Below are 115,343 nucleotides of genomic sequence, written 5' to 3'. Positions count from 1 at the left end.
GTGCGCTAATACTGCTAATAGTTAAGCTGGTTGCTGCAGTTGTGGTTGCAATGTTGTTGGATTCGTAGTATGAATTTTCAGCAATAAATGAACTAGCTCTTCCTCCTTGAACAGCTGTTGTCCAAGCAGCAGATCCATCGGTGTAAGCAGCACGATCTTCCCCTGCTTTATAAGCAGCACGGTTACGAACTGTATTGATATCAAATAGAGCAGCGGCATAAGAAGCTGGTCCTTGACGCACTTCTGCTTCAGCTTTCATCAAATAGGTCTCTGCAGAACGGGCTAATATTACATCACGACTTCCTTTTGTGGCATTAAAATCAAGTCTTGAACCATCCATGTATTTGCTTAAAGATGGGAATCGTACATCTTTCATTAATCCAAAATTATCTGCTGCATAGGCTACAAATACACTTGGAATTGTTTTTCCAGTTTTAGAGTAGATTATAGTACCATCATTTCTAGTTTTAGCAAATCGAGTGTCTGTAGGGTTATTCATAATATACATAATACCTAAATCGCCATTTACATAATAAGTACCTGATTTGTTATTAACAATACTTTTTGTTTGAAAACTTTTCCAAAAACGAGAGTCGTTTATTTTGTCAAATACATCGTAAGTAAAGTAAGTAGGTGCTAAACGACTAAAGGGTCTTCCTCCTGCGGTATTACGAATCATTTGAGGTAATTGATCGTATGTAGAGATGAAATACAGATGTTGTTGATTTCCACCAGTTGTCAATTGATTAGAGTTAAAGTCTGCTGATAGAATTAATTCGGATAGTTTTTCATTTGCACCGTCAGCAGCTTTAAAGTCCCATAAATTGACATAGTTTGGAGCTAAAGGGTGACGTGTTATAACATCATTACATAAATCAACTACTTGTTGTAAATCAGTAGTTTTTGTTGCTGAATTCCATGCGTCATTAATTTCGCTGGCACGAGTTAAATAAGCTTTTGCTAAATAGTGGGCAGCAGCATCTTTTGTGATTTTATTTGGTCCTCCGGTATTGTTTAATAGATTATAGGCTTGAGTAAAATCACTAATAACTTGTTTTAAAACGTCTTCAGCTGAAGCTCTTGTAAATTCTAAAAATACAACATTGCTTGTCTTTAGGTTTATTGGTACACCTCCGTATTGTCTTACTAATTTTAAATAATTGTAAGCTCTCATAAAGTAGCCTTCTCCTAGCGCTATTTTTTTAATTGCATCATTAGTTGAAACAATAGCCGTAGCTGATTCGATTAGTTGATTAGCATTTCCAATTCCAATATATAAATTGTCCCAATTGGTGTTTGCGGCAACAGTATTAGAATTAGATACGGTTACAAATGATCCGAACCCAGAGGCATAAGAATTCCATAGTCCATTTGATGGATCACCTCCAACATGAAATTCATCTGTTCCAGATTCGTTTGCTGTAAGAGGGATTTCTCGATTCATATCCAATGCAAAAACTTGGTAGTAGGTACCAACAGATAAAGCTTGAATTCCTTCTTCTGTTTTTAAATATCCTGGATTGTATCCAGTAGTTAATTTTTCGTCTAGAAAATCTTCACTACAAGAGGTACTAAGTCCTAATGTAGCTAATATCATTAGGTTGATATATAGTATTTTATAATTTTTCATAATTTAATTTGTTTTTAGAATTGAACATTTAGCCCTAAAGTAAATCCTCTGTTAGAATAAGTCGTTCTGGTATCTAAGTCTACCCATTTTACTTTGGAGAAAATCATACCTGGATTAGCAGCTTGCATATAAATTCGTAGTCTAGAAAGTCCTAATTTTTCTACTAAATCTTTTTCGAAGTTATAGCCTAAAGAGATGTTTCTTATTTTTAAGAAAGAACCGTTTTTATAGCCTAAAGTTGGGTTGTATATATCTCCAGTACCTGCGCTGTAAAAAGGTCTTTGGTATTCGGCATCAGTGTTGTCATCGGTGTAATAGTCTAATTGTCTTTGACTGGTTTTTCCACTTAGGTTTTCTCCTCCTGCATCATATAGGTATCCCATACGGCCATAAATAAAGATTGATAATTCTATGTTTTTATAATTGAATGTATTGGTTAAACCAGTTATGAATTTTGGTTCAGTACTTCCTAAAACTACACGATCGTTATTGGCATCAATTTTATAATCTCCATTTTGATCTACTGGTCTTGCGTTTCCAAAAGCAAAAATGGTGCTACCAGCAGCAGCATTGAATTTAGCCATTTCAGCAGCATCTTCTGGTCTCCAAATTCCATTAGACTCAAAACCATAAATAATTCCTGGCGAATATCCTATGAATCTAGTATTGAGGATATCATCTTGTTTACCATTTTGTAATTCAACTATTTTACTTTTTTGCCACGAAGCGCTTAGGCTAGAACTCCATTCAAAATCAGCTGTTTTAATATTTACTGTGTTTAAAGTAAGTTCAATACCATTTCCTTCTGTTTTTCCAATATTTGCAAGGGTTTTATCAAAACCTGTAACTGTTGGGATACTTCTTAATAATAGTAAATCTTTGGTTTTAGAGGTGTAATATTCTAAACTTCCTGAAATTCTATTGTTGAATACGCCAAAGTCAATACCGTAGTTGAATTGGGTTGTTTTTTCCCAGCCTAATTCACTATTTGGTAGCTTTAAGTTGGTTAGAACTCCAGATGAAGTTGAATAAAGTACTTGTGCTAATGGAGGTTGAGTTTCGTAAGCAGGTACAGCAGCATTACCCGTAACTCCATAACCAGCTCTTAGTTTTAATGTATTAAGCCATGAAATATTTTGTAAAAATTCTTCTTTGTCTATACGCCAAGCTACAGAAGCACTTGTAAACTGATCTCTTCGGTTTATTTTAGCTAATTGAGAAGCTGAATCATAGCGTAGAGATGCTGTTAATAGATATTTGTCATCGTATCCATAAGTTAATCTACCCATGTAAGAGAATAATCCAGTTTCAATAAGATTTGAAGAATAAGCATTTAACGTGACATTTTCTTTAGTTAAAGCATTCCACTTATTTTCTACATTTTTAATATTTTCTGCAGACATGGAGCTTTCTTCGTTAGAGTATTGTGTTTTACTTTGTAATAATGTAACTCCAAAATCATGTTTGCCTATTGTTTTGTTGTACAAAATTAAATTGTCTAAAGTATAAGATATAGTTTGGTTTTTTGCCAATAAAGCAAAGCTGGTTCCAGAACGAGCAGAAGATAAGCCGTTTAAGAATGCTCCATTTCTATAAGAAGTGATATCAGGACCAAAATTCACACGGTATTTTAAGCCGTCTAGTTTAGATGAAAACCCGCCAAAATCCAATTGGCCATAAAAACTACCAAAAGCACGCAAGGTTACACGTTGATCTTGAGAGTATTTGTATTCTTCATAAACATTTCTAATAGTTGAATCTCCTCCTGGGTTTTGAATTCTTTGTCCGTTAGCGTCTAAAGGTACAGCGTAAGGTAGATTTTGTCTGGCTGTTACATAAATTCCGTCTGATGATGCTACTGCAGATCTACCAGCATTAGATAGTCCATATTCATTTACAGCATAACTTGTGTTTAGGTTAGCTCCCATAGAGAACCATTTTGTTGGAGTGATGTCTATGTTTACAGAACCATTGTAACGCTTGAAGCCTTGCCCTTTTAGTGTTCCTGTGTTCTCAAGGTATCCAAAAGATCCATAAGCTTTCATTTTTTCTGAACCTCCACTAACGCTTAAAGTATGTTGTTGAGTTACTCCTGTTTGGGTGACAAATTTGGTCCAGTCCGTGGTGCTTACTTTAGAACCATCCCAAGTTCCAGAAGCCCATCCTTTTGCAATGTTAGCCCAGGCTGAAGGGTCTGCTGTGTCTAAAAATATAGTTCTGTCATTGGCAATAGTTGGCGCATTTCCTGGAGCAAAAGCAGCAGGATTTGAATAATATCTAGCCCAACGACGTAATTCAATATATTCTCCTGCATTCATTAATGGAGCAAATTCATGAATTTTTTCGGTAGTGACTGCTGTGTCGTAATTTATTGTGAATTTTCCGTTTTTTCCTTTTTTAGTTGTAACAATAATAACTCCATTTGCTCCACGAGATCCGTAAATTGCTGTTGCTGAAGCGTCTTTTAATACATCAATAGACTCAATGTCACTAGGGTTAATAAAGTCAATACTACCACCGACTTGCGAAACTTTTCCGTCTGAATCAGTACTTGCTCTTGAATTTAGAGGGATGCCATCTACTACATAAAGAGGAGAATTAAAAGCAGCAATAGAACGGGAACCACGAATGTTGATGTTACCAATAGTTCCAGGGCGTTCGTTTGATCCAATATCAACCCCGGCAGCTTTTCCTTGCATGGCTTGTACGGCATTTTGTACCGGTCTGGATGCAATTTCTTCAGCACCAACACTTACAATAGATCCTGTTAGGTCTTTTCTCTTTCTAGTTCCATAACCTACTACAACAACTTCTTCTAGTTTGTTGCCTTCTTCTTCTAATTTAATGTTAATGCTGCTTTGGTTGCCCACTTTTACCTCTATTGTTTTCATTCCGATAAAAGAGACAACGAGGATATCTTCTGGTTTTGCTTTAATAGCAAATTTTCCATCAAAATCCGTTTGAATACCATTGCTGGTGTTTTTGATTAATACGTTGGCGCCGGGTACTGGCATTCCTGTATTGTCTTTGACAGTTCCTGTAATAGTAGTGGTTTGTGCAAAAGCGGTCATGCCGGTTAACATGATGCTAAAGTAAACCAGATACTTTAAGAATGATTGTTTCATAAAAAAATAGTTTTGGTTAATTAATAAGGTTGTTATGTAATGGTTGTGAAATGTGAATGTGTTAATAATTGTGTATCTTATTTTAAAAGTACAAAAAAATAACATTAAATTATTATGAATACAAAAGTAAAATTAACTTTTATTTAACGTATCCTGTGCATACCTGTTTTTTTGATAAAACCTTTATTGAAAGTGCGGAATAATGGAATTTATTTACAAAAAAAGCTAGTTAGAACTGATTTTTTGTGAAATTGTGGTTTTGTTCAAAAGGTTTTTTGTAGTAATTGTTTTATATTGTTTTTGTTAAAAAGAAATGCAGCTGTTTGTTAATGAATTTTGCGTTGATTTTCAGTTGATAATCTCAATTAGTTTAATTTGTTACCTAACAGTGCAGGATACTGATTTGTCCCTAAAACAATAATTTAGTCCATTATTTAAAAATAAATTTGATATTTTATGATTCAAAAAGGCAAGATAATTTGTTTGTTACTTTTAATATGCAGTTTACAAGTTTCAAACGCTGCTACTGTTGCTAGAAAGATGGCTTCGAAAGAAAATAATGCAGCAACTTCAAAAACAATTGAAAAACAGATTTTTTACTTTGGAAAAAAAGTAAAAAAATCCAAAAAAGCAACAGCGGTTAGTAAATCAGTGCCTTTTGATTCGGCTGTAGGTTATGGTTTTGATTTTAATACCGCAACTAATGTGAAATTGAATTCCAATTCATTTGCTACTGAAGCACCCACTTATTTTTCGGTACAACTTCCTGAAGGGAATTATCAGGTTTCGGTAACTTTTGGTAGTACAACTAAAAATACCATTACTACAATTAAAGCAGAATCAAGAAGACTGATGCTCGATCAACAACTGCTTAAAAAAGGAGTGACTGCTACAAAAACTTTTAACGTAAATGTTAGGACTCCTAAAATAGATGGTACATCTCAGATTAATTTGAAAGACAGGGATTTTGGTCAGCTGAATTGGGACGAAAAATTGACTTTAGAATTTCTGGGATCAATAGAAATTAAAAGTATTAGTATTATTCCAATAACCGATGTTAAAATAGTGTATTTGGCTGGAGATTCTACAGTAACCGATCAGGATTTAGAGCCTTGGGCTTCTTGGGGACAATATATTACGAATTATTTTGACGAAAATGTAGTTGTGGCAAATTATGCCGCTTCAGGATTAACATTGCGTTCGTTTAAAGCAGGTTTGCGTTTGAAAAAAATCTTGTCAGTTATTAAACCTGGAGATTATTTAATAGTAGAGTTTGCTCATAATGATGAGAAAGAAAAAGGGGAAGGTATTGGGCCTTGGGATTCCTATTCTGCTTCCATTCGCGAATATGTTCAAGCAGCCAGAGACAAAGGAGCAATTCCTATTTTGATTACTCCGGTTCAACGTAGAGCTTTTAATGCCGATGGAACTTTAAAACCAACACATGGTGATTATCCTGATGCGATGCGAAAAGTAGCTCAAGAAATGAATGTTCCATTGGTTGATATTACAAAATTGACTACTACATTATATGAAAGCTGGGGCGATGAACCATCCAGAAAAGCGTTTGTTCAATATCCGGCCAATACTTTTCCGGGGCAAAAAGAAAAATTAGAAGATAACACCCATTTTAATTCTTTTGGAGCCAATGAAATTGCACTTTGTGTTATTAAAGGACTTCGTGATTTGAATAATCCTTTGGCTGCTTATTTTATAAAAGGACTACCTCAATATAGTCCAAATCATCCGAATGCTTTTGCAAAATGGACTTTACCAATGAGTAAGCGTTTTGAAATTGTAAAACCTGACGGAAACTAATTCTATAATCAAATTTTATGTTTTTTAAAAAATCATTACAAGTTGCGGTCGCATTATTTCTGCCTTTTTTATGCGTTATAAATGCAAATGCACAGCAAACTACTAAAGTGTTCCTTTCGGGAACGGATTTTGAGCATCCTGTTAAATGGGATTTTATGTGTACCGCTGGAAGTAACAGCAAACAATGGTCTAAAATTAATGTGCCGTCTAACTGGGAATTGGAAGGTTTTGGCGAATATACTTATGGTCGTTGGTACAAAGAATTAAACCAGAAAGAACCAAGTAAAGAAGAAGGTTTCTACAAACACGAATTCCAAATTTCAGCTTCAGATAAAGGCAAAACCATTTATATTGTTTTTGGCGCAGCCATGACCGATACTGAAGTAAAAATCAACGGAAAATCGGCAGGACCAATTCATCAGGGTGGTTTTTACGAATTCAAATATGATATTTCATCTTTATTGAATTATGGCGGAAATAATGTTTTAGAAGCACACGTTTCAAAACATTCGGCTAATAATTCGGTAAATGCTGCCGAAAGAAGAGCCGATTGGTGGCTTTTTGGTGGAATTTATCGTCCGGTTTGGTTAGAAATCATGGCAAACGAAAATATAGCTCATGTAGCTGTTGATGCCAAAATGGATGGAACGTTGAATGCGCATTTAGACCTTCAAAATATTTCTCAAAAAAGTACAATTACAGCTTCTATTTCAGCTTTAGGAAGTGATAAAATCATTGGGACACATACTTTTGATGTTAATGCTAAAGAACAGAAAAAAGCCATTAGCATGCAATTTCCAAATATCAAACCCTGGAGTCCGGAAACACCTAATTTGTACAATCTAAAATTAGAATTGAAACAAAACGGGAAAACCATTCATGAAATTACAGAACGCATTGGTTTTAGAACCTTAGAGTTTATCAAGAAAGACGGAATCTATGTGAATGGAAAGAAGATTATCATGAAAGGGGTAAACAGACATGAAATTTGGCCAGAGTCTGGTAGAAGTACCAGTAAGCGTTTAAGTATCATGGATGTGAATTTGTTGAAAGATATGAACATGAATGCTGTGCGTGGTCATTATCCTGCCGACAGTCATTTTCTGCAAGTTTGTGATTCATTGGGGATTTTTGTTTTGGATGAATTAGCGGGTTGGCAAAATTCTTATGATACTGAGACTGGAAGTAAATTAGTCAAAGAAATGGTAACGCGCGATGTGAATCATCCGTCTATTATTATTTGGGATAATGGAAACGAAGGCGGATGGAATTATAAAGTAGACCCTATTTTTAAAGATTTAGATCCTCAAAAACGTATTGTAATTCACCCTTGGTCAGATTTTGATGGTTGGGATGCGCATCATTATCCAACTTTTCAAACTGGAATTCATCGATTTGTAAATGGAGAAAATGTTTTCTTTCCAACTGAATTTATGCACGCTACTTATGACAATGGTGGAGGAGCAGGATTAGAAGATTTTTGGAATCATTTTAAAGAAAGTCCGCTGTTTGCAGGTGGATTTATTTGGGTTTTTTGTGACGAAGCTGTGAAGAGAGTCGATTGGACTGGAAAAGAACAATTTGATTCGAAAGGTTCTTTGGCTGCCGATGGAATTCTTGGGCCACACCGGGAAAAAGAAGGAAGTTTTTATGCTATTAAGGAAATTTGGGCGCCAATTCAATTTGCTCCTTTGAGTATTACTTCTAAATTTGATGGTACATTTTTAATTAGTAACGATTATATTTTCAGCAATCTTAATTCTTGTACTATGGAATACAAAGTGGTTAAGGCTAATAAAGAAATGTTGTATACTAAGAACGCAAATTCGATTCTAGATAAAGGAAAAATTGAAATTCCAAGTATTGAACCAGGCGAAACTTCTAAAATAAAAATTCCTGTTGGTGCTAACTTTTTCGAAGGAGACTGGGTCGAAATTACCGCTCATGACCAACATGGAAGAGAAATCTATACCTGGACTTGGACGATTCACAAAGGAGATTATTTTGCTGAGAAATTTTTGTTGAAAAAAGAAACTAAAGCAAAAGTGAGCATCAAAGATGAAGCAGCTTCTGTTTCATTAATCAGTAAAGATGTTCAAGTTGCATTCGATAAAAAAAACGGGAAAATTATCACGGTTAATAACAAAAACGGAATTGTTCCTTTGACTAATGGACCTACTCCAATTGGGATGATAGCCGAAGTGAAAAGTATTGAAACTACTATCGAAAATAATGCTGCAGTTTTAGTGGTGAATTATATTGGTGGAATCAAAAAAATCAAATGGACGATGACTGCCGATGGCCGTTTGAAAATGGAAATGTTGGCTCTTAAAGATGCAGGTGCTAATAATGGCTTTGATGGTGCATTCTTTCAGGATAAAGTAGATGCTTTTGGTCTTACTTTTGATTTTCCTGAGCAAGGAGTAGAAAGCATGAAATGGTTTGGAAAAGGACCTTACCATGTTTGGAAAAACAGAATCAAAGGAACAACTTATGGAATTTGGGAGAAAGAATATAATCAAACCATTCCGGGAGAAAGTTTTGAAAATATGATTTTGCCAGAGTTTAAAGGTTATCACGCTAATTTGTATGCGGCAGCTTTAAAAGCAAAAGACAATAATAGTTTTAAAATGTTCAGTGCTTCGGAGAATGTATTTTTAAGATTGTTCACACCCGATTTACCTAAAAATGCTTTCGAAGGAACCTATCCACAACCGGCATTCCCTGAAGGAAATATTTCGTTTATGTATGAAATTCCAGCCATGCGTGATTTTAAACCGTTAGAGCACCATGGACCACATAGTCAACCTTCAAGTATTCGAATTAAAAGTGGTGACGAAGGAATTCAGATGAACTTATGGTTCGATTTTAGAGTTGAGAAATAACAATAACAATATCAAATTCAATAACAAAATAATAATTGTAAAATGAGAATTAACAAATTAATGCTTTTTGCTTTATTAGCACTTTTTTTAGTGCAATTTAAGGCTGAGGCACAGCAAAAAATAACAGTGTACACAGTAGGAGATTCTACTGTGAAAAATGGTCGTGGTGATGGAACTGGCGGGCTTTGGGGCTGGGGTGATTACATCGGACAATTTTTAGATTCTAACAAAATTACGGTTGAGAATCATGCTCTGGGAGGAACAAGTTCTAGATCGTATCAAAATTTAGGATTATGGGATGTGGTTTATAAAAAACTGAAAAAAGGCGATTATGTTCTAATCCAATGGGGACATAATGATGATGGTCCGCTGAATGATACCATTAGGGCCAGAGGGACCATAAAAGGAATTTCTGAAAAGACAGAAGAAATTGATAATTTGATTACCAAAAAGCATGAAATTGTTCATAGCTATGGTTGGTATATTCGAAAAGTAGTGAAAGAGGCTAAAGCAAAAGGAGCTATTCCTATTGTAATGTCGCCAATTCCCAGAAATACATGGAAAGACGGAAAATTGCCAAGAAATAATACTTCTTATGGATTATGGGCGAAACAAATTGCCGATCAGGAGAAAGTTATTTTCATTGATTTGAATGATAGAATGGCTAAGAAATTAGAGCAATTTGGCGAAGCAAAAGTAACAGGAACCTATTTTTATAAAAAAGACCATACACATCCATCGGCAAAAGGAGCTGTGATGGCTGCTACTTCAATCATAGAAGGGTTAAAAGTTTCGAAAAGTCCATTGAAGAATTACATTGTGGAGAATCCGGTAATCAAATTACCTGGAAAAATCAATGTTTTCTTGGTTGGCGATTCGACTATGGCGAATAACAACAATGAAAATGCTGTGGGATGGGGAGTTATGGTGCCTCGTTATTTTGATACTACCAGAGTGAATATCGTTAACAAAGCCAGAGGAGGAAGAAGTTCTCGTACTTTTGATTTTGAAGGACTTTGGGATAAAACGAAAAAAGAAATTCAGCCGGATGATTTTGTTATTCTTCAATTTGGACACAACGATGCCGGTAAAATTGATGGAGAGAAATATAGAGGTTCGATCAATGGAATTGGAGAGGAAACACAAATGGTAAATCGTGCAGACAGTTTGATGGAAACGGTTCATACTTATGGTTGGTATTTGAAGAAATTCATTCGTGAAACCAAAGAAAAAGGAGCAACTCCAATTGTGATGAGTTTGACACCAAGAAACGAATGGCCAAATGGAAAAGTAGAACAAAGAGATCAAACCTATGTTAAATGGGCACAGGAAGCTGCAAATGCTGAAAAAGTAGATTACATCAACTTAAGTCAAAAAGTAGCTCAGAAATATGAAGCTTTAGGACAAGAAAAAGTAAAAGAGTTTTATCCAAAAGACCATACGCATACCGGTAGAGTAGGAGCTAATACAGTTGCTGAAACTGCTGCTGAAGAGCTAAGAAGTTTAAAAGGGAGTAAGATTAGAGATTTGGTTTTAACTAAAAAAGAGGTAGATAATCTGCCTCCGGTTCAGTTGGATAAATAATCGTTTTGTGTCATTGCGAGGAACGAAGCAATCACAAGTAGTTACTCACGTTATGGGATTGCTTCGTTCCTCGCAATAAATCAACTATTCTTCAATGATCTTAAGTTAACAATATGAGATACCGTTATTTAAATGGTATCTCCTGTTTTTTTTGTCCTTTTGGGAAAATGGCTAATTGGTCAATTACAATTCCGGTTTGATTTACTTCTATTTTAATAGTGTGTTTTCCTGTCTTTTCTATTTTCACAGGCAATATGAAAATAGCCGCATTTCGCAACACATTTGCCTTCCAAGTTGCGTCCCTGTCATAGCTGTTCAACTTGAATGTTTTGCTGGTATTTGAATCGAATGTAACTGTTGCCTGATGATCCGAATTATTAGCATGTGTCGGTATAAAACGCACTTCAATCTCGTATTCACCAGAATTGTTACTTTCGAAAGTATAAGTTACCGAAGGTTTTTCGGTTTCAAAAGAGCTTGTTTTTAATGGGAATAAAGTGATGGCAGCATTGCTGTATCCAAAACCTTCTATCGCTTTCCATTGGTAATTTTTCACCCCTTGATTTGCTGTAAAATGGTTTGCCTGAATGGCAATGGATTCAGTAGTTGTTGCTTCTTTATTTTCTTCAATTTTTGGTACATTATCATATTTTATTGGATCAAAAACAGGCAATTTTCTTGGAGCCCTACTCATCATGTTGTTCCATTTTCCATTGCTCATTTCGGTATTGTAATAATGAGTCAACTCTTCAATTTGATGGAAAGCTTCTTTGGATAAATTTTCGAATTTTTCCTTTTCTGCTTGATCTTTACTTTCTAAAGATAATTGCCAGTACAGGAATTTATGATTGATATAAGTTGCCGATTTTACTGGATAAACAACCAATTGGAACCAGGCGTCTTTTCGTTCTTGAGGAATAGATGCAGACAAACGATTTACTTCGTTCACTAATTGATCGTAAAGCTGGATTCTTCGCTTGGCTTCAGCAGTCGTAAATTCAGAAGGTTTAATTTGGGTTGTTGGTTCAGTTTGGCTCCAGCCCATGAATTCCGGTTTTCTCAACATTGCTAATCGGTAATATTCGCTCATGACATTGCTTACGTCATTTGCAACGGCATTGTTGAATTCTCTTGCTGCCCAATCTTCCAAATGTTGCTTAATTCCATCCGGTTTTATGGAGTTGATATCCCAGGCCAAATCCATGAAGAATTCCAAATCGTATTCGGTAGGTTTGATGTCGCCCACATTCACAATCCACATTTTTTGATCACCATTGGCGTAAGCTTTAGACATTTCTGACCAAATTAAACCCGGCTGCATAGACGATAACCACAAATAATCATGAGGTCTTCCCCAATAACTTAAATGATAATATACACCACCGCCGCCAATTCTTTTTTGTTCTTTTTCGTCGCTAATTCGTCTGATGTAACCATAGTTGTCATCGGTCCACATTAGGGTAATATCTTCAGGAACTTTTAGTCCTTTGTTGTATTGTTCCAAAACTTCTTTGTACGGAATCAATACTTGTGGAATCGAAGTAATGGGTTTTTTAAATGTCGAAGCCAGCATTTCGCGTTGTTTTACAATGATTTTTTCAACCATATTTTTGGCTTCTTCTGCATTTTTTGCACCTTCCATTTGGCTGTCATGAACACCTCGCATTCCCAGTGTGAAGACTGCTTCTGCTTTGCTGTCGCGAACTTCATTTAAGCGTCCTTGCCAATATTTATTGATGTTTTCACTATTGGTAAAATAATTAAAAGCACCCATCGTTTCTTTTTTCCATTCATCTACATTGTTTCTCAACATTGGCTCGGCATGTGAAGTTCCCAATAGAATATGGTATTTCTGGGCCATTTCTTTATTGCCTTCGATTTTAAAAAAAGCTTTGGTAGATTCGTGCATTGCTGGCCAAATGGTATTGGCTTTCAGGCGTAATAACAATTGGAAAATCTTTTCGTAGGTTTTAGGACCAATATCTCCCGTTTCTTTTTCGAAAGTTTTAGCAGCCCAAGGTTGTAATCCCCAGTCTTCATCATTTAAGAATATGCCTCGAAATTGCACCGAAGGACTTTCGGTAATTCCTCCAGCTGGAAGGTTCAGGACTAATGTTTCTTTTTTAATATTGTTGACATCAGCCCACCATTTCCATGGTGAAATCCCTAATCTTTCGGCAGTTTCAAAAATTCCGTACACTGTTCCGCGGACATCGCTCCCTACAATGTACAAATTGTTTTTTTCGGTACTGATGCTGAATTTTTCCCAAGCACCTTTTAAGTTTGATTTTTTATAATTTTTAAAGATACTTTCACTGATTTGGCCAATATAAATTCCTTTTTCATTCGTTGCTTTTTTAGAAGCTATGATTTTAGGTTTTTGACCTGTGATTTCCTGAATGTCGTTTGCCAATTCATTTACAGCCCAAACTACCAGTTGGTCTGTATTTTGATCGATGTACATAGAGGCAACCTCATTTTTGTTGGCAATAAGAAAGCTGTTTTTATTTTCTTGACTCCAAAAAAGTTGGCTCGTAAAAACGAATAATAGTAAGAATGAATTTTGAATTTTGTTTCTCATTAAATGATTATTTTGAAGAGGTTTTCTCGGTTTTTTAATAGCTGACTAAAATAAGATAATAACTTCTAAATAAGAAGCTATTTCGTGTTTTTTATAGGTTGTAATCGATTACTGAAAACTGGTTTTTTTTCTTTATTTTTGGAGTTCACTGTGTTCTTTATTGAAAGAATGTGTAATTAATTTATTAGATGATGAAGTATATTTTAGTATTGTTTTTTTGTGTTTTTTCGAATGCTAGTTTTTGCACAGAATTAAAATTAGATTCAGATAAAAAGATAACCGTTGCTCAGGATGGAAGCGGCGATTTTAAAACCGTTCAGGCGGCAATTGATGCAGCCAATAGTGAAAAAGAATCCGTTGTGATTTATATCAAAAAAGGAATTTACAAAGAAAAATTAGTTATTGCGTCTTCAAAACCAGGATTGAAATTGCTAGGTGAGAGTAAAGAAAATACGATTATTATGTATGATGATTATTCGGGGAAAGCGAATCCAAATTCGAATCGAAATATTGGAACTTCCGATTCGTATACGCTTTTAGTTCGCGCTGATGATGTTCGAATTGAAAATTTAACGATTGAAAATACTTGGTGTGAGAAAGGTCAGGCAGTTTCTTTACACATCAAAGGCAGTCGTTTTGCAATCAAAAATGCTAGAATTTTAGGTTGTCAGGATACTTTACTTACTGATGGCGATGGAACGTATCAATATTATCAAAATTGTTATATCGAAGGAACAACCGATTTTATTTTTGGACCGGCAACGGCTGTTTTTGAAAATTGTATCATCAAGAGTAAAAAAGATTCTTATATAACAGCTGCTTCCACGCCTGAGAATCTTGAATTTGGTTATGTATTTTTAAATTGTAAACTGATTGCTGATCTTGGTGTAAGCAAGGTTTTCTTGGGGCGTCCGTGGCGTCCTTATGCTAAAACGGTATTTATGAATTGTAATTTAGGAAGCCATATTTTGGCTGAAGGTTGGAATCCATGGAAAGATGAACGATTTGCCGATAAGACGAAAACGGCTTTTTACGCCGAATACAAAAACAAAGGAAAAGGAGCTAAAACAGATAAAAGAGTGGCTTGGTCGCATCAATTGTCAAAAGAAGAAGCTGCAAAATATACTTTGAAAAATATCTTTCCTAAGGATGATTTTTGGAAAACGATTCGATGAATTTTAGCTCCGCAAAGTCTTGATTTTGTGGATGCGTTAATCTGTCTCTAACAGAGATAAAATAGGCACGCAGATTTTGCAGATTTGCACAGAAAAATTATTTAAGAATCTGCTAAAATCTGTAGAATCTGCGTGAAAATTTAATGTTTGAACGTGACAAGGATTTTTAAGAGCCGCGTTGCAAACGCTTTATTTTGTTCTTAAAAGTAAGTAGGTACTCGTTGCAAACGAGCCCAGATGGATATTCGTTGTAAACGTGCATCAGACGAGGGAATTACGCTATTTCTGTTATTCAAAAGTCGTTGAGAATTGAATAAAATCCATATACAAATTGTTTTTAAATTCGTCTATTTCGGATGTATCAATAATATTATGGTTTTTGTAATAAGTTTTTGTTGTATCAACAAGTTCTTCTGCAAGTTTTAATTGTAGGTCTGATACCAACATTACGTTGTTTTTCAAAGTATCAGATTTGCCATTTCGGTCAAAAGCATTAGAATAGTCTTTCTTGTATTTTTCTGTAATTTCCATTAACTCTGATTTAATTTTATCCATTGTTTTAAATTATGTTTAAATTTTCTACTATATTTTTTTCGACTGACAAACTCCTAAAAAAGCAAGAACTTCCAATAGATAATATATCGCAGCAACCAATGTACCAAACGCTATTAGGTAAGTCAAAACAACAAGTTGAACTTGAAGCGAAGCGTTCTTCGCTTCAAGAAGAGATTGCATTTTCTTCATCTCGACGACTTCCATTTCCACTTGGTGGCTTTTTAGGTTTTGGTTTTCGTAACCGCCGTTTTTAATAAAAAACAAACCTTCAAAAGATATATTATAATGTGTTTTTTTTGGGTTGTCAATATCTTTGTTAGTTTCAATTACGTAATCATCTTTAACTAATTTTAATAAAGCAACTTGAAATGTAAAATGGTCAACATCTTTTAAAAATTCACATCTATCTAATGTTTCATTCATTATTTCAAACCATTTAACAGAATCTGAAATAGATAATGTTTTTAAAATTTCGTCTAATATTTTAAGTTCAGTATTATCAATCATATTCTCGGTGTTTCGGTTTTACTCTCTCTTTAGGTAAACTGTTCGCCAACTTATATATATAACCGCTATAAAGTAGCTAGTATACACCCAAATTTAGGTAGATTTCGGCTATAAAATAGTTTTTTTGCTAAATTAAATTTTCTTACAAAATAAAAAAGCACAGCTTACACTGTGCTTTGAAAAAAAGATCTAAGATAAATGTTTTTAAGGAACCAATTTAATATTTGGTTTTGGAGCGGCTTTCATTCCGGTTCCCATGTAAAAACTGGTGTGTGGCGGCTGGTTGTAGCCTACATTTTGCCAGGCAATCGCTAAACGGTATTGGGAATCATGCATTAAGGTGTATTGTCTGATTGCGGTTGGAATTGTTGTAGAATAAATACGCAATTCGCTGTTGTCCTCGCTTCTTAAAATCAATTCTTCTCTCCAATCGCCAAGGATATCAGCAGAAAGCCCGGGAGTTGATTTAGTCCCATTGTTAGAACGCGCTCCTTCGGCAGTGAAAATCCTGCCTTTTCCATATTTATCAATATAATTGGAGTTCAGAATTTCTCTCGAAGCATCACCATCCCAATAAATTAAAAAATTTGCTGCTCTTGGTGCTTCCCCAATTTTATTTCCTTTAATATCATATACAGATTTTGAACCCGACCACCACATTTGGGCGCCAATTCTGGTAGGGTCAATGTTGTCAGCAACACCTCTTCCTACATCCTCATTAGGAGCGGCAGTAAACAGTACTTTTCCATTAGCAGCCGAAAACAAAGCAACTCCTGCACCTTTTGTACCTTCTTCAATTTCGTGTACACCAAAAACTTCCTGACCAGGAATTTCAGGATCTAAATCACTCACATGAAGTGCGTCACCATGTCTAAAACCTGTGGTGTACAATCCTTTTCCATCGTTGTCAACAACCATGGAACCAAAAACAATTTCGTCTTTTCCATCATCATCCACATCGGCAACTGAGAGTCCGTGATTTCCCATTCCGGAGAAAGGATTATTTCCGTCTTTGCTGTCAAAAACCCATTTTGAGCTTAGTTTTTTGTCTTTAAAATCCCAGGCAGCCATCACAATTCGACCATAATAACCTCTGCACATCACCACACTTGGATGTACGCCGTCAAGGTAGGCAATGCAAGCCGTAAAACGATCGACTCTGTTTCCGGTTCTATCGTTTTTTCCATTTCCGCCTTTTCCGCCCCATTTTCCAATGTCGCCTCTTTCAGGAATGTAAGGAACTGTATTGATTATTTTTCCCGTTTTACCATCAAAAACAGTCAGGTATTCAGGGCCTTGTAGTATTTTACCAAAAGTAGCCGACTTTTGATCGGTATCTCTCCAGTCTTTTGATGCGTCACCTACCACATTATTGGCACTATCCGTAGTTCCGTCAGCAGTTTTACAAACAAATTCCGCTATACCGTCTCCGTCTAAATCATAAACCATGAATTGGGTGTAATGTGCGCCTTCGCGAATGTTTTTGCCCAAATTAATTTCCCATAAAAATTTTCCGTCTAAAGTATAGGCTTGAAAAACAGGAGTGTCGCTTAATCCTGTAAAAGAATTGTCTTTCCCAATACCTGCCATGTGTACAATTAAATCATAACGTCCGTCTCCATCTAAATCTCCCGTCGAAAGATCATTAGGAGCATAGCCTTGTTTTCCTTTTAGAGGAATGGACAAATAATTTTTATCAGGACTATTGGCAGGAATGGTAAAACTTCCTTTGGCTTCTTTTTCTACTCCATTCAAAACCGTTTTCACAAACCAGCTATTGTCTTCGTTTGCATTGGCTTTATCATCAATTAGATTTGTTGCTGCTGTTATGGGTTTGTCGTTTACGCGAATGGCTGCGTTGGTTCCGCTTTTTCGATATAAGTTAAAAGCCAGATTATCGGCATCCGTACCTAAAACTCTCCAGCCCACATAAAAATGGCCATTTTCTTTTACTGCAATTAGTCCTCTGTCTAGAGATTCCATTTGTCTTTGACTGAATAATAAAGTGCTAGACAGCTGAAAAGCCAATAGTGCTATCAGGTATTTTTTCATCTTTGGTTATTAAATTGGTTGATTGTAATTTGGTTAAAAGGAATTTATTGTAAATCCTTTGTTAGGACTTTAAATAAGGCTTAAGGTTTAAATGATTATAGGATTATTTGTTACTTATATCATTTGTTTATTCTTTTTGACTGATTGGATATTAGTTTGTATCGTCACCCTAAATTAGGGTTGAGGGATAAAATGGGGTTTTAATAATTATAATTTTCTTTTTTGCTTGATCAAAAAAGAAACAAAAAAATCAAGTCTTCGCACCCTCGTCGGTCAAATTAGTTTTCGAATACTAAAAGAAAATAACTCTCCGCCGCGGCGGATCAAACAACTTTTCTTTTTACGCATTCTTCAAACATTTGACGCTCGACTGCGGCTGCTAAGGACGTTTAAACCTCGTGAATGACTGCAGTTTGTTTTGAAATTAGTATAGATACAAAATCTCAAATTTTATTTAGCCATATCCTTTTTACAAAAAATCCTGAGAATTTAAAACTCTCAGGATTTAACTTATTAAAACATTTTTTCAAGACCTTCCCAGCGTACATTCCATTTACCATCTTTAGGAAAACCTGGATTTTTTTCGGTAGTGCCATCCCAACCCGCACACATCATGGCTACGGCCGTAAGCAGTCCTCCATTTCCTGGCAGGTAAATAGGCAAACGACCTTCCTGGTAATTGTGCCCGTTAACTAAATACGTATTGGTTTGTACATTCATAAACAAGGCATCAACCGCTTTATCAGGTATTTGTAAACGAGCCGCAGTCATAGCCGTCATCGGGAAATCCCAACCCCAGGTTTCTTTCCAAGACCAGGTTTTCCAAATCAAATCGAAGGTGTTCTTCATGATTTTTTTATCCAATAAAGTAGTTTCTGGCAACATTCCGTATGTTCCAAAAACAGATGGATGATCGGTTTTGAATTCTGGATTGGTATAAGAATCTTTGGCACTTTCAGTAGCTAAATACACATTGTCCTGAACAGGCAGTTTAGATAATTGAGCAACAACAGCTGCCCATTTAGCTACTTCCGGTTCGCCTAAACGTTTTTTCCATTCTAAGGCGGTGTTTAAAGCCCAATTCCAATAAGCCAATTCGTAGGTTGGATTAAAGGTTTCTGCAGCTTTAAAACGCTCTTGAGCAGGAATAACTCCAGGACCTAAAATATATCTTTTTTGTGCTTGATCATAATAAGCAAACGAAGCCATGAAATCGGCAGTAGCAAAAACACGTTTTTTGTACAATTCTAAAGTAGCTTTATCCTTGTGGTCGCGATACATTAATTCGGCAAAAGTGATAAAATGGGGTTGTTGCCAAATTAATAATGCTCCAATAGAAGACGGCGCTTCATTACCATCTGGATCCGTCATTTTTTGCCATCTTACACCGTCATAACCTTGTCTTACGGCAATTTTTTTAGCATTGTCATACACCTTAGAATACCAAGGCAAACTTTTTTCTAACAAACTAGCTCTTCCCCATAACGGATAATGAACGCCATGCCACCAGTGCATTTCTAAATGCGGTTTTCCATACCAGCTGTTATAAGTTAATCCTGTTTCCTGCGGCGGTTCGTTTCCTGCACATTGCAATTTGGTTAGATATTGAGATAAAATGACTCTTCGTTCTAATTCAAAAGCACGGGCATCGGTACACTTTGAGAAATCGACTGCTCCCCCGCTTTTCCAGAATTTTACCCATCCGGAAACACTGCTAGTTTGTACAGCTGCAACATCTGGAATGCTTAATTTTCCTTTGTGAGCTGGCGCAAATTCGCAACTGAAAGCAAATTCACTGTTTTTAGAAGGAGTAAGAATATAATAATGCGCTTCTTTTTGAGCAATAGCTGCATTTCCTTTCCATTTTAAACCAACATTATACGTAATCGAATCCATTTTATGCGTGATAATGGCTTCGTTTTTTCCTTTATTTGAAAGGGTGCTGGTATAAGCCAAATCAGCTTTCCACAAATTTCCATTATCGCCCCATTTGATTGTTGGATAAGGAATACGCAGGCGAATTTTTAATTGCCCTTTTTTCATCAAATCAGAAGTCACTTTAACTCCAATAACATCTTTTTCCTGGTGCGAAGCTGTCCAAACTTTTACAGGAGTTCCTTCAAAAGTAAAGGTGCTTATGATTTCTCCTGTCCAGACATTCAGCGTTTGTTTAATGTTTTTGATATCCGATGGATTGGCTAAAGCACCATCTTTTTTGTACAATTCAAATCCTAAATTTCCCAGTTGCAATCGATGTGCATTGGCACGGAAATATTCTACGGCATTTTTTACATGATCAGGAGTTTTTGGCTGAACAGCATAAGAAACTTGTCTTCCGCTTTGTTGGAAATTGACTAAGGTTTCTTCAATTTTATAATTATCAGTATTCGGATTAGCATCCCATCCCCATTCCGATTGTGTACCTAACGGAACACCCGCCTGATAATAATCGGGGAAAGTTTGTAAACCGGTAGCGTCAACGGTAAAGGCAAAAGTTCCGTTTCCAACCGATAAAGAACCCAATGTGTCAATTTTTGTGATATTGACATTGTGCCTTGTAACCAATGCTTTTCGGTCAATTTTTTCTTGTGCTTTTGCTGTTGTTATCAACAAACACAAGGAGAGTGCGATGAATACTTTTTTCATGTTAATTTCGGTTTAACGTTAAACTCATAATCCCAATGATTACTTCATTGGCAATGGCTTTGATTTCTATTTTTTGCAGATTTTTATTTTTGTCCAATGGAATATCAATAATTGTTCCGACTCCACCTTCGATACCAAAATCACTAAAACCTTTTATGGATTTAAAATCCTTAAAGTCTCTGCTAATCGTTCCCGTTTTAAGATAAACTCTTGGCGGTTTTTGAGCATTGGTCGTAAAAGCATAACCGTCAGTGTAATAATCTTGCTCTATTGGCCACCAGTTTTCCGGATTTTTTAGTTCTAATTTTTCGCTGCTTCCATCGCTGTAAGTCACTACAATTTCACCATTAGTAAAACGGCTTTGCATCGGGTTAGTAGTTCCTGCCATCATCAAATAAGCCTGAGATCCCGTTCCCGAAAGGGGAATTGAAAGCGAATTAGGGAAATTATCCCATTGCGAAACAAAAGCAATGTTTTTATCGGCAGTGGAAGAAGTGGCAAACGGAATGCCTTGCGGACTGATAATTTGGTTGTTTGTTCCTGCTTTTGCTCTTAATCCAGAGTCGTCAATTATTGGTTTTATAAAAGGATAACACCAGTTTCCAATTCCCTGCGTTGGAATTTGTAGGCTCGGTGATTGTGCTCTTGGGCTGAGGTATTTATTCTCAAAAATATTCGTGATTTTATCATTAAAAAGCCCGTCCAGTTTTACAGATTCCCAATTTGTTTTAGGATTGCTTGTAATATCCCAGTTGGTGAAACTCAATTTTGTTTGAGTTCCATTTTCAAAATTCATTTCCACCTGATTGGTTCCCGAAACCAATTGTTCTAAAGGAATTTCGATGTTGTTTTCTGAATTGGCTTGTAAACTAAATTTTGTTTTGTTTATTTTTTGATTCGAAATAAGGAAACCATTCAATGCTGTAGACAAGTTGTTTTTGATGATTACTACCGCATTTTCTGCTTTTATTGCATTCGAAACAACTTCAAGATTAGATTTGATATTGATATCAATGGCTTGCCACCAAATCATCTCTTTTTGTTTCAGTTTGACAAAAAATGATTTGTTACCAATAGTATTCGCCACTGCATTGATTTCATTAGTATTGATAACCGCATTTTTTAATGCGTTTTGAGTATCTTTTATTTCTAGAATAGTGGCGATTTTTGTTGGGATACGAATGTTTTCGCCTTCGCAAATGGACGAAATCGGAGTCAGTTGTTCTAAAGTTTCGTTACTCCAGACAATCTCGATTTTGTATGAATCAGCATACCGATTTTCGATACTTATTTTTGGACTTCCAATAGTTCCATCAATCATTTTCCATTGTACTTCTTTTCCATTAACAGTCACTTTGCTGATGTTTTCATGAGTAGCATTGACTATTAATTGCAAGTTCATTTTTGTTGAAAAATGAGGCGTAATTTGATAAATATCAGTGTTTTTTGTTCTTTCGAAAGCAAAAGTTACATCAGGAATTTCAAGCGAAGCATGGTTCCAGGATTTTGGTAATCCCGGCTGAATCGTTAAAGTGTTTTTAAGGGCATTGGGTTGAATTCCGAAAAGTCCTTCTACTAAAGTTCGTCCAGCCATTCCTATCGGGTCGGCAAAATCGCGATACAATTCGCCACGAATCGCATCCTGAAATAGCAATTGTTCAAATCCTCCGGGAGAAGCCCCCAGATACATACTTTCGATTAAACCACTTTCCCAAAGTTGGTATGCTTTTTCCGATTGCCCACCTTGCCAATACGCCAAAGACGTATGCAAAATTTCAGCCAAAGCCACATTGTTTAGCGACCAGTCGTAAGGCTGCCAGTTGGTAGTAGATACTATTTCCAGATTTTTTTTGTCTAAACCTTCGGCAGCAACCGGGATATGCGGAATTTCAGTATCTACATATTTCAAAGCTTGGTAAGCTTGAAAAGGATTCGCAATTTCACTATCTAAGGCGTGATAGATAGTCCAGATTGCAGGCGTATCATGTGTGAGTTGGTTGCCCAAAAGATCCTTATATTCTGCAAAAGTTCCTTTGTTGTTTTTCCATAATTTTTCCTGAATGGCTTGATAGATGTGAGCTGCTTCTTTAGTGTAAGGAGCACCGTCTTCGCCTACAATTTGGGCTAATTCTCCCGCCATTTTATTGGCAAAATAATTATAAGCTGAAGTATGTGTTACACCTCCGCCGCTATATTGCAGTGCATCACTCGCCCAGATAGCGGCATAAGCATCATACAATCCGTCGCCATCCATGTCGTAATTTCTTTTTTCCCAAGCCAAATGTCTTTTGATAACTGGCCACATTTTTTTCAAGAAATCAACATCTCCTGTCCATTTGAAATGACGAACTAACTGGTCAATAAAAACCAAGTTCATATCATAATGATGGGCGATTTTATTATTGTTCGGATTACGGCTAATGTAACCGCTACTGAACATTGAAGTACCCATTTTCTCCAGTTGACGGGCATAATTTCGGGTAGTATCAGGAACAACTGGACCAGTTTCGGGTTCTGTAACCTGTGAATTTCCATAGCTCTCAAAATGAGTTTTAGCTCTGTCATGCCAGCCCAAAGGATCGGCAACATAAGCACCGCGCCAGGCATTCAAGTACATTCTCCAGGCAACAGCTCCATGTAAATAGGCTGGGTTTTCCCAAATGGCGTCGGCAGCCATTGCTAATGCACCGCCCAAAGTATTGATATATGGGTCAGGTGTGTTTACTTTAATTCGGTTAGCCAGAAGTTCGCTTTGAATAATGGCTTTTTTAAATTTTTCGGCTACAGCTTCCTGGCTGTTATTTTCAATTTTGCCTTTATTTTCGAATAACCAATAATTTCCGTCTTTCGAAAATTGATTCAATTGTCCAATAATCATTGGAACAGAGTCTGCTTTTGAAGTATAGTTTTCTAAAGGTGTTTTTAAGAAATTGGCACTAGACAAATGGGGCTTCGAATCCGGAAAAACAGCGCTGATTACTTGAGTGTTTTCAGTTGCTTTTTTACTGCTTCCGGAACCATAGGAAATACTAAAGCTGTTTTTGTTGATTTGGTATTGATTGTTGATACAATATCCGGGTTGTAAATAAAACACCGATTCAGGATCTCCGCCAATATCACCATTTCTTGAGAATTTCTTACCACTAGCACCACCGTAAGCCCAAACAAGTGAAACGTTTTTTGGTATAGTATTCCCAACAACTTTTAGGATAAAACCATCGCTGTCAGCCAAGGCTACAATTTGAATAGTCAAAGTAGCATTCGAAAGTAAAGCATCATTGATTTGATATTCAACCGTTCCGGGAGTGTATTTTGTGTTTATTTTATCGGCTTCGGTAATCCATTTGCTGCTTTTTCCGTTGATTAATCCCAGTTTGAAATTACCGCCCATTCCGGGCATGTACATCGCAAATTCAGGTAAATCTCCAGCTTCAACTCTAAAAGCGGTGTTGCTTCCGTATAAGGCACGGTTGAATTTTCGGGTTCCGTTTTTTAAAACAAAACTCCGGCCTTCAGGGGTGTAATGGATTTTTCGTTTTTCTCCATGCCATAAATTTTGACTTTGAGCAGTCAAATTTGGAAGAGAAAAAGAAAGAAGTAAAAGGGAAATAGCGATTTTAGATTTCATTATAAGTCAATTACTTTTTAGTATTGTTTGCTGCACTTGAAAAATCTACATTCTTTGAATTTTCGATTTTTAGGCTCGAATGATCCAATGCATTAATCGTCACATTGTCTAAAATCCAATTGTTGCTATACCCAATGTTTCCAGCTGTTTCGGCTGTAATATGCACATCTTTAAGCGTTACGTTTTCGACTATGGATTCTTTTAATCCCGCTACCGAAATGGCTTTTTTAGCTCCTTTGATATCGATATTTTTTAAATGAATATTCCTGAAAACAGGAATTCCTTTAGACTCCGGTTCGACCTTAGTAAGCATTTTTTTCCAGTGTGGAGGCAAAGTTTCTTCGGTATAACCAGCAGGAAGTTTGGAATAGCTGTAAGCAGGATTCCAGTTCATTGAAATGGTGATAAAAGTACCTACACTTTCCATTTTTATATTTTCCATATAAATATCTTCTACAGTTCCGCCTCGATTAGTAGCTGATTTTATATTCAGTCCATTTTTAGTGCCGTATCCTTGAATATTGGAAACATAGACATGACGAATGCTTCCTGAAGTTTCGCTGCCTAAAGTGAATAAACCTGCCCCTTGACGGGCAATACAATCACGTACCACAACATATTCAGTTGGGCGATTGACTCTTAATCCGTCCCAGTCGCGTCCTGCCTTTAAACAGAAATTATCATCATTGCAATCAATATCACAATTTTGAACTAATATCCATTTTGATGAATCAATATCTATTCCATCCGTACTTGGGCCATGTCCGCCAATGTTGTTTCTTATTTTGATGCCATCAACGGTAATGTATTCAGAATACAAAACTTGGACGGTCCAAAATCCCGCTCTTTGAATATTTAAATCTTTAAGAAATACATTTTTAGAATTCGTAATTAAGATGGTTCTTGGACGTTTAGCATCATAATCTACAATCCATCGCAAATCTTTAGCTTCGTATTCCTTACGTAAATTCCAATAATAATCCCAATACACTTTTCCTTGCCCATCGATAGTTCCTTCGCCATCCAGAGTTACATTTTTCTGATCTAAAACATTAATTAAAGCCGCTGGCCATTTCATTTCAATTCCCGCTACACGAGTGTCGATTTCCGGGTAATCGGTAATGTTTTCGCTGCCTAAAATAGTTGCTCCTTTCGGGACATTAAAATGCACTCCTTCTTTGATAAATAATGAACCTGTTAGGTAATTCCCAGGTTTGAAAGTTAGTGTTCCACCGCCATTTTTACTGCATTCGTCTATGGCTTTTTGAATGTTTTTAGTCGAAAGTGTTTTACCATCATTAACAGCTCCATAATCATTTGCATAATAAATTTTGGACTTGAATTTGTTTTCTTTAGCCCCCACTTTGTTAATCCACTCAGGTTCAAAATTTGCTGAATGACTTGCTACTTGAGCCGTTTCTTTACATGAAAAAAGCAAGAAGAGTAAGGAGCTTAAAATGATATGGTATTGTTTCATTACAATTGATTTTATCTCCGAAAATCTTTATTTCATATCGAAAAGGTATCCTGTACTTGCCTGATTTTAAACTGAAATTCTATAAATTGATAAAAACGGGATAGTTTTGGATAATTTATGTTTTGATTTTCGAACAAGTTATAGCTGTTTTAATTTATTATGACTGTCCGCTAAGCGGACTAAAAATTCAATAATGGCACACGGATGACACAGATTAGACAGATTTTCGCTGATTATTATAGAAAAATCTGTTTTTATCAGTTTAAATCCGTGTCATCCGTGTGCCATTTTCAAAATTGGTACAAGTAACGGATTGTAATATTAATTTATTCTCCGCCTAAGTTTACTTCTTTTGCATCTTTTTGGAATTGTTCTTCCAGCTTATTTTTTAGTTTATTGGCTAAATTTTCGTGTTCTTGAATTAGATTTTGTTTTTCTTCAGGATCTTTTTCGATATTGAAAAGTTCAAAAATGGCGGGGGCATTTTTATGTCTGGTACGAATTAATTTCCAAGGTTTTTCTGTGATACTTTCCTGTAAATGTCCTCGAATGTATATGGATTGATTTGGGATTGAATCTTTAGTAATGATCGAGTTCCAAATGTTTTTTCCTTCGACTGTTTTAGGAATTGATTTGGCTCCAGCCAATGATAAAATAGTCGGCATTAAATCGGTTACCGAAATGTAATTATTGTTCAATGAGCTATTCGTTTTGTTTTTCCAATAGATGATTGCCGGTACTCTAACGGCACCTTCATAATTAGTAGTTTTCCAGTCTCTTAATGGATAATTGCTTCCTAATACATCATTTGCGGTATGTCTTCCCTGGTATTGGTTTCCCGGAATCCATTTGTCCATAGCGCCATTGTCACTCATGAAAATAACAACGGTATTTTTGTCTAAATGCTGTTGTTTTAAAGTTTTTAATATTTGCCCGATGCTATAATCTAAATGCGACATGGCAGCGGCATAATCTCTTCGGGAGTTGTTTTTGATGGTTTTTAAATAAGGCTTTTTCCATTTGTCTTCTTCCTGTAAAGGAAAATGCGGAGCACTATAACTCAGTTGAATGTAAAAGTTTTTAGAAGGATCTCGTTTGGTTTTAAGCCAAGTTACGGCTTCGTTTTCAATTAGGTCCGTTGCGTGTCCTTTTTCGGAAATAAACTGACCGTTTCGGTGCCAACTTGGATCTCCGTTTTTGTATTCGTGACTGTATTGGTCTATTTGCCCATGTAAAAAACCATAGGAATAATCAAAGCCATATACTTTAGGGCCACTGGATGGATTTAAGCCCAAATGCCATTTGCCAAACAAAGCCGTTTGGTAATTTTGTTGGTGTAAGGCTTGTGGCAAAGTGGTAACATCACTTGGGAGACTTAGATTACTTTTGTCGCTTATAGGCGCTACAATCCCCATACGGCTGGAAGGTCTTCCTGTAAAAAAGCTGGCTCTTGATGGAGAACAGGTAGGAGCAGCATACAAACGATTGAGTTGAGCACCATTTTTAGCTAACCAATCGATATTAGGAGTGTGAATTTCGGAACCATTATAACCTACATCATTCCAGCCTGCATCATCAGCAACAATAACTACAAAATTAGGTGTAGTAGGAGGAACGGTTTTCTTTTCAGTTGCTTGACTAAAAGTTGAACTCCATAAAAATAATGTTGTTATGCTGCTGATAAAGAGTCTGTTCATGAATTGTGTTTTAGAAATTATTTACGGGATTTTAATTGTAATGAGCTATCGTTGATTTCGAATTCGTTGTTTTTAAGCATCAGAATAATTTCAGAACCAGCTAAAATTACAGGTCCATAACCATGAGCTGCAAAAACATTTATTGGGCGATAGTAGTAAAAGGCAGGATCAAACCCCATGCCAGTTCCTACACAAGTTCCTTCTACTTCTCCTTTGTTGTTTACCTTTGTCGCAACGGCATTCCAAGCTAATAATGCCGCAGGAGCATAAGCCGCCTTGTCAATATAACCTCTGTTGATAGCGCGGGTGATAGAATAAGAATAAATAGCAGTTGCCGATGTTTCTAAGTAAGTGTCATTTCGGTCAATTAATTGATGCCAAAAACCAGTACCATCTTGATAAGTAACCAGTCCTTTGATATGGGCTCTTAATTGATTTAAAACGGCATTGTATCCCGGATGGTCTTTTGGTAAAACTTCCAATAATTCCACCATCGTCATCACTGCCCAGCCGTTGGCGCGAGCCCAATGAAATTGCGGATGTTCTTCCATTGATTGTACCCATCCGTGCATGTATAATCCTTTTTGGCTGTTAAACATCCGCTCTGAGAATTGTTTTACTTGTTTAACGGCATCATCATAATATTTAACATCTCCTGTTAGTTTACCCATTTGTGCCAAGGCAGGAACTGCCATAAATAAATCGTCTAGCCATAAAGTGTTGGGTTGCGGTCTGTTTCTGGCCAGCGTTCCATCAGGAAGTCGAAATTCTTTATTACTGATATAACCCATGAAATCATCAATTAATGGTCTCAAATCGGCTTTTAATCCTGCTCTTTGCGCTTTAATCATCGAGGCAGTAACAGCACCACCATCATCCAAAGCGTGTGGCATTAAAAAGCCATGTACTGGTGATGGGAATTTATTGTTTTTTTGCAGTTCTTTTTTGTAATAAGGGGCAATGTCAGCGATTAGTTTTAATCGTTTGTTAGTATAATCGGCATATTTTTGATCTCCTGTAGCTTCTGTGGCTAGAAGCATACCAGCATAAGTTACTCCCCATTCGTAACTGGTTAGTCTAAAAGTTCCCGGAGAAAAGATGGTGTTTTCGTCTAGTTTTTTTAAATCGCTAACTTCCTGTTTTGTTTTGCTGTTTATCAGGCTGGCAGGAGTTGTTTTTTCTAAAAAAGCGTATATTTTATCTATAGTCGCTTTGATTTCCTGTGTTGTTTTTGCTCCATAAGGAGTTGGATAATCCGGTTGCAAAAGGTGCAAAGGTGCTGTAACATCGTTAGCGGGTTGCTGTGCATTTGCAAGCGTTGGAATTGCCATTATTGCTGCAGCAACGCCTATTTTAATTCCAGTGGTGAATGGGTTAGTTTTCATTTTACTAAAATTTTGGTGGTTAGTTTGATTGTTTTTATTAGCTATTATTTTACAGCCACATCCCAAACTTTTGACAATCGGGAAGTGCCTTTTGGACCTTGAATTTTTAAAATTACAATATATTTGCCAGCTTCTTTATATTGATGAATTGGATTTTGAGTGGTAGCAGTAGTTCCGTCACCAAAATCCCAATTCCAAGACTCGATTTCGCCTTCCGATTCATCGATAAAAGCCACTTCTCTTTGACTCATGTTTACGATTTTATGCGACCATTTAGCCTCGATGTCTTTTTTGAATTGGTTTTCCAAAGGCATGAGTTTGAAAGGCAGGCTGTAGGAAGCATTTCCATACATTTTGTGTTCTTTTGAAAGGTTCCAAAAACCGTTGTTTTCCGTTTTATTAACATCGTCATAATCGATTATTGCCCAACAAAGACCAATGTTTTTGTTTTCTGCTAAGATGGATTCCACCGCTCTTGATGGATCATTTCCGGCATAATCAAAAGGAGTTATCCAGAATTCCAAGGTTAATTTTCCACCTTGTCCCGGTTTGGAATCATAATGATAAGAAGTATTTGCATAAGGCAAATTTTTAATCCAAGGCTGACTGCCCCAAACCATAGTCCAGTCTTTTTCTACGGCAGGAGTGAAAATATGATAGTTTTGCGCATGAACGCCGTGATAGGAAAAATAAGCATCCATTGTATTGGTTAGATTTGGATTTGGATGAAAACGATCAATAAACGGCCCGCCAGATTGGTCAGCATCGACTATAAGTTCGAAAGTGTCATTGTGTAATCCCGGCAGAGAAAAATCCCAATAATCATCATAAGCTTCATAAAGAAAGTACAAACGATTGAGTCCTTTTACCCAGCCTACTTTTACGCTGATATCCAGGTTTTTTGGGTCAGCTTTGGGTTGTTTTCCGCTATCATCCCATAATTGATCCATTCCTACAACATAATTTTTAGGTACCATTTGCCAATCTTCGCTATTTCCGTCAATTGTTGGAATTTTATTGGCTGGAAATTGAAAAACCTGAAAACTTCTATTGTCTTGTGCATTAGTCTGGATACCAATGAATAACAGTAATACCAAAGGCAAACCATATTTTGCTTTTGTTTTAAAACTGAAAAAGGATTTGATTCGAAAAATCATGAGGTTATAATATCAATTGCTTCGTATTTTGTGTAGCTCAAGTTTATAAAAAAGAATTGATTTGAGTCTCATTTGGTTCATTTTTAAGTTTTTTTGAATGCTTAATGAGGTAAGTTTAAAAAGCCCCAACTAGAAGTTAGGGCTTAAAACTAAAAACTCACTCTAAAACTAAACTAAAAACTAAATTATTATTTGTCCTAAATGGATTAAATTTCTCTTTTCTTTATCTTGATTAAAAATCAAGTTTTGCTTTTTTATAATATTCAATAAATTAAACCGAATTAATTTTAATGTTATTAATACATCAATATTAAACCTTTGATTTGATATTAGAATCCTGTACTGTCCTGTTTTTGAAAGAATCGAGAATGAGTTCTAAAAAAAACTGCCAACAGTATTAAAAAATATACTGTTGGCAGTTTCAAAATAAGATGAGTTTTTGAAATTTTAAAGTTCAGTTAGCTTTTTGTTTCCAATTACTTTAAACTTTCCTTTGATTACTTCGGTTGATGCTGCATCGTTATTCTTTTCATAATCGGGCTGTTCACCACCCACAAATACATCAAAATCACCAGCCTCAATTACTCTTTCAACTTTGTTGTTTATCAAAGATAATTGTCTTGGATTTAATATAAATGTTACCTCTTTGCTTTCTCCAGCTTTTAGATAAATTCGTTCAAACCCTTCTAATTGTCTAATGGGTCTTGGAGTAGACGCTTTTTTATCAGTTAGATACAATTGAACCACTTCGTCACCACCCATTTTTCCTGTATTGCTTACCGTTGCCGTAATCTTAATGTTTTCTCCTGCTTTTATTTGACTAGGAACAATTAAATTAGAATACTTGAATTGGGTATAACTTAATCCGTAACCAAATGGATATAATGGTGCGCCAGAATAATAACGGTAGGTTCTGCCTTTCATGTTGTAATCTTCAAAAGGAGGCAATTCTTTCATTGATGTATAGTAGGTAATAGGTAATCTTCCTGCTGGATTGTAATCTCCAAAAAGAACATCAGCCAAAGCATTTCCACCTTCTTCACCTGGATAACCTACATTTAGAATAGCATCGATATTGTCTTTAGCCCAGTTTACCGCTATAGCGCTACCTGCATTTATAACTAAAATTACTGGTTTTCCAGTTGCTTTTACAGCTCTTAATAATTTGTTTTGTTGTTCAGGTAATTCAATGTCAGTTCGATCACCGCCTTCACCTTCCAGACGTTGTGAAAGTCCTAAAACTACCACGGCTAAATCGGCTTCTTTTGCAATAGCTACGGCTTTTTCGATTTTGTTTTCTTCTGGCATAGCCCATAATAATTGCGCTAAAGCATCCGATTCATCGCTAAAAAACGTGGCTTCGATAGCATATTTTTGTCCTGCTTGAAGTGTCATGGTTTTTGTTGCATAACGACCTTCGTGAACAGAACCTTTGCCATTGGTGATTTCTTTTCCGTTGATGTTAATTTTCATTCCTCTTTTCGAAAAAATACCTAATTGGTATTTTCCGCTAACAGCAGGTACTAGAAATCCTGTCCATTTTACAGAGAAGTTATCAGCGAGGTCTTGAGAGATAGGTTTGTGTTCCCATGAAAAGTCAATATTGTCATCGATGCGTTCTAATATCGCTTTTCCTTTACATTCGATATTATTGAAATAAGAAGCTTTTAGTCCTTGTTTGCCGTCTTCGGTTTCGAAATATACTGATGGAATTGGTTTTAAATTCAAAGTACTGTCAGATAAATGCGATCCTTCAGCGTATAAAATTTCGATTTTTGGTTCTACTTTATTTTTGATGCCTTTTAAAAAAGTAATTGGGTTTTTCGGAGTACCGTGATAGTTTCCAACTAATGATTCCCAGTTGTCAGCATTTGGACCAATAACGGCAATTTTTTTTATTTTATTTTTCGAAAGTGGGAGTGTTTGATTGTCGTTTTTTAATAAAATAATACTTTCTTGAGCTGCTTTTCTGGCCAAAGTAGTATTCATATCCGAGCACACAATGTCAATTGGAATTTTAGAAAAAGGCACTATTTCTTCAGGGTCAAACATACCGAGTCTAAAACGAGCTAGAAATACTCTTTTTACAGCAATATCAATTTCTTTTTCATGGACTAATCCTTCTTTTACGGCAGCAACTAAGTTTTCATAATAACTTCCGCAGTTCAAGTCGCAGCCTCCGTTTAGTCCTATAGAAGCGGCTTGAGCAGCTGAATTGGCGATTTTATGTGTTGTTTGTATGTCTTTTATTGCATCACAGTCAGATACTACATAGCCTTCAAATCCCCATTGGTCTCTAAGTACTTTATTCAATAAGAAATCACTACCCGAGCAAGAGGCACCTCTAAAGCGGTTGTAAGCTCCCATTATAGAGTATACTTTGGCATCTTTGATGGTTTTTCTAAATGCAGGGAAATAGGTTTCGTATAAATCTCTATCGCTAACATCTACATCAAAGGAATGGCGTAGTTTTTCAGGTCCGGAATGCACAGCAAAATGTTTGGCTGTAGCAATAGATTTAAAATATTTAGGGTCGTTTCCTTGCAATCCTATAATGAATTTTGAAGCTAATTCTCCAGTTAAATAAGGGTCTTCTCCGTAAGTTTCGTGTCCGCGTCCCCATCTAGGATCTCTAAAAATATTGATGTTTGGTGACCAAAAATCGAGTCCTGTGTAGATGCCTCTTTTGTTGTTTCTTAAAAATTCATGGTGTTTAGCTCGACCTTCATCAGAGATAACAGTGCCTATTTGTTCCAGTAAAGATTTATTAAAAGATGCCGCGACTGTTATGGATTGAGGAAAAACAGTAGCATAGCCGTTTCGCGCCACACCGTGAAGACTCTCGTTCCACCAATTGTATTTTGGGATTTTTAATCGCGTAATTTCTTTAGAGTCGCTAATTAACTGACTTACTTTTTCTTCTAAAGTCATTTGGTTAACAAGGATATCTACTCTTTTTTCAAAAGGAAGTTTATAATCAAGATAAGAAAAGTCGATTGTTTTTTCTTGTGCTTTGGATAAATTTGGGGCAAAAAAAAGTATAGAAAGTATGCTTATGACGATGGTGGTTTTTGACATAAATAATTTGGTTGGTTGAAATTGGATAAAAAAAGTCCGGTAAATAGGTTTTTTACCGGACTGTAATTATTAAATATACTGGTTGATGATGTTTTCGAAAAGCTCTTGTTTTCCGCTTTTTAATCCCAATTCACCATTTTCTAGAGCGATTTTGTATAAATCGGCTAAGCCTAATTTTCCGTTTTCGAAATCTTTCCCTTTTCCAGCGTCGAAAGAGCTGTATCTTTCTGTTCTTAATTTGTCATAAGGAGAAGAAGTGATAATTTTGTCAGCTGTCAATAAGGCTCTTGCAAAAGTATCTGCACCACCAATGTGAGCTAAAAACACGTCTTCCATATCAGTTGAGTTTCTTCTGATTTTAGCATCAAAATTAACTCCACCACCTTGTAGTCCACCTGATTTTAAGAAAACCAACATAGCTTCAGTAGTTTCCTGAATGTTATTTGGAAATTGGTCTGTATCCCATCCATTTTGGTAATCACCACGGTTTGCATCTAAACTTCCAAGCATTCCAGCGTTAGCAGCTACTTCAATTTCGTGTTGGAAAGTATGTTGCGCTAATGTAGCGTGATTTACTTCGATATTGATTTTGAAATCTTTCTCTAAACCGTATTTATGCAAGAAACCAATTGCTGTAGCCGAATCAAAATCATATTGATGCTTCATTGGTTCCATTGGTTTTGGCTCAATGAAAAAGTTTCCTTTAAATCCTTGTGCACGTGCGTAATCTCTGGCTTTTACTAAAAATTGTCCCATGTGGTCTAATTCACGTCCCATATCGGTATTCAACAAAGACATGTAACCTTCACGTCCTCCCCAGAAAACATAATTTTCACCATCTAAAGCAATAGTTGCATCTAAAGCTAATTTTACTTGTCCACCTGCTCTGGCTAACACATTAAAATCAGGATTTGTTGCAGCACCGTTCATGTAACGTGGATTTGAAAAACAGTTTGCTGTTCCCCAAAGTAATTTAATTCCTGATTCGGCTTTCTTTTGTTTTAGGTATTCAGTAATAGCTGCTAATCTGCTTTCTGATTCTGCAAATGTAGCTCCTTCCTGAACTAAGTCGTAATCGTGGAAACAGAAATAATCAAATCCCATTTTGCTAATGAATTCAAAAGCAGCATCAGCTTTGTCTTTTGCAGCTTGGATTGGGTCGTTGGATTGATCCCAAGCAAAGTTTTGTGTTCCAGGTCCAAATGGATCTGAACCTTGTCCACAGAAGGTGTGCCAGTAAGCAATAGAAAATTTAAAATGCTCACGCATTGTTTTCCCTGCTACAATTTGGTCTGGATTATAATATTTGAATGCCAACGGATTGTCAGATTCTTTTCCTTCAAATTTGATTTCGCCAATACCCTTAAAGTATTCTTTACTTCCTATTATTGCCATTTTTTTGTTTTTAGTTTATTTATTTATAATTAGTTCTAGTTCTTTTTTCCAATTTTGATATGCTATTAAATAAGGAGTGCTGTTTTGTAAAGGCATAAATGTCATTACGTGGTCGTTTTTGATAATATTGTCACCAAAGGTTTCGTAATCACCATCAATTAAACCCACGGCTCTTGCGGCTCCAACAGCTCCTGTAGTATTGTAAATTTCTATTTCGTGACCAATTAATGTGGCAACAGTATTCGAAAAGATTTCTGAGCGAAACAAATTGTCGTTTCCGGCTCGAATAACGTTAATTTGAGCATTATCGGCTTTCATGATTTCCATTCCGTAAACAAAAGCAAAGGCAATTCCTTCCAAAGTTGCGCGGTACATGTGTCCATGCCCGTGTTTGTTAAGGTTCAGATTCAAGAAATGACTACCAATGTTTTTATTGTTAAACATTCTTTCTGCTCCATTTCCAAAAGGAATTACAACGACACCGTCAGAACCTACCGAAACTTCTTCAGCTTTCACATTCATGTTTTCGTAAGAATCCATTCCGCAATGATTGCGTAACCAACGGTATTGAATTCCAGCGCCATTGATGCACAATAATTTACCTACCGTAGGTTTTTCATTGGTATAATTAACATGTACAAAACTGTTGATTCTGGATGTTTCTTTCGATTTTAACTTGTCAGTTACTGCATATATAACTCCCGATGTTCCGCCTGTTGCCGCAACTTCACCCGGTTTTAAAATGTTTAGCGACAAAGCATTATTGGGTTGGTCTCCAGCACGATAAACCACAGGAATACCAACAGGAAGCCCCGATTCTTTAGCGCCTTTTTCGTTCAAGAAACTTTGGTTTGTAAAATTGTCTACTATAGTTGGGGTCATTGATGAGTTAATTCCATAATATCTCAACAGCCATTCGGCTACTTCGTTTTCTTTGTAATCCCAAAGCATTCCTTCGGATAAGCCGTTTTTGGTAGTGTTTATTTCGCCAGTCAATTTATAAGCAATAAAATCACCTGGTAACATGTATTTGTAAATCTTGTCGTAAATTTCAGGTTCGTTTTCTTTTACCCAAGTCAATTTGGATGCCGTGAAATTTCCTGGTGAATTTAGTAGGTGAGTGGCACATTGTTCTTCTCCTAATTCTTCAAAGGCATGGTCTCCAATTTCCACTGCCCGGCTATCGCACCAAATAATAGAATTTCGCAACGATTTTCCATTTTTGTCTACAACAACTAATCCGTGCATTTGGTATGAAATACCCACTCCAGTTATTTTTGAAGCATCAATATTAGCTTCTTTGATGGCTCTTTTGCTCGCTATACAGCAGTATTCCCACCACATTTCCGGATCTTGTTCGGCCCAGTCTTTATGGTAGGCGGTAATTGCCATTTCATCAGCCGGTTCATGCAACGTGATGATTTTTTTTCCTGTTGCTGCTTCAACCAAGGCAACCTTGACTGAGGAGCTTCCTATATCATATCCTATATAATACATAATTTATAATGATTCTCTAATGGTTAGTTTTGTTGGTACGTAATATTGCATAGGCTCGTCTTTGGTTACAAATTGGGCAGCCTTAATTCCTAATTCGTTAAAATCAGTTGTTACTACTGAAATCCCTTTGTATATGAATTTTTTCATTGGAGTTTCGTTGTAAGATAAAAAACCAACGTCTTTGCCAGGTTCTAAACCTTTTTCTCGGCATTGTTCCAGAAAAATCCCTAAAATTCGATCGCTTACACTGATGTAGGCAATGTCTTTTTGAATTATAAAGTCTTTTGGATTGGTAATTACGTTGTGATTAAGATTGAAATCAGTACAGAACTTTTTGAAAAAAGTAATTGTTTCTTTGGGATGATAGGTAAACGTTGGATAAATGAAAACGATTTTTTTATATTTCTTAAATAAATTTTCTCCTTGTTTTAGTGCTTCGTAGAAAGCTTTTCCAAAATCTTGAAATACATAATTGTTTTTGGATTTTGAATGAATGTTCCAGTCAATCAATAATAATTTTTCGTTTGATATCGCTGATAAGGTCGTAGGCACTTCTTTGTTGTCAAAGTTCATTACTACATATTTAAAATATTTCCCGATACTATTATTAATGATGTTTTTGAAATTGTCAATGTTATAATGATGGAATTGTACATCGACAATAATATTATCGGCTAAATTATTAACAAAGGAATGGTATAGTACCTCTTTATATGCTTTGAAGGTGTCCAGCACTAATAATACTTTTCTGGTTTCACCGGTAACAAAATAACCTTTGTTAGGAACCGAGTCAATTAGTTTTTGGTCTTTTAAAATCGAATATGCTTTAAAAACAGTATCTCTGGATAATTGATTTTTTTTGCAGATACTATTAACAGAAGGTAGTTGTTCTCCTTTTGCAAGTATGTTTTCTGCAATGGCATTATTTATTGAATTGACTAATTGCTGATATTTAGGGATATCGCTTTCGTGATTAATTGTAAAAGTAAAATTGCTTTCCATTTCCATACTGTTCTGTTCCGGTATGCAAATATAAATTTTATTTTTTAATTAAAATGTTTTTTTCGAGAATTTTATAATTCATGTTATAGCTAGATTATGGTTTTGTGGTTGTTTATAATGTGTATTTTGGTTTGTATTTTATGAGAAATTCATTTGTGTTATTTGTCTTTATTGTTTTTTGATAAAATTTGATGTTTTGTGTTGTTGGAGAAAACACGCTCTATTGCGGGAATGACAATGCTTTATGTTGAAATTTGGGTTTATTTAGGGAAAAGTGGTCTGGTTGAGTTTTTGGCTGCTTATTTCTGAAAAAGCATTACAAATAATTAACAAAAAATTGGGTGTTATTTTAGAGTAGTTTTATAATCTGTGATTTGGAGTGTTAAAATGTGTTTTTTAAAATCACAAAATATATGTTAAATTAATATATATGTTTTTTTTACATTTATTTAGAGATGTATAATGCCCCATAAGCCTAATAAACACAATAATTTTTCTATTTTTAAAATAGTAGTTAATTGATTGTGATATGTATATTTATTCTGGTCTTTTTTTTAATATATATAAAAAACAGGATACAGCAGGATAGATGTAATGAGTTGAACATATAAATTTGAAAAGTTAAAACTTAGCAATAATTAGTTAAAAAAAACACAAACATTTATTCACCACTTTATAAGCTAACCAAATAATGAAGAGAAAATTTAACTACTATTTATTAATTCTACCACTTCTGGCTTTGTTTGCCAGTTGTAGTCGAGACGTATTTGATGAATACTATGCGCGTCCTGATTATCTGGAAGATCCAATTTACCAGCAACTGGATGCACGGGGTAATTTTAAAAACTTTACAGCCTTAATTGAAAAAGCAGGGTATAAAGATATTTTGAGTAAAGCAGGATATTGGACTATGTTTGCACCAAATGATGAAGCTTTTACTAAGTATTTTCAAGAAAAAGGAATATCTGATGTAAGTAAGATTGATGATGCTACTGCATCTAAAATTGTGAAATATGCACTTGTTTACAATGCATTTAGAGAAGATCAGCTTTCCGATTATCAATCTGGTACAGGTTGGGTAAAGGATAATGCGTTTAGAAGAAGAACCGCATATTATGATGGTTATCAAACCAAAACAATAAATGGAACTCCAACAGTAATAGTTGATGCTAACCGTAATGGATTTTATTTTTTAGCAGACAATAACAATAAGTATGTCTCTTATTTTACTGATGAATATTTTGCTGCCAAAAATTTAAGTGCTACCGATTTTAAATTTTTCTATCCAAATAGTGAATACACAGGATTTAATCTATTTGATGGCAAAGTAAAAGAAGCTGATATTATTGCTGAGAATGGTATTATTCATGAAGTAGATAAGGTTAGTGTTCCATTACTAAATTTAGATCAGTATTTAGAAGAAGACAGTAAAAAAGCAATTAGTAAGTACAGTCGTTTTCGCGATATTCTTGAAAAGTATTTGGTTACTTATGTTTTTAATCAAACTGTAACAACTAATTATAAGAATTTTACCGGGAAGTCAGATAATGTGTCTATTAAGTTTTATGATACTAGATTGTCATTTTCTCCAAATAATGAAAACTACATTAAACAAGCGGATAATGATGGACAATCAGATGCATATACATTGATTGTTCCGGAAAATGAAGCGATGAAAGTATTTACAGAACAAATTTTGCTTAAACATTTTGCTGATTTAAGTCTGCTTCCAAAATATGTTTTTCAGGATTTGATAAATGCACACATGGTACAAAATGCGGTATGGCCATCCAAAAAAGCTGGTTATAGCAATGCGTTAAATGAAAGTTTGCGATTTGACTTTAATAGTGATGTTACAGACGCCAAAATATTAAGTAACGGATTCTTTTATGGAACAAATAAAGTACAAAAGTCTAATTTGTTCTATAGTGTTTACACTTCGGCTTATTTAGATCCTAAATATACACTTGCTACAAGATTATTTAATGATGGTTCAGGATTTAAAGAAATGATTAGTAATATTAATACTAAATATACATTGTTTTTACCTTCAGATGATTTACTTCGTTCTTTAGGTTATGGATATAATCTTGATAATTCGTCATGGACATATACTCCACCAGCTACTGGAGTCGCTGCAACATCTGGCGTTGCCCGATTTAATTTAATTCGTTTGCTTTATAACGGTATTGTATTAACTCCTAAGAATGAGTTAAATAATATTGCTACTACTTCGGGAATTATTCGTACAGGTGATCTTGATCTTCCTGGCGAATATATAAAATGGGACCGCAACAAAGTGTATGCAGCAGGTAATGAAGTATTAGGTAATTCAGCTAAGATTGTTGGTTTTGAAGATCAACAAAATGGTAGAACCTATTATATTGATAATGTGATTCAGTTTTCAGAAGAGGCTCAGGGATTAAAAATTAAACGCTTGTCTGAAACTCCAAGTTCTCAATTTCTTACCTTTTTTAATTATCTTAAAAATTCATCTATTTATAATACTACTACAGGAGCAATTCAGGGAGTTGTTTTAGGGTCGTCTTATACTTTTATCGTACCTAATAATGCTGCTATGGCTAAAGCTGTGGCTGATGGAGTTCTGCCAGCATCAGCTATTCCTGCAACTCAATTGGAAAAAGATCAGATAGTCGATTTTATCCGTTATCATATTTTGGTAAACAAAACAGCTTCTGATGATGGCTTAGTAACAGGACTATTTGAAACTTTACGAAAAAACGGTTTTGATGATAAAACCTATATAACTGTTGAGAGCACTCCAGGTACTTTGTCATTCAAAGACAATAATTTTAGAGATGCCATATATGTTAAAGCTCTAAGTAATAACCTGGCAGATCGATCTTTAATCCATTTAGTAGATAACTATCTTAAATATAAGGAATTCTAATGAGACAATTAATTACAAAAATATTTTACAGTTTTACATTTGCATTAATTTTACTGGCAGCCTTACCAACATTAGCACAACAATCTAGTACAGCTTTGTTAGTTCGTGGTCAGATAATTGATGCTTCTGATAACCAGACTATTCCTATGGTTACAGTTGCTGAACAAGACGCTGATAATCGTACAGTAGGAGGAACAGTAACTGATATTGACGGAAATTTTGCTATACGTGTTAAAAATCCAAATAATAAATTATTGATTTCAACAATAGGTTATAAATCTAAAACTGTCGCTATTGACGGAAGACAATCAATTAAGATTGCGTTAGTTTCTACAGTAGAATCATTAAAAGAGATTGTTGTTACTTCTGCTAAATCATCAGATAATGGATTAATGAGAATTGCAGATCGTGATCGTACTACGAGTTCGGTTAGTATCAATGCTGCGGATCTGGAAAATACTCAAGCGGCCTCTATTGATGAGGCTTTACAAGGACGTTTGTCAGGTGTGGATATCGTAGCGACTAGTGGAGATCCGGGAGCTGGAATGCAAATACGTATTAGAGGAACTTCTTCTATTACAGGTTCTTCAAATCCCTTAATAGTTGTTGATGGTATGCCTTATGAGACTTCAGTACCTGATGATTTTAATTTTGGATCAGCAGATGAACAAGGTTATGCGGCTTTGTTAAATATTGCACCTTCAGATATTGAAACCATTACTATTTTAAAAGATGCAGCTGCTACTGCTATTTGGGGGTCGCGTGCTGCCAGTGGGGTTTTGTTGATTACGACTAAACGTGGTTCAGTAAGTGCACCAAAAATAACTTATACTTATAGAGGTACTTACTCTAAGTTGCCTCCTACTATTCCAATGTTAACTGGAGATCAATATTCGCAATTGATTCCTGAAGAATTCATGAATAGAAACGGAGTGCCTTTGAATACTTTATTTGTTAAGGAATTTCAATATGATCCACAGGATGTATATTATTATAAAAATTATAGTCAAAATACGAATTGGGTAGATGCAATAACTCAGGCAGGTGTAACAGGTGATCATAACCTTTCTTTGCAGGGAGGAGGACAAAAAGCAAGGTACTTTACATCAGTAGGTTATTATAAATCAAAAGGGGTAACTATAGGTACTGGTTTAGAGAGATTAAATGCAAGATTAAACTTGGATTATGTAGTGTCTGATCGTATTAAGTTTAAAACTGATTTAGCTTATACGCATACAGATACTCAACGAAATTATGTTAATTCAAAGGATACTGAAGATAAATTAAGGGGAGTTGCTTATACTAAAATGCCTAATATGAGTATTTATGAGTATGATGAAAGAGGAAATCTTACGCCTAATTATTTCTCACCAGCCTTTAACGTACAAGGGGGTTACGGAGGAACTTATAATCCACTAGCTATGGCGGAGTTGGCAACTAATAACCAGGCTGAGGATCGTATTGTACCCCATTTTAATTTGAGTGTAGATATTGTTCCTAAAGTATTTATGTCGACTTTTGATTTACAGTTTGACTATAGTGGTAAAAAAACAAAAGCTTTTTTACCTCAAAACGCAACAGGACGTCCTTTCACTGAAAGAATAGTGAATAGAGCAACTGATATTGATTCAGATGAAGCCAGTATTGTTACCAAGACCAATTTTATTTATACCCCAAGCATAGGTGAAAACCAAACTTTTCAAGCATTAGTATCACTACAGTCGAATGACTATCGTTATACAGCGCATCTGGTAGAGACATCTAATACAGCTTCGTCATTATTGACTGATCCATCAAATCCGTCAAGAACACAATCAGGAGCATTATTTACTGCTAATAGTCAGGCAAGAAATGTAGGGGCGGTATTTACTGCTCAATATGGTTTGTTAGACAGATATATAATTAATGTAGGTGTACGTGCTGATGGTAATTCAAAGTTCACTGGACAAAACAGATACGGTTATTTTCCTTCGGTTTCCGCCCGTTGGAGAATTTCAGGGGAGTCATTTATGAAGAATTTAGAAAAAATAGATGACTTAAGTATGAGGTTGAGTTATGGACAATCAGGTGGAGCTCCTAAATATGATTATCGTTTTTTCAATATTTATGATAACTATGATACGCAGTATTTAGGTCTAAATGGTATTGTTCCAGTAAATATGGAGTTGACTAATTTAAAATGGGAGACAAAAATTGGTAAAAACTTAGGATTTAATCTTCAAATGTTCAATAAACGTTTGAGTATAGATGCCGAAATATATCAAACTACCACTAAAGACCTTCTTTTTAGAGATCTTGATTTAAGTAGCGTTTCAGGTTATAACACCATCTCGGATCAAAACGTAGGTTCTATGGAAAATACAGGATGGGAAATAGGTATTAATGCAACTCCTCTTAAAACTAAAAAATGGAAAGTTGACTTTAATTTTAATATTTCTTCAAATCAAAACATGATTACAGAAATATCAGATTATTATCCAAGTCAAAGTGGGAATACAGATAGAAATGGAGAGTTTAAACGTTTCCTTCAGGTTGATAATCCTTTTGGTTCATTTTATGGTTACAGATTTAAAGGGGTTTATACCGATCTTGAGGCAACTAAAGCCAGAGATGCCAGTGGAAATGTAATTTTAGGTCCAAATGGTCAGGAAGTTTTTATGCGCTTTAATTATCCACTAACTGATTATACATTTCAACCTGGAGATGCAATTTATGAAGATATTAACAAAGACGGTAATATTGATAGCCGCGATGTAGTGTATTTAGGAAACAGTAATCCTAAATTATCTGGAGGTTTTGGCCCAAATATAAGTTTTAACAATCAATGGAAAATCAATCTTTTCTTTACATATCGTCTAAACTATGATATTGTTAATGGTACGGACATGAGTACTACTAATATGTATGGATATAATAATCAAAGTACAGCAGTTTTGTCCAGATGGCGTAATCCGGGGGATGTAACTAATATGCCTAGAGCGGTTTATGGTGCAGGTTATAACTGGTTAGGTTCTGACCGTTATGTAGAGGATGCTTCTTTTGTTCGTTTACGTTCTGTAACTCTTAGTTATAATTTGAGTAAAAATCTATTAAAAAAATTAAACTTAGATGAAGTAAGGATGTATGTAACGGCGGATAACTTGTACACTTTTACAAAATATAGAGGTCAGGATCCTGAGGTAAGTATGGGGAAAGGTGCTTTTGGGATTTCAATTGATAATGCCGCTACACCGCCTACAAAACGTTTCTCATTTGGTCTTACAACTCGTTTTTAATAAAAATATTTGATATTTATGCAAACTAAAATAAAAACAATATTAGCAATCTTTATACTTTTTGTTTCGGCAAGTTCGTGCGATAATTATTTAGATTTACGTCCTCAGGATGGAATAGTACGTGATGAATTCTGGAAAACTAAAGAGGATATTCAAGGGGCAGTAATAGGGATTTACTCGTCGATGTTAAATTCTCCTCCAGGAGTGTCAGATTTGACAATGTCTCAATATTTATTCATGTATGGCGAATTAAGAGCAGATATGATTGCTGCCGGTGCGAACGTTACTGAGGATGAAAGAGATATCATGAACTCTAATATTATTGCTTCTAATGAATTAACCAGTTGGGCTGCTTTTTACAGAACAATTAATTATTGTAATACAGTTATAGATTTAGCTCCGGCAGTTAAAAATGAAGATCCAACTTTAACCCAAGTACAATTAAATAACTTTCTTTCGGAAGCATTAGCAATTAGAGCGTATTTGTATTTTACATTGGCACGTACTTTTAAAGATGTACCTTTAAAATTAACTCCAACATTAACCGATAAAGAAAATTTTCAAATCCCTGTTAGTCCACAAAGTGCAATTTTTGATCAGGTAATTAAAGATCTTAAACTCGCTGATGAATATGCGGTAACTGATTATGGGAATGATGCTTCAAATAAAGGACGTATTACTACCTATGCAATTAACGCTATGTTAGCTGATGTTTATCTGTGGACAGGGAAATACCAGGAAGCTCTTGATGCTACTACTAAGGTAACAGGTTCAGGTAAATTCAGTTTAATACCAGCTTCTAATAATACTTGGTATAATACAGTATATGCTAAAGGAAATTCTACTGAAAGTATTTTCGAATTACAATTTACAACATCTAACTTAGGCCCTTTTTATAGCATCTTCTATCAAAGGCCTCAGTTTTTAGCTTCTGCAAACGCATTGGAAGATGTTTTTGGTATCGATTTTACTAATGCTTTAAATAAAGATATTCGTGGTGAAAATACATCAATAACACCTGGTTCAAATCAAATTTATAAATTTATTGGATTAAACAATGATGAACGTAAAGTTTTACAGGATTCTGATACTCACTGGTTTGTATATCGTTATGCTGACGTGTTATTAATGAGAGCAGAGGCTCTTAATGAATTAGAACAAGGAGATGGTGCAATTGCAATTATTAAGGACATACGATTGAAGCGTCGCGCAATTCAATCGACTTCTGAAGACCCAAGTCCTTCTAGTAAAAATGATGTGATAGACTATATTTTAGCCGAACGTGCCCGTGAATTTGCCTTTGAAGGAAAACGTTGGTTTGATATTCTTCGTGTGGCCAGAAGAAATAATTATGAGAGATTAGATATTTTAACGACTGCAGCTATAGCAAGTGCGCCTGCTGATAAACAACAATCAATTATTGCAAAATTAAAAGATCCAAATAGTCACTATTTACCTATTAATACGTATGAACTTTATACTAATAAAGCGCTTGTACAAAATCCATTTTATAAATAAAAAAATAAGTCATGAAAAGATTATTAAGATTGCCTAGCCTGTTGAGACTTACTTTAGTTTTTTTAATAGCTTTAGTGTTTCAAAATTGTACTGAACAAAAAATAAAAGAAACTACAGATGAGACGTTGAATGTTACTGCCTATCTTAGAGAAAATAAGGATTATTCAATGTTTTTGGAAATTCTTGATATTACTAATTATGCTTCATTCATGAATACTTATGGAACTTATACACTTTTCCTTCCAACTAATGAGGCGGTTAAGCAATATTTGACTGATGTTGGTGCTAGTTCATTGAGTGAAGTTCCTTTAAAAGACCTGCAAAATATAGCAAAACTTCATATTTTAGATCAAAAAGTAAATACTACTGCTTTTACTGATGGTAAAATTGCTACGCCAAGTTTATATGGTCAGTTTTTAATAACTGGTGCAGTTAATAAAAATGGTGTTTCCAGTGTAACTGTTAATAAGAGTGCAAGTATTGTGACTTCAAATGTTGAAGTAGGAAATGGTGTGATTCATGTTATTGATAAAGTACTACGAGTTGCCGATAAAACAGTAGCTCAAACTATAGAAGCTAATCCAAAACTTTCATTGTTTACAGAGGTTTTAAAAGCTACTGGCTGGTATGATAAACTAAATAAGCCGTTATCAAATAGTTCTGATATACTTAGTTACCTTACTGTTTTAGCTCAAACTAATGATGTTTTTGAAAATACAACTTGGAAAAATCCATCTGGGGTAACTATAAAATTAAATACTTTAGCTAATTTAAAACTAAGATATAGCCATTTAAATAATCCATTGGATCCAAAAGACAGTTTGAATTTGTTTGTTAGTTACCGTGTTTTACCAAGATTACAATATTTAGCTGATATTGCTGTAAGTCCAGCATTAGAAACTAAGGCTCCACTTGAAGTTATTACTAGTAGATTAGAAGGAGATGTTATTTTATTAAATCAAGAAGTTTTTAATGGTGTTTTGGAAAAAGGTGCTGCTATTGTTAAGGATTTAAGTGATGTAACTTGTTCTAATGGAGTATTGCACTACGTAGATTATAACTTCTCAATGAAAAAACGTAATCCGGCTCCTGTTTATTTTGATTTATGTGATCAGCCTGAATTTAGAAAATTGACTTCTATTTTTAGAACTGCCATTGGTGGTTTTAAAACACTTGCTAAATCAGAGTTTTCGGATATTACATGGGATGGTACTGGAAGTATTTCCTATAATAAAGCAGCTACTGGTACGGCTATTACTACTGGTATTGCAGCATGTTGGCATACAGATGTAGTCGAAATTAATAATATGCGTGATGGTCTTATTCAAAATATTGCTTTTAAAACTCCGGTAATTATCAAAGGAAAATATAAGATTTGGGTTTCTTGGAGACAACAAGGTACTAAATTAGGATTTTTAAAAGTGTTTTTTGATGGGGTAGAACTTCCAAGACAAATAAACTTAATGGAAAGTGGTAATACAACCTTAGACGAAAGAGTGCTTGAATCTCAAGGATACAAACGTTACATTAGTCCATTTACCAATAGAGTAAACTGTAGATTGGTTGGTACAGTTGATGTGACAACTACTGCAAGACATACGATAACTTTTCAAAGTCAATCTTCTTTCTCTGCGGCAACTTGGTTAGATATTGCAGAATTCCGTCCTATAGAAATGGATCAGCTTTGGCCTAAATTCGCAGCTGGAAAAGACAATTTAGTCACTCAATAATAATTAAATTAGAAACTTAACCAAGTACAAATGATATCATTAAAAATTAATTATAAAAGACTGTTTGTTGGTTTACTGACAATAGCTTTGGTCTCTTGTTCTAATCCTTGGGAGGATCGTGAAAATAACGGCGATGCTAATCTAAGTGTTACTCTCAGTGAGGCAATTACTAATACAACTGAAGTATCCCAGTTTGGACAATTATTAGTCCAAACTGGTTACGATAAAGTATTGGCGGCTTCAAAAACTTATACCGTTTTTGTACCAACAAATGAGGCTATGGATCAAGTAGACGATGCAATACTTAATGATCCAGAGGCACTTAAAAAATTTGTAGCCAATCATATTGCATTAACAGCTTATTCTTCAATTAGAACTAAGGCGCAGGAAAAAATTAAGATGTTAGGGGATAAATACCTTTTATTTAAAGGGGCTACTATGATTGATGATGCTACTATTGTTACTGCCGATCATTACGCAGCTAATGGAGTTTTTCATATCATTAATAAAGCACTAACACCTAAATTAAATATTTGGCAATATATTAATAGTAATTCGGGCTCTGCAATGAGTCAATATTTACTAAGTTTAAAAAACATCAATATTTATACCTCAGATGCTGAAGCAAAAGCAAATGCAGTACCTGGTGCTCTAGCCGATTCACTTACCAATTCTTATTTGAAAAATGTGTATAATTTGAACAACGAGAAGAATTCGTATACATTATTTTTAATGCAGGATGCCGGATATTCTACTGAAGTGGATAAAATGAAGCCGTATTTGACTGTTGCTACACCGGAAGGGACTGCAGCGCTTGCAAGCTATTTTACAGTAAGAGATATGGCTTTTCCAAATGCATATGAATTAAATCAATTACCGGCTACATTAACTTCCAGATTTGGTGTAGAATTCCCTGTGGATAAAACACAAATTGTAGGGAATCCAATTCATTTAAGTAATGGTGTAATTTACATCATGAAAAAAGTAGATGTTTCACTTACTAAACGTTTATTAACCACTAAAATAGAAGGGGAAAAAAATTATGGATATGTAGGTACAAGAACTCCTATCCTTTACCGCGATAGAATTGATCCATTTGGCGTGTTGTTTAATGATATTATGGTTCAAACCCCGGCAAGGGCAAAATTTACACTAACTTATTATGCTAAAGATATTATGTATAGTACTAAATATAAAGTGTATTGGAGAGCAATTAATGATCAATCAGGTACATTCCAGCAGCAATTAGCGATAGGTGGAAATTATGATGTAACTACAAATAATATAGTGAATATGACTACTACATTTCCCCTTATTACTGTACCATTTAAAAATTATGATGAAATTCTTTTAGGAGAATTTACCAAAACAAATGCGAATAATACTGACTTAATATCTCTAATAGGAGGTACAAGTTCAACCAGTGCACTTACTCTTGATTATTTGAAATTTGTTCCTGTCCTTAAATAATATATTCTATAAAAAATTAGTTATGCTAAAAATTATAAAACTAAGCTGCTTAGCCGGTCTTTTTTTTGCTGGTGGACTTTATGTACCATTGTATGCACAGGAAACTCAGGATTCAACAGCTGTGGCAATTACCAAACCAAATAAAACAATAAAAGGAATTTTAGTAAAGGGTGTTGTTAAAAATGCCAAAACAAAAGCCCCATTATCAGGTATAAATGTTGCTGTCGATGGCTTTTCGGCAGTCATTACTAACGATGATGGAAGCTTTGAAATTAAAGTTCCAAATTTAGAAACCCTACTTAAAATTAGTGGTGAAAATTTTCAAACGAGACTTTATGCTTTAAGAGAGCAAGAATCAGGAATAGAGATATTTTTAAACGAGTCTAATTACGCTCCTGCATACCAGATGGCTAATTTAGCGTCTGGTGATAAAATGCAATACAACAATACTAACGCTGCTAGTGTTGTAAATTTTAGTAAAGATCAATGGTCTAATCCTATTAATGAATCTGTTGGAGGTTTTCTTCAAGGAAAAGTAGCAGGATTAAATGTTATTAGAAATTCAGGAACTCCAGGAGCAGGAAGTAACTTATCGCTACGTGGTTTTACTTCATTGTATGCTACTAACAAATCTTTGATTATTGTAGACGGAATGATTTATAATGATGAAGATTATGGTTCAGGAATTGTACAAAATAATATTTCTTCTCCTTTGTCTAATATAGATGTTAAAGATATAGAAGACGTAACAGTTATTAAAGATGGATCATCACTATATGGGACAAAAGGAGCTAATGGAGTGATAAAAATCACAACGATTCGTCCAACAGAATTATCAACTAAAATTGATTTTACTATGTATGGGTCTGTGAATCAAACTCCTGATCAGTTGCCTTTGCTAAATGCTGACGCATACCGTACTCATATATCTCAATTAGAAGCTTCTCGTGGTCTATCGCAACAACAAATTGCCGATTTACCATATATGAATGACGAAGTGGGTGCTGCAGGATATTATAAGTATCATAATCAAACTAATTGGCAAGATCAGGTTTATAAAGCAAGTACAAGTCAAAATTACTTTCTTAAAATACGTGGAGGAGATGATATTGCAAAGTTTGGTTTGTCTGTAGGTTATCTTGATGCTAAAGGTATCGTAGATCAAACTAATGTAAAACGTCTTAGTACTCGCTTAAATGCAGCCTTAAGATTAACAGAGAAATTAACTGTAGATGCTAATTTATCTTTTATAACAAATATGGGGAATCAATGGGATCAGGGTTTGGTTTATAGAACAAGTCCTACGTATTTAGCATTGACTAAATCTCCGTTTTTAACAACTAATGATGTGAATGATGCAGGTGAATTTTCTCCTAATTTAGCAGATGTGGATTACTTTAATGTAAGTAACCCAAAAGCAATTTTGGAGAATGGATTCGGAACTAATAAAAACTACCGTTTCTTTGGAGATTTAAAATTCAAGTATGCCCTAAATAAGGCTTGGGATATAAATACTATCATTGGTTTAACTCTTAACAAAGAGAGAGAATCTTTCTTTATTCCAGACTATGGAGTTGCTAATTTTGTACTTCCTACTGCAATTGGCACCAACAGTTCAGGAAGTGAAGTACAACAATACAAGAGTCTTTATACCGATACTTATGCTAATTATTTTAAAAATTTTGATAATGATCATAATTTAGATGTACGTTTTGGAGCTAGAACTCAAAGTAACAAATCACAAAGCGATTTAGGTTTGGGTTATAATTCCTCTACTGATGATTTTACAAGTGTAGGGGCAGGGTCTAACTTATTGCGTCAGGTCGGCGGTGTTTTAGGAGAATGGAACTGGCTGAATATTTATGCTAATGCTGATTACAACTACCGTAATAAATATTTCCTGACTACCAGTTATGCGGTTGACGGATCAAGTAGATTTGGAGACAAGATGGATGGTTCAGATAAATACGCTTTAATGACATCTTTAACAGCAGCTTGGTTAGTGTCTTCTGAAGGTTTTATGAAAAATTTAAAAGCTATTGATTATCTTAAGCTTAGAGCGACTTATGGTTATAGCGGAAATGATGATATAGGAAACTTTACAGCGCAAAAATATTATATTTCTCAAAATTTATTAGGAATGCAAGGTTTAGTAAGAGGAAACATTGCAAATCCTAATTTACAATGGGAAACAGTTAAGAAATTCAATTTAGGGGCTGATTTAGGTATTTTCAATGAAAGAGTAAATGCTTCTATTGATTTATATTCTAATAGAACCAGAAACATGATTATTTATGAATCTATCAGTGGCTTAAGTGGATTTAATTATGTTGCATCTAATAGTGGTGCGATGCGAACTCTAGGAGCTGAATTAGCATTCAAAGCCCGTGTTATAAACTCAACTGATTTTACATTAGATTTAGGGTTGAATGTTAGCCACTATAAAAATGAAGTTCAGGCATTGCCTAATGGAAACATTATTACTCAATTTTCCGGAGCTACTTACTTAACTTCAGTAGGAGAAAATGCCAATTCATTCTTTGGTTTGAAAACTAATGGAATATATAGTACAACAGCTGATGCTAATGCCGCAGGTTTAAACAGACGCTTAACAAATGGGGAATTAGTTCCGTTTACTGCTGGAGATATGAGATTTGTAGATGTAAATGGTGATAAGGTTATTGATAATAATGACCGTATGATTATTGGAAATCCAAACCCGGATGTAGCAGGTAGCTTCTCGACTAATATTACTTACAAACGTTTCAGTCTTCAAGGATTATTTAACTTCTCTGTTGGGAATGATATTTATAATGGATTGCGTTACAACCTGGAAAAAATGAGTGGGTACGAAAATCAAAGTGCTGCCGTTGCTAATCGTTGGAGAGCAGAAGGTCAGCAAACAGATATTCCTAAAGCTTCATGGGGAGATCCAATGGGTAATGCTGAGTTCTCAAGCAGATGGATTGAAGATGGTTCTTATTTAAGATTGAAAACTTTAGTATTAGGATATGATTTTAAAGTAAATGATAAGAATTATATTAAATATATCAAGCTATATGCTAGTGCTAATAACTTGTTTACGTTTACTAAATATCTTGGGTATGATCCTGAATTTAGTGCTACTTCGTCAATCTTTGGTCAAGGAACAGATATCGGTTTAGCTCCACAGTTTAAAAGCTATCAACTTGGATTGCGTTTAGGCCTTTAATTATATACACTATAGAAAGAACATACAGATGATAACAACAATTAGAAAAACAACAACAAAAAGCATCGTAACCATAGTGACGGCTTTTACGCTATTATTTAGCTTTGGATCGTGCCAAGACTATTTGGATGTACAACCTGAAGACAAGCTTTCTGGTGACCAGGTATATCGTAACGTTTATGATGCTGATGCCGCCGTATTAGGGATATATGGTAAATTTATGGGTCTTGCAGAAAAGTATGTAGTTCTTAATGAAATGCGTGCCGATTTAATGACTACTACCAGAAATTCTAGTCCGTATTTAAAACAGCTTTCACAACATAATGTTTCGGCCGAAAATACTTATATAAATCCTAAGCAATTTTATGAAGTGATTCAAAATTGCAATGATGCGTTAAAAAATTTCGACATCATGCTGGCTGATAAGAAGTTTACACAGTCACAATACGACCAACGTTATGCTGATATAGCCTGTATTCGTACCTGGATTTACTTGCAGTTAGGAATTCAATACGGAACTGTTCCTTATATTACAGAACCTATTGAAACTATAGATGATGTTAAAAATATCAATAAATATCCAAGATTGCCTTTTGATCAGCTTTTAGATAAGCTAGTCACTTTTACAGAAGCATTGACTTATAAAAATATTTATGATTCTCAAAGTAGTTTATTAGTAACGGTTGATGGTTACGATACGAGAAAATTCTTTATCAATAAAGAATGTCTATTAGGTGATTTAGAGCTTTGGAAAGGAAATTATCTTTCGGCGGCTTCTCATTATAAGAATGTAATGGAAGAAACTCCAGCTGCTGGTGTAAATACATTCGATAATTACCGTGTGAAATTTGCTGAGGTTATTACGAATGAGGATTTAGCTGTTGGTTATTTAAGAAACTTTGAACAAGATGCAACAACATTAGTGAATAGTGATACTAAGGGATGGCGTTCTATTTTTGGAAGAAGTAGAGATGTTTTATGGAATTCTGAATGGATTTGGTCTCTACCATTTGATAGTAATTTTGCTCCTGCTAATCCATTTATTGCTTTCTTTTCTAAAACAGGAGGTGATTATTTAGCTAAGCCATCACAGCGCGCTATGGATTTATGGAATTCTAATACACAGAATAATGATTTTCCTTATGATGCACGTGGACCTAAATTTACTTATAATATAGTAGGTGGTGATCCTGTAATTATGAAATATATTTACAAATACCAGGCAGCAAATGATCAGTTTAAAAGAAATGGTGATTGGTTTTTATATCGTGCTGCTAAGTTGCATTTGCGTTATGCTGAAGCAGCTAATAGAGATAAACAATATAAACTAGCAAATGCACTTTTAAACATAGGAATAAAAAATTCTTATAACCCTTTGAATCTTGCTCAAACAAATAATGTAACTAATGCTATGCAGACGAAGCTTCCTTTTCCTTATGATTTTGACGCTCGTATAGGTGATTTTCCAAATTTTAGAGCTCCTTGGCATCGTAATATAGGTGTTCGTGGACGTGCTTATCTAAAAGCTGTTCCAGTTGTTGGCGATAGTTTGATTTCTATAGAAAACAATATTATTAATGAAGCTGCTTTAGAGTTGGCTTACGAGGGTAATCGTTGGGAAGATTTAGTGCGTGTTGCCAGACGTAGAAACGATCCTGCTTTCTTAGCTGATAAAATCTTCGATAAATTGAACAAGGAAGGAAATGCTGAAGCTACAGTAGTTCGTACTAAACTAATGAATCCAAATAACTGGTATTTACCATTTACTTGGTAATAAATAGTAGAAATTTATAAAAAAAAGGTTTGTAAGTCTTTGTACTTGCAAGCCTTTTTTTTAATCAAATAATTATACCATTTAGAAATATAAAATAATCCGATTTTCCAACTCCCTCTCCTTTGGAGAGGGTTGGGGTGAGGTAAATAAAAAAACTGTTTTATAATTCTAAATGGTATTAGATGAAATTTTGTAAAATAAATAATATAAAAAATAAAAGAAAATACTTGTTAATTTAAAATAAATAATTAAATTTGAGTGAGTTATGAAATTTGTGGCTCATCAATTAAATAATTATTTAACCAAATTTTTAAATTATGAAAAAATTAACCGTTTTTTTAACTCTATTATTATGTGTATGTTTTACCAAAATGTCTGCCCAATCCGCTGAACAAATTATTACCTGGGCAGTATCTGGTGAGACTCATCTAGAAATTTACAAAAGTAATATTAAGGTGGTCGATGTAACTAGTACAGGTACTCTTCAAACAGGTGCATTTACTTATACTGCAGAAGATGAAATAGAAATTTATGCGAATACTACAGGAAGTAATAATAATCCTTTATTGCCAGTAATTTGTGAAGATAATTATATAGGAAGTGGTTCAAACGGATTTTTTTACGAACCTGCAACTCACGATGAATATAATTTTTTGAATGAAGAACATACTCAGCTTTATGAGTCATTTTCAGGTTGTGGGAATGATATATATATAGAAATTAAAAGTTACTAATTAAGTTCAATTAACTACTATTAGTAAGAAAGCCGCTTAAAATTCAAGTTTTTAGGCGGCTTTTTAGTTTTTAAAAAGAAATTAAACGTTCTTTAAATTGATGATTTCTTGTTCGGTAAGTAATCTCCAGTTACCACGTGGTAGGTTCTTTTTAGTTAAACCTGCAAATGCAACACGATCAATTCTTAAAACATCATAATCGAAGTGTTCAAAAATATTTCGTACCACTTTTACGTTTGACGTTTTTAATTTAAGTCCTATTTCGCTTTTTGCTTCTCCTTCAATGTAGCTTACTTCTTCTACAAAAACGCGGTGTCCGTCCAGTACCAATCCTTTGCTTATTTTTTCTAAATCTTCAAATTTCAAGTTCTTATCTAATGAAACCTGATAGATTTTAGATGATTTTTGATTAGGTAGTGAAAACTTTCTAATCATATCAGTATCATTGGTAAACAATAAAAGACCTGTGGTGTTTTTGTCCATTCTCCCTACAGCGGCAATTTTAGCAGTAGTCGAACCTTTTACTAATTCCAACACATTTCTAAATTCCTGTCCTTCGTCAAGAGCTGTAGTAAAGTTTTTTGGCTTGTTTAATAAGATGTATACTTTTTTCTCCGGTGTCAATTTTACTCCGTCAAAATTTACATCATCTCCAGGTTTAACCATGTATCCCATTTCGGTAACGGGAATCCCGTTTACTTTCACATTTCCTGATTGGATGTAAATATCGGCATCACGACGTGAGCAAACTCCAGAATTAGATATGTATTTGTTTAAGCGAATTTCGTCTTTTACTTTAGGTCTTTTAGGAGCCTGATTCGGTTTTTTTTCTACTTTGTCAGTAGCAACCTCAGCAACTTTTGTGTTTGGCTTTGCTTTTTTAGGTCCTTGTGCTCTTTTTGGCATCGCAGGTTTTGGCTTATTAGAGCTTGGTCTAGAACTATTTGGTCTAGAACCGCCTCTTTTATTATTGCCTTCCTTATTATTCATAATATTCTATAATTTGTGCAAAGATAGTATTTATATAATTGCTAATTGATAAATGCGAATTATAAAACGCTAACTAACTCGTTAATAAGAAGATTCTATTGTGTTGAATTGTATTTTAAAACGACAGTAACAGTTTTTTTCCGTGCCATAAAACACTTGGATTAATTAAAATAATACAAAAAACACCTGAAACAATTAGAAATTTAAGCACATTATGAAGTAGTAAAAATTGGGCTTTTGTATTTGATTTCCATAAATATTTTAAGAAAAAAACTAAAATAATCAAACAGGAATAGAAATAGATATCCATATAGCCCACATCGTATATTTCGATTAAAATATAGACAGGAAACAGGGTCAAAAGACTCAGAAAGCTTATTATTTTTTTTGAAGTTTCTTCTCCGTAAATAATAGGAATTGTGTTGTAGTTGTCAACCAAATCTCCTTTGATGTTTTCTAAATCTTTAATCATTTCGCGAATTAGTAATAATAAAAATAGAAAAGTGGCATGAGCAGAAATTACCACAAATTGACTTTTGTATGCTTCTATTTCGTAAAGAGGAAGTTTAGTGTAATAATACAATAAAATGGCAAAGAAAGGCAATACAGCTAATAGCGAAGCCATAAGGTTTCCAATAAAAGGGTATTTTTTGATTTTATGAGAATAATACCAAATCAGGAAAATATAGACAGAAAAGAATAAAAAAGCCCGCCATGAAATCATTAAGGCAATTAAAGCAACAATAATGTTTAATGTAAAGTAGACCTTAAGCTTGGTGCTTTGACTAACTAATCGGTCAAGCATGGACTTATTGGGCCTATTAATTAAATCTTTTTTACTGTCGTAAAAGTTGTTGATGATATAACCAGATGCAATGGTTAAAGAGGAAGTAAATACAATCAGGAATAAATTAAAATCGAGTAAAATTTCTAAAGCTCTTATTTCGGGGGCAAGGATAAAAATAGCCGATAAATATTGTGCTAAAATGATGATTGGAATATTGTAGCCTCTAACGACAGAGAACAAACTGATGATTTTTAACGCTAAAAGTTTGTTTTTTCTACTAAACATTTTTTTAATCTATTGATTGGTTTTAAGTATTCTTTTTCAAATTTAATAGTTTGTTTTTAAAACTAGCTTGATTTGTTTAAAAAGAACTAAAAAAGAATCAGTTTAGTATTTTCTTTTATGTTTATAGTTTAATAAGTATTTAGGAAGCAACTTTTTTGGGTAATGTAATAGTGAATTTAGTGCCTTTGTTGACTTCTGATGTGATTTCGATATTTCCTTTTAGATTTTCAACAGCGTCTTTTACAAGGTATAGTCCTAATCCAGTACCTTTATTGTTGTTATTGGTTACAAAAAACATGTCGAATATTTTAGTTTGATATTCTTGCTTGATGCCAATGCCGTTGTCTTCAATTATAATTTTATTTGAATCTACGTCCTCAAAGGCAGTTATAGTGATAAAAGGCTTTTCTTTTTTATCATCGTAATATTTAACCGCATTAGTGTATAAATTGTTAAGAATGATTTTTAACTTTAATTCATCGCTGTAAATAATATTAATGCTAAGCTGTTTTGAAATAATTATGTTGTCTGCTTCTTGTCGGTATTTGTTTTGAGTAATTGTATCATCAATAATCTTGTTTAAACTTACTGTTGTTACGTTTGTTTTTATTTTTTTGTTTCTCGAATATTCAATAATGTCTTTTATAAATTGATCTTGTTTGTCGAGACTTTCATTCATCATTGCTAAATAGTTTCTTATTTGTTCAATATTATTTTCGGAATTCATGATTTCTATTAAACCTTTTAGGGAAGTAATAGGAGATCTTAAATCATGTGATACACTATAGCCAAACTTGTCTAGTTCTTTGTTTACTATGGTTAAATTTTTGTTTGTCTCGTCAGTCTGCTGTTTAGCGCGTTTGAGTTTGGTAACCATAACTAAATAATAAATACTTACACTCCCTATTATAATTAAGGTAAAAAAGACATTTATAGCTAAAAGAAGATTTTTAATTAAACGTGTTCCAGAGCTAAGAGTTTCAGAGAATTTTCGTTCGTTTTGCGTTAATTTTACCGTTAAGCTGTTTATTTTTTTTAATATTAGATGTTGTTCCTTAAGACTTAAATTATTTGTTGATACTTTTAGGTGTGCTTCATTACCAATAAGGGCTAATTCTTCAATTAGTAGATCTCCTTGTTCCCATTCTTTAATTGCTTTTGCAAAGAATGAAACTGATTTGAAGTTTTTAAAAAGCCATATTAAATCATCAAAATCTTTTTGATTGTTTCTTCCTGCTCTAAGGCCTACTTCGATAGCTTCAATTGGGGAGTTATTTATCAAGCCTAATCGTGCCGTTTTATCTCCAATAGGTACACTTAGTTCGCTATTAAATAATCTCCATTCCTCAATGTCTTTAGTGAAAAGATAGGTGATGAGATGAAGAGTTGCGTCCTTTTGTCCCTTGGAATAATGAGATTCTCCATTGATGTAAGCTCTTGATGCAGATAATATTTTTATCGTTAGGTAGTTGCTAATAATCAATAATGAGCATGAAACAATAACTATAAGCAGAGGTATGAAAACATTACTGAGCTTTATTTTTTTTATAAAAGTATTTTCAAGCATATAGTTTTTTTAAAGATGGATGTAAAAAAACAGCGACTTAAAGGTAATGTATTTTTCTTAGGGAAATCTAGGGCTTTGTTTATTTTAATTGAATTAATTATAGCAGGTCTGGTCTTTTTGATAAAAGAAGAGTGGTTTTTTAGTTGCTATAATACAATTAGAATTGATATCAGAAAACTAAAGTTTCTGATAAACAAATAATGAGGTAAAATTTTTAAGAAAAGAGAATTAAAATTGGTAAACTACTTCTAATTTGTAATCTTTTAACGATGCTTTAGCACGTTCTAAATCTTCAGTGAAACCAAGGATATAACCACCACCGCCTGAGCCACAGAGTTTTAAGTAATAATCATTGGTTTCAATTCCTTTTTGCCAGATTTCATGAAATTGTTCCGGAATCATAGGTTTGAAGTTATTTAAAACCACGCGAGATAACTTTTTAGTATTCATGAATAAAGATTTCATGTCGCCACCAAGAAAGTTTTCTACGCAAGCATCGGTATATTTTACAAACTGATTTTTCAACATAGCGCGGAAACCCTTGTCTTTTAAGTTTTCCATGAAAATATTGATCATTGGAGCAGTTTCGCCTATAATTCCTGAATCCAGTAAGAAGACAGCACCTTTTCCGTCAAAACTTTGATTTGGAATTCCAGTTGCTTCAATATGATCTTTAGAATTAATAAGAATCGGAATGCTTAAGTAGCTGTTTAATGGATCTAAACCTGAGCTTTTTCCGTGGAAAAAACTCTCCATTTGGGAAAATATATTTTTTAATTGCAATAATTTTTCACGAGTCAAATTCTCCAGAATGGTAATTTTATTCTGTGCGTATTTATCGTAAATAGCCGCTACCAGCGCACCGCTACTTCCTACGCCATAACCCTGTGGAATGCTGGAATCAAAATACATTCCAGTTGCAATATCATTTTTTAAAGATACTAAATCAAAAAACACTAAATTAGTTTTGTATTCTTCTAATTTTTCTAAATAATCAGCAAAACGCTTCAAGCTAGCATTAGAAGCAATAGCTTCTGCCGAAGGATTTTCCTCTTTTTTCAAAGCCCCATTATAGAAATTATAAGGGATAGACAATCCTTTAGAATCACGAATAATTCCGTATTCTCCAAAGAGTAATATTTTTGAGTAAAATAAAGGTCCTTTCATATAGGTTTGAACTTATTTTATTTTGTTGATTTTTAACGGATTTTGTCTAGTATCGAAAAGTGCTAATATTCTAATTTGTTTGGAATTGTAGCTATAATAAATAGTCGTTTGTTTAGACAAAACACATCTGTGTTGGTTTTTGTTTATTTGAGATTTTGGAAAAACTTCTGGTTCATTTTGAATTAAGTAAATTGACTTGTCTAGTTTTGAAATGAATTTGTCTCTAACTTTTATAGACCATTTTAATTCTAAATATCCTAATAAATCAATTAAACTTTTTTCAGCATTTTTTGAAAAGATTATCTCTCTTTTCATTATCTGTATTTTTTTATCAAATCTTCATAAACAACAAAATCTCCCCGTTCTATTTGTCTTTCTCCTTCTTCAATTTCAAATTTTTGCTCTTCTGTCAAATTATCCCACCAATCTTTCTTTTCTTTTTTGAAAATAGATTTGATAGATTCAATAATAGATTCGTCATTGGTCTCCAAGACTTTTTTTATTAATTCTAATTTCTCTAATTGAATATTCATAACTTCAAGATATTAATATTATAAAGATACAAAAATTACAATAGCATTGCACCAGTTCCAATTTCGTCACAAAGGTACTGCCCATTTTGACAAAAGCCAACTAATTCGTCTTTAATAAATTGTAATATGGTTTCTTTATTTTTATTTGGGTATAAAACATGCACATTCGCACCAGCGTCAAGGGTAAAACAAACTGGAATTTGGGTTTCATTTCTGAATTTCCAAATCGCATTGATGATTTGCAAGGTGTTCGGTTTCATTAAGATGTAATACGGCATCGAAGTCATCATCATTGCATGTAATGTTAAGGCTTCACTTTCGACTATTTTAATGAATTCTTCCAGATTTCCGTTTTCAAAAATGGCAATCAGTTTGTCTAAGTTTTCATGCGCTTGTGCAAATCGCCTTTCGGCAAAAGGATGGTCGTGCATCAAATCATGTCCCACAGTACTCGAAACCTGTTTTTCTCCTTTGTCAACCAGCAAAATAGTGTCCTGATAGTTTTTGAAATTCTCGTGAATGTTATATGGAAATTCCACACCAAATAAATCCGAACTTCCTTCAATATTAGCTTGATTTCCCCAAACCACTACTTCGCCTTTTACACTTCGGCAAGCACTTCCTGAACCCAATCGAGCCAACAGAGATGCTTTTTGATGAAAATAATCATCAGTTATTGCTGGATTTAAGGCTTTTTCTAAACTCATTAAGTTCATTGCCAAAGCTGCCATTCCCGATGCCGAAGAAGCAATACCGGAACTGTGAGGAAAGGTATTTTCAGTATCAATGGTAAAATGATAGTCTTTCAAAAAAGGCAAATAGATTTCGATTCGCTCAAAGAATTTTTGGATTTTTGGCTTGAAAGCTTCTTTTGGTTTTCCTTCAAAAAGCAAATCAAAAGAAAATTTTGAATCCGTCACACTGAGCTTGTCGAAGTGTTTTTTCTCGAAGGCCAATTTGGTAATCGTTTTACAATTATTCAAAGTAAAACTCACCGAAGGATTTGCCGGAATCTGATTGTCTTTTTTTCCCCAATATTTCACTAAAGCGATATTGCTGGGTGCGCTCCATTGAAAATTACCGCTTTCTATAGATTGAGAATATGAAGTTGGAATAAAATCGTTTGCTGTAAACATGAATGATAAAATTTGCGCAAAGATACTTTTTTTGGTTTATACGTTCATTTGTTTATTTGTTCAAGTATAAAGTTTTTGATTATTTTTGAACCAAATTGAATCAAATGAATAAGATTACCAAAATACTCATTGTTGTTGTTACTTGTCTTGCTATTGGCTATTTTTCTGGAATTGTAACACGTTCCGCTATTTTAGATTGGTATCCAACATTGATTAAACCAAGTTTTAATCCTCCTAATTGGATTTTTGCACCCGTTTGGTCTATGTTGTACATTATGATGGGAGTGGCTGCAGGATTAGTTTGGGATCGAATCGATTATGACAAAGAAACGGTAAAAAAAGCATTGGTGTTTTTTGCGGCTCAATTGGTATTGAATGCAATTTGGTCGTATTTGTTTTTTGGTTTACAAAATCCAATGTTGGCTGGTTTAGAAATTGTCGTTTTGTGGTTGATGATTTATGAAACCTATATTCAGTTTGCTAAAATCAATAAAATTGCGGGTTATTTGTTTCTACCGTATTTAGCTTGGGTAAGTTTTGCCGCAGTATTGAATGCTAGTATTTGGTGGTTGAATCGATAAAATTTCAATTTCAATTTCAATATCAATATCAATGTCAATTGCAATGACTATTGCAAAAAAATAATGTGAAAGAGTTATTCGGGTGCATGTATCTTCTTGAATTCAATACTTTTTTTGTGTAAAAAATCCATTAATATAAGATCATTGGAATTTTCGGAGATTGTTTTTTTTGATTCAGGATCAAAATTGCAAAAAGTAAGGAAGGGTTCTATTTCTTCTTTCTTTAATTGCAAAGTTTCGGTATAGAACTTTTGATCAAAATTAGTTGCAGCAACTTCTTTAAATTCTTCTGGATTAACAGCTTTTTCTTTTTTTCTTTTTAATAATTTACCAAAAAGCATTTTTCCTATTTTGACAAAATCCATTCCGTTCTCTATCGTTCCATTATATACGCCTGGGTTTTTTAAAGTATTTGCTTTTCTGTATACTTCAACTTCATCTCTTTTCAGCTGTTCCCATTTTTTATCAAATGCCCAATCCACATTAACTTGATGGATTACCACTTCTTTTAGTTCTTCTACTTTTCTTGTGATTTCAATTGTAATTGTACCGTTTTGAATATCATCGAAACTTATCTTAATTCCTTTTAGTTCGTAGTTTTTATGATAAAAGAGGATGCTGTCGTTTAGTTTTGCGGCAATTGAAAATTTACCATTAGAGTTTGTAGTGGTACTTTGTTCTGAAGATTTATTGATGACTTCAATACCAGAAATTAAGAAGTTTAGGGAAAGAACACTGCCGTTAATTATTTTTTTTGATTGCGAGAAACTAAATTGAACAATTGAAATTAATAAAATAACGCTTAGTTTTACTTTCATAGTTAGAATAGTTTGATAGTAAAAGTATTAAAGTTATTGGTTTTAAAAGTTAAAAATAATGTAAATACTTGTTAATTATTTTGTGTATTTGTTGCTGTTTTCTCTTACCCGAAATGCAACTATTTGCTCAATTAATTCATAGGGAATAGCAGAGTCAAGAGGAAATTGAACCGAACCCTTCCCTTGTTTGTACTTAGATAATGCTTCTGAAAATTGAGCATGCCCCGAAGGAGTGGTATATAAACCAATGTGATTTTTGTAAGCAGCAAAATAAACTAATGGTTTCCCGAATGTTTTATAAGCAGGCATTCCATAAGAAATACTTTCAACGCAATCAGGAGCTTCATTTTTAATGATGGCTCTTATTTTTTCGATTATTTTTTGAACCTCAATTGGCAGTGCATTGATATATTATTCTACTTCTTCCATTTTTTTCAAATAACAATTAATATTATTTGTTTTCTATATTCCATTAGCCAAAATAAATCCACTTGTCCAGGCATTTTGAAAATTAAATCCACCTGTAATGGCATCAATATTGACGATTTCTCCAGCGAAAAAAAGATTTTCATGTAGTTTACTTTCCATGGTTTTGAAATTGATTTCTTTAAGATCGATTCCTCCAGCGGTGACAAATTCTTCTTTAAAAGTGCTTTTCCCGTTTACCTGAAAAGTTGCATTCGTCAATTGATTGGCTAGATTTTGCAACTGATTTTTTGATAAATCAGCCCATTTGGTTTCAGCTTCAATTCCAGAAGCTAATACTAAACTTTCCCATAAACGATTCGGGAAATCGAAAGGAGATTTTTTAGAAACCGTTTTTTTGGCGTGTTCTTGTTTTAAGTCTTTCAGTATTTTTTCGGCTTCACCAGTTTCAATGTCATTGAGCCAATTCACAAAAATCGTGAATTGATAATTTTTATCGTGTAAAATTCGGGCTCCCCAAGCAGATAATTTCAAAATTGCAGGACCGCTCATTCCCCAATGCGTAATCAATAAAGGACCGGTTGAAGTTAGCTTGGTGTCTTTTACTTTTACCGAAACCTGAGCTGCAACGCCAGGTAATTCTTTTATTCGGGCATCTTTGATGTTGAAGGTGAATAGGGAGGGTACCGGACTTACAATCGCGTGACCGTAAGTATGCAAAAGTTCCCAGATTTTAGGGTTGCTGCCCGTTGCAAGAATTAGTTTTTCAACAAGGAAATTTTCGTTTTGAGTTTCCACTTTCCAAAGATTGTCTTTCTTAAAAATCGATTGTACAGATTGTCCTGTAAGAACTGTAATTCCTAGTTTTTGGGTCGCTTTCAGGAAACAATCAATAATGGTTTGGGACGAATTAGAAACGGGAAACATTCTCCCATCCTCTTCGATTTTTAATTCTACACCGTGTTTCTCAAACCATTCTATCGTATCACCAGAACAAAACTGATGAAAAGGGCCGCGCAATTCTTTCTCACCACGCGGGTAAAATTTGACTAATTCGTTAGGTTCAAAACAGGCGTGGGTTACATTGCAACGGCCACCACCAGAAATGCGTACTTTTTGCAGTACTTCGGCACCTCGTTCTAAAATAGCGACTTTTAATTTCGGATTTTTCTCTACGATGTTGATGGCAGTGAAAAATCCTGCTGCGCCACCGCCAACAATTATTATATCAAATTTTTGATTCATATTCTATCTGGAAAATCAGAGATAATTCCGTTTACGTTAAATGATTGTATTCTTTTTATGTCGGCTGTTTCGTTGACTGTCCAAGGGTAAACATCAAAGCCATTTTCTTGTAATTTCTTAGTGTTTTCCATATTCAATAATTGAAAATCAGGATTGATGGATTTGGCCTGAATTATTTTGGCGAAAGCCAGAGCTTTGTCTAAATCTGTTTCGGTAAGTACTGCGATTGGGATTTTAGAGTTGACAAAATTAACTTCCTCTAAGGCATCCCAGTTGAAACTGGAAACTAAAAAGTCCTTGTATTCCCAGCTTTTCTCGCGAATGTATTTTTCGATTAATTGGACTACTTTGGCAGCGGTTTCAAAAGTTTTTAATTCGATATTGATAAAACAACGTCGGTTAACCAAATCAAAAACTTCTTGGAGTGTTGGGATTTTATTGTTGCCTTCAATATTGAAATGTTGCAATTCAGCTCGGGTAAATTTAGTGACTTCGCCTTTTCCATTAGTGGTCTGGTCAATAGTTTCATCATGGATAACCATAAGTTCGCCATCTGAACTCAAATGCACATCGAGTTCAATTCCGTCTACCTGCAAGTCGATTGCTTTTTGAAAACTGGCTAGAGTATTTTCTGGTTCATATCCTCTAGCACCACGATGACCTATTTTGAGCATGGAGTTTTTTAATCACAAAGGTCGCAAAGTTTTACGCAAGGTTCGCAAAGTTTTGGTGTTTTATTTATAATTTGAGTTTGATTTACAAAACGTATGAATTCCTGCAAGGTTTCTAAAACCTTGCAGGAAAATAGACAAATAAAAAAATCAACAAATTAGGTCTTAGTTAATAATTGAAAATCAAGGTTATGGTGTAGGATTTTATTGAAAAACTTATTCTAATTCTAAAATTAAAGCCGATTTTCCTTCGATAATAATTGCTTGGGATAAATCAAAAATTAAATCAGATAAGACTTCTTTCCCTTTTTTATAATTTCCGATATTTTCTTTGAATCTTGGTGTGTAGATTTCTTGATTTTCGGGATTGTTGTTAATCAAAACCATGACACTTTTAGTGGTATTGTATCTAAAATAAACGTACACATTGTTTTCTGGAATATAATGTGTGGTTTTGCCAAAATGCACTGCATCATTAGTTTTTCGCCAATGAAATAATTTTGAAGTAAAATCAAAATATACTTTTTGACATTCGGAACGAGTTTTGGGATTGAAAGCATTGTTTTCGTCGTCCTCCCAACCGCCGGGGAAATCTTTTCGAATATCGGCATCACCTAAATTTTGATCGCCAGCCATTCCAATTTCAGAACCATAATACAACTGTGGAATTCCTCTGATGGTTGCTAACATTGTCATTGCCATTTTGTATTTTCGAATATCATTATTGTAAATGTGATTGAGTCGTTTGGTATCGTGGTTTTCGCCAAAAATTAATAGATTATTCACATTGGGAAACAAAAAATCTTTCGAAAGTAGGTCATACACTTTTGTTATTCCTTGATCCCAGGTGTCATCGTCTTCGTTAAAAATAACTTGTAGCGCATCTGATAAGGCAAAATCCATTACGCTAGGTAAATTGGAATTGAATTGTTGGATTTTAGCTATTGGGCTGTCTTTTTGCCAATATGAAAGCAGTCCTTGATTGCGCATGGTAATTTCACCAACGAGATTGAAATTTGGATATTCGTCTGTAATGGCTTTAGTCCATTTTGAGATGTATTCTGGTTCAGAATAGTTGTAGGTGTCGACTCTAAAACCATCTAAATTAGCATATTCAATCCACCAAATAGCGTTTTGACAAAGGTATTTGAAAACCATAGGATTGCCTATATTCAAGTCGGGCATGGAAGGAACAAACCAGCCGTTAAGACAAATAGTCCGGTCAATTTTTGAAGCGTTAATATCGCTTATGGTGCTTCTTTTATGATTGGTTTGGGTGTAGTTTTCAAATTGATGAATCCAGTCCTTAGTAGGGGAATCGTTGAGCATCCAATGTGCTAATCCCCAATGATTAGTCACATAATCCATGATTAATTTCAACTCACGGCGGTGTACTTCTTCTGATAATCGAACATAATCTTCATTGGTTCCAAAACGAGGATCAATTTTATAAACATCCGATTGACCGTAGCTGTGATAGGAGAATTCGGCTTCGTTGTCTTCGCAAAGTGGTGTGCTCCAAATTGCCGTTATGCCAAGAGATTGTATGTAATCTAGATTTTGAATTATGCCTTCGATATCACCTCCGTGTCGACCTCCGGGCAAATCTCTGTTGTATTTTTCGGTTGTGCTGCTGTCGTTATCGTTGTTTTTGTTTCCGTTAGCAAAACGATCAGGCATTAAAAGATAGATAGTGTCCGAGGAATCAAAACTTTTGCGAAGCGATGAATTTTTCCTTCGTTCTCTTAATTCATATTTTTGAATGAAACTAGATTTGTTCTTGGGTTTGAATATAAAATCAATTTCGGTTGTGCTTATCTTTTGGGTATTAATCGTTACAAAAATAAAGTTGGGATTTTTGGTGCGTTTTACATTGGTAATCACAACTGGATTAGCAGTCGAGACTTGACATTGTGCAATATCTACGCCATAAAAAAGAATTTGAAGCTCGGGATTGTGCATTCCTGAAAACCAAAAGGGAGGTTCGATTCTTTGTATTAGTGTATTTAACGCATTATTCATAAAATAGAAAATTAAAACGGTTGCATAAAAACAAAGCTTAGGTTTGAAAATTAATTTGCTATTTCACGATAAATTAAGCTATCAATAGGTGATTCTTAGTTAACGAATATAGCAAAAATAAACCATTTTTGGAATGAATTTGATTTGAATAATACCATTTGAAATATAAAATAGTTTTTGTTTTACCCCACCCCTCTCCAAAGGAGAGGGAGTCAAAAAAATGGATTGTTTTATATTTCTAAATGTTGTGATTTTTTTTATAAAAACCAAAAAGCTGCCCAGTTATTGAGCAGCTTTTGGTTTTATGAAATTTTTAATAAAAAAATTATAGTTTTCCTTCTTTTATTTCTTCTACGATTTCTGGATTTAATAGAGTACTTGTGTCTCCAAAATTAGAATAATCTCCTTCGGCAATCTTACGAAGAATACGTCTCATGATTTTTCCGGAACGGGTTTTTGGCAAACCTGATACAAACTGAATCTTATCTAATTTAGCAATTGGTCCAATGTGATCTGAAATGTGTTGGTTGATTTCTTTAGCCAAATTTTCTTTATCACGTTTTTCACCCGTTTCTTTAAGAATTACAAAGCCATATAACGCATTTCCTTTAATGTCATGAGGGAAGCCTACAATGGCACTTTCGGCAACTGCCGGATGTTCGTTGATAGCGTCTTCAATTGGAGCTGTTCCTAAATTATGTCCTGAAACAATAATTACATCATCCACACGACCTGTAATTCTGTAATAACCTACTTCATCGCGCAAAGCGCCGTCACCACTGAAATATTTTCCTGGGAAAGTAGAGAAATAAGTATCCTTATAACGTTGGTGATCGCCCCAAATAGTTCTGGCAATTCCTGGCCAAGGAAATTTAATACACAAACTTCCTACTACTTGATTGTCTTCAATTTCATTGCGTTTTTCGTCCATCAAAACGGCTTGAATACCTGGAAGAGGTAAAGTCGCATACGTTGGTTTTGTTGGTGTAATGAAAGGAATTGGTGAGATAAGAATTCCTCCGGTTTCGGTTTGCCACCAAGTATCTACAACTGGGCAACGTTTTCCACCCACGTGGTCATTGTACCAGTGCCAAGCTTCTTCGTTAATAGGTTCTCCTACTGATCCAATTACTTTTAGTGAACTTAAAGGGTATTTTTGTACATAATCTAAACTTTCTTTAGCCAAAGCTCTGATAGCTGTTGGCGCTGTATAAAATTGGTTTACTTTATGTTTTTCTATAATTTGCCAAAAACGACTAAAATCAGGGTAAGAAGGAACACCTTCGAAAATAACAGTAGTTGCTCCGTTCAATAATGGACCGTATAAAATATATGAATGTCCGGTAATCCAACCAATATCGGCAGTACACCAGAAAATATCGTTTTCTTCGTAGTTAAAAACATTCTGGAAAGTATAAGCAGTATAAACCATATAACCTGCTGTGGTATGCACCATTCCTTTTGGTTTTCCTGTTGAACCCGAAGTATAAAGGATAAACAATGGATCTTCGGCATCCATGATTTCGGCAGTATTGTTGTCTGATGCTTTTTCTAAAAGAGGCGCTAACCAATGGTCACGACCTTCTTTCATTTTAACGTCAGTTTGGGTTCTTTGAACCACTAAAACATTTTCAACTGATGGACAGTTAACTAATGCTTCGTCAACAATTCCTTTTAAGTCAATGGTCTTATTTCCGCGGTATCCACCGTCAGATGTAATTACCATTTTACACTCACTATCGTTGATTCTGGCAGCAACAGCCGATGCTGAAAATCCGGCAAAAACTACCGAGTGAATGGCTCCAATACGTGCACAAGCCAATGTTGTGATGGCTAATTCAGGAATCATAGGTAAATAAATACATACACGATCTCCTTTTTTAATGCCCTGGCTCAATAAAACATTCGCCATTTTGCTTACACGTTGGTGCAATTCATTGTAAGTGATCGATTGTGAAGCTTCGTCAGGATTGTTAGGTTCAAAAACAATAGCAACTTTGTCTCCTTTTTTAGCCAGGTGACGATCGATACAGTTTTTGGTAATGTTTACCTTAGCATCTACAAACCATTTTATTTCGGCTTCTGCCATGTTGAAATCAACTACTTTGTCCCATTCCTGGTACCAGGTAAAGTTTTCAGAGGCAATTTTGTCCCAAAATTTCTTCGGGTCTTTGATTGATTTTTTGTACTCTTTGAAGTATTCTTCTAAATTGCTTATTTTGTAACGACTCATGATTTTTTGTATGTATTTAGTTTTGTTAGTTTATTAATTCTTGTGCTTGTTCAACGAGTTTTTTTAATGAAAAAGGTTTGGTGACATATAGATTGGCTCCTAGGGAAAGTCCTTTTTCTATGTCTTTTTCTTTATTTTTTGCCGAAATGAAAATTACTTTACAATGTTCTAATCTAGGCTCTTTTTTTATTTGTTCCAATGTGCTGTAACCGTCAACCATAGGCATCATAACATCGAGAATAATGATATCAGGCAGTTGGTTTTTTAAAATATCCAATGCTTCTTGGCCATCGCGAGCAATGAATACCTCAAAATTGTTCTTTTTGAAAGTGTATTCCAGTGACATTACAATATTAGGTTCGTCATCGACAATTAATATTTTCTTCATTTTTCAGTAGTATTGTAATTGGGTAATGTAAAAATAATGGTTGTTCCGTTACCAGATGAACTCTCAACCCATATTTTTCCTTTGTGATGTTCAATTATTTTTTTGCAAATAGCTAATCCTAAGCCGCTTCCAATTGGTTTTTTTACATTTTGATTTCTGGCTTGGTAAAATTTATCAAAGATGGCTTCAAACTCTTCGGGTTTTATTTCTTTTCCGTTGTTGTGAATCCTAACAGATATAAATTCACTGCCTTCGTTAATTTTGACACTAATTTTCCCATCAGTATCAGCACAAAATTTTATGGCATTCGAAAATAAATTATGAAGTACCTGAATGATGCGTTCTTCGTCATAAAAGGCTTTTATCTCGTGGGATTTTTTTTCGAATTTAACGCTTATATTTTTGTTTATAATTAATTGTTGAAGTGATTCTAAGGTATTGTTGATGGTTTTAGAAATATTGTTTTTAGAGAGATAAATTTTTTGTTTTCCCGTTTCAAATTTTTCCAAATCCAATATTTTATCTATCAAACGGTTGAGTCTGTCTGATTCGGAAATGATATTTTGTAGAAATTTTTGACGTACATCGGCAGGGATATTCTCATCGTCATGTAGAATTTCGGTAGCTGCTCTTATTGCTGTTATCGGTGTTCTTAGCTCGTGAGTTACCGTGTCCAGGAATTCATCTTTTTGAATGTCTTTGTTAATGAGTTCCTGATTTGCAATTTGAAGTTGTTCAGATATTTTTTTTAATTCATTCGAACTTTCGGTCAGTTTTTTATTGATGACGATATTTTCTTTAGATTCTTCCAGAATACGCAATACTTCTGGCAGACTTATTTTGTCTTCTTTGGTTACACTGGCAATTACTATTTTGGCGGAAGCCGTACCAATATGCCCAGTTAATAAATTTTCGGCAAATTTTATAAAACGGGCATCGGCAATCTTGTTGTCTTTGTCGATGTTGTATTTTAGGTTAAAGATCGTTAGTGCACGTTTTGTTCTTTCAATACCAAGAAAACGTTCCAGAATTTTTTCAATATCCGAAATATTGGCAGTTCCTTTCCATACATAGGCATTTTCATGATTGGTGATGTATTCGTCTATGTCAACAAACATTTCGGCGTAATTACGCTCTCTGTAATTTCCGCTAAAACTTACTGAAACCGCAAGATAGCTAAGAAAATTGACCAATAAACTCCAGAAAACGGCCTGCGGAATAGGGTCTAGATAATCCAACCCAAAAAGTTGAAAAGGTTTTAGCAAAGCTATTCCCCAAGGTCCTTTTTGTACAAATGTGCTTGCGGAATTTGTTGTTCCAAGGGCGTATGGAATTAACAGGGTGTAAAAACAAATTAAAAATCCAAGGATAATTCCGGTTACAGCCCCTTTTTTAGAGCCTCGTTTCCAGAATAAAGCGCCGAAAAAGGCCGGAGCTAATTGGGCAATGATAACAAAGGAAACTAAGCCGATTGAGACTAGAGTGTAATCTAAAACAAAAACACGATAGATAATATAAGCTAATATTATCAATGAAAAGATTCCTATTTTACGACTAAGAACAATTCTTTTGGTGTTTTTTTCCTGGGAAGTGTTTTCTAATGAACCAATAAAACCATAAGGAATTAATAGGTTGTTACTAAGCATAGTTGCCAGTGTTATTGAAGAAACAATAATCATCGAAATGGCTGCCGAAAATCCGCCTAAAAACACTATTACAGTTAAAAAGTTGTTGTTGAGATGTTGCGGAATCAGTAGTGAATAAGTATCAGAATTAAGCCCTTGAGTTTCAAAAAGAATGTTTCCTCCCCAGGCTATTGGAAAAACAAAAATATTAAAAAGCAATAAGTAGAGTGGGAGCAACCAAATGGCTGTTCGAATGTGTTTTTCCTGATTATTTTCGACAATAGCAGTGTGAAATTGCCTTGGTAAAATAAAGATGGCAAACATAGAAATCAGGCACAGGAAAAACCAGTTAAGTCCATTGGTTAAACCGCCAATAGTATTTTTTTTATCGAAATTTTCTAATACTGATGCTTTAGTGTAAATGTCTTCAAAACCATCAAAAACAAAGTAAGTTACATAGATACCAATAATTAAAAAGAAGACTAATTTTAAGATCGATTCGATGGCAATAGCAGTTACTATACCGCGTCTTTTTTCGGAAGCGTCCACATATTTATTCCCGTAATAAGAAGCAAATAAGGCTAAGGCAATACAAATGTAAGTAGTGTTGTCTGTGAAAATATTAGAACTCGCATGGGTTTTGGTTACAATGTGAAAAGTGTCTGATATGGCTTTAAGCTGTAAAGCAATGTAAGGTACGATCCCGAAAATGGAGATTAAAGTAACTAAGGCTCCTAATGACCGACTGTTGCCATAACGTAGAGAGATAAAATCGGCGATGCTGGTTATTTTATTGACCCGCGATATTCGAATAATTCTTTTAAGAATAATAATCCAGGTAGGAATGATGATTATTGGTCCCAGATAAATAGGTAAATAGTCTAATCCTGATTTAGCGGCTAATCCAATACTTCCATAATAAGTCCATGCGGTACAGTAAACAGCTAACGAAAAGGAATAGATATAAGGATTGTTAGTCCATTTAGAATGGCTTCTTTTTTCTGACCAATGAGCAATGTAAAAAAGCATTACTAAATAGATGGCTAAAATCAATAAAAGACCAAGACTACTCATAATATTTTTTTACAATTAAGTAGGTTGTGCCAATTGAGAATAACCAGGCCGAAAAGAGATAGATGTAGATAATTGGGAAACCAAATAAGGGTTTTGAACTATCAAATAATAGAATAAGCGGAATGTTCAATGCTAAAATCATAAGCATTGAAAGGATAATTAATTTTTGTTCATGTCTTTTTTTCATTGAAATGAAAAATACAATAGCCTTAAATTAATAAAGCTATTGTATGTTATATGATTTTATAATGGTAATGCCTGTCTGCCTAATTTTTCATTAATTACAATTGCAGCTGCTTCGTAAAAAGCGAAAAAGCCACATAGAATTCCTTCGTAACCCGCAATGGTATGAATACTTTCGCTTCCTGTAAAACTAGCTGTAGACAATAATGCAAATAGAACTACAAGGGAGCCAAAAATAAGTTTTCCAATAGTGTTTCCGTTCAATGTTCCTATGAAAAAAGCTAGTGTAAATAATCCCCACATTCCTAAATAGCATCCCATTGAAGCTCCGTCAGGTTTTGTGCCTCCTACTAAAGGAAGTAACCATAAGGCAACAAGAGACAACCAGAAAAAACCATATGAAGTAAACGCTGCCATGGCAAAACCATTTCCTTTTTTCCATTCCATAATTCCGGCAATAACCTGTTGTATTCCTCCAAAAAATATTCCCATTCCCATAATCATTGCATTAAGCTCGAAGAATCCGGCATTGTGAATGTTTAATAAAATAGTTGTCATTCCGAAGCCAAAAAGTCCTAGTGGTGCTGGGTTGGCAGTAGTGTCTTTTAATATTTGTTCCATTTTGGTTTAAAAAAATTAAGGTTGATTAAGGTTAAATAGAGTAGCAAATTCAGTTTTTTTGTTTATAAAAAAAAATAAGATATATATAGTTGTAAAGGATATAGTTATTTTTTAAAACGTTCCCATTTTATAAGCATAAATTTATCTCCAAGTTCGGTGATAATCATCCCTGCTCCTGAAAGAATTTCTTTGTTTTTTATATATTCTACTAATTCTAAGTGATTTAGTATTTTGTAAGTGGGGTGGTAGTTTGTGTTTGCTGGTTTTTTTATATTGAAGGATTTTATCCAATTACTAATACTTACATGAGAGACTCCAATGATTCTTTCAATTTCTCTATAGCTTAATCCTTCGAGATAAAGTTGCAAAGCTTTAGTAACATAGTAGTCGTCAATTTTTTTTCCTATCTTGTTTACCGTAAAAAAGTAATTGCAATTTTTGCATAAATACCTTTGTTTTTGGTTTATAACCCCACTTTTAACTATTTTACTATCTTGGCATTTTGGGCAGCTGATAATTTCCATGTATATAAAATTTGCATAAATATACTAAATTAGCAATTATCTTTAAATAAAATATTATTTCTGATTTTATAAGGATGAATTTTGCAAGAAAATAATTTTGTTTTTGTGAGTAATAATAAGGTTTGTGGGTTATTTTTATGCTAAGTAAAAAAAAAGTTTTAATTTAGTGAGTATATAATAAAAAAACGGTTCTTTATGTATAAAAGAAATTTTCTTATATGTGATTTTGGTTAGTCATATTATTAGTTGGTAAAAAGAGTTGTTGTGATCAATAGCAACTCTTTTTTAAATAAGGAAAAAAAGAAGAGTAAAAGTTCATGAAAATGAATAGTAAATAATCATTAATCTTTTGAGTTTGAAAAATCAAATTTTACATAACGCAGTTCTTGATGACAATGAGCTATGGGTAGAGATGAAGGCAGGAGATGAAAAAGCATTTTCGACACTTTTTAAAAAATACTATAGTTACTTGATTCAGTATGGGAATACTTTTTCTCCATTTTCTGAAAAGATTCAAGATTGTGTTCAGGATGTTTTTACTGATATATGGGTGTATAGAAATAGTGTTAGTGATACAGTAGTGGTAAAAGCTTATTTGTTGTCTTGTGTGCGCAAGCGTATTGTGCGTTTGCAGCAGCGTGATAAAGTTTTTAATAAAACAAAGTCAGTAGATGCCATTGATTTTTTGTTTGATTTTTCGATAGAACAACAATTGATTTCTGATGAGTTGACTGCTGGAAAAGTAGCGCATCTTAACAAGGTATTAAATGTTTTGCCAGCCAGGCAAAAAGAGGCTTTGTATTTAAGATATCATCATGGTTTGAATGTAGACCAAGTTGCAGAAATATTAAATGTCAATTATCAATCGGCTAATAATTTATTGCATCGAGCTTTGGTAAATATTCGTAAGGAATGGAAGGGAAATATGGCTTTGCTTTTAATGTTGTTAGCCAATTGGATTTAAATTAATAATAAAGTTACGAGTTAGTGAGTATGTAACATAGTGGTTGTCCTTTTAGATAGCAGAAACACTTTTAAAAATGAAAGAACGTAATCAATATAGAGAAATAGAAGATTTTTTGGCTGACGAGTCATTCCGATTGTGGATGAGGTCAAAAGAAGATTCAAATTGTTGGGAAGAATGGACCTTAGAGCATCCTAAACGTGCAAAATTAGTTGAAGAAGCTCGTTTGTGGTTGTTAGCAATGAAGGTTCCAGAGCATGATTTGTCTCAGGAACAAGTAGATGCAGCATTACAAAGCACCTGGATGAAAATTGAAAAAATAGAACAAGAGAGTAAAATGGAGCAAAAGTTAATCCAATTGTGGAAAACCACTTGGTTTAGAAAAATTGCTGCAATCTTGGTTTTTGGTTTACTTTCTTTCTATGTTTATGATAACTATTTTGTTAGCAAAAATAATAATTCTTATTACGAACAAATAGTTGCCAATACAGATGATAATGGTTTGTTAGAACAAATTAATAATTCGAATAAACCACAAATTGTAACCTTATCTGATGGAAGTTCGGTTTTATTACAGCCTAAGAGTAAGTTGAGCTATCCTAAAGTTTTTATGGGTAATGAACGAAATGTGTATTTGTCAGGAGAAGCTTTTTTTGAAATTAGCAAAAACCCTAAAAAACCATTTTTTGTTCATGCCAATGAAATTGTTACTAAGGTGATAGGAACCAGTTTTCGAATAAAAGCCTATGCTAATCAATCAGATGTAGAAGTTTTAGTGCGAACAGGAAAGGTAAAAGTAAAGTCGGAAAAAGCCATCCGAAATTCATCTCAGGAAGAAATAGTATTGTTGCCTAATCAAGCACTTCGTTTCGTTCGTAAAAATCAGACTTTTAATAAGATTACTGATATTACGCTAGATAAATCTTTGAGTAGTTCGATACGAAGTATTGAACAGTTAAGTTTTGAGTTTACCGATATTCCTGTGGCTCAAATTTTTAAAACCATAGAACAAGCCTATTCGGTAGAAATAGATTTTCCAAAACAGGTATTAGAAAAATGTCATTTAACGACTTCTTTAAGTGACCAACCTTTGCCTGAAAAATTAAAAATTATATGTAAAAGTATTGGTAATAATTCCAGTTATACAATGAACGGAAATCAAATAACCATTTTATCTAAAGGGTGTAATTAAAATAAATTTAGCCTATGTAATAAAATAAAAAAGCGTCGAAATGCTGCAACATTTTCGACGCCTAAAAGCTTTAAACTCACTCTGCAAAGTGGGTTTGAAATGTTTCTTAAGTACCCTTAAATAGTATTAATAACACAAACCAAAATTATGAAAAAAACCGTAGTAAAACAACGATTACTAATTCGACTCATGAAGATGACATTATACCAATTTGTATTAGCTCTCATTTTTTCAACTGTAACCATGGCAAACAGCTTAAATGGACAGGGGAAATTAGATACCAAAGTAACTATTTCCATATCAGATGTGAATTTAAACAAAGCATTGACTGAACTGGGGAAATCAGCCAACGTTAAATTTTCTTACAATTCTAGAATGGTTTCTTTTGATCAAAAAGTAACTGTTAAGGCAGAGAATGAAGTTTTGTCGGCAGTGCTTTCCAGAATATTAAAACCACTTAATATTACTTATACAGTTGTTAGTAATCAAATTATATTGCAAAAAACAACTGCAATTTCAGAAGATAATGTTACTGCTTCAGTAAATGAAGCTCAACAAAAAGTGCTTAGTGGAGTGGTTGTGGATGTTAAAGGACTTTCACTTCCTGGAGCAAGTGTTCTTGTAAAAGGAACTAGCAATAGTACTTCTACTGATATGGACGGGAAGTTTAGCATTAGAGTTGATGATGCAGCCAAAGTTTTAGTAGTTTCTTTTATTGGTTTTGATACAATGGAAATTCCAATTGGAAATAAGACAGATTTTAAAATAACATTAAGAGAATCTTCTCAGGCTTTACAAGAAGTAGTTGTAATAGGGTATGGCTCACAGAAGAAAACCGATCTTACTGGTGCTGTTACTACGGTGAAAGCAAAAGATATAAACGGTATTAGAGGAGGAAACGCAGCGGAAGCACTACAAGGTAAAAGTGGTTTGACAGTAGTATCATCAGGATCACCGGGAGCAAGTCCTGTAGTTAGAATTCGTGGTATTGGTACCAATAGTGATTCTTCTCCACTTTATGTAGTAGACGGTATGATGACAAATGATGTGACTTGGTTGAATCCAAAAGATATTGAGTCCATGAGCGTATTGAAAGACGCCTCGGCTACTGCTATTTATGGTTCCCGTGGAGCGAATGGTGTAATCATGGTTACGACTAAAAAAGGGAAATCTGGGAAAAGTGTTATTTCTTATTCAGGAAGTATTGGAAGTCAATTTGTACTTGATAATTACAAGCTAGCCAATGGGAGTGAGTATGCGACGCTGATGAATACAGTGGCATCCACTGCCGGACAAACACAGCCTTACTCAAATCCTTCTCAGTATGGACAAGGAACCAACTGGATGGACGAAATCAGCAGAACGGGTTTAATGAGTGATCATCAGGTATCTGCTTCAGGAGGTACTGAAAATGTAAACTACAATATAAGCTTAGGGTATTTTGAACAGAAAGGGGTTTGGAATAATACAAATTATAACCGTTGGACCTTACGAATCAATAATGACTATAAGCTTAATAGTCAGATAAAAATCGGACATAATTTCAATATTAGCAACGCAAATACAGGTCAGGCATTGACTTATAGAACAGTGCGTTCTGTTCTTTCAGGTTCACCACTTATTATTCCTAAAAATAATCAGGGAGCATGGAATCCAATGCAGAATAATGATTTGATTAACCCAGCTGCAGAATTAGAATTGAATAAGGATGCCAATACAAATGATCTCCGTTTTGTAGGGGACTTATGGGGAAGTTGGGATATTATAGACGGACTTCAGTTTAAGACATCATTTGGAGAAGACTGGATGTTTACACGTTTTGACCAGTTCTTGCCACAATACAGTATAAATCCTTCATTCCAATTTAATAATCCAAACAGTTATACTGAAAACTATAGCACTAATAATACATGGTTATGGACCAATACACTAACCTATGATAAAAAAATTAATGAAAGCAATCGTCTAAATCTGCTTGTCGGACAGAGTTCAGAAGCAACCCAATTTCGTGGTCTGGGAGCCACAGGTAAAAAATATGCTGTGGATAATCTGGATTATGCTTCTATATATTCAGCTAGTTTAAATAACAGAACTGTTAATGTATTTCTGCCGACAAAATCATCAAGAGCATCGTTTTGGTTCAGGACTAATTATGCATTAAAGGATCGTTATCTGTTTACGGCAACAATCCGTGCCGATGGTTCTTCAAAATTTGGACCAAATAACAAATGGGGGTATTTCCCTTCTGCAGCTTTAGGTTGGAGAATCAGTGAAGAAAGCTTCCTAAAACAGCTAAGCTGGCTTAATAACTTAAAAATAAGAGGAAGTTGGGGTATGACTGGTAACGACAAAATTTTTAATAATGTAGCTTATGCATTAGTTACGCAGAGTGATGAATTCCATGCAGTTTTCAACGGTCAGCTTAACCCTGCGGCAGGTATTGTAAATGATTATAATCCTAATGTAAAATGGGAAAATAATATTCAGGCTGACTTAGGTTTGGAAATGAGCGCACTGGATAACAGACTTACTTTTGAATTTGACTATTTTAACCGAAAAACAGAAGATTTACTGATGATATTGCCTATACAGGGTGGTTCAGTAGGTATAGCTCCGACATACAGTAATGCTGGTTCAGTACAAAATAAAGGATATGAGGTAATGATAGGATGGCAGGACAACAAAAATAATTTTAAATATGGAGTTAACTTCACTGGTAGTTCCTTTAAAAACGAAGTTGTTGACTGGAATGGCCTTACTACTACCAATACTACATTCTCTACAAATTTACAAACCCGTATAAAAGAAGGTCAGCCTTTTAATTATTTCTATGGTTACAAAACTCAGGGAATTTATCGCACGCAAGCTGATGTTGACAGTTGGAATGCTTATGCAGTAAGTAAAGGAAAAACAGCTTACCATACAGCGGCAAAATTAGGAGATATGATTTATGTGGATACTAATGGTGATGGTCAGATCACTCCGGATGATCAGACTAATATTGGAAATCCTTTTCCTAAATTCACTGGAAGTATTGCTTTGAATGCAGAGTATAAAAATTTTGATTTTAGTTTAGACTTTATGGGAAGTTTTGGGGCAAAGGTGATGAATAACTCTTATAACGATTTTACCTCGCCTAACAACAATATGCATACAGATTGGTTGGATTCATGGACTCCTACTAATACTGGGGCAACTATGCCGCGTCTGGCTGCAGGATCTGTAAACATGAACAGAACCATAGATATTATGGTATTCAACGGGAACTATGTGAAATTGAGAAATGCAACCCTTGGTTATACACTGCCGGATTCAGTTACTGAAAAAATAGGAATAAGCAAATTACGATTCTATTTGACAGGAGCGAATTTGTTGTATTTTACTAAGTACAAGGGCTTTACACCGGAATTAGCTGATGGACTTGATTATAATTCATTTCCTATTTCAGGCAGTATGCAATTTGGTATGAACCTTAATTTTTAATTAATAATAAAACTCATTAAGCATGAAAAAGCTAAAATATATTTTAACCATTGCTGGATTAATCCTTTTGGTTTCCTGTGATGAATCCCTTAATGTTACTCCTGAGTCACAGCTGACTACTGATGTTTATTTTTCTGATGAAAAAAGTATTGATGATGCCCTTAACAGAGTATATTCTTCAGTCAACTGGCGTTTCTTCAGATTAGGAACTATGTATTTTACATCACATGAATTTTGTTCAGATGATGTAAAAATGAATACTGCTGATGTCAATTTTACTTCGGCCTATACCTTCACTAATAACCCTTCCAATATATACATAGAGCGTCTTTGGGAAAGATGGTATCTGTATCTTAATGACTGTAATCAGGTTTTAAAGTTAGCAAGTAAGTATAATGACAGCAAAGCTACGCAGTACAATGCGCAAGCGCGTTACTTTAGAGCATATTGGCATTTTGATTTGGTAAATGTTTTTGGAGATGTAGTGATACGTGATCATGTACCAACAGCAGCCGAATTCAATATTCCTAAAAGCTCACAGGAAGATGTTTACAAATTGATTATAAGTGATCTTGAATATGCAATAGAAAATCTGCCTACGAGACAAGTATGGGGAACCAGCAACTTAGGGCGTGTTACGAAAGGTACAGCATTGGGATTATTGGCTAAAGTTTATCTATACAGACAGGATTATACTAATGCTTATAAGTATGCAAAACTGTTAGTACAAAGTGGTGAATACAGTCTTGACCCTAACTTTAGAAATCTGTTTGCTATCGACGGAAAATATTCCGTTGAGAGTATGATGCCGGGACATTATATCTATCAGAATATTGCTGGACGGACCAGAAATCCTTATGTAGAATTTCAGGGAATTCCTGGATCTGGTCTTGGGAGTGCATTTTTTGCTCCATCGGATGATTTAGTAAATAGTTTTGAACTTAATGATCCACGTAAAGCCGCTTCTGTTTTTAACAAGGGTGAAACTATTGAGGGTTATACAGGTACTATCAATTGGGCTACCGGGTTTCAATATGCAAATAAAAAAGTGATTTGGCCGGCAACACAATGGCCTGACGCCGATTTTTTTAAGCAACAGCTTAATCTTCCATTTCTGCGTTATGCTGATTTATTACTTATTTATGCAGAAGCTGCCAATGAATTAGGCAACAGCAGTGAAGCATTGGATGCACTGGAGCAGGTGCGTTTTAGAGCTCGTGGTAATAAAACGTTTTTGCAGGCTGGTGTATTGCCACAAATCATTGTAACCGATAAGGCTCAATTGCGTCAACTTATTTGGAAAGAGCGAAGAGTAGAACTTGCTATTGAAGGCAACCGCTGGTTTGATTTAGTTCGCTATGAAAAAGTTGTTCCGGGTTATACAACCAGTATTATGAATAATCTAGGTAGAACTAATTTTAATTATAATAAGAACAGTAAATTTCCTATTCCTTCAACATTTGTTACAAATTCAAACAATGTTTTGGTGCAAAATCCTAATTGGCAATAGTTTAAAAAAATGTCACTATCAGTCAATTTGTATTACTTTTCAGTGTCAGTTATAGGTTTGATTTTTGTTAGTTCGAGGTTTATTCTTTTTTTAAAATAAATTCTAAGATCATGTGGCAAACTCTTGCAGTTGTCACATGATTTTTTTATTTGTTAATAATTATTTAAAACAGATTAATTTTTTAAAAATTACATTGATTGTCCGTTTTTAGTCATAACCCTGTAATACTTGCTATTACTAGTCTATCGAATAATTTTTCATCAAAATATCTTCTGTTAAGCTTATAAACAAACTCATTTAAGAACCAACCTATTTGTAATTTCTTTGCGGGTATTAATAAAACAGATGATGGTTCTCGTAACGCAGAAAAAGGAGATACACACCGTGATGTGACAATGGCTCGTCATGGAGAAACATTTCTTATACGTGCTGAATGTTACGCTTGTTTAGAACAATATAGCAATGCAATGAGTGACATCAACGTTGTTCGTGCCAGAGCACAATGGAAAAATGGAGAAAACAGATCTTTCTACAGTGACGGTTCTCAAGCATTCGTTAACAATCCTTTAAATGTAACTACAGCAGCTACGAATTATATCAATTCGAACCTGAACATGAATACTTATTATTTGTCTAACCCAACACTTCCTGTTACTACGACAGCATCGAGCTTACAGTTAGCAACATTTCTTATCTCGAACAGGGACTTTGATTACACGTGCAAAAGCGTTTAATCCTGAAGCAGCTGGAATCACAGTAAATAAACACGAACTTCGTCCTATTCCACAATCATTTATTGATGGTTTGTTAAATGAAGATGGTTCTAATTTATCAGCTGCACAGAAAAAAGCTTGGCAAAATCCAGAATATACAAACTAAGCTCTATTTTCGTTTTATAAAAATAGTAAGCTTATAAATGAAATACCTCCAAATAGTTTGGTACTATTTGGAGGTGTTTTTTTTAGTTTGTTTGATAGTCGAGATTTTTAGATGATTAAAGTCTGAATTAATAAATGTTTTTTTTACATTTGTTAATTCCAATCAAAATTTTATAAAGAATAAAACCAATGAAAAATAAAATGAAACTGAATGTTGTTGCATTTATAATGAGTCTTGTAATGGTCTTACCGGCCTTTGCAAACAACAATAGAAAGTTAGCCCATCCGGGTTCAGTATATTTATTTGCCTATACACCGGAAAATGTATCGGGAAGAACAGGATTACAATTTGCATGGAGTGTCGATAGAAAAAATTGGCATTCGGTAGGGCAGAATTATAATTTTTTATATTCTGATTATGGAAGATGGGGTTCGCAAAAAAAGATGATAGCACCTTATCTTTTTCAAGCTTCTGACGGAATGTGGCATTGCGTATGGAGTTTGAACGATAAAGACGGCACTTTTGCCCATGCTGCTTCTAAGGATTTGATAAGCTGGGGACGTCAATCTTATCCTCCAGTCATGCAGGATAATAATTGTCTTAAACCGATAGTTTCTCAAAATAACGGAATTTTTACTGTGTCATGGAAGAGTTCTGTTAATTCTAAAAATGGATTATTTGCTGTAACCACAAGCAATTTTGTGAATTATGCTGCTACAAAAACAATTCAGGATTCCGAGCGTTCTGATTTAAGAGAGTCGATTGCAATTGCAGGAATTGTTCAAAGTGGAACCGTACACAAAGTTTCCTCAGATGTGGTTAATGATTTGATTAAGGCGGAACAATTAGTGGTTTATAAAAATCAATTAAATGGAGAAACTTCAAAAACGGATGATGTTCGTTTTGCTTCGCTTAAAGCCTTAAATGCAACTATTACAGTAGATGCTTTACAAAGTAAAAAAATAAGCAAGCTGCTTACGGGAGTATTTTTTGAAGATATCAATTATGCTGCCGATGGAGGATTGTATGCTGAGTTGATTCAGAATCGTGATTTTGAATATGCTTTGAGTGACAAGGAAGGTCACGATAAATCATGGAATAGTTCTAAATCCTGGACTGTTGAAGGAAAACAAAATACATTTACGATAGATTCGCTTTCGCCAATTCATGAAAATAATAAGCATTATGCTATTTTGAAAACAACTGAAATTGGAAAAGGTTTCAGTAATGAAGGTTTTGATGGTATCGCTTTGAAAGCAGCAGAGAAATATGATTTTTCATTATTTTGTCGAAATTTGGCTGGAGCCAATACAAAACTACTCATTCGTTTAGTAGGTAAAAATGGAGAAAAATATGCCGAAACTACGATTACTTCGAACAGTTCAAATTGGAAAAAATACAATGCTGTTTTAGTTGCGAATAAAACGGTGACTGATGCTAAATTAGAGATTGTACCTCAAAGTCAGGGAAGTATCGCTTTAGATATGATTTCGTTATTTCCGCAAAAAACATTTAAAGGACGTAAAAACGGTTTACGTGCCGATTTGGCTCAAACTATTGCTGACATTCAACCAAAATTTATGCGTTTCCCAGGTGGATGCGTCGCTCATGGCGATGGTTTAGGGAATATTTATCATTGGAAAAATACCATCGGTCCATTAGAATCCAGAAAACCACAACGCAATCTTTGGGGTTATCATCAATCGATGGGATTGGGTTATTTCGAATATTTTCAGTTTTGTGAAGATATGGGAGCAGCACCTTTGCCAGTAGTTTCGGCGGGAGTTCCTTGTCAGAATTCAGGAGTAGGAGGAGCAGGACAACAAGGCGGAATTCCGATGAGTGAGATGGACGAATATGTTCAGGATGTGTTGGATTTAATTGAATATGCTAATGGAGATGTGAATACGAAATGGGGAAAGAAAAGAGCCGAAGCCGGACATCCAAAACCATTTAATCTTAAATATGTTGGAATAGGAAATGAAGATTTGATTACGGATATTTTTGAAGAACGTTTTACAATGATTTTTAATGCTGTGAAAGCAAAATATCCCGAAATTACGGTTATTGGTACCGTTGGGCCATTTTATGAAGGGACAGATTATAATGAAGGTTGGGCTCTTGCCGATAAATTAAATATCCCAATGGTGGATGAACATTACTATGAATCGGTGGGTTGGTTTATTAATAATCAGGATTTTTATGATAAATATGATCGCTCTAAGGCGAAAGTGTATTTAGGAGAATATGCCGCATTTTTACCGGGACGTCCCAATAATATCGAAACTGCTTTGGCGGAAGCCCTATATTTAACATCAATTGAACGCAATGGCGATGTGGTAAGTATGGCTTCGATTGCGCCAATGCTTGCCAAAGAAGGTCGCACACAATGGAATCCGGATATAATCTATTTTAATAATTCGGAAGTGAAACCAACTGTGGGTTATCAGGTTCAAAAAATGTACGGAAATAATGCAGGAGATGTTTATTTGCCAAATAACATTACGCTTTCTGATGGGAATGAGTCGGTTCGAAAACGCATCGGAGTTTCGGTAGTTCGCGATAGTAAAAGCAATGATTTGATTTTGAAATTGGTTAACATGCTTCCTGTTGAAGTAAATACTCAATTGAATTTGAAAAACTTAGGAGTAACAGCTTTGCAAGCTAGTCGTACCTTGTTAACTGGAACACCAGATAGTAAAACGGCTTTGCCAAAAACGGATATCATTGCTGTAAGTGAAGATTTTTCGGCGGTTATGCCAGCGTATTCGTTTACACTTATTCGCATAAAATCGAAATAATTTTCTTTTCTGTTGTCCTTAGCTTCTGCAGTCGAGTGTCAAATGTTTGAAGAATGCGTAAAAAGAAAAGTTGTTTGATCCGCCGCGGCGGAGAGTTCTTTTCTTTTAGCATTCGAAAACTAATTTGACCGACGAGGAAGCGCAAGACTTGATTTTTTTGTTTCTTTTTTGATCAAGCAAAAAAGAAAATTAGTAAATCTAATTTTTACTTTTAATAAAAACGTCATTGTTAGCTCGTCGAAGTGTTTGCTTATTATTTTAAAGAGGTCTTTGACAGGCTCAGGCTGACTAAAAATATATTTAATTATTTAGAAACAAACCTTGGAGGAGTTTGTTTTTTAACCCAACCAAAAACAAAAAAATATGGTATTAAAAAAAATGAAAAGCAATATATGGTCAGTTGTTTTACTTACGTTAAGCGCTGCTGTTTATGGTCAATCAGGGCAATTGCAGAGTTTTCCGTTAACTTCAGTTCGTTTGTTAGAAAGTCCTTTTCAAAAGGCACAGCAAACGGATATGAAATATATTTTAGAACTCGATGCCGATAGGTTGCTGGCGCCTTATTTAAAAGAAGCTGGAATCACGCCTTTAAAAGACAATTATGGCAATTGGGAAAATACAGGATTGGATGGTCATATTGGCGGGCATTATCTTTCAGCTTTGTCGGAGATGTATGCCGCAACCGGAAACCAACAAATAAAAGAACGTTTGGATTATATGCTGGATTGGTTGGAAAAATGTCAGTTGAAAAATGGAGATGGCTATATAGGCGGTGTTCCTGGAAGCAAGGCATTATGGGCTGATATTGCTAAAGGTAAGATTGATGCGGGTGGTTTTTCGTTAAACGGAAAATGGGTGCCTTGGTATAATGTTCATAAAGTTTATGCGGGTCTTGTGGATGCTTACAAACTAACGGGGAATGAAAAAGCGAAAAAAATGCTAATCCAATTATCCGATTGGTGTTTGAAATTAGTTGCCAATCTTTCGGATGAGCAAATCCAATTAATGTTAAAAAGTGAGCATGGCGGAATGAACGAAGTTTTTGCTGATGTGGCCGCCATTACGGGCGATAAAAAATATTTGGTTCTGGCTGAAAAATTTTCGCACAAGACTATTTTGAATCCTTTGTTAAAAGATGAAGACAAGCTAAATGGTATTCATGCCAATACACAAATTCCTAAGGTGATTGGTTTTATGCGTGTTGCCGAAGTAGGAGGCGATGCAAAATGGGCGGACGCGGCTAACTTTTTTTGGAAAACAGTAGTCGAAAATAGAACCATTTCTATAGGAGGAAATAGTGTGAGAGAACATTTTAATCCTTCGAATGATTTTTCATCGATGTTAGAATCCAGAGAAGGTCCCGAAACCTGTAACAGTTACAATATGCTAAAATTGAGTAAGCATTTGTTCCTGGCGCATCCTCAGGCAAAATACATGGATTATTACGAACGTACTACTTACAATCATATTTTGTCATCGCAGCATCCGGATGGAGGATTTGTTTATTTTACGCCTATCCGCCCGCGTCATTACCGTGTGTATTCGGAGCCGCAGGAATCTTTTTGGTGTTGTGTGGGTTCTGGTTTAGAAAATCATGGAAAATATGGCGAAATGATTTATGCCCATGATGCGACTAATTTGTATGTGAATCTTTTTATTCCTTCTACTTTAGAATGGAAAGAAAAAGGATTGAAACTGACGCAAAATACCAAGTTTCCTTTCGAAGAGCAATCGGCTTTTATATTGGATTTGAAAAAAGTGCAAAAGTTTGCTGTTAAGTTCAGATATCCTTCCTGGATAACAAACGGAGAAATGAAAATTAAGGTAAACGGCAAGGAAGTAGCGATTGAAAAAGATGCGAATTCTTATGTTACGATTAATCGAAAATGGAAATCGGGAGATGTGATTTCTGTAGTTTTACCAATGCACAATGTCGCAGAACAACTTCCTGATAAGTCGGCTTGGGTTTCTTTTGTACATGGTCCAATAGTTTTAGCCGCTGTTACTGATGAGACGAATTTAGTAGGTTTAAGAGCGGATGGAAGCCGAATGGGACATATTGCAAACGGACCAATTTATCCAATTGAAGAAGCGCCAATGTTGGTTTCTAATTCAAATGATTTGGCACAATCTTTAAAAGAAATAAAAAACAAACCATTTACTTATTCTGCTTCAGATATTATCTATCAGGAGCAATTTAAGAATTTACAATTGGTGCCTTTTTTCCAAATTCACGATGCGCGATACATGTTGTATTGGCCTTATACTACAAAAGAAAAGTTACCTGAATTGCAAGCGGCGATGAAAGAAAGAGAAGATGCTAAAATGAAATTGGAAGCGGTAACAGTAGATTTAGTTACGGCTGGAGAACAGCAACCGGAAAACGATCATAATTTTAAAGGAGAACAAACCGATACTGGAATTTATAAAGAACGTCATTATAGAAACGGAGCAGGGTTTTTTAGTTACGAATTGAAAAATCCAAAACAGGAAGCACGTAAATTAAGATTCACTTATTTTGGTTCAGATAAAAACAGAAATTTTGATGTGTATCTAAATTCAGTTTTGATTGCTTCAATAGCCATGGATGGAAAAGAAGGCAATCAGTTTATTGATAAAATGATCGAAATTCCAGTCGAAATTTTAAAATCGAATGCAAAATTACTGGAAGTAAAATTTCAAGCCAAACCGAATTCGTCTATCACAGGTATTTACGAAGTACGATTGATGAAATAATTAAGAATAATAATTTGTGGATGAAACCTCTTGGAAACAGGAGGTTTTTTTGTGCTATATATTTATTTGGAACACAGATAAAACGGATGCAACAGATTTACGCAGATAGAAATTAAAAAATCCGTTTTTATCCACTGAATCAGTGTCATCAGTATGCCAAAAACTATTTTTACTAAAATCCATAAAACAAAAACCCGAATATTTCTATTCGGGTTTTGTGGTACCTCCAGGGATCGAACCAGGGACACATGGATTTTCAGTCCATTGCTCTACCATCTGAGCTAAGGTACCGTGCTTGTTGCGGGTGCAAATATAGAACCATTTTTAATATATCCAAAACATTTTTATGAAAAAATCTATTCGTACCTTCGCCACACCAAAAGTCAAAATATGATATTAACTGTTGATGTGGGGAATACCCGAATTAAAGCGGCTGTTTTTGAGGGTGATACCGTTTTGGAGCGTTTTGTTTTTGATAAAAAAGCCCTTGAAAAAAAGATAAAAAATATTTTAGAAAAATTTGAAACAATAGCTTATTTGGTCGTTTCTTCGGTAGCAGATGTCGAAAAACAATCTTTTTTGGCATTCGAAGATCAGGTTAAAGTTCATTTTGTTTCAAATGAAGATTCTTTTCCGTTTTCCAATAATTATGGGACTCCAAAAACTTTAGGAATTGACCGCATGGTGCTGGCTGCGGGAGCTACGCTGATGTATCCGAATCAAAATAGATTGATAATCGATGCCGGAACCTGCGTTACCTATGATTTTGTCGATGAAAACAATGTGTATCAGGGCGGTGCCATTGCGCCAGGATTGCGGTTGCGATATGAATCCTTGCATCAGTTTACGGCAAAACTTCCGTTATTGACTGTAGAAAGTCCGAAAGACTATGTGGGAAAATCTACTACAGAATCTATTCATTCAGGTGTGGTAAACGGATTGGTCTATGAAATTGACGGTTTTATAGATGAATATAAGGCAGCTTGTACAAAAATTATCATAATTTTAACGGGTGGCGATGCAGATTTTTTGGCTAAACGATTAAAAAATACCATATTTGCCAATTCAAATTTCCTATTAGAAAGTTTGAACCAAACATTTCAATATAAAATCAAAAATGATTAGAAAAATTATAACAAGCGTTTGCTTGCTTTTATCACTAGTGTCTTTTGCTCAGGAGGGTACTGCGTCTCCTTATTCTTTTTACGGAATTGGAGATGTAAGGTTTAAAGGGACGATTGAAAGCCGTTCGATGGCTGGGGTTCAGGTAGAACAAGATAGTATTCATCTTAATTTAGATAATCCGGCGAGTTATTCTAATCTAAAATTGACCACCTTTACTGTTGGTGGAACTTATAATTTAACCACTTTAAAAAACGATTCCGGTTCTGAAAAAGCTAAAAGAACCACTTTTGATTATTTAGCTATCGGATTGCCTGTTGGTAAATTAGGAGTAGCTTTTGGTTTGATCCCTTATTCTTCTGTAGGTTATAAAATGCAGGTTTTTTCAGATCAGGCAGGAGGTGTTAATAATCGTAATTATGGAACAGGTGGGGTGAGCAAAGCTTTTTTGGGAGGATCATATAAAATCACTCCGAGTTTTAATGTTGGAGCAAGTGTAGATTATAATTTTGGTAGAATTGAAACAACTAATTTAGAATTTGTTAATGGCGTTTCATTAGGAACAAGAGAAGTGAATTCTGCAGATTTGTCTGGAGTGAATTTCAATTTTGGAGCAATGTATAAGGGCAAGTTGAATAAAAAGCTGGATTTTTACAGTAGCTTGAGTTATAAACTGGAGAGCAAGTTGGCATCTAATAACACTAGAAGCTTAGGTACTGTATCTTTTAATTCTGGTTTTGATTTTTCTGATGTTGAAACTACTGATGAGGAGAAATTTGAAAAAAACCTGACTTTGCCTAGCGAATTAAAACTTGGATTCGGAATTGGAGAGTCTAAAAAATGGTTAGTTGGAGCGCAATTTATAACTGCTAGTGAAGGAGATTTGGCTAATACTTATAATACGACACCTAGAGCTTCTTATGAAAAAGCAATGAAGTATAGCATAGGAGGTTATTTTATTCCTAATTATGGTTCTTTCTCAAATTATGCAAAAAGGATTGTTTATAGAGCAGGTATTAAATATGAGCAAACAGGTTTAGTTGTAGATTCTGAATCTATAAAAGATGCTGGTTTTAGTCTTGGATTAGGATTGCCTATTACAGGAAGTTTTTCTAATATCAACTTTGGTTTCGAATTAGGGAAAAGAGGAACTACTTCATCATCTTTGGTTCAGGAAAATTATGCTAAATTGAGTGTAGGACTTTCATTCAATGATAGATGGTTTGTTAAGAGAAAGTTTGAATAATAATTGCCCGAGAGTAATAATTTATATTAGTATCATTTGTTAATGTTTTTAATTAAAAAAGATAAACTATTTTCAGTAGTCATGGCCTTAGCCGTGACTCTGTTTTTTGGGTGCGAAAGTAATTTTAAGAAAGTACAGAAAATTAATTTCACTGAGTTCACTCCAACAGGAGATGCTGATAATGTGAATTTAAAATATACCGATTCGGGTTTGATAAAAGCAGTATTGCTAAGTCCTAAAATGCTGGATTATGCTACTGTGGATTTTCCGTTTACTGAATTTCCAAAAGGAATTGATGTTACTTTGTATGATAATAAAGCCAAACAAACTCGCGTGACATCAAATTATGCTGTTTCTTATAAGCAAACAAATATTATTGATTTACAGGGAAAAGTAGAAATTGTTTCTCAGGATGGACAAAAGCTAGAGACCGAACAATTGTACTACGATCAAAAAAACGAATGGTTTTTTACAGAGAAAAAGTTTAAATTTACTGATTTGAAAGGATCTTCAAATGGTCAGGGAATCGATTTCAGTAAAGATTTTAAAGTGATTAATTCCCAAAGAATAACCGGCGAAGTACAAACAGCCGAATAATTATCAATTTCACACACTATGAGTTTTTTAAAATACACTCCTTATCTTTATCTTCTTTTTGCTGTTTTTTTTGTTTACGATGCTATTGTAAAATGGAATGATGTAGATGCAACGCCTGTTTTAAGTCTTTTGATTTCGGGCTTAGCGGTTTTTATGTTTTTCTTTAGAAGAAGATTTGCGAAAAAAATGCAAGACCGTAACCGTAAATCGTAGTTTATGGAAGTTAGTATTATAATACTATGTCTAATACTATCTGCTTTTTTTTCAGGGATGGAAATAGCGTTCATCTCTTCTAATAAAATTTATCTTGAAATTGAAAAAAAACAAGATGGTTTTATTTCGAAAATACTCACTAAACTTACTGAGAAACCTTCTAAGTTTATTGCTGCAATGCTTATTGGTAACAATATCGCATTAGTAGTTTATGGCTTTTTTATGGGCGATCTGGTAATGGAATGGGTAAAATCTTTGAGTTATCATTTTTCAGATGTTTTAAGTTTGTTTATTCAAACGGTAATCTCTACTATGATTGTCTTGCTCACTGCAGAGTTTTTTCCGAAGGTCTTTTTTCAGATTTATTCCAATACGTTAATTAAGTTTTTTGCTTTTCCGGCTTATATATTCTATCTGCTTTTTTATTTTATTTCCACATTTTTAATTTGGATTTCCGATTTTATTTTGAAAAAATTCTTCAGAACCGAAGGAGATCAAATTCAGTTGTTTTTCTCCAAGATAGAATTAGGGAATTACATTACGGAACAAATGAGTACGGTAAAGGATGATCAAGAAGTAGATTCGGAGATTCAAATTTTTCAAAATGCACTCGAATTTTCTGGAGTAAAGGCCAGAGATGTTATGACGCCGCGAACAGAAATTGTAGCAGTTGATTTGTGTGATTCGGTTGCGGAAATCAAAGAGTTGTTTGTAGAGACAGGTTATTCTAAAATTCTAGTTTACGAGAATTCATTGGATGAAATTGTAGGTTATGTGCATTCCTTTGATTTGTTTAAAAAACCAAAACACATCAAATCGATAGTGATTTCGGTTGAATACGTTCCTGAGACTATTTACATCAAAGAAGTAATGGATTTGCTGATTAAGAAGCGAAAAAGTGTTGCAGTGGTCTTAGATGAATACGGAGGAACTTCGGGTATCATTACAGTAGAAGATATTGTAGAGGAACTTTTTGGCGAAATTGAAGACGAACATGATTCGGATGAAGAGTTAATCGAAAAAGAATTGGATGAGGGTGTTTATCTTTTTTCGACACGTTTTGATGTGGAGTATTTAAATCAGACTTATAAACTGCAAATTCCAGAGAGTGATTCTTATGGGACTTTGGGCGGTTTTATTGTCGATTTTACAAAAGAAATTCCTCAAAAAGGAGATGTAATCGGCATTGGGAGCTATCATTTTGTAATTGAAGAGGCAACAAATAAAAAAATTGAATTAGTGAAAATGACTCTTAAAGAGTAATTTTTTTAGAAAAACAAAAAATCTTTTAAAATAAAACGTTAGTTGTATTATTATTAACTAGATAATTGTATTTTCGCAAACTGAATATAAAATTAACAACAATAAAAATGGCAGTTTTATCAAAAATTAGACAACGATCCGCTTTAATGATTGCAGTTATTGCACTAGCTTTATTTGCATTTCTTATTGGTGATTTGTTCAAAAGTGGTAGTTTTAGTAGTACCTCTAAAGATGTAGGAAGCATCAATGGAAAAGATATCTCATTTGAGGATTTTAGACTTAAAGTAAGTGATGTTGAAAAAAGTGGTCAGGGTATCACTTCTACAGCAGCAGCTAATAGAGTTTGGGAACAAGAAGTTTCTGTAGCTTTATTGTCTTCTGAATTTGATAAATTAGGATTAAGAGTTGGTGAAAAACACATCATCGAAATCTTAAAAGCGGATCAAAATATTGGTAAAAATCCAATGTTCCTGAATGCTGCTGGAATGTTTGATTTGGCTAAATTTAAAGAATACTTTAAATCAAATCCTGCACAAGCAGAATATTTGAAACAAAGAGAAAAAGATGCCGAACTAAATGCAAAATACCAAATTTACAGCACATTAGTGAAATCAGCTTCTTATACTACAAAAGCTGAGGGTAAATTGAAATATAAGATGGAAGCGGATAAAGCTAATTTCTCTTATGTTGGCGCTTTATATTCTTCAATCAAAGACAGTGATGTAAAAGTGACTGATGCTGAGATTTTAGATTACATGAAGAAAAACGAAAAGAAATACAAAGCAGAAGAATCTCGTGCTATTGAATACGTTTTAATTGAAGATAAAGCATCTAAAGAAGATGAGGCTGAGGTAAAATCTAAAATTAGTGCTTTATTAGCAGGTAGTGTGGTGTACAACCAGGCAACTGGTAAAAACGATACTGTAGCAGGATTTAGAACTACTAAAAATGCAATTGAATTTGTAAACTCAAATTCAGATGTTCCTTATGATTCTACTTATGTGGCTAAAAAAGATTTACCTGCTGTAGATGCAGATCAATTATTTAATTTAGCTCCAGGTGCAGTTTACGGTCCTTATGTTTTTGGAAATTACTATTGTATTTCAAAATCTTTGGGGAAAAAATTAGGTGTAAATGCTAAGGCAAGTCACATCTTAATTAGTTATGAAGGAGCTCAGGTTCCTAATCAAAGAGAAAAAAGAACTAAAGAAGAAGCTAAGGCTAAAGCAGAAGAAGTATTGGCTCAGGTTAATGCTAATCCGGATAGTTTCATGATGTTGGCATTCCAATATTCTGATGATTCATCTGCGCAACAAGGTGGTGATTTAGGTTATTTTGGACCTGGTCAAATGGTGAAACCTTTTAGTGATTTTGTTTTCAATAGCAATATTGGACAAATTGGTTTAGTAGAAACTCCTTTTGGATTCCATATCATTAAAGTTACTGATAAGCAAGACGGAATTCGTTTGGCTACCGTAGCTCAAAAATTAGAAGCTTCTGAAGCTACTTCAGATAAAATCTTTACACAAGCAACTAAATTCGAAATGGATGCTGCTGATAAAGACTTCAATAAAGTGGCGAAAGAAATGAAATTGACTGTAACTCCTGCAGTTTCAGTAAAAGCAATGGATGAGACATTTGGAGCTTTAGGAAATCAAAGAGCTATTGTAAGATGGGCATTCGAAGATGATACTAAAGTAGGTTCAGTAAAACGTTTTGAAGTGGCTAATTTAGGTCACGTGATTGCAACGGTTAAAAACATTGATGATTCTGGATTTGCTCCAATTGATCAAGTAAGACCATTCATCGAAACTAAATTGAAAAATGTTAAGAAAGCAGAAATGCTTAAAGCTAAAATGACAGCTACTTCTCTTGAAGCGATTGCAAAAGCTACAGGATCTAAAGTAGAGCAAGCAGCTAATGTTACTTTGGAAAACCCGGTATTAAATGGTGGTGTTGGTCAAGAGCCAAGAGTAGTAGGAAATGCATTTGCTTTAGCTGCTAACAAACTATCAGCTCCTATTGAAGGAAACACAGGTGTTTATGTAGTGAAAACGACAAGCATTGTTAAGGCTCCAGCATTAAAAGATGTTGCTCCTTATGTTGCTAAATTAAAAGCACAATCAGCTGGAGATGTAAATAGAGTGTTGCCAGCTCTTAAAGATATTGCTGATATTAAAGACAATAGAAAACAATTTAATTACTAGTTTTTAGTATAGATTAATTTTTAATTTCATAAAAAAACCGATACAATTGTATCGGTTTTTTTATGTTCTTTTTTGAGAAACAAAACGAATATATAAATTATACCATTTAGAATTATAAAACAGTTTTTTGTTTACCTCACCCCAACCCTCTCCAAAGGAGAGGGAGTTGGAAAATTGGATTATTTTATATTTCTAAATGGTATTACTATATCGAATTGCTGTTATTTCCGAAGTTTAATTGTCCTTAGCATCCGCAGTCGAGTGTCAAATGTTTGAAGAATACGTAAAAAGAAAAGCTGTTTGATCCGCCGCGGCGGAGAGTTCTTTTCTTTTAGTATTCGAAAACTAATTTGACCGACGAGGAAGCGTAAGACTTGATTTTTTTGTTTCTTTTTTGATCAAGCAAAAAAGAAAGTTGGTAAACCTAATTTTAACTTTTGATAAAAACTTCTCGATACATTTTATTAAAAAAAGCTGTCGCATTTTTTAATAAAACACTCGAACAGGCGAAGACGAATGGTAGACTTAAAAATATTGACTTCGAACAGACAAATTATTATCTATAAGAAATCATTGGTATTATTCTAATATCATGTCTTTATAAGGAATGATAGTTTTGAAACCTTTGGAAGCAAAATAAGTTATAGGATTGACTTCAGAAACCACCATGATAAAATCGCCTCCCCAGGCTCCCAGACTTTTTATTTCGCCCATAAAATCAGAAAATAAATTTTCCTTTACAGTAGCCGTTTCTAAAATAGAACTCATAGTAGCTTCATGCTTGGCTATTGCAACAGCCATGGTATTACTGCTTTTAGAGTGAATGATTTCTTGAGTTAGTTTGTCTATTTTGGTAATACTCTTTTCGATATCACTGGATTTATTATTTTGGTAATTGGCTATGGCAGTTTTGCTGCTTTGTTTTTTATTCAAATACACAAAGTAAATGTTGTCGGTAAAATTAGGATGAAAACTAATGGTTTCCACCTTTGGCTTGCCTTGCTTTAATTGGTATGTAATTGGGTTGTTGTTTTGCGCACAGGCAATGTCATAACCGCTGCCGCCAAAACTATTGTTCAATAATTCAAATGCATTAATATTGAGCCATTGAGCGATATTGTTGATCAATGTAGAAGAAGTGCCTAATCCCCATTTTTTAGGGAAAGTCAATTCGGTAGTGATTTGATAACCGGGTTCTTGATTTAGAAAATCAGGATTTAAAAGGTAAGCTTCATGAAGGATTTTTATTAAAGTATTTTTTACGGAATCTTCTTTAACTATCGGTTCTTTTATTTCTGAAAACGAAAGGCTGTCTTCAAACCAAACACTTCCATCAGCATCAAAGCTTTTCCAGATTATTTCAGAATTATTGCTTTGTTCGATGCTTAAATTTTGACCAAATTTAGTAGGCAATGCAAATGCTTTAGCTCCATCTAATACCAAATATTCAGCGGTAATTAATAATTTCCCGTTGCTGTAAAATGTTTTTTTTGTATTCATTTTCGAATTGAATTAGAATTCGTTCTACTATAATTATTTCCTCAGACTTTCTATAAAGTTTACCACTCCGCTATGCGACACCACATGATTTTTAAAGTGTTTTTGTACCAAATGACGTTCTTCGGTTGTAGCTTCAAATTGGTTCAAAATATTATTTAAATGCATTTTCATGTGTCCGTCCTGAATTCCTGTGGTTGTTAAGGAACGCAAAGCAGCAAAATTTTGTGCCAATCCTGCTACGGCAACGATTTCCATTAATTCTTTGGCAGATGGATTTTCGAGCATTTCTAACGAAAGTTTTACCAAAGGATGTAAACTCGTTAATCCGCCAACAGTTCCTAATGCTAATGGAACTTCGAGCCAAAAACTAAAAATACCGTTTTCTATTTTGGCATGAGACAAACTGCTGTATTGACCATTTTTTGCGGCATAAGCATGAACTCCAGCTTCTACAGCTCTAAAATCATTTCCTGTAGCTAAGATTACGGCGTCAATACCATTCATGATACCTTTGTTGTGTGTTACTGCGCGAAAGGGTTCTACTTCGGCAATTTGTACCGCTCTAACAAAACGCTCGGCAAAAGCTTGAGGATTCGTAATGTGTTTTTCTGCCAATTCTTCTACCGGACAAGAAACTTTGGCTCTAACGATGCAATTAGGAACATAGTTCGAAAGAATACTCATCACCACTTCGATGTTTTTTTCTTCCTCGGTGAAGATTTCGTAAGTCTGTGCTTCTGATTTTAGAATATTGGCAAATTGCTCTAAACAGGAGTTGATAAAATTAGCTCCCATGCTGTCTTTGGTTTCAAATGTTGCATGAAGCTGAAAATAATTGGGTAACAATATCGTTTTGTCTTCCAGTGTAATGTCCAGAATTCCGCCACCGCGTTGTTGCATATTTTTGGTAAGATTTTCTGTTTCCGAGAAAAACTTAGCTTTGGTTTGCACAAAGAATAATTCCAGTTTAGAAACATCGCCTTTGAAGATAAAATGAACCTGACCTATTTTTTCAGTATTGATAACTGTAGTTTTAAAACCACCTCTTGTTGCCCAAAATTTAGCCGATTTAGAAGCTGCAGCGACTACTGAGCTTTCTTCGATAGCCATAGGAACAGTGTGGTACTTGTCATTAATTAAAAAATTAGGAGCAACACCCAGTGGGATATAGAAATTACTAATAGTGTTTTCTATAAATTCATCATGTAGTTTTTGGAGTTTTTCGTCTGAATTCCAGTATTTTTTTAATAATTGGATGGCATTTTCCGGACTTGAAAAATAGGCTGAGGCTATCCAGTTTATTTTTTCTTCTTTTGATAATTTAGAGAATCCTGCTACGGCTTTATTCATTTTCAATCGATTATAATGTAATGAGGCGCAAAGATACGTTTTCACCTTTTTATTTGCCATTAATTTACTGTCAATAAATGGGATTGTTGTTATTTTGTGAAGCGCATTTAAATTAATTAAATGTGAGATAATTGTGATTTTTTTATTAAAATTGAATACATTTTATTTATACCCCAAATTATGAACCATAAGTTGCTTTCCTTCGTTTTGTTTTTGTTGAGTTTTGTTGTTTTTGGACAACAAAAAATAACTGTTGAATCTATTTATCGAGGTGCATACCGAACCCAGGATATGGATGAGTTGCATTCGTTAAAAAAATCCAATCAATACACGGTTTTGAATTACAATCAACAGGCGCAGTCCACTCAAATTGACTTGTACGATTTTGCCAGTTTGCAAAAAACAGCCACTATTATAGATTCTAAAAATCATAAAGGGATGCCGGCGATTGATGGTTACACTTTTGATTCGGACGAAAAAATGCTCTTGTTGGCTTGCAATTCCAATCCTATTTACCGCCATTCCTTTACTGCCGATTATTATTTGTATGATATTTCGAAAAAGGAATTAACACAATTATTCGATTTCCAAATTCAGGAACCTACTTTTTCACCTGACGGAAAGAAGATTGCTTTTGCCAGAGAAAACAATTTATATGTTTATGATTTAGCATCAAAAACAACAACGCAGATTACGACTGATGGAAATAAAAATGCGATTATCAACGGAATTTGTGACTGGGTTTACGAAGAGGAATTTTCTTTTGTTCGTGCTTTTGATTGGTCAGGAGATAGCAAAAAAATAGCTTTCATCCGATTTGACGAGTCGGAAGTGCCTGAGTTTTCAATGACGGTTTTCAACCAACAGTTATATCCAGCAGTGGAGACTTTTAAATACCCAAAAGCAGGCGAGAAAAACTCGAAGGTCTCTTTACATATTTATGATGTTGCGTCGAAAGATTCAAAAACGGTGGATTTGAGTAATTATTCTGATTTTTATATTGCCAGAATAAAATGGACAAATGATGCGAATGTGTTGTCAGCTCAAGTTTTAAATCGTCATCAGGATAATTTAGACCTGCTTTTTATTGATGGAAATTCAGCGGCTAAAAAAGTAGTTTTGAATGAAAAAGACAAGGCTTATATTGATGTTACCGATAATCTTACTTTTCTAAAAGACAATAGTTTTATTTGGACGAGTGAAAAAGATGGATTCAACCATATTTACTATTATGATAAAACTGGAAAATTAAAAAATCAAGTAACTAAGGGAAATTGGGAAATCACAAAATTTTATGGACTCGACGAGAAAACAAATACAGCGTTTTACCAGTCTACCGAAAATGGTTCGATTAACCGTGGTGTTTACAAAATAGGATTGAAAGGAACTAATAAAGTGGCTTTGTCTAATGAATTAGGGACTAACGAAGCAACTTTTAGTCCTAATTTTGATTACTATATCCGCACTTTTTCTAGTGTATCTCAGCCTACAATCTATACTTTGAATGAAGTGAAATCGGGAAAAGAATTGAAAGTGATTGAAAACAATTCCGCTTTAGTAAGCCGATTAAAAGAGTATAATTTGCCAACAAAAGAGTTTTTTGTTTTAAAAACCGAGAAAGGAAACGAATTAAACGCTTGGATCATCAAGCCAAAAGATTTTGATGCTTCTAAAAAATATCCTGTTTTTATGACGCAATATTCTGGGCCTGGTTCGCAGCAAGTAGCTAATCAATGGAACTCAGTTGACGATTATTGGTGTTTGATGCTTTCACAACAAGGCTACATTGTGGTTTGTGTTGACGGTAGAGGAACCGGTTTTAAAGGTGCTGCTTTTAAGAAAGTAACACAATTACAACTAGGGAAATACGAAGTGGAAGATCAGATTGATGCTGCCAAAGTTATTGGGAATTATCCTTATGTCGATAAATCCAGAATCGGGATATTTGGTTGGTCTTACGGTGGATTCATGGCTTCCAATTGTCTTTTAAAAGGAAATACGATTTTTAAAATGGCCGTTGCTGTGGCTCCGGTTACCAATTGGAGATTTTATGATTCGGTTTATACTGAAAGATACATGCAGACACCACAAGAAAATGCCAGTGGTTATGATGATAATTCGCCAATTAATTTTGCCAATCAATTAAAAGGGAAATATCTTTTGATTCACGGTACTGCCGATGATAATGTGCATGTACAAAATTCGATGGAAATGATGAATGCATTAATTAAAGCGAATAAGCAATTTGATTCCCAAGTTTATCCTGATTGCAATCATGGGATTTATGGTGGTATGACCCGAATTCAATTGTTTAATAAGATGACTAATTTTATAAAGGAAAATCTATAAATCAAATTAAGAAGTTTGAATTTTAGAAGTATATTTGGATTAGAATTTTTAATTCCCCAAAATTACCATTAGAAATACCAACCCACTAACATCTCATTTATGAATCAGGATACTCAAGATAATTTTTTTAAAAGCTCCGTTTTAGGGCATCCAGCGGGTTTATTTGTTCTTTTTTTTACTGAAATGTGGGAGCGTTTTTCTTATTATGGAATGCGTGCTTTGTTAGTGTTGTTCCTGACTACTTCAATGACTAAAGGAGGTTGGGAATGGAACGTGGAAGATGCAATGGCTTTATACGGAACCTATACGATGGTGGTTTATTTTACGCCAATTATTGGGGGCTATCTGGCCGATCGGTTTTTAGGGTATCGTTGGGCGGTGGTTATTGGGGCTTTTGTGATGACATTGGGACACGCTTCCATGGCGGTTGAAACTCCAACGTTTTTATACATTGGTATTACTTGTTTGATGATTGGTAATGGTTTGTTTAAGCCTAATATGACATCTATTATTTCTAATGCTTATGAAAAACATCCGGAAAAGAAAGACGGTGCGTATTCCTTATTTTATATGGGAGTGAATGCAGGAGCCTTTTTAGGGATTATGCTTTGCGGTTATATTGGTGAAAAAGTTTCCTGGAGTTTAGGTTTTGGTTTGGCTGGGATATTCATGTTTTTTGGAATGTTACAATTTTATTTCACGCAAAATATTTTTGGCACTATCGGTTTGCCTCCAACAGCGGCAACAAAACTGGCAACAAAAGAAAAGGAAGCTCAGGAAAATACGGCTCCAAATATTATCAGAGATCGAATAATAGCAGTAGTAATTTTTTCTGTTTTTTCTGTTTTCTTTTGGGCTGCATTTGAGCAGGCCGGAGGTTCGATGACTATTTTTGCTGAAAAATTTACACAACGGGAATTGTTTGGTAATACGGCTTGGATTTTTAAAATCACCGATGCTTTATTGACTATTATTCCATTGCTAGTAATTAGTTATGTTTTGTTAAAACTGTTTTCAAAAACAGTAAAAGAATACGCCTTAGGAAATAGTATTTTGTCACTCAGTTTTATTATTATTTGGGGGATTGTAATCTGGAAAATTAACAGAGATTTTTCAACAACTGAGACTGAAGTTCCTGCTTCTTGGTTTGGGATTTTGAATTCGTTATTTATTATTTGTTTTGCACCATTTTTCTCAAAATGGTGGGAGAGTAAATACAACATTTCAGGACCAATGAAATTTGGATTGGGGCTAGCGTTATTAGGACTGGGTTTTGGGTTTTTAGCCTATGGAAGTATGGGGATTACTTCTGATTCAGTTGTACGGGTAAGTATGGTTTGGCTTATTGCGGCTTATTTATTTCATACTTTGGGCGAATTGTGTATTTCACCTGTAAGTTTGTCTTATATCAGCAAGCTGGTACCGGCAAGCTGGATTGGAATTATGTTTGGAGTATATTATTTGTTTTTAGGAATGGGTAATAAATTAGCAGGTTCTATGGGAGGATTAATTGAAACGATTAGTCAACAATACAGTTTGTCTACTTTTTTCCTGTTGTTTACAATTATTCCAATAGGTTTGGGAGTGATTATGTTGCTGTTGTCTCCTTTGATGAAAAAAATAATGCATGGTGTTAGCTAAATTAGTTTTACTGGTATTGTTTTTGTGTAAATTTGTAGATAAAATAAATCATTATGAAAAAAATATATTTAATAGCTATTTTCTTTATTGGTCTTGTTGCAACTCAGGCGCAGGAATTAAAATGGTATACTGATGTTAAAGAAGCAGTAGCTGTTGGTAATAAGCAAAACAAACCTTTGTTATTGTTTTTCACAGGTAGTGATTGGTGTACATGGTGTATGCGTTTACAGAAGGAAGTCTTAACAACGCCAGAATTCACTAAATGGGCAAAAGAGAAAGTAATATTAGTAGAAGTAGATGATCCAAGAAGGATAGCCCAAGCGCCAGAGATTAGACAAGAGTATGATCAGATTAGAGGTGTGTTAGGGATTGTAGGGTATCCTACAGTTTATTTTGTTAGAGGTGAGAAGAAGGATGAAAAATTTAATTTACATGCACTTGGAAAAACAGGTTATGTAGCTGGTGGTCCAGTGGTCTGGTTAGAAGTGGCTAATGGAATTTTGAATCAAAAATAGGATTAAAAACAGCATTTAATTTAACTTATAGAATCCCTTTTCGGCAGTAGCGTGAAAAGGGATTTTTTGTTTTTCACAACTCGCTTTCCATTGTTTTAAAATGTATTTGTAATTAGAACCATCGGCAATAACTAATTTTGGTTTTAAGGATACTAGCATACGCTCCAGATTGATTTTTGGTGTTTGAGTAAGTAATACAATGTCCGGATTTGCATTTTTTGGAAAAATACCAATACTGTCCAAAATCAGAATTTTATTTCCCTTAAAATAAGCCGTGTGACTTAGCGATTCCTGTTTTTGTATGTGACTGAAATTACCAACCAAATAGGAATTCAGCATTTTGTTTTTTGCGGCAATACTATCATTCGAATAAAGACAAACTTCATTGCCGTTGCGTTGAACGATTAGTGTTTTTCTTTTCGAATTAAAAACAATCCATTCTTCTTGATTTTGAATTTGCCATTGGCTAAATAGTAAGGCCGATTGAAGTATGATGACTGAAAGCAGAACGAAAAGAAGCTTGTTGAAATGTGGTTTTTTTAACCAAATAATTGTTGCAATAATTAGTACATAAGAACAACTAAGCATTATGAAGTTAAACGAAATGTCTTTGATGATAAATTGTTCGAAAGAGGCAATGGTATTGATGATTTTATTTAGCAGAAGAATGCTCCATTCTAAAGGTTTTGTCAACCAAAAAGGTGTGAATCCCATTGCAGCTAATGACATCACAACAACACCTAAAAACATGATTATGCTAAGTAATGGAATGACAGCTAGATTAGTAATGAAAAACAATCCCGGAAATTGATGGAAATAATACAGGCTTAATGGTAAAGTGCCTATTTGTGCCGCAAATGAAACCGTCAGTATGTCCCGGCAGTATTTCAGTATTTTGTTTTTTGGTTTCCAATAAGAAGCCAGAATGGGCTGAAACCAAACAATAAAAAATACGGCAAGATAGCTGAGTTGGAATCCTACATCAAATAGAAAATAGGCTTGAAAAAGTAATATCAATAGTATCGAAACTAATAAGGTATGATAAATATTGACACTTCTTCGAAGGTGTAATCCTATGGCAACAAAAGAAAACATAACGACTGAACGAACAATAGAAGGAGACAGTCCGGCTAGTAATGCAAAAAAGAATAAACTTGTTAGTAGGATTGTTAGTTTTATGAAAGAACCTTTTCGAGTATTTGGAATCGGTTTTAGTATGAAGTTTAAGAATAGAAATATAAAACCTACATGCAAACCCGAAACCGATAAAATGTGTACGGCTCCGGCGTATTGATAGTCTTGAATGATTTCGGGGGAAATGTCTTGTCTTTGACCTAAAATCAACGCTGTTGCAACGGCGAGTGCTGTGTTGTTGAAATGGGATTTTTCTAAATTGGTGGTAATTCTTGTTGTGATTTTAGCAATGTAAAACCAAATGTCTTTCTGAGGCTCAGGACTTATTTTTATGTTTGCTGAATTGGCATACAACTGCGCATAAATTTGTTTGCTGTTGAGATAATTGCTATAGTCAAATTGATTTGGATTGTCTGGCTTTTTGTTTTTCTGTAAATTTCCTTTAATGCTTACCATTGTTCCAATTTCAAATGGAGTAGCTCGGATTTTTTTTGGAATATTTAATAAAATTCTTCCGTTATAATTTTTGTCGTCTATCGTTTGTATTAAGGCAATGTAGCGTTGATTGTAAATGCTGTTTTTTAATTTTTCTCTCAGAATTAGCGTAATGCGATGTTCTTTTTCAAAAACAGCTTTGTTATTACTGTAATTGCTTTTTTGGAAAGAATCGGTTTGGATAATCAAACTACTCATTCCGATTAAAAAGGAAATAAAATAAGTAAGTGTGGAAAAATAGAATTTAGTATGCTGATTGGTTTTTGGCCAAAAAAATAAAACAGTTAGCAATGCTAAGGAAACAGAAAGAAGTCCGAAAACCAATATCGGATTTGGATGAATGTAAAAAGAAATTAGGATTCCCAGTAGGAAACCTAATGTGATTTTTGCCAAAGGAAATTCGAGTACTTTCATTATTCTAAAGTACGAATTTTCTATAATGTTTTTTATTTTTTAAGGCAAAATTCTATTCAGTTGAGCAAAAGTTCTGTCGTAGTACGGTTCTTTAGTAGAGGAAATTATCACTCCTTTAGAAGTAGAAGAATGAATAAATTCCAGTTCGTCCTCCTTGGTTTCGATTACAATTCCCACATGGTTGATTTGACTTCTGTGGTTGGTTTTAAAAAAGATTAAATCTCCTTTTTTGGCTTTCGAAATATTTTTGCCTAAATCGGTGCCTACTTTAGATTGTTCTACCGAAGAGCGAGGTAGTTTGATGTCAAATTGCTTAAAAGTGGAGAAAACTAATCCAGAACAATCAAAACCTGATTTGGTCACACCAGCACTTTTGTAAGGAGCTCCAATGTTTTCGGATGCCGATTTAATAATTTGTTCCACTAGGTAAGTAGTGTTTCTTTTGTCTGTTTTGCTTGTTGCTACAGTGGTTGATTTACAAGAAGTAAAAATAATTGCAATCAGGATTAGGAAAAGGAATTGTTTTAAAAGGACTGTTCTACGCATTCAAATTGGCAATAATTAATTTAGCAGTTTTCTCGCTGGCTCCAGCTCCGCCTAATTTTTGCTCTAAAACATCGTATTTAGCCAAAAGATTTTTGCGGTATTCAGGATCCAGTATCTTATTTAACTCCTTTTTTATGGTTTTAGTATTGCAGTTATCCTGAATTAATTCAGTAACCACTTCTTCGTCCATAATAAGATTGACTAATGAGATGTATTTCAGGGTAATAATGCGTTTTGCGATTTGGTACGAAATCGAATTTCCTTTGTAACATACCACTTCCGGAACTTTAAAAAGTGCCGTTTCTAAAGTAGCTGTTCCCGAAGTGACTAAGGCTGCGTGAGCATTTTTTAATAAATCGTAGGTTTTATTAGAAATGAACTTGATGTTTTTATTGGTGATAAAAGTTTCGTAAAAAGCAAATTCCTGACTTGGAGCTCCGGCAATGACAAATTGATAATCAGGAAAATCATCGACTACGCTAAGCATTACCGAAAGCATTTTGGTAATTTCCTGTTTTCTACTTCCCGGAAGTAACGCAATAATAGGTTTTTCGTCTAAATTATTTTCGGCTTTAAAAGTTGCGGCTTCAATTGGTTTCTGATTTTGAATGGCATCAATCAATGGATGTCCAACAAATTCCACCGGATAATGATGTTTGTCTTCGTAGAAGTTTTTTTCGAAAGGCAAAATCACATACATTTTATCCACATCTCTTTTAATGGCTTTGATTCTGCTTTCTTTCCAGGCCCAAATTTGTGGTGAAATATAATAATGAGTTTTAATTCCAATTTCTTTAGCCCATTTTGCAATACGCATATTAAAGCCAGGATAATCAATAAAAATAATTACATCCGGCTGGAATTGGTTAATGTCTTCTTTGCAAATTTTAATATTGCCTAAGATTGTTTTTAAGTTAAACAGCACTTCTACAAATCCCATGAACGCTAATTCGCGATAATGTTTGACCAAAGTGCCACCCACAGCCTGCATTAAATCACCACCCCAAAAACGAATTTCGGCACTGGAATCTTCTTTCAAAAGTGATTTCATTAAATTAGAACCATGTAAGTCACCTGATGCCTCTCCGGCTATAATGTAGTATTTCATTTTATGCAGTTTCTTTTTAAATGCTAACCAAAATTAACCATTCCATCTTGAGGAATCAAATAAAGCTAATTTTTAATTTATTCATTCCAATTCCAGGTGTTGAGTTGTTGAGTAGCATGGTAGGCAGTCAAATCAAATTGTACAGGAACTATAGAAATGTATCCGTTGTTTAAGGCCCATTCGTCAGTATCTTCGCCTTGATCCTGGTTTACAAATTCGCCTGAAAGCCAGTAATAATCGCGTCCTTGTGGTGTTTTTCTTTTGTGAAATTTTTCCATCCAAAGTGCTTTCGCTTGACGGCAAATTTTAATTCCTTTGATTTCTTCTTGCTTCAATTTGGGGAAATTTACATTCAAAACCACGTCTTTCGGGAGTTTGTTTTGTAATGCTTCTAATGTTATTTTTCGAATAAACGGCTTGATTTCTTCAAAATTGGCATTCCAGTCAAAGTCTAAAAGTGAAAATCCAATAGCGGGAATACCTTCAATTCCAGCTTCAATAGCGGCACTCATTGTTCCCGAATAAATAACGTTTATTGAAGAATTCGAACCGTGATTGACACCTGAAACGCATAAATCGGGTTTTCTTTTCAAGACTTCGTTAACGGCTATTTTTACACAATCGGCAGGAGTTCCTGAACAGCTGTAAATGGTAATTGTGTCGTTTTCTGTCGAAATTTTGTTAAGATATAAAGTTTCGTTAGTAGTAATGGCATGTCCCATTCCGCTTTGTGGTTTGTCAGGAGCGACAACTACGATTTCTCCAATTTCAGACATAACAGCAATTAAAGCTTTGATTCCTGGAGCCGCAACACCATCGTCATTAGTAATTAAAATTAAGGGTTTGGTTTTATTCATGGCAATTTTATTATCAGAAAACGGTTTTTTTGAGCTTTAAAAACGGATGAAATACTAATATTTTAAACAAAGTAAACAAATTTAATTTAGTTGCATGATTATTGTGATTAAGAAAAAAACAATTTTATATCTTTAACAAAAAATTATGGAGGCCTTATCATTGTTGACTTGGTTTTTCCCGTAACTTAGTTTAAAAATTTTGGATGAATACTATTATTAGTCTTATGAAGAGAAATTATAAAATACTTCTTGCCGTTGCTTTTTTGTCGGTAACACTGTTTGCATTTAAATTAAAATCGGCTTCTGAGGCTGATCCGGATAAAGATAAATTACTTTTAGAATTATTGACTTTTGTTCTTGAAAAAGGACATTATAATCCTGCTACTATTGATGATAATTTTTCTAAAGGAATTTACAAAGATTATATTCAGGCATTAGATCCATCAAAACGTTTCTTTTTACAATCGGATATTGATGAATTTTCGAAGTATGAATTAGAACTAGACGATGAGTTAATTAATAAAGATTTGACCTTTTTTAATTTGACTTATGGGCGTTTGATGCAAAGAATGAAAGAAAGTCAGAGTTTGTATAAAGAAGTTTTAAAGACTCCTTTTGATTACAAAGTTGATGAAAGTTTTAATACTGATTATGAGAAAGCTCCTTATGCTAAAACAGATGTCGAATTAAAAGAACGTTGGAGAAAACAATTAAAATTGACTACACTTTCTTCATTGACGGATCGTTTGAAAATACAAGAAAATAAAGGAAAGTTTTCTAAAGAAGAAACAGGAATTCCTTTAAATCCACTTGAAGAAGGTGAGAATGCTAGTGCAGAAACTACTAAAAAAGAAACTCCAGTAGCTGATAGTAAACCAAAATCTTTTGAAGAACTGGAAAAAGAAACTCGTGAGAGTACTTCTAAGTCTTTGGATGAGTATTTTGGATTTATGAAAGATTTAGACCGCAATGATTGGTTTTCGGTTTATATCAATTCTATAACAGCTCGTTTTGATCCTCATACTAATTATTTTGCGCCAGAAGAAAAAGAGCGTTTTGACGTGAGTATTAGTGGAACATTAGAAGGTATTGGTGCTCGTTTACAAAAGAAAAATGAATATACTGAGATTTCTGAATTGATTTCTGGAGGACCAGCTTGGAGAGGAAAAGAACTTGAAGCAGGGGATTTAGTTATGAAAGTAGCTCAAGGAAATGCTGAACCAGTTGATGTTGTAGGGATGCGTCTTGATGATGTGGTGAAAAAAATTAAAGGGCCAAAAGGTACCGAAGTGCGTTTGACTATTAAAAAAGTGGACGGGACAATTAAAATAATTTCAATCATTAGAGATATTGTTGAAATTGAAGAAACTTATGCTAAATCAAGTATCGTTAACAAAAACGGATTGAAATATGGGGTTATTTATTTGCCTAAATTTTATATCAACTTCGAAAACAAAGACGGAAGAGACGCAGGTAAAGATATTGCTTTAGAAGTGGAGCGATTAAAACAAGCAAAGGTTGATGGTATTGTTTTAGATGTTCGTGATGATGGAGGCGGATCTTTGTCTACAGTTGTGGATATAGCGGGATTATTTATTGAGCAAGGACCAATTGTACAAATAAAATCGGCTGGTAGAAAGAAAGAAGTTTTGTATGACAGAGATAAAAAAATTGAATGGGACGGACCATTAGTAATAATGGTGAATAGTTTTTCAGCGTCTGCTTCAGAGATTTTAGCTGCAGCCATACAAGACTATAAGCGTGGAGTTATTATTGGTAGTAAACAAACCTATGGAAAAGGAACGGTTCAAAATGTAATCGATTTGAATCAGTTTGTACGTAGTAATGAGTTAGGCGATTTAGGTGCTCTAAAAACAACTACTCAAAAATTTTATAGAATCAATGGTGGTTCTACGCAATTAGAAGGGGTGAGTAGTGATGTGGTGATGCCAGACCGTTATTCTTATTTGAAAATGGGGGAACGCGATGTAGAAAATGCTATGCCTTGGGATAAAATTGATCCTGCTGATTATAACGTTTGGAACAACAATGGTAATTTTACTAAAGCCATTTTACATAGTAGAGAACGCATTGCTGCTAATCCACAGTTTAAATTGATTGAGGAAAATGCTAAATGGATTGATACTCGAAGTGAGGAAAATGAATATAGCTTAAATATTGATAAATTTAGAATTGCTCAAAATGCGATTGAAGATAAAGCTAAAAAATTCAAGCCTATTTTTGATTATAAAAATGATTTGAAATTTACTTCATTGCCTTATGAAATGGAGCAAATGAATAAAGACAACATTTTAAAAGAAAAAAGAAATCGTTGGCACGAAAGTTTGGCTAAAGATATTTATGTTGAAGAGGCGTTGAATGTTTTGGATGATTTACAAACTAAGGTTAATTTGAAGAATAGTTCATTACCGGTTAGTAAATTGAAAAAAGAAAAGTTAGCTAAAACGTATTAAAAACATCATAATAATTAAAAAGCGCTCTGGGAATTAATTTAATTTTCAGAGCGTTTTCTGTTTGAATTAGATACTATGAATATTAGATTTTTTTGGAGCACAATTGCTTTTGGATTCATTCTGTTGAGTTGTATGAAAAATGGGCAGCAGAATGTTAATTCGAATCAAACAATTAAAGATTTGAATTTCTATTTGCCTACATCGACTACTTTACAAATTATAAAACACGATTATTATACTTTATCGTATAACGAAAAAGCAGAACAGGCTGAGTGGGTGGCTTATGAGTTGAAAAAAAACTATATCAAAAACAGTGATTTTAAACGTCCTTTTTTTATAGAAGATCCGATGGTTGGGACAAAATCAGCCGATTGGAGAAATTATAAAAAATCGGGTTATGACAAAGGGCATCTGTGTCCAGCTGCCGATATGGAATTTGATATAAATGCTTATAATGATACTTTCTTTACTTCGAATATAAGTCCGCAAAATCCCGATTTTAACGGGGGTATTTGGAATAGATTAGAACAAAAGACACGTTTTTGGGCAGTTAAGAATAATGGACTTTTTGTTATTACAGGAGGCGTTTTGAAAGGCAGTTTGGAATCAATTGGCAAAGAAGATGTTCTTGTTCCGAAATATTTTTATAAGATACTGCTGAGTCCGTCAAAAAGGAATTATAAAATGATTGCTTTTTTGGTGCCAAATGAAAAAAGCAGCAAAGCTATTTTTGAATATGTTGTTTCCGTTGATAAATTAGAATCGATTACAGGAATTGATTTCTTTCCTAAACTGGAAGATAACATCGAAAATAGTTTAGAAAAAAATGTAGAATATAAACCGTGGTTTTATTAAATAAAATTGTAGTATATTTACCTCATTAAAAACGCTGAGGTGATTTTATATTAATAAAAAATCTATGAACAAATATTGTGTATTGGCTACAATTGGAGCTTCAAGTTTACATCGCGAATGGATTAAAAAAAAATCGTCCTTTGATTTACATTTAATCGTTTATGATGATTCCTATGAATTATTTAAAAATGACAGCCCTTATGTTACAGCATCTAAAGGTTATAAATTTAAATTGATATATGATTATTTATGTAATAATCCAGAGTTGATTGAACAATACGAATATTTTTACATGCCGGATGATGATATTTCAATAACAAATGCTAATATACAAAAGTTGTTTAGGTTTATGAAAAAATATCAATTGGCAGTAGCGCAACCCGCTATAGCTAATTCATTTTACTCCTACCAGCATACTGCAAAGTATAAAGATTCTATACTCCGTCATACTAATTTTGTCGAAATTATGCAGCCTTGCTTTTCTAGAGAAGCATTAAAAAAAGTGTTATTTACTTTTGACGAAACAATAAGCGGTTGGGGTATAGATTTTCACTGGGGGATAATCTTAAACTACACTGAATACAATATGGCTATTATAGACGATATTGATTCTATACATACAAGACCAGTGCAATCTAATCATCACCAAGAATTGTCTGAGTATATGAAAAAATATAATTTAAGTTTTGATATATATAGTTCTTAAAGATGAAAAAATACGATTTTTTAATTGTTGGGTCTGGGCTATATGGTGCTGTATTTGCACGTGAAATGACAGATATAGGAAAAAAATGCCTTGTTATAGATAAAAGATATCATACTGGGGGTAATATTTATTGCGAAAATAAAGAAGGGATAAATATTCATAAGTATGGCCCTCATATATTTCACACGAATGATAAAAAGATTTGGGATTATGTAAATTCTTATGTAGAGTTCAATAACTTTATATATTCACCCTTGGCGAATTATAAAGGGAATCTATATAATTTACCTTTCAATATGAATACTTTTTATCAATTATGGAATATAAAAAATCCTGTGGAAGTATTAGAAAAAATCAAGAATCAGGTTGATACAACAGGATTTATTCAACCATCAAATTTAGAAGAACAAGCGATCAGTATGGTGGGCAAAGATATTTATGAGATATTAATAAAAGGTTATACCGAAAAACAATGGGGCCGAAAAGCCGTAGATCTTCCTTCATTTATCATTAAACGATTACCTGTAAGGCTTACTTTTGACAACAACTATTTTAATGATAAATACCAAGGTATACCTATTGGTGGCTATAACAAATTAATTGACGGTCTTTTAGCGGGTATCGAAGTACGCACCGGAATTGATTTTTTGGAAAATCGTGCTGAACTTTCCGGATTAGCTGATTGTATTGTCTATACAGGTAAATTGGATGAGTTTTATGATTACAAATTTGGACATTTACAATATAGAAGCTTACGGTTTGAACATGAGTATATGAATCACCCAAACTACCAAGGTGTTTCGGTTATTAATTTTACCGAAAAAACAATTCCTTACACCCGTATTATTGAACACAAACACTTTGAATTTGGCAAACAACATGGGACAGTTGTAACCAAAGAATACCCTCAGGAATGGAAACCTGGTATGGAAGCTTACTATCCCATAAACGACGCTACTAACACCAATAAACTTAAACAGTACAATGAATTAGTAAAGAATGAACATAATGTAATATTCGGGGGAAGATTAGCGGAATATAAATACTATGACATGCATCAAGTAATTGCATCTGCACTTACAAAAACAAAGGCATTGAAAGAGACTTATTAATGTTGTTGTTATTTTTTATTCTTTTACAGGATGATATAACTTATTAGGTATTTCTCCAATCTTTTGATGAATAGGTCTCCATCTAAAAGTGGATGTTGCATTTTCTATTTCACTATTTTGGGTATAATTTCCAAAATAAAATTTATTTTCATTACCCTGAGAAACAAATTCTCCTCTCCCTCCAAAATCCATTAGATCAAATCCCGCCGCACTCAAGAGTGATGGAAATAGTACCTCATGATGACCTTGCCATCCATCTAATAATTCTTGATCAATAAAATTAAGCGCCTCTTTTGATATTCGATATATTGGATTAAAAGATCGCACTAAATATTCTGATTTTAGAGTCTGATCATTGTATGCTAATGTATGGCCATTGTGGATCATCGGCATATCTTTGTATATGAGAGCTTATAAAAGATTTATCTGAGTTTTCAAAATGGTTAAAAAAATGATCCCAATTTCCCGTATAACGAACATCATCTTCTATACACCAATAATAATCATAATGAGGATGCTCTTTATAGAATTTTAATAATGGAAAATGATTATTTCCTGGAATTAATTTCTCCCCTAAAGGTTTGTATTCAAGGCCAATTAAGATTTCATCCGAAAAATAAAAAACGTCTTTATCACTTATCTCCTTTTGATAGTTAGCCTCTTTTAGATGATATAAAAGGCGTGTTATATTTTTCTCGGAATTTGTTGCTGTTGCAATTTCATTAAAGGTATCAATTACAGCATTAGATAATCGACAGGATAGAAATAAAAACGCTTGTTTCATTAAGAATATGCTATTAAAATCTACAAAAATATAAGAATCTATGGCATAAAACGTTTTCAATTTTTTTTAAACTCCAATAACCATTTCTTATCATCAAACAATAGAAGAAAAAACTTTATCAAACCATTGATATAATGCCTTTTGTTTTTCTTCATTCTTAAAAGTCTAAATATTTAATTATTTTGAGTATTTCAAAAACGGGCAATATATTAATTTTGGTTTACCTCCCTGTCTAATATTTTTTCATCTATGTGACAAATTAGTTCGCTTGATGTTATAGGGTCTAATTTCCTTGTAAATAGACTTTTACTCTTATTTACGATGTTTTTGCTTTCAGTAGTTAAGACCCTTGGATTCAAGTATGGTTTATTCCATTTGATTAAGTGCAGATTATGATTGATTATATTATCTGTTATCTTTGGGTTATCACAATTCAATAGCAGAGTTTGAAAAAAACTTTCATCAGGAATCCTTACATAATTCTTGAAGTATGTTAAAAAGTCTGGATTTAATTTCAAGAAATCAAAAATAATCTTTATTGCATACATAGGAAGAGAAAGCCATTGTGATCCTCCATAAATATTCATCACTTGATTTATTTCCTCAAATGCTGGGAACCTTGGCAATCCGTTACGATACCATTTTTTATAAGGTATCTTAAAATGTTCTATAAATATTGTATTAATGTGACTTTTAAGATAGGCTTTTATATATACATTTGATTTAATTGGGTAGTCTTGTCCACTAAGTAAAATTATTCTTTGTGTAGTCTTATGATTGCGTTCAATAAATTTCAGTCCGTTCAAGGTGGCTTGTACTAACCCGAAACTACCCCAAGAAGATACACAACGATTAGATATAAAATGTACATTCTGGTACGTTTTTTCGTTATAAACTTTAAATTGATTTATTGAAACCTGTTTATCAACGTGGATAACAAAAGCTACCTGTTTGTCATTTAATACCTCTATCAATCTGAAAAGTTGAGCAGGGTCTTTGTGTACCAAGATTAAATAAACTATATTCATCGTGTTAAATTTTCAATATTTCATGTACGCATCATAGTGATGTACTTTGTAATAATTTTGGTTGTATTAACACAGTATGTTAATTTCTATTGTTTTTATTTTATTTCTTGATACATTTGAGCTATTGTGTCAATTTTGCTTAATCTCTTTTGGGCTATGTCAAACATATCTATATTATTAACTTCATCATTTTTGAGAGAAGAGGATATCGAATCTTCAATTTTCTTTCGAACAGAAATGTACGGATACATAACCATTTTGTGACTGGTCATTTCAGATAGTTTTAAATCGACAGTATCTTTTTCAGTGAAAGATTCTCTTAATATTAGTTCAAATATTGGACGAAACAAAATAATAAAAGGGGTTTGTTGAAATGTATCTATCCAAAAACGATTTTTTGTTACGGGAATAGCTTGGCCGAAAACACCTATGCCTCCAAACAAAATATTTACACCTTGTTCTGCAGCACCAATAATTGAGTTTAAGAGAATTTGTTTCGAATAAAACGGTGTGAATTCATGAGTGTTTTTACAAATAATAATAACATTCTCATCAGCTTCCATTGCCAACTGAACAATCTTGGTGATATTTCGCCATAGATGTATGGCTTCTTGCTCATCCTCAAAACACTCTAAATAATTGACAGTAAACTCGTTTCTATTATCGAATTGTTTTTTTATATGAGATAAACTGTCTGGGTGTTTAAATAAGTTTATTACATATGTAGATATAGTGAAATCTATGTTTGCTTCGGGTTTATTCATTTTTTTTTAACTAAATAATCCATAAAAAGTGGCCACTTTATCTAAGTGCATAAGTTTTTCGTTCCTTAGTCGATACAATTCGGTAATCCTTCCTTCCTCATTATTCTTTTGAGTAACGTCTGAGTATCCAAATTCTTTCTGAACAGATATAAATGGATACATAACAAAAATACCATCGGTGAGCGAAGATATCTTCATATCAGCAATGTCAGTTTTGTAAAAATCTATATTTAAAATTTTTTGATAGAATTTTTGGAATATAATCATAAATTGGGTTCCATTGAAACGGTCAACCCAAAATAAGTTTTTATCTACCTGTAATACTTGATCAAACCAGCTTACGCTACCGAGTAAGACATCAGCATCTCGATGTAAGGATTCGTCAATAGCACTATATAGCATCGAAGCACTATAACTTGTAGTAAACTGGTGGTCATCTTCACAGATAAGTACATATTCAAGACATTCTTCATTAGCTAGATTCACAATACTGTGAATAGTCTGCCAAAGTCCATATGATCCCACCTCGTCCTCTATAGCTGGAATAATAGTCAATGTAAATTCTTTCCTGTTTTCAAATTCAGAAAGAATATTGATTTTGCGATCCGTTCGTTTTTCGAGATTGATAGCATAAGAGGGTACTTTGTTTAATTTTTTCATAATATCAGGTAAATGTTCCTGTTTTAATGTTATATAATTTGATTACGATCAACTGATTATTTATAGTTGTTCCCTGTTCACTTTATTCTTTATTTATTGTAATAGTTTTTTCTTCATATATGAAATCGCCATTTTCTGCGATGCCTTCTATTTTTATTTTGTAGGTTCCGGCTTGATCACTGGTATAAAAATCAATACTCGTTTCTTTATTTTTGACTGCTGTTATAAAAGGCTTCCAAAAAACAGTGGACATATAATATTTTTCAAAGGTGTCTTTTAGTTTACTCTCATCCATACCATAAAATTCTCTAGTAGTATAGACACCTAGTTTATCTCCTTCCCAAAGACATCCTTGATAAACTCCTTTTGTCAATTTACCCGTGCTCAAAAATTCGTATATTTCTCCTTTAATGGGTGGCGGTTTATTGTCTGGATCATATGGCGAATGACCGGGGCAATTCAAATAACCGTTTACACAAATGTAGTCTCCGCATTTATTAGCTCCGTATGAGTACGGTTTATTTTTCCTTGTTCCTTTTACAACGACTTCTTTAAGCTGTATTTGAGATTTGTCATTACCTGTATCTAGTAAGGTTTTTTTACTACTTTGTGAGCTCGTGTTTTGTAATTGTGTATCATGGGTTGTCATTTTGATAGACTGCATCAGCTTTTGCATAGGGTCATCTATACGCATAGTAGTATAATCAATGGTACGCTTTCCTTCCATTACTTTTGCTTCTAGATATCCATTCTCTGTAATAACAATACTCTTTGGATCAGCTAAGAAAATTCCCGTTTTATCCGTTGGTATAAAATTCCACAGACTATCCTGCCTAATCAGTAATGTGAAAGGTTTTTTTATTTTACTTTTGTCTTTGTATTCTATTTGCCCTTTTAGTTTCAATCGTTCTAGTTTAGAAATAGAATCTGTAGAATTAGGAAGAGTAAGCTGCTGCCAAAGAGAGCGTTGCCCGCCCTTGATAAACAGCATGTTTTCTAAGTATTTCTGGTTATGATATAGCTCAGTAATGTTGCTATTCTCGTTGGTATCTTGGCTCATCAATGGAATTGTATAGAAATGAGAGACAATGTCGTTTTTTCGAATCGTATCTAACCTACTATTCTGCACGCATGACACGGTAAATATTCCTCCTAGAGGCTGACCACCAGCATCTGTTATTCTTAGTTTTGCTGATACTTTTTCTCTAACATTATAAGAATCTTTTTCTATAGTTATTACTGCCTTATTGTTGTTCTTGTAGTGTGCAAAGAATTGGCGTTCTGCCAAGGGCTGACCGTCATCATCCAAAAGCGTTAACGTATTCATGCCTTTGCTTACATCATTAAGTAATAGATTCATGCGTTTTTCCCCTTTTACCGCAATGGGTGGAGCTATCTTTGTTTCTTTAGTGTAGGCGTTAGTAATAGCAAGCCTAATTTGTTTGTCCTGCTGTGTACCAACACGAATGGATAAGGTATCACCCACTACAGCTATGGGTATTTCCAGCACAATACCTGTTGGTGATGGCTTTGGTAATGGGTATACATTTGGTGCTACTAATGCTTTATTATCCAAAACCTTCAACGTATATTCACTTCCGTTTTTTGATAAAATATTAAACCAGCCCAAGCCATGTTCATCAGTTTCTATCGTATCTATTGCCTTTTCGTTTTCTAACAGTAGTGCTTTTAGCTGTACAGCTCCCCCATTAGTTAGTCGTGACTCCCAAGCAACTTTACTCTGCAATCCCGTTACCAAATCTCCTCCCTCTGGATAAAAACGAATGTCAAATTTGGGTTGTCTTATAATTGGTAGTTTGACGTTAAAATTTAGATTACTCTTACCAATAGTTGTGGTAGTATAAAGTATATGATTAGAGGTTTCTACTTCTGAAATGGGTAATGCAATCGTTACTTGTTCAGTAGTGCCAATTTTTATCTTTTTAGGATGATTATTCCGCAAGTAATAAGAGATATAACTTTTGCTTCTGTCAGATACTGATGTATTAGGAGGGAAATAAACTTTAGCATCTATAAAAATAGAATCCATAACGGTTTTATCTCGAATTTTAAAATCAACCAATATAGAGGGTGACGTTCCGGTTTTAATGGTTATTTCTTTACGGAAAACGTGAATGGGTTTTCCTTGTTTATTGATTACATTGGTACAAGCCGTCAGCAGATAGTTACCGGGAGTTAAAGTATTGGGCAAAGTTAGGCTACCAGGGCAAAAACCGTTATTTATCAAATAGTTTTTCTGTAGGGATACAGCTGTGGTATCGTTCCTTTGCAGGGCTACTGACAATAAGTTGGGGCTTAACGTATCTGCCTTTTGAGACATTTCTATTAAGTAACCTGCAAACCAAATCGTTTCTGTAGGTAGATAAATACTTTTGTCTGTAGCAATGTACAGTACATCTCCAGGATTTGCTGCAGTATAACGTGCTATTTTTGTCCGTAGGGAA

General features: G+C 34.2%; 79 protein-coding genes, 1 tRNA gene and 1 pseudogene (1 of these 81 running past the window's edge). 34 read left to right on the top strand and 47 right to left on the bottom strand.

Features of this window, described 5'->3' with window-relative positions; genetic code table 11:
• Both GTZ96_RS07845 and GTZ96_RS07840 read right to left on the bottom strand, forming a co-directional pair.
• Positions 1 to 1,630, bottom strand: partial view of a RagB/SusD family nutrient uptake outer membrane protein gene (locus GTZ96_RS07845; protein WP_161642647.1) — the 5' portion only. The gene continues 308 nt to the left of window position 1, outside the view; 1,630 of the gene's 1,938 nt are visible here — the first part of the coding sequence; its start codon is at positions 1,628 to 1,630; the stop codon falls past the left edge of the window.
• Between the two features lie 14 nt (positions 1,631 to 1,644).
• The gene (locus GTZ96_RS07840) at positions 1,645 to 4,755 is read right to left on the bottom strand and encodes a SusC/RagA family TonB-linked outer membrane protein (protein WP_161642645.1); all 3,111 of its coding nucleotides are present in this window, start codon (positions 4,753 to 4,755) and stop codon (positions 1,645 to 1,647) included.
• A gap of 456 nt (positions 4,756 to 5,211) precedes the next feature.
• On the opposite strand from GTZ96_RS07840, the gene GTZ96_RS07835 reads away from it, so the two are divergent.
• Genes GTZ96_RS07835 through GTZ96_RS07825 form a run of 3 tightly spaced genes read left to right on the top strand, consistent with a single transcriptional unit; the run spans position 5,212 to position 11,042 of the window.
• Entirely contained in the window at positions 5,212 to 6,573 is a 1,362-nt protein-coding gene (locus GTZ96_RS07835; protein ID WP_161642643.1) for a rhamnogalacturonan acetylesterase, read from the top strand.
• Positions 6,574 to 6,590: 17 nt separating this feature from the next.
• Positions 6,591 to 9,458 (top strand): glycoside hydrolase family 2 TIM barrel-domain containing protein, encoded by a 2,868-nt coding sequence (locus tag GTZ96_RS07830; protein ID WP_161642641.1) that lies wholly within the window; start codon positions 6,591 to 6,593, stop codon positions 9,456 to 9,458.
• A gap of 42 nt (positions 9,459 to 9,500) precedes the next feature.
• Positions 9,501 to 11,042, top strand: coding sequence for a rhamnogalacturonan acetylesterase (locus GTZ96_RS07825; protein WP_161642638.1), 1,542 nt, complete (start codon positions 9,501 to 9,503; stop codon positions 11,040 to 11,042).
• Between the two features lie 124 nt (positions 11,043 to 11,166).
• Here the strand turns inward: GTZ96_RS07825 and GTZ96_RS07820 are convergent, their stop codons facing one another.
• Positions 11,167 to 13,623, bottom strand: a complete 2,457-nt coding sequence (locus GTZ96_RS07820; protein ID WP_161642635.1) for a glycosyl hydrolase 115 family protein — start codon at positions 13,621 to 13,623, stop codon at positions 11,167 to 11,169.
• A gap of 188 nt (positions 13,624 to 13,811) precedes the next feature.
• Between GTZ96_RS07820 and GTZ96_RS07815 the strand changes: the two genes are divergently transcribed.
• Positions 13,812 to 14,798 carry a pectinesterase family protein gene (locus GTZ96_RS07815; RefSeq protein WP_235972898.1) on the top strand — a complete coding sequence of 329 codons (987 nt, stop codon included), beginning with the start codon at positions 13,812 to 13,814 and terminating at the stop codon, positions 14,796 to 14,798.
• Positions 14,799 to 15,086: 288 nt separating this feature from the next.
• Here the strand turns inward: GTZ96_RS07815 and GTZ96_RS07810 are convergent, their stop codons facing one another.
• The 13 genes from GTZ96_RS07810 to GTZ96_RS07750 form a co-directional block, all read right to left on the bottom strand.
• On the bottom strand, positions 15,087 to 15,353 hold the full coding sequence (locus GTZ96_RS07810; RefSeq protein WP_161642633.1) for a hypothetical protein: 267 nt from the start codon (positions 15,351 to 15,353) through the stop codon (positions 15,087 to 15,089).
• A gap of 27 nt (positions 15,354 to 15,380) precedes the next feature.
• The gene (locus GTZ96_RS07805; RefSeq protein WP_161642630.1) at positions 15,381 to 15,860 is read right to left on the bottom strand and encodes a hypothetical protein; all 480 of its coding nucleotides are present in this window, start codon (positions 15,858 to 15,860) and stop codon (positions 15,381 to 15,383) included.
• Between the two features lie 204 nt (positions 15,861 to 16,064).
• Positions 16,065 to 17,912, bottom strand: coding sequence for a rhamnogalacturonan lyase (locus tag GTZ96_RS07800; protein WP_161642627.1), 1,848 nt, complete (start codon positions 17,910 to 17,912; stop codon positions 16,065 to 16,067).
• Positions 17,913 to 18,425: 513 nt separating this feature from the next.
• Positions 18,426 to 20,558, bottom strand: a complete 2,133-nt coding sequence (locus tag GTZ96_RS07795) for a hypothetical protein (RefSeq protein ID WP_161642624.1) — start codon at positions 20,556 to 20,558, stop codon at positions 18,426 to 18,428.
• 1 nt (position 20,559) lies between these two features.
• On the bottom strand, positions 20,560 to 24,186 hold the full coding sequence (locus GTZ96_RS07790) for a DUF4450 domain-containing protein (RefSeq protein WP_161642621.1): 3,627 nt from the start codon (positions 24,184 to 24,186) through the stop codon (positions 20,560 to 20,562).
• Positions 24,187 to 24,196: 10 nt separating this feature from the next.
• Positions 24,197 to 25,663, bottom strand: a complete 1,467-nt coding sequence (locus GTZ96_RS07785; RefSeq protein ID WP_161642618.1) for a glycoside hydrolase family 28 protein — start codon at positions 25,661 to 25,663, stop codon at positions 24,197 to 24,199.
• A gap of 326 nt (positions 25,664 to 25,989) precedes the next feature.
• Positions 25,990 to 27,360: a sulfatase family protein gene (locus GTZ96_RS07780; RefSeq protein ID WP_161642615.1), complete on the bottom strand. Its 1,371-nt coding sequence runs from the start codon at positions 27,358 to 27,360 to the stop codon at positions 25,990 to 25,992.
• A 17-nt stretch (positions 27,361 to 27,377) separates the two neighbouring features.
• A complete protein-coding gene (locus tag GTZ96_RS07775) occupies positions 27,378 to 28,745 on the bottom strand; it encodes a glycoside hydrolase family 88/105 protein (RefSeq protein WP_207720161.1) in 1,368 nt (455 codons plus the stop codon).
• Between the two features lie 44 nt (positions 28,746 to 28,789).
• A complete protein-coding gene (locus tag GTZ96_RS07770; RefSeq protein WP_161642612.1) occupies positions 28,790 to 29,902 on the bottom strand; it encodes a PKD domain-containing protein in 1,113 nt (370 codons plus the stop codon).
• Between the two features lie 447 nt (positions 29,903 to 30,349).
• Positions 30,350 to 32,980, bottom strand: coding sequence for a glycoside hydrolase family 3 protein (locus tag GTZ96_RS07765; protein ID WP_161642609.1), 2,631 nt, complete (start codon positions 32,978 to 32,980; stop codon positions 30,350 to 30,352).
• A 69-nt stretch (positions 32,981 to 33,049) separates the two neighbouring features.
• Complete coding sequence (gene xylA, locus GTZ96_RS07760; RefSeq protein WP_161642606.1) at positions 33,050 to 34,375, bottom strand: xylose isomerase; 1,326 nt, start codon at positions 34,373 to 34,375, stop codon at positions 33,050 to 33,052.
• Between the two features lie 15 nt (positions 34,376 to 34,390).
• The gene (locus GTZ96_RS07755; protein WP_161642603.1) at positions 34,391 to 35,872 is read right to left on the bottom strand and encodes a xylulokinase; all 1,482 of its coding nucleotides are present in this window, start codon (positions 35,870 to 35,872) and stop codon (positions 34,391 to 34,393) included.
• A 3-nt stretch (positions 35,873 to 35,875) separates the two neighbouring features.
• Positions 35,876 to 36,880, bottom strand: a complete 1,005-nt coding sequence (locus GTZ96_RS07750; protein ID WP_161642600.1) for a GntR family transcriptional regulator — start codon at positions 36,878 to 36,880, stop codon at positions 35,876 to 35,878.
• A gap of 685 nt (positions 36,881 to 37,565) precedes the next feature.
• Between GTZ96_RS07750 and GTZ96_RS07745 the strand changes: the two genes are divergently transcribed.
• The 8 genes from GTZ96_RS07745 (at position 37,566) to GTZ96_RS07710 (ending at position 53,497) form a co-directional block, all read left to right on the top strand.
• Positions 37,566 to 39,785, top strand: a complete 2,220-nt coding sequence (locus GTZ96_RS07745) for a fasciclin domain-containing protein (protein WP_161642597.1) — start codon at positions 37,566 to 37,568, stop codon at positions 39,783 to 39,785.
• Entirely contained in the window at positions 39,785 to 43,060 is a 3,276-nt protein-coding gene (locus tag GTZ96_RS07740; protein WP_161642594.1) for a SusC/RagA family TonB-linked outer membrane protein, read from the top strand. The genes GTZ96_RS07745 and GTZ96_RS07740 overlap by 1 nt, the downstream gene beginning before the upstream one ends.
• A gap of 18 nt (positions 43,061 to 43,078) precedes the next feature.
• Positions 43,079 to 44,578 carry a RagB/SusD family nutrient uptake outer membrane protein gene (locus GTZ96_RS07735; protein WP_161642591.1) on the top strand — a complete coding sequence of 500 codons (1,500 nt, stop codon included), beginning with the start codon at positions 43,079 to 43,081 and terminating at the stop codon, positions 44,576 to 44,578.
• An 11-nt stretch (positions 44,579 to 44,589) separates the two neighbouring features.
• Positions 44,590 to 46,308, top strand: coding sequence for a fasciclin domain-containing protein (locus GTZ96_RS07730; RefSeq protein ID WP_161642588.1), 1,719 nt, complete (start codon positions 44,590 to 44,592; stop codon positions 46,306 to 46,308).
• Positions 46,309 to 46,338: 30 nt separating this feature from the next.
• A complete protein-coding gene (locus GTZ96_RS07725) occupies positions 46,339 to 47,778 on the top strand; it encodes a fasciclin domain-containing protein (protein WP_161642585.1) in 1,440 nt (479 codons plus the stop codon).
• 22 nt (positions 47,779 to 47,800) lie between these two features.
• Positions 47,801 to 50,989, top strand: a complete 3,189-nt coding sequence (locus GTZ96_RS07720) for a SusC/RagA family TonB-linked outer membrane protein (RefSeq protein WP_161642583.1) — start codon at positions 47,801 to 47,803, stop codon at positions 50,987 to 50,989.
• A gap of 28 nt (positions 50,990 to 51,017) precedes the next feature.
• Complete coding sequence (locus GTZ96_RS07715) at positions 51,018 to 52,763, top strand: RagB/SusD family nutrient uptake outer membrane protein (RefSeq protein ID WP_161642580.1); 1,746 nt, start codon at positions 51,018 to 51,020, stop codon at positions 52,761 to 52,763.
• A gap of 317 nt (positions 52,764 to 53,080) precedes the next feature.
• Positions 53,081 to 53,497: a DUF2147 domain-containing protein gene (locus GTZ96_RS07710; protein ID WP_161642578.1), complete on the top strand. Its 417-nt coding sequence runs from the start codon at positions 53,081 to 53,083 to the stop codon at positions 53,495 to 53,497.
• 81 nt (positions 53,498 to 53,578) lie between these two features.
• Here the strand turns inward: GTZ96_RS07710 and GTZ96_RS07705 are convergent, their stop codons facing one another.
• The 7 genes from GTZ96_RS07705 to GTZ96_RS07675 all read right to left on the bottom strand — a co-directional run bounded on the left by GTZ96_RS07705 (position 53,579) and on the right by GTZ96_RS07675 (position 59,962).
• Positions 53,579 to 54,487 (bottom strand): pseudouridine synthase, encoded by a 909-nt coding sequence (locus GTZ96_RS07705; protein WP_161642575.1) that lies wholly within the window; start codon positions 54,485 to 54,487, stop codon positions 53,579 to 53,581.
• A gap of 115 nt (positions 54,488 to 54,602) precedes the next feature.
• Positions 54,603 to 55,559, bottom strand: a complete 957-nt coding sequence (locus GTZ96_RS07700; RefSeq protein ID WP_161642573.1) for a geranylgeranylglycerol-phosphate geranylgeranyltransferase — start codon at positions 55,557 to 55,559, stop codon at positions 54,603 to 54,605.
• Between the two features lie 139 nt (positions 55,560 to 55,698).
• A complete protein-coding gene (locus GTZ96_RS07695) occupies positions 55,699 to 57,126 on the bottom strand; it encodes a sensor histidine kinase (protein ID WP_161642571.1) in 1,428 nt (475 codons plus the stop codon).
• A gap of 228 nt (positions 57,127 to 57,354) precedes the next feature.
• Positions 57,355 to 58,293: a mevalonate kinase family protein gene (locus GTZ96_RS07690; protein WP_161642569.1), complete on the bottom strand. Its 939-nt coding sequence runs from the start codon at positions 58,291 to 58,293 to the stop codon at positions 57,355 to 57,357.
• Positions 58,294 to 58,305: 12 nt separating this feature from the next.
• Positions 58,306 to 58,608, bottom strand: a complete 303-nt coding sequence (locus GTZ96_RS07685) for a type II toxin-antitoxin system RelE/ParE family toxin (RefSeq protein WP_161642566.1) — start codon at positions 58,606 to 58,608, stop codon at positions 58,306 to 58,308.
• Positions 58,608 to 58,826: a hypothetical protein gene (locus tag GTZ96_RS07680; RefSeq protein ID WP_161642564.1), complete on the bottom strand. Its 219-nt coding sequence runs from the start codon at positions 58,824 to 58,826 to the stop codon at positions 58,608 to 58,610. Before GTZ96_RS07680 ends, GTZ96_RS07685 begins: the two co-directional genes overlap by 1 nt.
• 35 nt (positions 58,827 to 58,861) lie before the next feature.
• Positions 58,862 to 59,962, bottom strand: coding sequence for a diphosphomevalonate/mevalonate 3,5-bisphosphate decarboxylase family protein (locus GTZ96_RS07675; protein ID WP_161642561.1), 1,101 nt, complete (start codon positions 59,960 to 59,962; stop codon positions 58,862 to 58,864).
• Between the two features lie 104 nt (positions 59,963 to 60,066).
• Between GTZ96_RS07675 and GTZ96_RS07670 the strand changes: the two genes are divergently transcribed.
• A complete protein-coding gene (locus tag GTZ96_RS07670) occupies positions 60,067 to 60,543 on the top strand; it encodes a TspO/MBR family protein (protein ID WP_161642558.1) in 477 nt (158 codons plus the stop codon).
• Positions 60,544 to 60,617: 74 nt separating this feature from the next.
• Here GTZ96_RS07670 and GTZ96_RS07665 read toward each other — a convergent pair whose 3' ends face one another.
• From GTZ96_RS07665 to GTZ96_RS07620, 10 genes are all read right to left on the bottom strand, one after another.
• Positions 60,618 to 61,361, bottom strand: a complete 744-nt coding sequence (locus GTZ96_RS07665; protein ID WP_161642556.1) for a hypothetical protein — start codon at positions 61,359 to 61,361, stop codon at positions 60,618 to 60,620.
• Positions 61,362 to 61,436: 75 nt separating this feature from the next.
• Positions 61,437 to 61,736 (bottom strand): iron chaperone, encoded by a 300-nt coding sequence (locus GTZ96_RS07660; protein ID WP_317168888.1) that lies wholly within the window; start codon positions 61,734 to 61,736, stop codon positions 61,437 to 61,439.
• An 87-nt stretch (positions 61,737 to 61,823) separates the two neighbouring features.
• The gene (locus tag GTZ96_RS07655; RefSeq protein ID WP_161642553.1) at positions 61,824 to 63,032 is read right to left on the bottom strand and encodes a BaiN/RdsA family NAD(P)/FAD-dependent oxidoreductase; all 1,209 of its coding nucleotides are present in this window, start codon (positions 63,030 to 63,032) and stop codon (positions 61,824 to 61,826) included.
• Positions 63,029 to 63,706, bottom strand: a complete 678-nt coding sequence (locus tag GTZ96_RS07650) for a glycerophosphodiester phosphodiesterase (RefSeq protein ID WP_161642551.1) — start codon at positions 63,704 to 63,706, stop codon at positions 63,029 to 63,031. Before GTZ96_RS07650 ends, GTZ96_RS07655 begins: the two co-directional genes overlap by 4 nt.
• 213 nt (positions 63,707 to 63,919) lie before the next feature.
• Positions 63,920 to 65,725, bottom strand: a complete 1,806-nt coding sequence (locus tag GTZ96_RS07645) for a glycoside hydrolase family 13 protein (protein ID WP_161642549.1) — start codon at positions 65,723 to 65,725, stop codon at positions 63,920 to 63,922.
• A gap of 325 nt (positions 65,726 to 66,050) precedes the next feature.
• Entirely contained in the window at positions 66,051 to 67,958 is a 1,908-nt protein-coding gene (gene acs / locus GTZ96_RS07640) for an acetate--CoA ligase (RefSeq protein WP_161642546.1), read from the bottom strand.
• 25 nt (positions 67,959 to 67,983) lie between these two features.
• On the bottom strand, positions 67,984 to 68,346 hold the full coding sequence (locus GTZ96_RS07635) for a response regulator transcription factor (RefSeq protein WP_128196767.1): 363 nt from the start codon (positions 68,344 to 68,346) through the stop codon (positions 67,984 to 67,986).
• The gene (locus tag GTZ96_RS07630) at positions 68,343 to 71,045 is read right to left on the bottom strand and encodes an ATP-binding protein (protein WP_161642544.1); all 2,703 of its coding nucleotides are present in this window, start codon (positions 71,043 to 71,045) and stop codon (positions 68,343 to 68,345) included. Before GTZ96_RS07630 ends, GTZ96_RS07635 begins: the two co-directional genes overlap by 4 nt.
• Positions 71,046 to 71,288: 243 nt before the next feature.
• Entirely contained in the window at positions 71,289 to 71,849 is a 561-nt protein-coding gene (locus GTZ96_RS07625) for an acetate uptake transporter (RefSeq protein WP_161642542.1), read from the bottom strand.
• Positions 71,850 to 71,953: 104 nt separating this feature from the next.
• Positions 71,954 to 72,373, bottom strand: a complete 420-nt coding sequence (locus tag GTZ96_RS07620; RefSeq protein WP_161642540.1) for an IS1 family transposase — start codon at positions 72,371 to 72,373, stop codon at positions 71,954 to 71,956.
• Positions 72,374 to 72,728: 355 nt separating this feature from the next.
• On the opposite strand from GTZ96_RS07620, the gene GTZ96_RS07615 reads away from it, so the two are divergent.
• From GTZ96_RS07615 to GTZ96_RS07600, 4 genes are all read left to right on the top strand, one after another.
• Positions 72,729 to 73,337, top strand: coding sequence for an RNA polymerase sigma factor (locus GTZ96_RS07615; RefSeq protein WP_235972896.1), 609 nt, complete (start codon positions 72,729 to 72,731; stop codon positions 73,335 to 73,337).
• 76 nt (positions 73,338 to 73,413) lie between these two features.
• Entirely contained in the window at positions 73,414 to 74,529 is a 1,116-nt protein-coding gene (locus tag GTZ96_RS07610; protein WP_161642538.1) for a FecR family protein, read from the top strand.
• A 147-nt stretch (positions 74,530 to 74,676) separates the two neighbouring features.
• Positions 74,677 to 78,012, top strand: coding sequence for a TonB-dependent receptor (locus GTZ96_RS07605; protein ID WP_161642536.1), 3,336 nt, complete (start codon positions 74,677 to 74,679; stop codon positions 78,010 to 78,012).
• A 22-nt stretch (positions 78,013 to 78,034) separates the two neighbouring features.
• Entirely contained in the window at positions 78,035 to 79,522 is a 1,488-nt protein-coding gene (locus GTZ96_RS07600; protein WP_161642533.1) for a RagB/SusD family nutrient uptake outer membrane protein, read from the top strand.
• A gap of 211 nt (positions 79,523 to 79,733) precedes the next feature.
• Here GTZ96_RS07600 and GTZ96_RS07595 read toward each other — a convergent pair.
• Positions 79,734 to 79,856, bottom strand: a pseudogene (locus GTZ96_RS07595) (IS1595 family transposase); the annotation flags it as partial.
• On the opposite strand from GTZ96_RS07595, the gene GTZ96_RS18290 reads away from it, so the two are divergent.
• The 4 genes from GTZ96_RS18290 (at position 79,834) to GTZ96_RS07580 (ending at position 85,938) form a co-directional block, all read left to right on the top strand.
• The gene (locus GTZ96_RS18290) at positions 79,834 to 80,256 is read left to right on the top strand and encodes a RagB/SusD family nutrient uptake outer membrane protein (RefSeq protein ID WP_161642665.1); all 423 of its coding nucleotides are present in this window, start codon (positions 79,834 to 79,836) and stop codon (positions 80,254 to 80,256) included. The pseudogene GTZ96_RS07595 and the gene GTZ96_RS18290 sit on opposite strands and share 23 nt — an antisense overlap.
• Positions 80,231 to 80,401 (top strand): RagB/SusD family nutrient uptake outer membrane protein, encoded by a 171-nt coding sequence (locus GTZ96_RS18285; RefSeq protein WP_161642530.1) that lies wholly within the window; start codon positions 80,231 to 80,233, stop codon positions 80,399 to 80,401. Before GTZ96_RS18290 ends, GTZ96_RS18285 begins: the two co-directional genes overlap by 26 nt.
• Positions 80,402 to 80,589: 188 nt before the next feature.
• On the top strand, positions 80,590 to 83,202 hold the full coding sequence (locus tag GTZ96_RS07585; protein ID WP_207720160.1) for an alpha-L-arabinofuranosidase C-terminal domain-containing protein: 2,613 nt from the start codon (positions 80,590 to 80,592) through the stop codon (positions 83,200 to 83,202).
• A 378-nt stretch (positions 83,203 to 83,580) separates the two neighbouring features.
• Complete coding sequence (locus GTZ96_RS07580; protein WP_161642527.1) at positions 83,581 to 85,938, top strand: glycoside hydrolase family 127 protein; 2,358 nt, start codon at positions 83,581 to 83,583, stop codon at positions 85,936 to 85,938.
• A gap of 218 nt (positions 85,939 to 86,156) precedes the next feature.
• On the opposite strand, the gene GTZ96_RS07575 is transcribed toward GTZ96_RS07580, so the two are convergent.
• Positions 86,157 to 86,229, bottom strand: a tRNA-Phe gene (locus GTZ96_RS07575).
• 99 nt (positions 86,230 to 86,328) lie between these two features.
• On the opposite strand from GTZ96_RS07575, the gene GTZ96_RS07570 reads away from it, so the two are divergent.
• The 6 genes from GTZ96_RS07570 (at position 86,329) to GTZ96_RS07545 (ending at position 92,586) form a co-directional block, all read left to right on the top strand.
• The gene (locus tag GTZ96_RS07570) at positions 86,329 to 87,063 is read left to right on the top strand and encodes a type III pantothenate kinase (RefSeq protein WP_161642525.1); all 735 of its coding nucleotides are present in this window, start codon (positions 86,329 to 86,331) and stop codon (positions 87,061 to 87,063) included.
• On the top strand, positions 87,056 to 88,306 hold the full coding sequence (locus GTZ96_RS07565; RefSeq protein ID WP_161642522.1) for a hypothetical protein: 1,251 nt from the start codon (positions 87,056 to 87,058) through the stop codon (positions 88,304 to 88,306). Before GTZ96_RS07570 ends, GTZ96_RS07565 begins: the two co-directional genes overlap by 8 nt.
• Before the next feature lie 42 nt (positions 88,307 to 88,348).
• Complete coding sequence (gene lptC / locus GTZ96_RS07560; RefSeq protein WP_161642518.1) at positions 88,349 to 88,903, top strand: LPS export ABC transporter periplasmic protein LptC; 555 nt, start codon at positions 88,349 to 88,351, stop codon at positions 88,901 to 88,903.
• A gap of 18 nt (positions 88,904 to 88,921) precedes the next feature.
• On the top strand, positions 88,922 to 89,116 hold the full coding sequence (locus GTZ96_RS07555; protein ID WP_161642516.1) for a hypothetical protein: 195 nt from the start codon (positions 88,922 to 88,924) through the stop codon (positions 89,114 to 89,116).
• Between the two features lie 3 nt (positions 89,117 to 89,119).
• On the top strand, positions 89,120 to 90,379 hold the full coding sequence (locus GTZ96_RS07550) for a hemolysin family protein (protein WP_161642514.1): 1,260 nt from the start codon (positions 89,120 to 89,122) through the stop codon (positions 90,377 to 90,379).
• A 107-nt stretch (positions 90,380 to 90,486) separates the two neighbouring features.
• Entirely contained in the window at positions 90,487 to 92,586 is a 2,100-nt protein-coding gene (locus GTZ96_RS07545; protein WP_161642512.1) for a peptidylprolyl isomerase, read from the top strand.
• A 579-nt stretch (positions 92,587 to 93,165) separates the two neighbouring features.
• Here the strand turns inward: GTZ96_RS07545 and GTZ96_RS07540 are convergent.
• Positions 93,166 to 94,086 carry a GYDIA family GHMP kinase gene (locus GTZ96_RS07540; RefSeq protein WP_161642510.1) on the bottom strand — a complete coding sequence of 307 codons (921 nt, stop codon included), beginning with the start codon at positions 94,084 to 94,086 and terminating at the stop codon, positions 93,166 to 93,168.
• A gap of 33 nt (positions 94,087 to 94,119) precedes the next feature.
• Entirely contained in the window at positions 94,120 to 95,436 is a 1,317-nt protein-coding gene (locus tag GTZ96_RS07535) for a hydroxymethylglutaryl-CoA reductase, degradative (protein ID WP_161642507.1), read from the bottom strand.
• A gap of 180 nt (positions 95,437 to 95,616) precedes the next feature.
• Between GTZ96_RS07535 and GTZ96_RS07530 the strand changes: the two genes are divergently transcribed.
• The 3 genes from GTZ96_RS07530 to GTZ96_RS07520 all read left to right on the top strand — a co-directional run bounded on the left by GTZ96_RS07530 (position 95,617) and on the right by GTZ96_RS07520 (position 99,941).
• Positions 95,617 to 97,785, top strand: a complete 2,169-nt coding sequence (locus GTZ96_RS07530) for a S9 family peptidase (protein ID WP_161642504.1) — start codon at positions 95,617 to 95,619, stop codon at positions 97,783 to 97,785.
• A 99-nt stretch (positions 97,786 to 97,884) separates the two neighbouring features.
• Entirely contained in the window at positions 97,885 to 99,426 is a 1,542-nt protein-coding gene (locus tag GTZ96_RS07525; RefSeq protein WP_161642502.1) for a peptide MFS transporter, read from the top strand.
• 53 nt (positions 99,427 to 99,479) lie between these two features.
• Entirely contained in the window at positions 99,480 to 99,941 is a 462-nt protein-coding gene (locus tag GTZ96_RS07520; RefSeq protein ID WP_161642499.1) for a thioredoxin family protein, read from the top strand.
• Positions 99,942 to 99,956: 15 nt separating this feature from the next.
• Here GTZ96_RS07520 and GTZ96_RS07515 read toward each other — a convergent pair whose 3' ends face one another.
• The 4 genes from GTZ96_RS07515 to surE all read right to left on the bottom strand — a co-directional run bounded on the left by GTZ96_RS07515 (position 99,957) and on the right by surE (position 104,495).
• Complete coding sequence (locus GTZ96_RS07515) at positions 99,957 to 101,984, bottom strand: ComEC/Rec2 family competence protein (protein ID WP_161642496.1); 2,028 nt, start codon at positions 101,982 to 101,984, stop codon at positions 99,957 to 99,959.
• 39 nt (positions 101,985 to 102,023) lie between these two features.
• Positions 102,024 to 102,530: a C40 family peptidase gene (locus tag GTZ96_RS07510; protein WP_161642493.1), complete on the bottom strand. Its 507-nt coding sequence runs from the start codon at positions 102,528 to 102,530 to the stop codon at positions 102,024 to 102,026.
• A complete protein-coding gene (lpxB, locus tag GTZ96_RS07505) occupies positions 102,523 to 103,638 on the bottom strand; it encodes a lipid-A-disaccharide synthase (RefSeq protein ID WP_161642491.1) in 1,116 nt (371 codons plus the stop codon). Before lpxB ends, GTZ96_RS07510 begins: the two co-directional genes overlap by 8 nt.
• Positions 103,639 to 103,715: 77 nt before the next feature.
• Entirely contained in the window at positions 103,716 to 104,495 is a 780-nt protein-coding gene (gene surE / locus GTZ96_RS07500; protein WP_161642489.1) for a 5'/3'-nucleotidase SurE, read from the bottom strand.
• A 203-nt stretch (positions 104,496 to 104,698) separates the two neighbouring features.
• Between surE and GTZ96_RS07495 the strand changes: the two genes are divergently transcribed.
• The 4 genes from GTZ96_RS07495 to glf all read left to right on the top strand — a co-directional run bounded on the left by GTZ96_RS07495 (position 104,699) and on the right by glf (position 109,642).
• A complete protein-coding gene (locus GTZ96_RS07495) occupies positions 104,699 to 106,969 on the top strand; it encodes a carboxy terminal-processing peptidase (protein ID WP_161642486.1) in 2,271 nt (756 codons plus the stop codon).
• A 75-nt stretch (positions 106,970 to 107,044) separates the two neighbouring features.
• On the top strand, positions 107,045 to 107,824 hold the full coding sequence (locus GTZ96_RS07490) for a DNA/RNA non-specific endonuclease (protein ID WP_161642482.1): 780 nt from the start codon (positions 107,045 to 107,047) through the stop codon (positions 107,822 to 107,824).
• An 82-nt stretch (positions 107,825 to 107,906) separates the two neighbouring features.
• Positions 107,907 to 108,530 carry a DUF707 domain-containing protein gene (locus GTZ96_RS07485; protein ID WP_207720159.1) on the top strand — a complete coding sequence of 208 codons (624 nt, stop codon included), beginning with the start codon at positions 107,907 to 107,909 and terminating at the stop codon, positions 108,528 to 108,530.
• A 2-nt stretch (positions 108,531 to 108,532) separates the two neighbouring features.
• Positions 108,533 to 109,642 (top strand): UDP-galactopyranose mutase, encoded by a 1,110-nt coding sequence (gene glf, locus GTZ96_RS07480; protein ID WP_161642478.1) that lies wholly within the window; start codon positions 108,533 to 108,535, stop codon positions 109,640 to 109,642.
• A gap of 15 nt (positions 109,643 to 109,657) precedes the next feature.
• Here glf and GTZ96_RS07475 read toward each other — a convergent pair whose 3' ends face one another.
• From GTZ96_RS07475 to GTZ96_RS07450, 6 genes are all read right to left on the bottom strand, one after another.
• Positions 109,658 to 110,035, bottom strand: coding sequence for a hypothetical protein (locus GTZ96_RS07475; protein ID WP_181033162.1), 378 nt, complete (start codon positions 110,033 to 110,035; stop codon positions 109,658 to 109,660).
• Complete coding sequence (locus GTZ96_RS07470; RefSeq protein ID WP_161642472.1) at positions 109,995 to 110,486, bottom strand: DUF3405 domain-containing protein; 492 nt, start codon at positions 110,484 to 110,486, stop codon at positions 109,995 to 109,997. The genes GTZ96_RS07475 and GTZ96_RS07470 overlap by 41 nt, the downstream gene beginning before the upstream one ends.
• Positions 110,487 to 110,635: 149 nt before the next feature.
• Complete coding sequence (locus GTZ96_RS07465; protein WP_161642470.1) at positions 110,636 to 111,454, bottom strand: beta-1,6-N-acetylglucosaminyltransferase; 819 nt, start codon at positions 111,452 to 111,454, stop codon at positions 110,636 to 110,638.
• 95 nt (positions 111,455 to 111,549) lie between these two features.
• Positions 111,550 to 112,218, bottom strand: a complete 669-nt coding sequence (locus tag GTZ96_RS07460) for a hypothetical protein (protein WP_161642468.1) — start codon at positions 112,216 to 112,218, stop codon at positions 111,550 to 111,552.
• Positions 112,219 to 112,224: 6 nt separating this feature from the next.
• Positions 112,225 to 112,878 (bottom strand): glycosyl transferase, encoded by a 654-nt coding sequence (locus GTZ96_RS07455; protein WP_161642466.1) that lies wholly within the window; start codon positions 112,876 to 112,878, stop codon positions 112,225 to 112,227.
• Between the two features lie 82 nt (positions 112,879 to 112,960).
• Positions 112,961 to 115,183 (bottom strand): hypothetical protein, encoded by a 2,223-nt coding sequence (locus GTZ96_RS07450; protein ID WP_181033161.1) that lies wholly within the window; start codon positions 115,181 to 115,183, stop codon positions 112,961 to 112,963.
• Positions 115,184 to 115,343 lie beyond the last annotated feature (160 nt).

The sequence above is a fragment of the Flavobacterium undicola genome, from assembly GCF_009909155.2.
Taxonomy (GTDB): domain Bacteria; phylum Bacteroidota; class Bacteroidia; order Flavobacteriales; family Flavobacteriaceae; genus Flavobacterium; species Flavobacterium undicola.
Note: the sequence above shows the minus strand (reverse complement) of the source record. Positions and strands in the feature narration are given on the sequence as shown.

Bases quoted from the DNA above. Each gene is read 5' to 3' on its own strand.
- GTZ96_RS07840 (WP_161642645.1), bottom strand. From the start codon at position 4,755: ATGAAACAATCATTCTTAAAGTATCTGGTTTACTTTAGCATCATGTTA.
- GTZ96_RS07835 (WP_161642643.1), top strand. From the start codon at position 5,212: ATGATTCAAAAAGGCAAGATAATTTGTTTGTTACTTTTAATATGCAGT.
- GTZ96_RS07830 (WP_161642641.1), top strand. From the start codon at position 6,591: ATGTTTTTTAAAAAATCATTACAAGTTGCGGTCGCATTATTTCTGCCT.
- GTZ96_RS07825 (WP_161642638.1), top strand. From the start codon at position 9,501: ATGAGAATTAACAAATTAATGCTTTTTGCTTTATTAGCACTTTTTTTA.
- GTZ96_RS07820 (WP_161642635.1), bottom strand. From the start codon at position 13,623: ATGAGAAACAAAATTCAAAATTCATTCTTACTATTATTCGTTTTTACG.
- GTZ96_RS07815 (WP_235972898.1), top strand. From the start codon at position 13,812: ATGATGAAGTATATTTTAGTATTGTTTTTTTGTGTTTTTTCGAATGCT.
- GTZ96_RS07810 (WP_161642633.1), bottom strand. From the start codon at position 15,353: ATGGATAAAATTAAATCAGAGTTAATGGAAATTACAGAAAAATACAAG.
- GTZ96_RS07805 (WP_161642630.1), bottom strand. From the start codon at position 15,860: ATGATTGATAATACTGAACTTAAAATATTAGACGAAATTTTAAAAACA.
- GTZ96_RS07800 (WP_161642627.1), bottom strand. From the start codon at position 17,912: ATGAAAAAATACCTGATAGCACTATTGGCTTTTCAGCTGTCTAGCACT.
- GTZ96_RS07795 (WP_161642624.1), bottom strand. From the start codon at position 20,558: ATGAAAAAAGTATTCATCGCACTCTCCTTGTGTTTGTTGATAACAACA.
- GTZ96_RS07790 (WP_161642621.1), bottom strand. From the start codon at position 24,186: ATGAAATCTAAAATCGCTATTTCCCTTTTACTTCTTTCTTTTTCTCTT.
- GTZ96_RS07785 (WP_161642618.1), bottom strand. From the start codon at position 25,663: ATGAAACAATACCATATCATTTTAAGCTCCTTACTCTTCTTGCTTTTT.
- GTZ96_RS07780 (WP_161642615.1), bottom strand. From the start codon at position 27,360: ATGAACAGACTCTTTATCAGCAGCATAACAACATTATTTTTATGGAGT.
- GTZ96_RS07775 (WP_207720161.1), bottom strand. From the start codon at position 28,745: ATGAAAACTAACCCATTCACCACTGGAATTAAAATAGGCGTTGCTGCA.
- GTZ96_RS07770 (WP_161642612.1), bottom strand. From the start codon at position 29,902: ATGATTTTTCGAATCAAATCCTTTTTCAGTTTTAAAACAAAAGCAAAA.
- GTZ96_RS07765 (WP_161642609.1), bottom strand. From the start codon at position 32,980: ATGTCAAAAACCACCATCGTCATAAGCATACTTTCTATACTTTTTTTT.
- xylA (WP_161642606.1), bottom strand. From the start codon at position 34,375: ATGGCAATAATAGGAAGTAAAGAATACTTTAAGGGTATTGGCGAAATC.
- GTZ96_RS07755 (WP_161642603.1), bottom strand. From the start codon at position 35,872: ATGTATTATATAGGATATGATATAGGAAGCTCCTCAGTCAAGGTTGCC.
- GTZ96_RS07750 (WP_161642600.1), bottom strand. From the start codon at position 36,880: ATGGAAATGGAAAGCAATTTTACTTTTACAATTAATCACGAAAGCGAT.
- GTZ96_RS07745 (WP_161642597.1), top strand. From the start codon at position 37,566: ATGAAGAGAAAATTTAACTACTATTTATTAATTCTACCACTTCTGGCT.
- GTZ96_RS07740 (WP_161642594.1), top strand. From the start codon at position 39,785: ATGAGACAATTAATTACAAAAATATTTTACAGTTTTACATTTGCATTA.
- GTZ96_RS07735 (WP_161642591.1), top strand. From the start codon at position 43,079: ATGCAAACTAAAATAAAAACAATATTAGCAATCTTTATACTTTTTGTT.
- GTZ96_RS07730 (WP_161642588.1), top strand. From the start codon at position 44,590: ATGAAAAGATTATTAAGATTGCCTAGCCTGTTGAGACTTACTTTAGTT.
- GTZ96_RS07725 (WP_161642585.1), top strand. From the start codon at position 46,339: ATGATATCATTAAAAATTAATTATAAAAGACTGTTTGTTGGTTTACTG.
- GTZ96_RS07720 (WP_161642583.1), top strand. From the start codon at position 47,801: ATGCTAAAAATTATAAAACTAAGCTGCTTAGCCGGTCTTTTTTTTGCT.
- GTZ96_RS07715 (WP_161642580.1), top strand. From the start codon at position 51,018: ATGATAACAACAATTAGAAAAACAACAACAAAAAGCATCGTAACCATA.
- GTZ96_RS07710 (WP_161642578.1), top strand. From the start codon at position 53,081: ATGAAAAAATTAACCGTTTTTTTAACTCTATTATTATGTGTATGTTTT.
- GTZ96_RS07705 (WP_161642575.1), bottom strand. From the start codon at position 54,487: ATGAATAATAAGGAAGGCAATAATAAAAGAGGCGGTTCTAGACCAAAT.
- GTZ96_RS07700 (WP_161642573.1), bottom strand. From the start codon at position 55,559: ATGTTTAGTAGAAAAAACAAACTTTTAGCGTTAAAAATCATCAGTTTG.
- GTZ96_RS07695 (WP_161642571.1), bottom strand. From the start codon at position 57,126: ATGCTTGAAAATACTTTTATAAAAAAAATAAAGCTCAGTAATGTTTTC.
- GTZ96_RS07690 (WP_161642569.1), bottom strand. From the start codon at position 58,293: ATGAAAGGACCTTTATTTTACTCAAAAATATTACTCTTTGGAGAATAC.
- GTZ96_RS07685 (WP_161642566.1), bottom strand. From the start codon at position 58,608: ATGAAAAGAGAGATAATCTTTTCAAAAAATGCTGAAAAAAGTTTAATT.
- GTZ96_RS07680 (WP_161642564.1), bottom strand. From the start codon at position 58,826: ATGAATATTCAATTAGAGAAATTAGAATTAATAAAAAAAGTCTTGGAG.
- GTZ96_RS07675 (WP_161642561.1), bottom strand. From the start codon at position 59,962: ATGTTTACAGCAAACGATTTTATTCCAACTTCATATTCTCAATCTATA.
- GTZ96_RS07670 (WP_161642558.1), top strand. From the start codon at position 60,067: ATGAATAAGATTACCAAAATACTCATTGTTGTTGTTACTTGTCTTGCT.
- GTZ96_RS07665 (WP_161642556.1), bottom strand. From the start codon at position 61,361: ATGAAAGTAAAACTAAGCGTTATTTTATTAATTTCAATTGTTCAATTT.
- GTZ96_RS07655 (WP_161642553.1), bottom strand. From the start codon at position 63,032: ATGAATCAAAAATTTGATATAATAATTGTTGGCGGTGGCGCAGCAGGA.
- GTZ96_RS07650 (WP_161642551.1), bottom strand. From the start codon at position 63,706: ATGCTCAAAATAGGTCATCGTGGTGCTAGAGGATATGAACCAGAAAAT.
- GTZ96_RS07645 (WP_161642549.1), bottom strand. From the start codon at position 65,725: ATGAATAATGCGTTAAATACACTAATACAAAGAATCGAACCTCCCTTT.
- acs (WP_161642546.1), bottom strand. From the start codon at position 67,958: ATGAGTCGTTACAAAATAAGCAATTTAGAAGAATACTTCAAAGAGTAC.
- GTZ96_RS07635 (WP_128196767.1), bottom strand. From the start codon at position 68,346: ATGAAGAAAATATTAATTGTCGATGACGAACCTAATATTGTAATGTCA.
- GTZ96_RS07630 (WP_161642544.1), bottom strand. From the start codon at position 71,045: ATGAGTAGTCTTGGTCTTTTATTGATTTTAGCCATCTATTTAGTAATG.
- GTZ96_RS07625 (WP_161642542.1), bottom strand. From the start codon at position 71,849: ATGGAACAAATATTAAAAGACACTACTGCCAACCCAGCACCACTAGGA.
- GTZ96_RS07620 (WP_161642540.1), bottom strand. From the start codon at position 72,373: ATGGAAATTATCAGCTGCCCAAAATGCCAAGATAGTAAAATAGTTAAA.
- GTZ96_RS07610 (WP_161642538.1), top strand. From the start codon at position 73,414: ATGAAAGAACGTAATCAATATAGAGAAATAGAAGATTTTTTGGCTGAC.
- GTZ96_RS07605 (WP_161642536.1), top strand. From the start codon at position 74,677: ATGAAAAAAACCGTAGTAAAACAACGATTACTAATTCGACTCATGAAG.
- GTZ96_RS07600 (WP_161642533.1), top strand. From the start codon at position 78,035: ATGAAAAAGCTAAAATATATTTTAACCATTGCTGGATTAATCCTTTTG.
- GTZ96_RS07585 (WP_207720160.1), top strand. From the start codon at position 80,590: ATGAAAAATAAAATGAAACTGAATGTTGTTGCATTTATAATGAGTCTT.
- GTZ96_RS07580 (WP_161642527.1), top strand. From the start codon at position 83,581: ATGAAAAGCAATATATGGTCAGTTGTTTTACTTACGTTAAGCGCTGCT.
- GTZ96_RS07570 (WP_161642525.1), top strand. From the start codon at position 86,329: ATGATATTAACTGTTGATGTGGGGAATACCCGAATTAAAGCGGCTGTT.
- GTZ96_RS07565 (WP_161642522.1), top strand. From the start codon at position 87,056: ATGATTAGAAAAATTATAACAAGCGTTTGCTTGCTTTTATCACTAGTG.
- lptC (WP_161642518.1), top strand. From the start codon at position 88,349: ATGTTTTTAATTAAAAAAGATAAACTATTTTCAGTAGTCATGGCCTTA.
- GTZ96_RS07555 (WP_161642516.1), top strand. From the start codon at position 88,922: ATGAGTTTTTTAAAATACACTCCTTATCTTTATCTTCTTTTTGCTGTT.
- GTZ96_RS07550 (WP_161642514.1), top strand. From the start codon at position 89,120: ATGGAAGTTAGTATTATAATACTATGTCTAATACTATCTGCTTTTTTT.
- GTZ96_RS07545 (WP_161642512.1), top strand. From the start codon at position 90,487: ATGGCAGTTTTATCAAAAATTAGACAACGATCCGCTTTAATGATTGCA.
- GTZ96_RS07540 (WP_161642510.1), bottom strand. From the start codon at position 94,086: ATGAATACAAAAAAAACATTTTACAGCAACGGGAAATTATTAATTACC.
- GTZ96_RS07535 (WP_161642507.1), bottom strand. From the start codon at position 95,436: ATGAATAAAGCCGTAGCAGGATTCTCTAAATTATCAAAAGAAGAAAAA.
- GTZ96_RS07530 (WP_161642504.1), top strand. From the start codon at position 95,617: ATGAACCATAAGTTGCTTTCCTTCGTTTTGTTTTTGTTGAGTTTTGTT.
- GTZ96_RS07525 (WP_161642502.1), top strand. From the start codon at position 97,885: ATGAATCAGGATACTCAAGATAATTTTTTTAAAAGCTCCGTTTTAGGG.
- GTZ96_RS07520 (WP_161642499.1), top strand. From the start codon at position 99,480: ATGAAAAAAATATATTTAATAGCTATTTTCTTTATTGGTCTTGTTGCA.
- GTZ96_RS07515 (WP_161642496.1), bottom strand. From the start codon at position 101,984: ATGAAAGTACTCGAATTTCCTTTGGCAAAAATCACATTAGGTTTCCTA.
- GTZ96_RS07510 (WP_161642493.1), bottom strand. From the start codon at position 102,530: ATGCGTAGAACAGTCCTTTTAAAACAATTCCTTTTCCTAATCCTGATT.
- lpxB (WP_161642491.1), bottom strand. From the start codon at position 103,638: ATGAAATACTACATTATAGCCGGAGAGGCATCAGGTGACTTACATGGT.
- surE (WP_161642489.1), bottom strand. From the start codon at position 104,495: ATGAATAAAACCAAACCCTTAATTTTAATTACTAATGACGATGGTGTT.
- GTZ96_RS07495 (WP_161642486.1), top strand. From the start codon at position 104,699: ATGAATACTATTATTAGTCTTATGAAGAGAAATTATAAAATACTTCTT.
- GTZ96_RS07490 (WP_161642482.1), top strand. From the start codon at position 107,045: ATGAATATTAGATTTTTTTGGAGCACAATTGCTTTTGGATTCATTCTG.
- glf (WP_161642478.1), top strand. From the start codon at position 108,533: ATGAAAAAATACGATTTTTTAATTGTTGGGTCTGGGCTATATGGTGCT.
- GTZ96_RS07475 (WP_181033162.1), bottom strand. From the start codon at position 110,035: ATGCCGATGATCCACAATGGCCATACATTAGCATACAATGATCAGACT.
- GTZ96_RS07465 (WP_161642470.1), bottom strand. From the start codon at position 111,454: ATGAATATAGTTTATTTAATCTTGGTACACAAAGACCCTGCTCAACTT.
- GTZ96_RS07460 (WP_161642468.1), bottom strand. From the start codon at position 112,218: ATGAATAAACCCGAAGCAAACATAGATTTCACTATATCTACATATGTA.
- GTZ96_RS07455 (WP_161642466.1), bottom strand. From the start codon at position 112,878: ATGAAAAAATTAAACAAAGTACCCTCTTATGCTATCAATCTCGAAAAA.